102 protein-coding genes and 3 pseudogenes (2 of these 105 running past the window's edge) are annotated in these 111,391 nt (G+C 66.4%); 50 read left to right on the top strand and 55 right to left on the bottom strand.

What is annotated here, in order from left to right; genetic code table 11:
* The 4 genes from NIBR502770_RS15765 to NIBR502770_RS15750 form a co-directional block, all read right to left on the bottom strand.
* Positions 1-1,176, bottom strand: partial view of a glycerate kinase gene (locus tag NIBR502770_RS15765; protein ID WP_141182562.1) — the 5' portion only. 18 nt of this gene lie to the left of the window's left edge; only the first 1,176 of its 1,194 coding nucleotides appear in the window; the start codon lies at positions 1,174-1,176; the stop codon falls past the left edge of the window.
* Between the two features lie 2 nt (positions 1,177-1,178).
* Complete coding sequence (gene gcl / locus NIBR502770_RS15760) at positions 1,179-2,969, bottom strand: glyoxylate carboligase (RefSeq protein WP_141182561.1); 1,791 nt, start codon at positions 2,967-2,969, stop codon at positions 1,179-1,181.
* Between the two features lie 166 nt (positions 2,970-3,135).
* A complete protein-coding gene (locus tag NIBR502770_RS15755; RefSeq protein WP_141182560.1) occupies positions 3,136-4,014 on the bottom strand; it encodes a 2-hydroxy-3-oxopropionate reductase in 879 nt (292 codons plus the stop codon).
* A 49-nt stretch (positions 4,015-4,063) separates the two neighbouring features.
* Positions 4,064-4,864: a hydroxypyruvate isomerase family protein gene (locus tag NIBR502770_RS15750; RefSeq protein WP_141182559.1), complete on the bottom strand. Its 801-nt coding sequence runs from the start codon at positions 4,862-4,864 to the stop codon at positions 4,064-4,066.
* A gap of 193 nt (positions 4,865-5,057) precedes the next feature.
* On the opposite strand from NIBR502770_RS15750, the gene NIBR502770_RS15745 reads away from it, so the two are divergent.
* Positions 5,058-5,930, top strand: a complete 873-nt coding sequence (locus NIBR502770_RS15745) for a hypothetical protein (protein ID WP_141182558.1) — start codon at positions 5,058-5,060, stop codon at positions 5,928-5,930.
* A 131-nt stretch (positions 5,931-6,061) separates the two neighbouring features.
* Here the strand turns inward: NIBR502770_RS15745 and NIBR502770_RS15740 are convergent, their stop codons facing one another.
* On the bottom strand, positions 6,062-7,351 hold the full coding sequence (locus NIBR502770_RS15740) for an MFS transporter (RefSeq protein ID WP_141182557.1): 1,290 nt from the start codon (positions 7,349-7,351) through the stop codon (positions 6,062-6,064).
* A 69-nt stretch (positions 7,352-7,420) separates the two neighbouring features.
* Positions 7,421-8,641: a M20 family metallopeptidase gene (locus NIBR502770_RS15735; RefSeq protein WP_141159203.1), complete on the bottom strand. Its 1,221-nt coding sequence runs from the start codon at positions 8,639-8,641 to the stop codon at positions 7,421-7,423.
* Between the two features lie 136 nt (positions 8,642-8,777).
* Between NIBR502770_RS15735 and NIBR502770_RS15730 the strand changes: the two genes are divergently transcribed.
* On the top strand, positions 8,778-9,800 hold the full coding sequence (locus NIBR502770_RS15730) for an Lrp/AsnC family transcriptional regulator (protein WP_141159204.1): 1,023 nt from the start codon (positions 8,778-8,780) through the stop codon (positions 9,798-9,800).
* 16 nt (positions 9,801-9,816) lie between these two features.
* Here the strand turns inward: NIBR502770_RS15730 and NIBR502770_RS15725 are convergent, their stop codons facing one another.
* Positions 9,817-10,788 (bottom strand): hypothetical protein, encoded by a 972-nt coding sequence (locus tag NIBR502770_RS15725; RefSeq protein ID WP_210418875.1) that lies wholly within the window; start codon positions 10,786-10,788, stop codon positions 9,817-9,819.
* A 139-nt stretch (positions 10,789-10,927) separates the two neighbouring features.
* Between NIBR502770_RS15725 and NIBR502770_RS15720 the strand changes: the two genes are divergently transcribed.
* From NIBR502770_RS15720 to NIBR502770_RS15710, 3 genes are all read left to right on the top strand, one after another.
* Positions 10,928-11,227: a putative quinol monooxygenase gene (locus tag NIBR502770_RS15720; RefSeq protein WP_141159205.1), complete on the top strand. Its 300-nt coding sequence runs from the start codon at positions 10,928-10,930 to the stop codon at positions 11,225-11,227.
* A 33-nt stretch (positions 11,228-11,260) separates the two neighbouring features.
* The gene (locus NIBR502770_RS15715; protein WP_141182556.1) at positions 11,261-12,139 is read left to right on the top strand and encodes a Rieske 2Fe-2S domain-containing protein; all 879 of its coding nucleotides are present in this window, start codon (positions 11,261-11,263) and stop codon (positions 12,137-12,139) included.
* Between the two features lie 182 nt (positions 12,140-12,321).
* Positions 12,322-13,149, top strand: coding sequence for an MBL fold metallo-hydrolase (locus NIBR502770_RS15710; RefSeq protein ID WP_141182555.1), 828 nt, complete (start codon positions 12,322-12,324; stop codon positions 13,147-13,149).
* Positions 13,150-13,209: 60 nt separating this feature from the next.
* Here NIBR502770_RS15710 and NIBR502770_RS15705 read toward each other — a convergent pair whose 3' ends face one another.
* Positions 13,210-14,820, bottom strand: coding sequence for an HNH endonuclease signature motif containing protein (locus tag NIBR502770_RS15705; protein ID WP_141182554.1), 1,611 nt, complete (start codon positions 14,818-14,820; stop codon positions 13,210-13,212).
* Between the two features lie 277 nt (positions 14,821-15,097).
* Between NIBR502770_RS15705 and NIBR502770_RS15700 the strand changes: the two genes are divergently transcribed.
* Positions 15,098-15,832 (top strand): hypothetical protein, encoded by a 735-nt coding sequence (locus NIBR502770_RS15700; RefSeq protein ID WP_246839835.1) that lies wholly within the window; start codon positions 15,098-15,100, stop codon positions 15,830-15,832.
* A gap of 71 nt (positions 15,833-15,903) precedes the next feature.
* Here the strand turns inward: NIBR502770_RS15700 and NIBR502770_RS15695 are convergent, their stop codons facing one another.
* A complete protein-coding gene (locus NIBR502770_RS15695; RefSeq protein WP_141182553.1) occupies positions 15,904-17,160 on the bottom strand; it encodes an SLC13 family permease in 1,257 nt (418 codons plus the stop codon).
* Positions 17,161-17,359: 199 nt separating this feature from the next.
* On the opposite strand from NIBR502770_RS15695, the gene NIBR502770_RS15690 reads away from it, so the two are divergent.
* Both NIBR502770_RS15690 and NIBR502770_RS15685 read left to right on the top strand, forming a co-directional pair.
* Positions 17,360-17,623: a hypothetical protein gene (locus tag NIBR502770_RS15690; RefSeq protein ID WP_141182552.1), complete on the top strand. Its 264-nt coding sequence runs from the start codon at positions 17,360-17,362 to the stop codon at positions 17,621-17,623.
* A gap of 2 nt (positions 17,624-17,625) precedes the next feature.
* Complete coding sequence (locus NIBR502770_RS15685) at positions 17,626-18,558, top strand: threonine/serine dehydratase (RefSeq protein ID WP_141159210.1); 933 nt, start codon at positions 17,626-17,628, stop codon at positions 18,556-18,558.
* 44 nt (positions 18,559-18,602) lie between these two features.
* On the opposite strand, the gene NIBR502770_RS15680 is transcribed toward NIBR502770_RS15685, so the two are convergent.
* On the bottom strand, positions 18,603-18,956 hold the full coding sequence (locus tag NIBR502770_RS15680; RefSeq protein ID WP_141159211.1) for a hypothetical protein: 354 nt from the start codon (positions 18,954-18,956) through the stop codon (positions 18,603-18,605).
* Between the two features lie 158 nt (positions 18,957-19,114).
* Between NIBR502770_RS15680 and NIBR502770_RS15675 the strand changes: the two genes are divergently transcribed.
* Complete coding sequence (locus tag NIBR502770_RS15675) at positions 19,115-20,029, top strand: hypothetical protein (protein WP_141182551.1); 915 nt, start codon at positions 19,115-19,117, stop codon at positions 20,027-20,029.
* Positions 20,030-20,110: 81 nt separating this feature from the next.
* Here NIBR502770_RS15675 and NIBR502770_RS15670 read toward each other — a convergent pair whose 3' ends face one another.
* The 3 genes from NIBR502770_RS15670 to hisC all read right to left on the bottom strand — a co-directional run bounded on the left by NIBR502770_RS15670 (position 20,111) and on the right by hisC (position 22,622).
* Positions 20,111-20,752: an NADPH-dependent F420 reductase gene (locus NIBR502770_RS15670; protein ID WP_141182550.1), complete on the bottom strand. Its 642-nt coding sequence runs from the start codon at positions 20,750-20,752 to the stop codon at positions 20,111-20,113.
* A gap of 80 nt (positions 20,753-20,832) precedes the next feature.
* Positions 20,833-21,522: a YitT family protein gene (locus NIBR502770_RS15665; RefSeq protein ID WP_371416466.1), complete on the bottom strand. Its 690-nt coding sequence runs from the start codon at positions 21,520-21,522 to the stop codon at positions 20,833-20,835.
* Complete coding sequence (gene hisC / locus NIBR502770_RS15660; RefSeq protein WP_141182549.1) at positions 21,519-22,622, bottom strand: histidinol-phosphate transaminase; 1,104 nt, start codon at positions 22,620-22,622, stop codon at positions 21,519-21,521. Before hisC ends, NIBR502770_RS15665 begins: the two co-directional genes overlap by 4 nt.
* Before the next feature lie 92 nt (positions 22,623-22,714).
* Between hisC and NIBR502770_RS15655 the strand changes: the two genes are divergently transcribed.
* Entirely contained in the window at positions 22,715-23,185 is a 471-nt protein-coding gene (locus NIBR502770_RS15655) for an Lrp/AsnC family transcriptional regulator (RefSeq protein ID WP_246839836.1), read from the top strand.
* Positions 23,186-23,263: 78 nt separating this feature from the next.
* On the opposite strand, the gene NIBR502770_RS15650 is transcribed toward NIBR502770_RS15655, so the two are convergent.
* Complete coding sequence (locus tag NIBR502770_RS15650; protein WP_141182548.1) at positions 23,264-24,232, bottom strand: SRPBCC family protein; 969 nt, start codon at positions 24,230-24,232, stop codon at positions 23,264-23,266.
* Between the two features lie 179 nt (positions 24,233-24,411).
* Positions 24,412-26,982, bottom strand: a pseudogene (locus NIBR502770_RS15645) (hypothetical protein); the annotation flags it as partial.
* A 379-nt stretch (positions 26,983-27,361) separates the two neighbouring features.
* Here NIBR502770_RS15645 and NIBR502770_RS15640 point away from each other — a divergent pair.
* Positions 27,362-27,973, top strand: a complete 612-nt coding sequence (locus tag NIBR502770_RS15640) for an NADPH-dependent FMN reductase (protein ID WP_141182547.1) — start codon at positions 27,362-27,364, stop codon at positions 27,971-27,973.
* Between the two features lie 103 nt (positions 27,974-28,076).
* On the opposite strand, the gene NIBR502770_RS15635 is transcribed toward NIBR502770_RS15640, so the two are convergent.
* Positions 28,077-28,553 (bottom strand): sensor histidine kinase, encoded by a 477-nt coding sequence (locus NIBR502770_RS15635; RefSeq protein ID WP_141182546.1) that lies wholly within the window; start codon positions 28,551-28,553, stop codon positions 28,077-28,079.
* Between the two features lie 260 nt (positions 28,554-28,813).
* Between NIBR502770_RS15635 and NIBR502770_RS15630 the strand changes: the two genes are divergently transcribed.
* The 3 genes from NIBR502770_RS15630 (at position 28,814) to NIBR502770_RS15620 (ending at position 31,183) form a co-directional block, all read left to right on the top strand.
* Positions 28,814-29,545: a FadR/GntR family transcriptional regulator gene (locus NIBR502770_RS15630; protein WP_141159220.1), complete on the top strand. Its 732-nt coding sequence runs from the start codon at positions 28,814-28,816 to the stop codon at positions 29,543-29,545.
* Positions 29,546-29,660: 115 nt separating this feature from the next.
* Positions 29,661-30,428 (top strand): glucosamine-6-phosphate deaminase, encoded by a 768-nt coding sequence (locus NIBR502770_RS15625; protein ID WP_141182545.1) that lies wholly within the window; start codon positions 29,661-29,663, stop codon positions 30,426-30,428.
* A 230-nt stretch (positions 30,429-30,658) separates the two neighbouring features.
* Positions 30,659-31,183 (top strand): YbhB/YbcL family Raf kinase inhibitor-like protein, encoded by a 525-nt coding sequence (locus NIBR502770_RS15620; protein WP_141182544.1) that lies wholly within the window; start codon positions 30,659-30,661, stop codon positions 31,181-31,183.
* A gap of 26 nt (positions 31,184-31,209) precedes the next feature.
* Here NIBR502770_RS15620 and NIBR502770_RS15615 read toward each other — a convergent pair whose 3' ends face one another.
* Genes NIBR502770_RS15615 through NIBR502770_RS15580 form a run of 8 tightly spaced genes read right to left on the bottom strand, consistent with a single transcriptional unit; the run spans position 31,210 to position 40,646 of the window.
* Complete coding sequence (locus tag NIBR502770_RS15615; RefSeq protein WP_141182543.1) at positions 31,210-32,421, bottom strand: N-acetylglucosamine-6-phosphate deacetylase; 1,212 nt, start codon at positions 32,419-32,421, stop codon at positions 31,210-31,212.
* Positions 32,418-33,101, bottom strand: a complete 684-nt coding sequence (locus NIBR502770_RS15610) for an N-acetylmannosamine-6-phosphate 2-epimerase (protein ID WP_141182542.1) — start codon at positions 33,099-33,101, stop codon at positions 32,418-32,420. The genes NIBR502770_RS15615 and NIBR502770_RS15610 overlap by 4 nt, the downstream gene beginning before the upstream one ends.
* 51 nt (positions 33,102-33,152) lie before the next feature.
* Positions 33,153-34,100 (bottom strand): ROK family protein, encoded by a 948-nt coding sequence (locus NIBR502770_RS15605; RefSeq protein ID WP_141182541.1) that lies wholly within the window; start codon positions 34,098-34,100, stop codon positions 33,153-33,155.
* Positions 34,101-34,108: 8 nt separating this feature from the next.
* Positions 34,109-35,038 (bottom strand): dihydrodipicolinate synthase family protein, encoded by a 930-nt coding sequence (locus NIBR502770_RS15600; protein ID WP_141159226.1) that lies wholly within the window; start codon positions 35,036-35,038, stop codon positions 34,109-34,111.
* A gap of 44 nt (positions 35,039-35,082) precedes the next feature.
* Entirely contained in the window at positions 35,083-35,889 is an 807-nt protein-coding gene (locus tag NIBR502770_RS15595) for an ATP-binding cassette domain-containing protein (RefSeq protein WP_141159227.1), read from the bottom strand.
* On the bottom strand, positions 35,886-38,024 hold the full coding sequence (locus NIBR502770_RS15590) for a dipeptide/oligopeptide/nickel ABC transporter permease/ATP-binding protein (protein WP_141182540.1): 2,139 nt from the start codon (positions 38,022-38,024) through the stop codon (positions 35,886-35,888). Before NIBR502770_RS15590 ends, NIBR502770_RS15595 begins: the two co-directional genes overlap by 4 nt.
* A 3-nt stretch (positions 38,025-38,027) precedes the next feature.
* On the bottom strand, positions 38,028-38,984 hold the full coding sequence (locus NIBR502770_RS15585; RefSeq protein ID WP_141159229.1) for an ABC transporter permease: 957 nt from the start codon (positions 38,982-38,984) through the stop codon (positions 38,028-38,030).
* 21 nt (positions 38,985-39,005) lie between these two features.
* A complete protein-coding gene (locus NIBR502770_RS15580) occupies positions 39,006-40,646 on the bottom strand; it encodes an ABC transporter substrate-binding protein (RefSeq protein WP_141182539.1) in 1,641 nt (546 codons plus the stop codon).
* 148 nt (positions 40,647-40,794) lie between these two features.
* Here NIBR502770_RS15580 and NIBR502770_RS15575 point away from each other — a divergent pair, with 148 nt between their 5' ends.
* Complete coding sequence (locus NIBR502770_RS15575) at positions 40,795-41,700, top strand: DUF4862 family protein (RefSeq protein WP_141182538.1); 906 nt, start codon at positions 40,795-40,797, stop codon at positions 41,698-41,700.
* Here the strand turns inward: NIBR502770_RS15575 and NIBR502770_RS15570 are convergent.
* The gene (locus tag NIBR502770_RS15570) at positions 41,657-43,363 is read right to left on the bottom strand and encodes an exo-alpha-sialidase (protein ID WP_141182537.1); all 1,707 of its coding nucleotides are present in this window, start codon (positions 43,361-43,363) and stop codon (positions 41,657-41,659) included. The genes NIBR502770_RS15575 and NIBR502770_RS15570 overlap by 44 nt on opposite strands.
* A gap of 176 nt (positions 43,364-43,539) precedes the next feature.
* Here NIBR502770_RS15570 and NIBR502770_RS15565 point away from each other — a divergent pair.
* Together NIBR502770_RS15565 and NIBR502770_RS15560 are read left to right on the top strand one after the other, a co-directional pair.
* Positions 43,540-46,456: pseudogene (locus NIBR502770_RS15565) on the top strand (exo-alpha-sialidase).
* Positions 46,453-47,460, top strand: a complete 1,008-nt coding sequence (locus NIBR502770_RS15560) for a GDSL-type esterase/lipase family protein (RefSeq protein ID WP_141182536.1) — start codon at positions 46,453-46,455, stop codon at positions 47,458-47,460. Before NIBR502770_RS15565 ends, NIBR502770_RS15560 begins: the two are co-directional and overlap by 4 nt.
* A 29-nt stretch (positions 47,461-47,489) precedes the next feature.
* On the opposite strand, the gene NIBR502770_RS15555 is transcribed toward NIBR502770_RS15560, so the two are convergent.
* Both NIBR502770_RS15555 and NIBR502770_RS15550 read right to left on the bottom strand, forming a co-directional pair.
* Positions 47,490-48,188, bottom strand: a complete 699-nt coding sequence (locus tag NIBR502770_RS15555) for an ABC transporter ATP-binding protein (protein WP_141182535.1) — start codon at positions 48,186-48,188, stop codon at positions 47,490-47,492.
* A 32-nt stretch (positions 48,189-48,220) separates the two neighbouring features.
* Complete coding sequence (locus tag NIBR502770_RS15550) at positions 48,221-49,324, bottom strand: ABC transporter permease (RefSeq protein ID WP_141182534.1); 1,104 nt, start codon at positions 49,322-49,324, stop codon at positions 48,221-48,223.
* A gap of 166 nt (positions 49,325-49,490) precedes the next feature.
* On the opposite strand from NIBR502770_RS15550, the gene NIBR502770_RS15545 reads away from it, so the two are divergent.
* The 4 genes from NIBR502770_RS15545 to NIBR502770_RS15530 all read left to right on the top strand — a co-directional run bounded on the left by NIBR502770_RS15545 (position 49,491) and on the right by NIBR502770_RS15530 (position 53,478).
* Complete coding sequence (locus NIBR502770_RS15545) at positions 49,491-50,801, top strand: sensor histidine kinase (protein ID WP_141182533.1); 1,311 nt, start codon at positions 49,491-49,493, stop codon at positions 50,799-50,801.
* Entirely contained in the window at positions 50,798-51,457 is a 660-nt protein-coding gene (locus NIBR502770_RS15540; protein WP_141182532.1) for a response regulator transcription factor, read from the top strand. Before NIBR502770_RS15545 ends, NIBR502770_RS15540 begins: the two co-directional genes overlap by 4 nt.
* Before the next feature lie 117 nt (positions 51,458-51,574).
* On the top strand, positions 51,575-53,188 hold the full coding sequence (locus NIBR502770_RS15535; protein ID WP_141182531.1) for an AMP-binding protein: 1,614 nt from the start codon (positions 51,575-51,577) through the stop codon (positions 53,186-53,188).
* 104 nt (positions 53,189-53,292) lie between these two features.
* Entirely contained in the window at positions 53,293-53,478 is a 186-nt protein-coding gene (locus NIBR502770_RS15530) for a hypothetical protein (RefSeq protein ID WP_141159249.1), read from the top strand.
* A gap of 206 nt (positions 53,479-53,684) precedes the next feature.
* On the opposite strand, the gene NIBR502770_RS15525 is transcribed toward NIBR502770_RS15530, so the two are convergent.
* A complete protein-coding gene (locus tag NIBR502770_RS15525; RefSeq protein ID WP_141159250.1) occupies positions 53,685-53,984 on the bottom strand; it encodes an antibiotic biosynthesis monooxygenase in 300 nt (99 codons plus the stop codon).
* Between the two features lie 27 nt (positions 53,985-54,011).
* Positions 54,012-54,530, bottom strand: a complete 519-nt coding sequence (locus NIBR502770_RS15520; RefSeq protein WP_141182530.1) for a GNAT family N-acetyltransferase — start codon at positions 54,528-54,530, stop codon at positions 54,012-54,014.
* Positions 54,531-54,670: 140 nt separating this feature from the next.
* Between NIBR502770_RS15520 and NIBR502770_RS15515 the strand changes: the two genes are divergently transcribed.
* Positions 54,671-55,909: a GAF domain-containing sensor histidine kinase gene (locus NIBR502770_RS15515; RefSeq protein ID WP_141182529.1), complete on the top strand. Its 1,239-nt coding sequence runs from the start codon at positions 54,671-54,673 to the stop codon at positions 55,907-55,909.
* A gap of 71 nt (positions 55,910-55,980) precedes the next feature.
* On the opposite strand, the gene katG is transcribed toward NIBR502770_RS15515, so the two are convergent.
* Positions 55,981-58,275, bottom strand: a complete 2,295-nt coding sequence (katG, locus tag NIBR502770_RS15510; RefSeq protein WP_141182528.1) for a catalase/peroxidase HPI — start codon at positions 58,273-58,275, stop codon at positions 55,981-55,983.
* Between the two features lie 326 nt (positions 58,276-58,601).
* On the opposite strand from katG, the gene NIBR502770_RS15505 reads away from it, so the two are divergent.
* Complete coding sequence (locus NIBR502770_RS15505) at positions 58,602-59,693, top strand: SDR family oxidoreductase (RefSeq protein WP_141182527.1); 1,092 nt, start codon at positions 58,602-58,604, stop codon at positions 59,691-59,693.
* Here NIBR502770_RS15505 and NIBR502770_RS15500 read toward each other — a convergent pair.
* The gene (locus NIBR502770_RS15500) at positions 59,647-60,882 is read right to left on the bottom strand and encodes an MFS transporter (protein WP_141182526.1); all 1,236 of its coding nucleotides are present in this window, start codon (positions 60,880-60,882) and stop codon (positions 59,647-59,649) included. The two genes, NIBR502770_RS15505 and NIBR502770_RS15500, sit on opposite strands and share 47 nt — an antisense overlap.
* Before the next feature lie 231 nt (positions 60,883-61,113).
* Between NIBR502770_RS15500 and NIBR502770_RS15495 the strand changes: the two genes are divergently transcribed.
* Both NIBR502770_RS15495 and NIBR502770_RS15490 read left to right on the top strand, forming a co-directional pair.
* Complete coding sequence (locus NIBR502770_RS15495; RefSeq protein WP_141159256.1) at positions 61,114-62,847, top strand: ABC transporter ATP-binding protein; 1,734 nt, start codon at positions 61,114-61,116, stop codon at positions 62,845-62,847.
* Positions 62,844-64,871: an ABC transporter ATP-binding protein gene (locus tag NIBR502770_RS15490; RefSeq protein ID WP_141182525.1), complete on the top strand. Its 2,028-nt coding sequence runs from the start codon at positions 62,844-62,846 to the stop codon at positions 64,869-64,871. Before NIBR502770_RS15495 ends, NIBR502770_RS15490 begins: the two co-directional genes overlap by 4 nt.
* A 121-nt stretch (positions 64,872-64,992) precedes the next feature.
* Here the strand turns inward: NIBR502770_RS15490 and NIBR502770_RS15485 are convergent, their stop codons facing one another.
* Entirely contained in the window at positions 64,993-66,084 is a 1,092-nt protein-coding gene (locus NIBR502770_RS15485) for a type I restriction endonuclease (RefSeq protein WP_141182524.1), read from the bottom strand.
* A gap of 228 nt (positions 66,085-66,312) precedes the next feature.
* Here NIBR502770_RS15485 and NIBR502770_RS15480 point away from each other — a divergent pair, with 228 nt between their 5' ends.
* The 3 genes from NIBR502770_RS15480 (at position 66,313) to NIBR502770_RS15470 (ending at position 69,923) form a co-directional block, all read left to right on the top strand.
* Entirely contained in the window at positions 66,313-67,752 is a 1,440-nt protein-coding gene (locus NIBR502770_RS15480) for an HNH endonuclease signature motif containing protein (protein WP_141182523.1), read from the top strand.
* Positions 67,753-67,962: 210 nt separating this feature from the next.
* Positions 67,963-68,829 carry a phosphatidylinositol-specific phospholipase C/glycerophosphodiester phosphodiesterase family protein gene (locus NIBR502770_RS15475; RefSeq protein ID WP_141182522.1) on the top strand — a complete coding sequence of 289 codons (867 nt, stop codon included), beginning with the start codon at positions 67,963-67,965 and terminating at the stop codon, positions 68,827-68,829.
* Between the two features lie 38 nt (positions 68,830-68,867).
* Positions 68,868-69,923 carry a metallophosphoesterase gene (locus NIBR502770_RS15470; protein ID WP_141182521.1) on the top strand — a complete coding sequence of 352 codons (1,056 nt, stop codon included), beginning with the start codon at positions 68,868-68,870 and terminating at the stop codon, positions 69,921-69,923.
* Positions 69,924-69,987: 64 nt separating this feature from the next.
* Here NIBR502770_RS15470 and NIBR502770_RS15465 read toward each other — a convergent pair whose 3' ends face one another.
* Entirely contained in the window at positions 69,988-70,461 is a 474-nt protein-coding gene (locus NIBR502770_RS15465; RefSeq protein ID WP_141182520.1) for a GNAT family N-acetyltransferase, read from the bottom strand.
* Positions 70,462-70,652: 191 nt separating this feature from the next.
* Here NIBR502770_RS15465 and NIBR502770_RS15460 point away from each other — a divergent pair, with 191 nt between their 5' ends.
* Positions 70,653-71,576 carry a patatin-like phospholipase family protein gene (locus NIBR502770_RS15460; RefSeq protein ID WP_141182519.1) on the top strand — a complete coding sequence of 308 codons (924 nt, stop codon included), beginning with the start codon at positions 70,653-70,655 and terminating at the stop codon, positions 71,574-71,576.
* On the opposite strand, the gene NIBR502770_RS21255 is transcribed toward NIBR502770_RS15460, so the two are convergent.
* Positions 71,560-71,877: a hypothetical protein gene (locus NIBR502770_RS21255; RefSeq protein WP_168223184.1), complete on the bottom strand. Its 318-nt coding sequence runs from the start codon at positions 71,875-71,877 to the stop codon at positions 71,560-71,562. The two genes, NIBR502770_RS15460 and NIBR502770_RS21255, sit on opposite strands and share 17 nt — an antisense overlap.
* A gap of 194 nt (positions 71,878-72,071) precedes the next feature.
* Between NIBR502770_RS21255 and NIBR502770_RS15455 the strand changes: the two genes are divergently transcribed.
* Positions 72,072-72,416 carry a hypothetical protein gene (locus tag NIBR502770_RS15455; protein WP_141182518.1) on the top strand — a complete coding sequence of 115 codons (345 nt, stop codon included), beginning with the start codon at positions 72,072-72,074 and terminating at the stop codon, positions 72,414-72,416.
* Between the two features lie 88 nt (positions 72,417-72,504).
* On the opposite strand, the gene NIBR502770_RS15450 is transcribed toward NIBR502770_RS15455, so the two are convergent.
* From NIBR502770_RS15450 to NIBR502770_RS15440, 3 genes are all read right to left on the bottom strand, one after another.
* A complete protein-coding gene (locus NIBR502770_RS15450) occupies positions 72,505-73,740 on the bottom strand; it encodes an NYN domain-containing protein (RefSeq protein WP_141182517.1) in 1,236 nt (411 codons plus the stop codon).
* A 26-nt stretch (positions 73,741-73,766) separates the two neighbouring features.
* Positions 73,767-74,126: a VOC family protein gene (locus tag NIBR502770_RS15445; protein WP_141182516.1), complete on the bottom strand. Its 360-nt coding sequence runs from the start codon at positions 74,124-74,126 to the stop codon at positions 73,767-73,769.
* A 166-nt stretch (positions 74,127-74,292) separates the two neighbouring features.
* Positions 74,293-75,249, bottom strand: coding sequence for a zinc-binding dehydrogenase (locus NIBR502770_RS15440; protein ID WP_141182515.1), 957 nt, complete (start codon positions 75,247-75,249; stop codon positions 74,293-74,295).
* A gap of 163 nt (positions 75,250-75,412) precedes the next feature.
* Here NIBR502770_RS15440 and NIBR502770_RS15435 point away from each other — a divergent pair, with 163 nt between their 5' ends.
* The 4 genes from NIBR502770_RS15435 to NIBR502770_RS15420 all read left to right on the top strand — a co-directional run bounded on the left by NIBR502770_RS15435 (position 75,413) and on the right by NIBR502770_RS15420 (position 78,470).
* Entirely contained in the window at positions 75,413-75,730 is a 318-nt protein-coding gene (locus NIBR502770_RS15435) for a helix-turn-helix transcriptional regulator (RefSeq protein WP_141159268.1), read from the top strand.
* On the top strand, positions 75,723-76,130 hold the full coding sequence (locus NIBR502770_RS15430; protein ID WP_141182514.1) for an SRPBCC domain-containing protein: 408 nt from the start codon (positions 75,723-75,725) through the stop codon (positions 76,128-76,130). The genes NIBR502770_RS15435 and NIBR502770_RS15430 overlap by 8 nt, the downstream gene beginning before the upstream one ends.
* A 91-nt stretch (positions 76,131-76,221) precedes the next feature.
* On the top strand, positions 76,222-78,156 hold the full coding sequence (locus tag NIBR502770_RS15425; RefSeq protein ID WP_141182513.1) for an ATP-binding protein: 1,935 nt from the start codon (positions 76,222-76,224) through the stop codon (positions 78,154-78,156).
* Positions 78,157-78,221: 65 nt separating this feature from the next.
* Positions 78,222-78,470 (top strand): hypothetical protein, encoded by a 249-nt coding sequence (locus NIBR502770_RS15420; protein WP_141182512.1) that lies wholly within the window; start codon positions 78,222-78,224, stop codon positions 78,468-78,470.
* Between the two features lie 19 nt (positions 78,471-78,489).
* Here the strand turns inward: NIBR502770_RS15420 and NIBR502770_RS21250 are convergent, their stop codons facing one another.
* From NIBR502770_RS21250 to NIBR502770_RS15405, 4 genes are all read right to left on the bottom strand, one after another.
* Complete coding sequence (locus tag NIBR502770_RS21250) at positions 78,490-78,654, bottom strand: hypothetical protein (protein ID WP_168223183.1); 165 nt, start codon at positions 78,652-78,654, stop codon at positions 78,490-78,492.
* A gap of 132 nt (positions 78,655-78,786) precedes the next feature.
* The gene (locus NIBR502770_RS15415) at positions 78,787-80,235 is read right to left on the bottom strand and encodes a hypothetical protein (protein WP_246857296.1); all 1,449 of its coding nucleotides are present in this window, start codon (positions 80,233-80,235) and stop codon (positions 78,787-78,789) included.
* Positions 80,236-80,285: 50 nt separating this feature from the next.
* The gene (locus NIBR502770_RS15410) at positions 80,286-82,037 is read right to left on the bottom strand and encodes a DUF5671 domain-containing protein (RefSeq protein WP_141182511.1); all 1,752 of its coding nucleotides are present in this window, start codon (positions 82,035-82,037) and stop codon (positions 80,286-80,288) included.
* Positions 82,034-82,513, bottom strand: coding sequence for a hypothetical protein (locus NIBR502770_RS15405; protein ID WP_141182510.1), 480 nt, complete (start codon positions 82,511-82,513; stop codon positions 82,034-82,036). Before NIBR502770_RS15405 ends, NIBR502770_RS15410 begins: the two co-directional genes overlap by 4 nt.
* A 347-nt stretch (positions 82,514-82,860) precedes the next feature.
* Between NIBR502770_RS15405 and NIBR502770_RS15400 the strand changes: the two genes are divergently transcribed.
* The 3 genes from NIBR502770_RS15400 (at position 82,861) to NIBR502770_RS15390 (ending at position 86,504) form a co-directional block, all read left to right on the top strand.
* Positions 82,861-84,231, top strand: a complete 1,371-nt coding sequence (locus NIBR502770_RS15400) for an MFS transporter (protein ID WP_141159274.1) — start codon at positions 82,861-82,863, stop codon at positions 84,229-84,231.
* 106 nt (positions 84,232-84,337) lie between these two features.
* Positions 84,338-85,594 (top strand): aminopeptidase P family protein, encoded by a 1,257-nt coding sequence (locus NIBR502770_RS15395; protein ID WP_141182509.1) that lies wholly within the window; start codon positions 84,338-84,340, stop codon positions 85,592-85,594.
* A 73-nt stretch (positions 85,595-85,667) separates the two neighbouring features.
* On the top strand, positions 85,668-86,504 hold the full coding sequence (locus NIBR502770_RS15390; protein ID WP_141159276.1) for an IclR family transcriptional regulator: 837 nt from the start codon (positions 85,668-85,670) through the stop codon (positions 86,502-86,504).
* A 42-nt stretch (positions 86,505-86,546) separates the two neighbouring features.
* On the opposite strand, the gene NIBR502770_RS15385 is transcribed toward NIBR502770_RS15390, so the two are convergent.
* Positions 86,547-88,148 carry a PucR family transcriptional regulator gene (locus NIBR502770_RS15385; RefSeq protein ID WP_141182508.1) on the bottom strand — a complete coding sequence of 534 codons (1,602 nt, stop codon included), beginning with the start codon at positions 88,146-88,148 and terminating at the stop codon, positions 86,547-86,549.
* 107 nt (positions 88,149-88,255) lie between these two features.
* Between NIBR502770_RS15385 and NIBR502770_RS15380 the strand changes: the two genes are divergently transcribed.
* The 3 genes from NIBR502770_RS15380 to NIBR502770_RS15370 all read left to right on the top strand — a co-directional run bounded on the left by NIBR502770_RS15380 (position 88,256) and on the right by NIBR502770_RS15370 (position 92,198).
* Positions 88,256-89,824 carry a cytosine permease gene (locus NIBR502770_RS15380; RefSeq protein ID WP_141159278.1) on the top strand — a complete coding sequence of 523 codons (1,569 nt, stop codon included), beginning with the start codon at positions 88,256-88,258 and terminating at the stop codon, positions 89,822-89,824.
* 55 nt (positions 89,825-89,879) lie between these two features.
* Positions 89,880-90,827, top strand: coding sequence for a polysaccharide deacetylase (locus tag NIBR502770_RS15375; protein WP_141182507.1), 948 nt, complete (start codon positions 89,880-89,882; stop codon positions 90,825-90,827).
* Positions 90,828-90,962: 135 nt separating this feature from the next.
* Positions 90,963-92,198, top strand: coding sequence for an amidohydrolase (locus NIBR502770_RS15370; RefSeq protein WP_141182506.1), 1,236 nt, complete (start codon positions 90,963-90,965; stop codon positions 92,196-92,198).
* Here NIBR502770_RS15370 and NIBR502770_RS15365 read toward each other — a convergent pair.
* Complete coding sequence (locus tag NIBR502770_RS15365; RefSeq protein WP_141182505.1) at positions 92,195-93,028, bottom strand: helix-turn-helix transcriptional regulator; 834 nt, start codon at positions 93,026-93,028, stop codon at positions 92,195-92,197. The two genes, NIBR502770_RS15370 and NIBR502770_RS15365, sit on opposite strands and share 4 nt — an antisense overlap.
* An 85-nt stretch (positions 93,029-93,113) precedes the next feature.
* Between NIBR502770_RS15365 and ilvD the strand changes: the two are divergent.
* The 5 genes and pseudogenes from ilvD to NIBR502770_RS15340 all read left to right on the top strand — a co-directional run bounded on the left by ilvD (position 93,114) and on the right by NIBR502770_RS15340 (position 98,527).
* Positions 93,114-94,972: pseudogene (gene ilvD / locus NIBR502770_RS15360) on the top strand (dihydroxy-acid dehydratase).
* Between the two features lie 121 nt (positions 94,973-95,093).
* Positions 95,094-95,912, top strand: coding sequence for an oxygenase MpaB family protein (locus tag NIBR502770_RS15355; protein ID WP_141159283.1), 819 nt, complete (start codon positions 95,094-95,096; stop codon positions 95,910-95,912).
* A complete protein-coding gene (locus tag NIBR502770_RS15350; protein ID WP_141159284.1) occupies positions 95,905-96,801 on the top strand; it encodes a DUF817 domain-containing protein in 897 nt (298 codons plus the stop codon). Before NIBR502770_RS15355 ends, NIBR502770_RS15350 begins: the two co-directional genes overlap by 8 nt.
* A gap of 69 nt (positions 96,802-96,870) precedes the next feature.
* Complete coding sequence (locus tag NIBR502770_RS15345) at positions 96,871-98,088, top strand: MFS transporter (RefSeq protein WP_141159285.1); 1,218 nt, start codon at positions 96,871-96,873, stop codon at positions 98,086-98,088.
* 43 nt (positions 98,089-98,131) lie between these two features.
* Complete coding sequence (locus tag NIBR502770_RS15340) at positions 98,132-98,527, top strand: cupin domain-containing protein (protein WP_141159286.1); 396 nt, start codon at positions 98,132-98,134, stop codon at positions 98,525-98,527.
* A 71-nt stretch (positions 98,528-98,598) separates the two neighbouring features.
* On the opposite strand, the gene NIBR502770_RS15335 is transcribed toward NIBR502770_RS15340, so the two are convergent.
* The 6 genes from NIBR502770_RS15335 to NIBR502770_RS15310 all read right to left on the bottom strand — a co-directional run bounded on the left by NIBR502770_RS15335 (position 98,599) and on the right by NIBR502770_RS15310 (position 104,506).
* Positions 98,599-99,021, bottom strand: a complete 423-nt coding sequence (locus NIBR502770_RS15335; protein WP_141159287.1) for a universal stress protein — start codon at positions 99,019-99,021, stop codon at positions 98,599-98,601.
* 90 nt (positions 99,022-99,111) lie between these two features.
* Positions 99,112-100,479, bottom strand: coding sequence for an LLM class flavin-dependent oxidoreductase (locus tag NIBR502770_RS15330; protein WP_256371917.1), 1,368 nt, complete (start codon positions 100,477-100,479; stop codon positions 99,112-99,114).
* Positions 100,480-100,498: 19 nt separating this feature from the next.
* Positions 100,499-101,281 carry an ABC transporter ATP-binding protein gene (locus NIBR502770_RS15325; RefSeq protein WP_141182504.1) on the bottom strand — a complete coding sequence of 261 codons (783 nt, stop codon included), beginning with the start codon at positions 101,279-101,281 and terminating at the stop codon, positions 100,499-100,501.
* A complete protein-coding gene (locus NIBR502770_RS15320) occupies positions 101,257-102,111 on the bottom strand; it encodes an ABC transporter permease (protein WP_141182503.1) in 855 nt (284 codons plus the stop codon). Before NIBR502770_RS15320 ends, NIBR502770_RS15325 begins: the two co-directional genes overlap by 25 nt.
* Positions 102,108-103,223, bottom strand: a complete 1,116-nt coding sequence (locus NIBR502770_RS15315) for an ABC transporter substrate-binding protein (protein WP_141182502.1) — start codon at positions 103,221-103,223, stop codon at positions 102,108-102,110. Before NIBR502770_RS15315 ends, NIBR502770_RS15320 begins: the two co-directional genes overlap by 4 nt.
* 389 nt (positions 103,224-103,612) lie before the next feature.
* Entirely contained in the window at positions 103,613-104,506 is an 894-nt protein-coding gene (locus tag NIBR502770_RS15310) for a helix-turn-helix transcriptional regulator (RefSeq protein WP_141182501.1), read from the bottom strand.
* Positions 104,507-104,645: 139 nt separating this feature from the next.
* Here NIBR502770_RS15310 and NIBR502770_RS15305 point away from each other — a divergent pair, with 139 nt between their 5' ends.
* Together NIBR502770_RS15305 and NIBR502770_RS15300 are read left to right on the top strand one after the other, a co-directional pair.
* Positions 104,646-105,662: a zinc-dependent alcohol dehydrogenase family protein gene (locus NIBR502770_RS15305; RefSeq protein WP_141182500.1), complete on the top strand. Its 1,017-nt coding sequence runs from the start codon at positions 104,646-104,648 to the stop codon at positions 105,660-105,662.
* Positions 105,663-105,806: 144 nt separating this feature from the next.
* Positions 105,807-106,847 (top strand): NAD(P)-dependent alcohol dehydrogenase, encoded by a 1,041-nt coding sequence (locus NIBR502770_RS15300; protein ID WP_141159293.1) that lies wholly within the window; start codon positions 105,807-105,809, stop codon positions 106,845-106,847.
* A gap of 15 nt (positions 106,848-106,862) precedes the next feature.
* Here NIBR502770_RS15300 and NIBR502770_RS15295 read toward each other — a convergent pair whose 3' ends face one another.
* The 5 genes from NIBR502770_RS15295 to NIBR502770_RS15275 all read right to left on the bottom strand — a co-directional run bounded on the left by NIBR502770_RS15295 (position 106,863) and on the right by NIBR502770_RS15275 (position 109,682).
* Positions 106,863-107,900: a nitronate monooxygenase gene (locus NIBR502770_RS15295; protein WP_141182499.1), complete on the bottom strand. Its 1,038-nt coding sequence runs from the start codon at positions 107,898-107,900 to the stop codon at positions 106,863-106,865.
* A gap of 169 nt (positions 107,901-108,069) precedes the next feature.
* On the bottom strand, positions 108,070-108,264 hold the full coding sequence (locus NIBR502770_RS15290) for a hypothetical protein (protein WP_141159295.1): 195 nt from the start codon (positions 108,262-108,264) through the stop codon (positions 108,070-108,072).
* A 226-nt stretch (positions 108,265-108,490) separates the two neighbouring features.
* Entirely contained in the window at positions 108,491-109,258 is a 768-nt protein-coding gene (locus tag NIBR502770_RS15285; protein WP_141182498.1) for a GAF and ANTAR domain-containing protein, read from the bottom strand.
* A complete protein-coding gene (locus tag NIBR502770_RS15280; RefSeq protein WP_141182497.1) occupies positions 109,258-109,506 on the bottom strand; it encodes a hypothetical protein in 249 nt (82 codons plus the stop codon). Before NIBR502770_RS15280 ends, NIBR502770_RS15285 begins: the two co-directional genes overlap by 1 nt.
* Positions 109,503-109,682 carry a hypothetical protein gene (locus tag NIBR502770_RS15275; protein ID WP_210418874.1) on the bottom strand — a complete coding sequence of 60 codons (180 nt, stop codon included), beginning with the start codon at positions 109,680-109,682 and terminating at the stop codon, positions 109,503-109,505. The genes NIBR502770_RS15280 and NIBR502770_RS15275 overlap by 4 nt, the downstream gene beginning before the upstream one ends.
* Positions 109,683-109,823: 141 nt before the next feature.
* Between NIBR502770_RS15275 and NIBR502770_RS21245 the strand changes: the two genes are divergently transcribed.
* Genes NIBR502770_RS21245 through NIBR502770_RS15265 form a run of 3 tightly spaced genes read left to right on the top strand, consistent with a single transcriptional unit; the run spans position 109,824 to position 110,991 of the window.
* Positions 109,824-110,012, top strand: coding sequence for a hypothetical protein (locus NIBR502770_RS21245; RefSeq protein WP_168223182.1), 189 nt, complete (start codon positions 109,824-109,826; stop codon positions 110,010-110,012).
* Positions 110,013-110,038: 26 nt separating this feature from the next.
* Entirely contained in the window at positions 110,039-110,251 is a 213-nt protein-coding gene (locus NIBR502770_RS21240) for a hypothetical protein (protein ID WP_168223181.1), read from the top strand.
* Between the two features lie 5 nt (positions 110,252-110,256).
* On the top strand, positions 110,257-110,991 hold the full coding sequence (locus tag NIBR502770_RS15265) for a GAF and ANTAR domain-containing protein (RefSeq protein WP_141159299.1): 735 nt from the start codon (positions 110,257-110,259) through the stop codon (positions 110,989-110,991).
* Positions 110,992-111,024: 33 nt separating this feature from the next.
* On the opposite strand, the gene NIBR502770_RS15260 is transcribed toward NIBR502770_RS15265, so the two are convergent.
* Positions 111,025-111,391, bottom strand: partial view of a Type 1 glutamine amidotransferase-like domain-containing protein gene (locus tag NIBR502770_RS15260; RefSeq protein ID WP_141182495.1) — the 3' portion only. It continues 362 nt past the right edge of the window; only the last 367 of its 729 coding nucleotides appear in the window; the start codon falls outside the window, past its right edge; its stop codon occupies positions 111,025-111,027.

Below are 111,391 nucleotides of genomic sequence, written 5' to 3'. Positions count from 1 at the left end.
CTTGGTACTTGCGGTGGCAGGCCTGTTGGCCGCCAGCCCCGCACTGATCTGGGTGCCCAGCTGCTCCAGCAGCGGCCCTGCCTCTGCTATGCACCTGTCTACATCGGTTTCGAGCGCCGTCAAAGCATGGATGTCCTCGAACCCGGCAGCCGCGGCCTGGTCCTGGTCCAGGGTGGTCCGGCCGCAGACGGCGACGACGGGAACACCCTGGCCTGCCGCTGCCCGGGCCACACCCATCGGCGTCTTGCCCAGCAGGCTCTGTTCGTCCAGGCTGCCTTCGCCCGTGATCACCAGGTCGGCACCCGCCAGGCGGTCCGCCAGCCCCGTGAATTCAAGGACGACGTCGATGCCTGGCCGCCGCGTTGCGGCCAGGACGGCGATGGCGGCGTAGCCCACCCCGCCGGCTGCCCCGGCTCCTGGAGCCTCGGCGGCCTTGACGGCGCGGAATCCGATTTCCCTGGCCAGGACTTCGACGAACCTGGCCAGGGCGGCGTCGAGCATGCCGACGTCTTGTTGCGCGGCGCCCTTTTGCGGACCAAACACCGCCGCGGCGCCCTGGGCGCCGAGCAGCGGGTTGTCCACGTCGGACGCCAGCACAAAGCGGGTGTCCACCAGGCGGGGCTCGAAATCGGTGAAATCGATGCTGTGCAGGTTGGCCAGCGCAGCCCCGCCCGGGGAGAGTTCGTTGTTCCTGCTGTCCAGGAACCTGGCGCCGAGGCCCTGCAGGAGGCCGGCGCCGCCGTCGGTATTGGCACTGCCGCCCACACCGAGGATGATCCGGCGGCAGCCGGCGTCCAGCGCTGTGCGGATGAGCTGTCCGGTGCCCAGGCTGGTGGCCGTGGTGGCATCCGCCGAATCCGGACGGCGTCCGTTCCGGACGCTTGGCACCAGGGCGAGCCCGGAGGCCGTCGCCATCTCGATCACGGCCTCGTGGGCCCGGACCGCGAAGTCCGCCTCCACCGGCTGTCCGTTGGGGCCGGTGACCGTTGCCGTGCGGCGGGTGAAGCCGGAGCCGACGGCGGCGTCGAGGGTGCCCTCGCCGCCGTCGGCCACCGGAATCCGGACGATGTCCAGGTTTCCGCCGGCCCCGCGCTGCAGGCCCTTTTCCAGGTGGCTGCACACCTCCGGGGCTGACAGCGAACCCTTGAATTTGTCCGGGGCAATCACGATCCGCATGGTTAGGCCTGCAGGGCCAGGATGGCGGTGGGAGCGTCGGCGGCGGATTCCGCCAGTTCCTCGAACTCGTTCACGGCGTTGATTTCCACGCCCATGGAGATGTTGGTGACCTTTTCCAGGATCACCTCCACCACCACGGGAACCCGGAACTCACCCACCAGGGCCTTGGCCTTGTCGAACGCGGCGGCGAGGTCGCTGGGGTCCTCCACGCGGACGGCCTTGCAGCCCAGGCCTTCGGCCACCTTCAGGTGGTCCACGCCGTAGCCGCGGGTGTCCTCGGACAGGTGCGAGCTGTTGATGTTCTCGAACGCCAGGGACACGTTCTGCTCCATGTTGAAGCCGCGCTGCGACTGCCGGATCAGGCCCAGGTAGGAGTTGTTCACCACCACGTGGATGTACGGCAGGTTGAACTGCGCGCCCACGGCCAGTTCCTCGATCATGAACTGGAAATCGTAGTCGCCGGAGAGCGCCACCACCGTCTGGTCCGGGTTGGAACGGGCGACGCCGAGGGCTGCCGGGGCGGTCCAGCCCAGCGGGCCTGCCTGGCCGGCGTTGATCCACTTGCGCGGACCGAAGACGTGCAGCATCTGCGCGCCGGCGATCTGGGACAGGCCGATGGTGGACACGTAGGTGGTGTCGCGGCCGAAGGACTTGTTCATCTCCTCGTAGACGCGCTGCGGCTTGATGGGGATGTTCTCGAAGTGGGTCTTGCGGTGCAGGGACGCCTTGCGGTCTGCGCATTCGGCAACCCAGTCGCTGTAGTCCGGCAGGGACCCGGCGGCTTTGCGCTCCTTGGCGAGCTCAACCAGCCCGGCCAGCGCCGCACCGGCGTCGGACGCGATGCCCAGGTCAGGGGAGAACACGCGGCCGATCTGGGTGGGCTCGATGTCGATGTGCACGAACGCGCGGCCGGCGGTGTAGGTGTCCAGGCCGCCGGTGTGGCGGTTGGCCCAGCGGTTGCCGATGCCGAGCACGAAGTCGGACTGCAGGTAGTTCTCGTTGCCATAGCGGTGGCTGGTCTGCAGGCCCACCATGCCGGCCATCAGCTGGTGGTCATCGGGAATGGTGCCCCAGCCCATCAGGGTGGGGATCACCGGAACGTTAAGGGTCTCTGCAAGCTCAACCAGTTGCGTGGACGCGCCGGCGTTGATGATGCCGCCGCCGGCCACGATCAGCGGGTGCTTGGCGGCGAGGAGCATGTCCAGGGCCTTTTCCAGCTGTTTGCGGGATGCCTTGGGCTTCTCGACGGGAAGGGGCTCGTAGGTGTCGATATCGAATTCGATCTCGGCCATTTGCACGTCGATGGGCAAGTCCAGCAGCACGGGGCCCGGGCGGCCGGAACGCATCAGCTGGAAGGCCTTCTGGAAAGCGCCGGGAACCTGGCCGGGCTCCAGGATGGTCATGGCCATCTTGGTCACGGGCTTGGCGATGGACTCGATGTCCACGGCCTGGAAGTCTTCCTTGTGCAGCTTGGCCACCGGAGCCTGGCCAGTGATGCAGAGCATAGGGATGGAGTCGGCCCAGGCGGCGTAGAGACCTGTGACCATGTCTGTACCGGCGGGACCGGAGGTGCCGATGCAGATGCCGATGTTGCCGTCCTTGGCGCGGGAGAAACCGTCGGCCATGTGGCTGGCGCCCTCAACGTGGCGGGCCAGGGTGTGGCGGATGCCGCCGTGGGCGCGCATTGCGGAATAGAAGGGGTTGATGGCGGCGCCTGGCAGGCCGAACGCCTCGATGGCGCCTTCCTTTTCCAGGATGGCCACCGCTGCATCAACGGTACGCATCTTGCTCATGGGGTGCTCCTTGAAAGCTTGGGAAGTCTGTTTTTGGGTGTGCTGAAGGAAGGCCCGGCGGTCGCGGGGCACTTTGGGAGTGTCGGCGTCGCAAATTACGACGGCGGCCGGCGTGTCCGTGTCAATGTGCCCCGTTTTCGGGGCGGCCGGCTGGGCGGCGTGAGGGTTACTTCCTGCCGCTGAGCTGGAGGACCTGCTTGAAGAGTCCGGAGTGGTCCAATGCGCCGTCGCCCTGGTTGACGGTGGCGGCGACGAGCTGGGCGGCCACGGCGCCGAGCGGGATGGCGACATTGGCTTCGCGGGCAGCTGAGGTGACGATGCCCAGGTCCTTGTGGTGCAGGGCCAGGCGGAAGCCGGGGTCGAAGTTGCGGTCCAGCATCTTCTGGCCCTTCTGGTCCAGGACCTTGGAGCCGGCCAGGCCGCCGCCGAGGACCTTGAGGGCGGCGTCGGTGTCCACGCCATAAGCCTCAAGGAAAGCGATGGCCTCGCCCAGGACCTCGATGTTGACGGCGACGATCAGCTGGTTTGCTGCCTTGACGGTCTGGCCGGAGCCGGACGGGCCGACGTGGACGATGGTCTTGCCGACGGCGTTCAGGACGTCCTGGGCGTCGTCGAAGTCTGCCTTGTCGCCACCGACCATGATGGAGAGGGCGGCGTCGATGGCGCCCTGTTCGCCGCCGGAGACCGGGGCGTCGAGGGGGCGGATGCCGGCTTCCTTGGCGTCTGCGGCGAGGCGGACGGCGACGTCCGGGCGGATGCTGGAGGCGTCGATCCAGAGGGTGCCCTGCTTGGCGTTGGCGAAGACTCCGTCGGGGCCGCTGACAACACCCTCAACGTCGGGGGAGTCCGGCACCATGGTGATGACGACGTCGGCGTCTTTGACGGCGTCCGCGATGCTGGTGGCGCCCTGGCCGCCTTCGGAAACCAGTTTGTCGATCTTGTCCTGGCTGCGGTTGAAGCCGGTCACGGTGTGGCCGGCTTTGACGAGATTGATGGCCATGGGCAGGCCCATGATTCCGAGTCCGATGACTGCAACGTTGCTCATGATGGTTCTCTTTCTGAAGTCTTGAGGTCTTGCGTGTGTGCGGCGGTGGCTAGCGGGCGACGTGTTCGCGGATGGCCCAGCTGAAGGCGGTTTCCTGCGGTTCCTTGTACTCGAGGCCGATGTAGCCCTGGTAGCCGAGTTCGCGGCTGCGGGCGATCCATTCGCCGAGGGGAAGGGTGCCGGTGCCCGGTGCGCCGCGGCCGGGGTTGTCGGCGATCTGGATGTGGCCGAAGTCCTTGGCGTGGTTTTCGATGACGGATTCGACGTCGTCGCCGTTGACGGCCAGGTGGTAGAAGTCGGCGAGCAGCTTGATGTTCCCGGCGCCGGTCTCTTCCTTGACGCGGGAGATGACGTCGAGTGCATCGTTGGCGGTCAGGAGCGGGTATTTGGGTGCGCCGCTGACGGGTTCGAGCAGGACGGTGCCGCCGATGCGGGCGACCCCTTGGGCTGCCGCTGCCAGGTTCTTGACGGCGAGCTCGTCCTGTTCTTCGGGGGTGAAGTCGTCCTGCCGGTTGCCGTAGAGGGCGTTGAACGCCTTGCACCCAAGGCGTTCGCCGATGCCGGTGACGACGTCGATGTTGTCCTTGAACTCAGAGCAACGGCCCTTCCAGGAAACCAGGCCGCGGTCGCCGCCGGGCATGTTGCCGGCGTTGAAGTTCAGGCCCGTGAGCTGGACGCCGGCGTCCGTGATGGCGTTCTCGAACTTGGTGATTTCGCTGTCGGGCGGGACGGAGGACTCGAAAGGCCACCAGAACTCAACCGCGTCGAAGCCGGCTGCCTTGGCTGCGGCGGGGCGCTCGAGCAGGGGCAGCTCCGTGAGGAGGATGGAGCAGTTCACTGTGTACGTCATCGTAGGTCCTTCCGAGGAGGGGCTTTGATCTATCTTCCTTTGCTTCCGGCCTAGTCACCGTTTCCGCTTTGTGGAATTTAGATTCTGCTTTATGAAAAGTGTAGGGAAGTAGGGCGGGGGTAGTCAAGGGGAGTCGTGGGCAGGAGACTGGTAGCAGGTACGCCCGCTCAACGTGAAATGGACTGGAGCGATCATGACCGCTGCCCGCCTCCGGCTTCTGGCCTGGCTCATTGCCCTGATGGCCTTCCTTGCCGGCTGCACGTCCGGGATGGGCTCTGGGCAGGCCGTGTCTGGATCCGCGGCCCCTTCACCTGGGGCGACCGCGACGGTGCCCACCCCGGCGGCCGGTTCGGCAAGCTCCGCGCCGGATGCGGCCGACGTCGCCCTCGCTCCTCCGCAGGCGCCGGTCCCAGTGGCAGTACCTGACTCGACATCGGCTGCCCCGCCGGCTCCCGCCCCCGCACCCCAGCCGTTCGCCCTCAACCTGTACCGGGAAGGCGACTTCGTCCCGCAGTACACATTCGACTGGTGCGTTGCAGCGAGCATCCAGATGGCGCACAACCTGATTGACGATACCGGCGGCGGCACTTGGGCCGACCGCACGCAGCAGAGTGAGCTGTGGGAGAGGGCCCGCGCCCACTCCTCGGACTCGTTCAACGGTGCCAATCCCTTTGGCTGGGCGCAGGTGCTGACGGAGGCTGGCATGGGGCCGTACGCGGTGGTGAGCGTCCCGGACTATGGGGAAGCGGTGCGGACGGCGGCGGGTGCCATCACGGAGACGGGCAGGCCGGTGGGCCTGGTGATGTGGAGCGGCCGCCACGCCTGGGTGATGAGCGGATTCGAATCGGTGGGCGACCCACGCCAGTTCCCCGATTTTTCAGTGACCGGCATCCGCGTCCTCGATCCGCTCTATCCCTACGGCAGTGGCCAGTGGGGCCCGTCGCCGGCGCCTAATACCCTGCTGACTCCGGAGCAGCTGGCCACGCAGTTCGTGGTCCGTGAACCGCGGCGCTGGAGCAGTGGCCTGGCCACCGGCTACCTCCTGGTGCTTCCAACCGCGGCGTAGCCAGGCCGCCACCAAACCTGCCTGCCCTTCGATCCGGCCGCCCTTCGATCCGGCTGCCGCGAATCCCCGGAAACGCCAAACATCCCCGGCGCGGAAAACCGCGCCGGGGATGTTTGTTGGGAATCCGTGAGCTAGTGGGTCAGGTCCTTGCCCTTAGTTTCAGGAATCGTGAACACGAACGCTGCGCTGACCACCAGGAGCAGCACCGCGTAGATGTTGAACACCTGCGGCGCCCCGAGCGAGGATCCCAGCCACTGCTGCAGGTACGGGGCGGTACCGCCAAACACGGCCACGCAGATGGAGTAGGGGACGCCGACGCCCACAGTGCGGATGGAGGTGGGGAACAGCTCGGCGTACACGGCCGGAACAATGGCGGCGCTCGCGGCCACGAAGATCAGCATCACGGACATGCTCACGGCCAGCTGCCAGGCGGAGTCCTTCAGCAGCCAGGTCATGGGGAAGTGCAGCACCGCTGATCCGATTGCGCCGGCCCAGAGGACCTTCTTGCGGCCGATCCGGTCCGAGAGCTTTCCCCACACCGGCAGGGCGGCGATAAAGACGATGTTGGCGATCACGCCGGCCCACAGTGCTTCGCCGCGGTCGATCTTCAGTGCCGTGGTGGCGTAGCTGGGCGCAACGACGCCCCAGATGTAGTAGATGACCGTCAGGCCCACGGTCAGTCCGATGACCTGCATGGCCTGCTTGCGGTAGCGGACAATCTGCGGCCAGATGGGAGCGCGCTTGGTAGTGACCGCCTCGTCCTGGAACGCTTCGGTCTCGTGCAGGCGCGACCGCATGATCAGCGCGTACAGGCCCATGGCGGCGCCGATCAGGAAGGGGATCCGCCAGCCCCAGGCGTTCATCGCCTGGGTGCTCAACGACATGTTCAGGACGGCGCCCAGCAATGTGCCGAACAGGATGCCCACGGTACCGGACGTGTAGATCAGGGTGGCCCAGAAGCCGCGGTGCTCCTTGGGTGCCATTTCGGACAGGTAGGTCTGCGACGACGGCAGCTCGCCGCCGTGCGCCAGGCCCTGCACCAGCCGGGCCACCAGCAGCATCAGCGAGGCGAACGCGCCGACACTGGCGAACGTGGGGGCGACGCCGATCATCAGGCTGCCGAGCGAGGCAAGGCCTACGGCGAACGTCATCGAGGTCTTCCGTCCCACCCGGTCGCCGATCCAGCCGAAGAGGAAGCCGCCGAAGGGCCGGGCCACGAAGCCGACGGCGAAGATCGCCAGGGTGGACAGTACGGCCGACGCCGGGTCCTCCTTGCTGAACAGCTGGCTGGCGATGAAGGGGGTGAAAGTGGCGTAGATGGCCCAGTCGTACCATTCAACGGCGTTGCCGATGCCGGTGCCGACGACGGTCTTGGCTTTGGACATGCGCCCCGCCCGGGGCTTGTTTACTGCAACGGACATGGTCTTCTTCCTGGTCATTTCGTTCTTGGATGGGGGCAGCAGCACTGCAACCGGATAGGGGAGGGGCGCCTATGCGGCCCGGGAGAGCGTGGCCAGCCGAGAGATGGCGAGTTCTGCGTAAAGTGCGGCGCCGTCCCCCAGCACGGCGTCGTCGAACGTTGCGTACGGTGAGTGGTTGAAGGGTGAAGCGGTGTGGTCGGCGCCCGGTGCAACGGCGCTGAGCCCCACGAAGGTGCCGGGCACCTCCGCCAGCACCCGGGAGAAGTCCTCGGAGCCGCTGAGCGGGGTGGCCCAGCGTGAGAGGCGGCGCTCGCCGAACAGTTCGGTGATCACTTTTTCGGCGGTGTGGGTTTCGTCTTCGCTGGTGATGGTGAGGGGGTACTCCTGCAGGTAGTCGACGGCGACCTCCACGCCGTGCGCGGCTGCAATCCCCTTCAGCAGGCGGGGAATGGCGTCCATCATCTTCAGGCGGGATGCTTCCGAGAAGGTCCGGATGGTTGCTTCGATGCGGGCCGACTCCGGGATGATGTTCCGTTTGGTCCCCGCGTGCAGCACGCCCACGGACAGGACCACGGGATCGAACATGTTGAACTGGCGGGTGACCATGACCTGCAGGGCCGTCACCATCTCGGCAGCCACGGTGACGGGATCCTTGGCCGAGTGCGGAGCCGAACCATGGCCGCCGGCGCCGAGTACCGTGACTTCCAGCCCGTCCGAGGCGCTGAGCATCACGCCGGGCTTGGTGCAAAAGGTGCCGTGCGGCTCCAGTGAGGAGAACACGTGCATACCGTAGGCGGCCTGGACGCGGGGACCGGCGGCGTCCAGCACGCCTTCCCGGAGCATGTAGCTGGCACCATCGCACCCTTCCTCACCCGGCTGGAACATAAGGACGACGTCGCCCTGGAGCTGGTTCCTCTTCTCCGCCAGGAGGGTCGCGGCTCCGGCGAGCATGGAGGTGTGCAGGTCGTGGCCGCAGGCGTGCATGGCGCCGTCGGCCTGGGAGGTGAAGTCGACACCGGTCTTCTCCTGGACGGGCAGCCCGTCCATGTCGGCGCGGAGCAGCACGGCCGGCCGCTGCGCGCCGGCACCTGGATTGCCGCCACGCAGGACCGCGGTGACCGACGTCGTCTCTTTGCCGAGGGTGACCTCAAAGGGGAGCCCATCCAAGGCCTTAAGGACCTTCTCCTGGGTCCGCGGGAGGTGGAGGCCGATTTCCGGCTGCCTGTGCAGGTCGTGGCGCAGGCGTACCAGGTCATCCTGCAGGTCCTTGGCGTCCTCGGTAATGGGCATGTGTTACTCCTTGGCAATCGGCATCAGGGCTTGGGGACTATTCTGAAGTGGCATGGTTCACATTTGCGCAAAGCGCAGAAATTATTCGTCAACCGACAGGTTCAAGCACGATTTATACAGGGAGAGAAAGGTGCAGATGGAGCTCAGCGAGGACGACCTTGCCCTGATCCAGGTGCTGCAGGCATCCCCGAGAATCGCCTGGGCTGACGCTGCCAAGGTGCTGGACGTGCACGCCACCACCCTCGCGGCCCGCTGGGACCGCCTGACGTCCCAGGGGGCGGCATGGGCGACAGCGCACCTGGCGGGCGACCCGAAGCAGATGCTCCTGGCCTATGTGGCCGTTGACTGCGAGATGAACCGGCGGGACAGCGTCACGGCGCAGCTTGCTGCGGTTCCGGAGATCGTCACTGTGGAGGAGGCTGCGAGCAACCGGGACCTGATGTTGACAGTCATTACCCGCTCGCTGGAGGAGTTCAGCGAGCGCGTGGTTTCACACCTGAAGACCATTGATGGGTTGACCAAGTACCAGGTGGCCCTGTGCACCCGGCTGCACAGCAGCGGGGACGACTGGCGGCTGAATGTCCTGAGCCGTTCCCAGCTGGCCACCCTTCGCACGCTCGGACCACCTGCAAGCCTCGAACCGGCGCGGATTGCGGGGCAGCTTCCGCAGAGCCACCTTGACCTGTTGCCGTTCCTGGCCCGCGACGGCCGTGCCACAGCTGCCCAGATTGCCCGCGCCCTTGGCCGCCATCCCGCTACCGTGCAGAGGCAGCTGAACCGGGTCCTGGCCAGCGGCATCCTGTCCTTCCGCTGCGAAATCGCCCAGAGGTACTCGTCGTTTCCGGTAACCTGCCAATGGTTCGTGAACGTCCCGGCGGGCCAGCACGAGGCAGCCGCCGCCGAGATCCGCAGCATCAGCAACGTGCGGCTGAGCGCTTCCACTACCGGCCCCACCAACTTCGTGATCATCATGTGGCTGCACACGCTGGCAGACGTCATGTCCGCCGAGTTGGCGCTGCAGCAGAAGGTGCCCGGCATAGAAATTGTCGAGAGTGCCGTGATGCTCAGGACGGTCAAGCGCGTGGGCTGGATGCTGAAGGAAGATACGACGGCGAGTGGCGCCGTCGTTCATGGTGGAAGCCTGGGCGCCGCAGAGTGAGTGTTGCGGACTACCGCTAACCGCCACCGCCCTGCGGTGCTGGTTCGGAACGCCTGCTCTTCCGCTCCAGAACGGCGAGGAAAAGCGCCCCGACCAGCCCCACAGCCAGTGCCAGCAGCACGATGGGTCCCGCTCCGCCTGCAGGGCCCAAAGTGGCGGCGAGGATTTCGCGCGACAGGACGGCCATCTCGGAGAAGTTGCCGAGGTATACGCGGGTCCCCAGGACGTAATTGACGCTGGTGAACAGGGCAGGAACCAGCCACAGCAGTGCAAGGTCTGCCGCCCACACCCACAGGCGGGCGGAAGGTTTGAAGCCGCACCAGGACAATGCGGCGCCCACAAGGACGGCAGGAAGCCAGTGCCACACGGTTGCCAGGAAAGTTGGCATCCCGCCCGGGCCGGCCAGGAATGCGGCGGCAGCTGCCAGCCATGAAGCAAACGGCACCGCCATCAGGCCAACGCCCAAGGCCGCGACGGGACGGGATGGCGAGGCGAGCACCAGGAGGGCGACCACTCCGGCCGCTATCGCGGCTATGGTGCCGCCGAGCAGGCCGGCGATGTAGATGGAAGACCTTGGCTCCGGGTCCAGGCCGCTGCTGAGCACTGCGAACGAAAACGACTGGACGGCAGCCCCGCCGTGGACCAGGAGCACACCGCCCACGGCACATGCAGCAGCGGCCCCGCGGCGGGCAGGCCCCAACGCGCGCAGGGCAAGCCCAGTGGCGGATGCACCCACGGTGAGCAGGGCAACGAGGGTAGTGGTGCGGTACTGGCTAAGCGGCAGGAGGGCAAGTGGCATGTCGCGGGGCTGTGTTTCCTCTCCCCAGAGGTTCTGCACAGGAAGCTGTGCTCCTGTGATCAGCCAGGGTGCCAGCCCCAGGATTCCTCCGAGGACTCCCAGCAGGGCAGCAGAGGCCGCTTCCGCAGCAGGTGTCCGGCCGTACCGGCGTTCCCCTGAGCCGGCCACGCCAAGTCCTGTGTTTGCCAAGAAACGCCCTTTGATCGCAGGTAGGCCGCCGAATGGAAAGGCCAACGCAATAATACAGCGTATGGATTAAATGCCTGGGCTGAGTGCCCAACAAGGCCTGCCCTCCCCGACTCCCGGTCTCCTGCCGCAGACTGTCCTTATGACCTTCGCGAATATGGGAATGCTTGGAACGAAGCCCGGCCAGCGGGATGCCCTGGTGGCGATCCTGCTCCGGCCGAAACCCGGGATGAGGGAAGCCGGGTGCCTGCTCTATGAGGTGGGAGTCAATGCGGATATGCCGGATACCGTGTTCGTTTCCGAGCTGTGGGAGTCCGCTGAGGCGCACCAGGCGTCGCTGCAGCTGGACAGCACACGGGCCGCGATCGCCGAGGCGATGCCTCTCCTTTCCGGGCAGACAGCAGCCCACCGGTTCACCGTGGTGGGGTCGCCGTTGCGGTGAGTGGATTGCAGTAATCGGGGTAAGGGAGGACACATGAAACCGTTGCCCGCACTTGAGCTTGTCACCCGCTTCGAGGAGGCCGAGTGGCTCGATCCACTGGCCAAGAGCGTCCGGAAAGTCGTCCTGAAGGTCATCAAGCCCCGGTGGGCCCGTGATGTCCTCCATGGCGTCCCCATTGGACACCCGGTTCACCCCCTTGCCGTCCAGGTGCCCATCGGCGCCTGGGTCTCCGCAGGCGTGCTCGATGCGGTACCGGGGGGTGAGAAGGCGGCCAGGCTGCTCATCGGAGTGGGCGCCGCCACCGTGATTCCGTCTGCGCTCGCCGGGTTTACCGACTGGTCCCAGCTGCACCCGCAGCAGCAGCGGGTCGGGTTGGTGCACGCCGCGGCAAACGTCACCGCCACTGGCCTCTACGTGGCGTCCCTCGTGCGGCGGGCAACCGGCGGAGAAGGCAGTGGCAAGGTGCTCGCGTACCTCGGGCTCGCGACGGTGGGCGCCGGGGGTTTCCTGGGCGGCCACCTCTCCTACCGCCAGGCGGCCGGAGTAAACCACAGCGAAGAAATTCCGCACCGTTTCCCGGCCGGCTGGCACCCCTTGGCACCCCTGGCGGAGCTGCCCGAGGGCGGCCTGCACAAGCGCGATGTCGCCGGCATCCCCCTGCTGGTCCACCGCGAGGGCGGGACGGTCAACGTATTGTCCGACGTCTGCAGCCACCTTTCCGGGCCGCTTCACGAAGGAAAGATCAAAGACGACGGCGGGGACCCGTGCGTCGTCTGCCCGTGGCACCGGAGCACATTCTCGCTGCGCACCGGCGAGGTCAGGTCCGGCCCGGCAACTTCCCGGCAGCCGCTGTTCGAAACCCGGGTAACGGGGGATCTCGTCGAAGTATGCCTGCCCGGGGCGGACGGCTAGAGAGGCCGTTCGGCCCTACCATCGATGGCAGACCGGCGTAAAACTGGGGGTATGGCGAGGCCCAGTGGAGTGGAATGGTCCGGCCATGCCCCGCCGCAGATCAACGGGGCAATTTCGCGAGGCTTCGTGCCCCCCGTACGCCCACTTCAGTGCAGTCTTCGGAGCTGTGTGAGGTCACGGTGATGCGTGTTTCGGAACCGCAGGAGATCGCGTCCGGTGTGGTGCTGATGACCACTGGCTCAGGCCCGCTGGCATCAAACGTCTACCTGATCCGATCCGGCCCCTCATGGGCGATGATCGACTCCGGATGGGCGGCCAGTGCGGAACCGCTGCGCGCGGCAGTGGAGCAACTGCTCGGTCCCGGCGAAGTTCCTGCAGCCATCTTCCTGACCCACCTGCATCCTGACCACTCCGGGGCTGCTGGGACACTTGCCCGGACCTGGAAGATTCCGGCATATGTCCACCGCGCCGAACTGCCTATGGCTGCCGGCCGCTACGTTCCGGGATATTCAATGCCGCTGGACCGGTGGCTGGTTGCGCCCCTTGTATGGTCCCTGCCTGCCCGCGTCCGGCGGCGGATTGAGGCCGCAGGTGACATTACCGACGTCGTGCATGGCCTTCCACGAAGCGGCGAGGTGCCCGGCCTGCCCGATTGGGCCGCCGTTCCCACGCCGGGGCACACCCCCGGACACGTGGCGTATTGGCGTTCCAAAGATGGCGTCCTGATGACCGGTGATGCGGTAACCACCGTGGACTTGAACTCGGCGCGCGGTCTCCTGCTCCGGGCATCACATGTTTCCGGTCCGCCCTGGTACACCACGTGGAGCCGCAAGACGGCGATGGACTCCGTGGCCCGGCTGGCAGAATTGGGGCCCCGGCTGCTGGCCCCCGGTCATGGGCAGCCCATCGCCATGGCGGTTGTCCCCCGGCTCCGGGCCGCGGCCGCCAAGGAGAAGGCGCAACGGATGGCACGTCGACGGCGGATCGCAGGAGCGCCCGAAGCAGCGTAGCTGTACTGCCGGGGCCGGGTAATGAAGCGGCTGATGGGTGGGATGGCCTCAGCGCGGGGTTCACCCTTGCGATGACAGCGCGAATGGCGTGGCCAGGAGTTCGGCCCAGAGTGGATCGTCGGCTGGCAAGTCGTTGAGGTCCACGTACCTGTCGTCGTCGGGTTCCCACTGCGGAAGGTTTTCAAGGCTCGCCTCCAGGCACTGGCATTTACCGGCAGCTTCCCGTTGCAGCCATGGTGACAGGCTTCCTGGTGGCCAGTGGGTTGGTTCTGAATCCTGTTGTTCCGGGTTGTAGAAGCGCCCGGTGGGTGATGTCCAGCCCGGTGGGTCCTTGCTCGTGGCCGGGCCGGGGGTCCATTGGCTGTGGTGTTTGAGCCGATGATGCTTACGGCAGAGCTGGGCCAGGTTGCTGGTTCCCGTGGTGCCGCCGTGTTCCCACGCTTGGAGGTGATCTGTTTCGTTGTCGGGCGTGCGGTTGGTGCAGCCGGGGAACGTGCATTTGCCGTCGCGCAGCCTGATCCAGCGTTTGATGGTTTCGGTGAGCCGGTAGTTCTTCCTGCCGATTTCCAGGGGCGCACCGTCCCTGGGGTCCACGAGGACCCGGTAGAACGACTCCGCCCCGTCCGCAACGAGCCTGCGGGCCATGGACGCCGGGATGGGTCCAAGACCGTCCAGGATGGCTGGTTCGTCAGTGGCTCCGAGGAGGGCGAACACGGGCACGGTGACCAGGACGTCGGCCCGCGGGGTGGGAACCTTCCCGATCCCGGTGACACCCTGCGTGCCCGGGGCGGTGCCGGTGGACCCCTCACCCGACGCTTGGACGGCACCGAGCAACAGGGATGCGGCGATGTCGGGGCGGAGCTGGGTGAGGGTGCGGGGTTCGTTGGGGCCCTGGAGGCCGCGGGCGGTGGCGGTGGTCCGGTTCCAGATGGCGCACGCGGTGTCCCCGGGAAGGTAGAGGGAGACCCAGGCCATGCCATCCTTGTCCGGGGTGTATTCCATCCGCCGGTCCGCCACCCCTTTTACATGGCGCTTTTGGATCGATTCGGGGTGGTGGCGTTCCCGCCAGCCCCGGACCTTGGCCCGGAACCGGGACGGAACCAGTTCACCGGGCAAGGCACCCCGGGCCGGATCGGGTGCGTCGGGGTCGAAGAAATGCGCCACCAGCCCGGCAGCCCCGACAGCGTCAAGGCCCTCGGTCTCGTCCGCGACGACGCGGGCGTGCTGCCACGACATCACGCCCGCCGCCAAGGCGTTCATGACCAGCGGCAGGGAACAGACCCGCCGGGACTGCTCCACCAACGCCCCGGCACCGGCGGAACTCACGGTGAGGACCCCGGCGATCTCCTCCACCACCGACATCTGCGCGTAGGTACGGTCCTGGACCGAGGCGTCCGGCGGGGTCATCGCCTCCTGGAACCCGACGGCGTCGACGGCGTCCTGCGCCTTCACTGCTGCGAGCTGCGCCTCCAGCCGGGACGTAAGCTCCAGCCTGTCCAGCCGGATCTCATAGCGCCGCTGCAACACGTCCACACCGGCACCAACACCAACATCGAAACCAACATCTAAACCGGCCGCCAGGGAAGCGTCCTCCCGCTCCAGCGCATCCAGGGCAGCAACAGAGGCACGAACACCCTCCAACACCACCCCAAGACCACCGCCGATTCCCATACCCACATCATCCAGCGACCCACTGACATTTAACGTGTATCCCCAATTCCCTCCCAACGGCGTTACTTCACACTTCCAAAGGGAACCTCTAGAGTGAAAGTACTAAGCATGCTGTCTATTTGGGAGGGTGAACCTAATGCGAAGGGTATCTGCGCTTGGAGTTGTGGCTGCGGCAATGCTGGCGTTGGCCGGCTGTTCGGGAGGGGGCAGTGGAACTGCCAGTCCTTCCAGTTCGTCGACGGCGTCAGCTTCCGCCAGCCAGACTGCCGAAGCCAAAGTGTATTCGGAGGATGAGCTCCGGAACCTGATCTCGGGCATGAAGGACGACGACGGCAATGAGCTCAAGCTGTACTCCAAGGACCAGGTTGCCCAGGGCAGCAACATCGCCAACCTGCTGATGAGCGCCGCAACCGTCGATCCCAAGGACTGCAAGGACATCGCCACCGCCGGCCTGCTGGACAAAGTTGAGAACGGTGATGTCGCCGTCGCACTTTCCGAAGGCCAGCAGCCGCGCAGCCTGTCTGCCCAGTCCGGAAGTGGCGGCCCCGACGCAGTAAAGACCCTCAGCGACATCAGCGGCAAGATGGACCAGTGCGCTAAATTCTCGGTCTCGGCGCTCGGGCAGAAATACGACGTTTCAAGCCAGGAACTCAAGGCCGACACTGACGCTGAGAAGACCTTTGCAACCGTCAGCACCCGGAGCGGCGACAATCAGCAGAAGCTGATGCAGGTTTCCGCTGCGAAGGGGCGCCTGCTGGTGGTGGCTACCAAGAGCGGTACCGACCTTGGTGACTCGGACCAGAAGGAACTCGAGGGCCTCATCAACGACGTGCTGAAGAAGGCCGAGGGCGGCAGCGCAACGTCAAGCCCGTCCTCCACCAGTTCGTCCGGCTCAATGGGCACGTCCTCGCCCAGCAGCTCGTCGTCATCCACTGCCTCGTCCACCTCTTCGGCGACGATGTCCTCGGGCAGCGGCGCCTCGTCGTCGGCCTCTCCCACCGCCCCCCGGTAGCGGCGGCCAAGTCCCCGCACCTGTTCCAGCCCCCCTCACCCTGCTGGCTGGGTGGGGCTGGAAACCAGGCCCTAGATGATCCCGGTAGGGATGAGCAGCGCCCATGCCAGCGCCGGGGCCACCAGCACCACGCCGCCCGCGTAGAACATGAGCTGGCGGTAGACCCGCTGCCGGTCGTCGTCCCGCGCGTTTGCCACCACCAGCGCACCATCGGTGGAAAAGGGGGAGACGTCGACGACGGTGGCCGCGATGGCCAGCGCGGCCACGGTTCCGGAGGCGCTGAGCGAGCTCGTGGCCAGGAGGGGGCCGGCCAGCGGGATGAACGCTGTGAGTAATGCCGTGGAGGACGCGAAGGCAGAGCCCACGCCGATTACGTAGCAAAGGACCAGCGCGACCAGCAGCGGGGCGCCCAGGGCCAGGGCCTGCTGGGCCAAGGTGTCGATGACCCCCACATGCTCCAACAGGGAGACATAGGTGATCATGCCTGCCACCAGCAGGACGGTGGACCAGGAGATGCCGCCGATGAAAGTCTTGTGTTCCTGGATGTTGATGAACGCCAGCAGCAGCCCGGCTGAGAGGGCCACGAAGCCGATGGGGAGGTGGAAACCGAGGGTGGCCACCAGCATCACGGCAATCAGGACCAAAGTTATGATCTGCTGGCCGTGGGGGCGTCCGACGGGCGGGGTGTCGGTGTCCACATGCTGCCTGGGGGCACCGTCACGCAGTTTGCCGAACAGGGCGAACAGGACAATGGTGAGCACCGAGAGGACCAGGTTAAGGGCGAAGCTGGCGCTGAAGAGGCTGCCCTGGGAGATGGGAAAACCGTTCTTCAGCGAGATGTCATGCACCAGGACTCCGGCCACGGACAGCGGGGAGAAGCCGCCCGCGTGGGCGCCGTTGATAATGAACGCGCCCATCATGACGGGGTGGATGCGCGACTCGTAGGCAAAACCGATAGCCGCGGGAGCCAGCAAAGCGATGGCGGCGGGTGAGAAGGTGCCCAGGGAAGTCAGGGCGGCGGCCATCAGGAAGAACACCCACGGCAGCAGCATGGTCTTTCCGCGAACCATCCGGACGCAGCCCTGCACGATGATGCCGATGGTGCCGTTCCGCTGCGCCATGCTGAAGAAGTAAGTGACCCCAATGATGGTCAGGACAATGCTGGCCGGAAATTCGGCCAGGATCTCCTTGTCCGACAAGCCCAGCAGGAAATAGCCGACGCCGAACGAGGCCACCAGCCCCATCACCCCGATGTTCAATGGCCACCTGGTGGCGACGACGAACATCACCACGAGGATCACCAGGGGGATGATCTGGATATAAGTCATGTCAGGCTCCGGGTCTGTGGCTCCACAGCAGGATACGACGCCGGGAGGCAGCTCGCCGGGCGCGCCTCCAATGAATCCCGTGGTGGCGCGCCATTTAACCTCGCGCGGGAACGGCCAGGGAGGTGACCAGACCGTAGGCTGGAGGACGGGCCGGGTTCCCCCGGCCAAACAGGAAGTTCCCAAGGTGAGAGGCAGGACCATGACCGTTTCCAGCGACGATCCCCAGAACACCGCAGACCTTCGGGGCCCGGGCGACCCGGACGAAGCCAAGGGAGAAGCCACCAGGGCTCCGCAGTCCGGCCAGCACCCCGAACAGCCGGGGGCAGCCAACATCCGCGAGGAACAGCAGGCCCACGCGCCCGGAACCGTGCCGGCGTCGTACGTCGGAGGCGAAGAAGCCGCCCGGGACCATAAACCGGAGGAGGCGCTGGAGGAACCGGGCACCTGGGACGACGAAGTCTGAGCATGGTCACCCGCGCCGATATTGACCAGGCGGAGCGGCGGACGGCCGGCCTTCTCCGCAGGACGCCCGTCGTGGCGGCGGACCGTGGCTTGGCCGACGGCCAGGTCTGGCTCAAGTGCGAATTCATGCAGCACACGGGCACGTTCAAGGCCCGCGGCGCCTTCAACCGGATCCTGGCCAGCCGGGAGCGCGGGGAACTGCGGGCAGACGTGGGCATCGTGGTTGCCTCCGGCGGGAATGCCGGACTGGCCAATGCGTATGCAGCGAAGCAGCTGGGCGTACCGGCCACCGTGTTCGTTCCGGAAGCCGCGCCGGCCGTCAAGGTCGCCAAGCTGAAGGCGATCGGCGCCACCGTGGTCCAGGGTGGTGCGGAATACGCGGCCGCCTACCAGGCCGCCGTGGTCCATGCCGAGGAAACCGGCGCGGTCTACTGCCACGCCTACGACCAGCCCGAAATCGTTGCCGGCGCCGGAACTGTCGGCTCTGAACTGCTGGACCAGGTGCCGGACGTGGACACCGTCCTGGTGGCAGTGGGAGGTGGCGGGCTGATGGCCGGGGTAGCCGCCGCCGTCGAAGGTTCCGCCAAAGTGGTTGCGGTGGAACCTGGGGCCGCGCCAACGCTGCACGCTGCCCTGGCTGCCGGGAAGCCGGTGGACGTCCCGGTATCGGGCATCGCTGCCGACTCCCTGGGCGCCCGGCGTGCCGGCGGGATTGCCTTCTCAGTGGCGGTCCGCTGCGGCGTCGAAAGTGTCCTGGTCACGGACTCGGACATCGTCGCCGCCCGCTCCGCATTGTGGAACGAATACCGGATTGTGGTGGAACACGGCGCCGCAGCCGCCTACGCCGCATTGACCACCGGAGCCTACGTGCCGGCCCGCGATGAACGGGTGGCGGTCATCCTGTGCGGCGCAAACACGGACCCGGCCACGCTCTAGCCCAGCCCAGGCGGCCAACGCGGCGCCCGGGCTGGGTCAGCAGGCTACTGGGCGCCGCCCTGGCCGCAGAACTTGCTGTAGGTGGTGCCGGCTTCCTGGTAGCCCGACTGGAGATCGGCCAGCTTGTCCTTGTCCGGGTTCTCCTTGGCCTGTTCATCCGTGTACGCCAGGATCTGGCCCAGTGCAGGCTTGAGGTCGTCCGAGGCAACCGCGTGGATGGGGCGGATCTGGTTGGCGAGGTTGTTCATGCCCGTCTTGCCGGCGTTGTTGGCGGGGTTCGACACAACGGCCTGGATCCGCTCGCAGGTCTCAGCGGTGGTCAGTTGGTGTGTGGCGGTGCAGGCCGTAGCGGAAGCAATGAGGCCGGCGGCAAACAGGGCTGTGGCGAATTTCTTCATGGGTCCCTCGGTAGTGGTCAGAGGGTTCGATTGTAAGCAGATTGGGTAGCCCGGCGCCTTCGCATGCCCAATTCGCGCGCCTAGAATGGCAGTACCAATCGTGCGGAGCTTCCGCAGATGGGGCCCCGTGCGCATCATTCCAGACTAAGGAAACCAGCATGCGCCAGACACTGCGCCGCCACGCGGCCGTGGGCCTTGCCGCCCTGTTTTCGCTGTTTCTCCCCACAGCCCTTCCGGCGTCCGCAGCGCCGCCAGCAGGGGAAATAGTGCTCGACGGCGCCACCTCCGCAGAAGGCATCGCGGCAGGGGAGGGCCAGACTTTCTACGCCGGGGAGTTGACCACCGGAGACATCTTCCGCGGTGACCTCCGCAAGGGTACCGCCACCCGATTCATCCATGCCCCTGCGGGGCGGGCCGCCGCGGGCCTGAAGGCTGATACCTGCCACGACCTGCTGTTTGTGGCGGGCGGCGGCACCGGCAAGGCATTCGTCTACAACACCCGGAGCGGCAAGCCCGTTGCCGATTTCGACCTGGCAAAGGGATTCATCAACGACGTCACACTGACCGGCGACGGCGCCTGGTTCACCAACTCTGCCGCGGACGAACTCTACTTCCTGCCGGTGGGGGAGCACGGGGAGCTGGGCAAGGTGAAGACCCTGAAACTGAGCGGGCCGGCAGCGGACCTCCAACCCGGATTCAACCTGAACGGCATTGCGTCCACTGAGGATGGCCAGACCCTCATTGTGGCGCACACCAACAATGGGGCGCTGTATACCGTCAATCCGAAAAACGGCAGGAGCGCCGTCATAAAAGATGCCGATGTTCCGTTCGTGGACGGCATCCTGGTGGAGGGCGATAACGTCTGGGCCGTCCAGAACCAGCTCAACCAGATCAAGCGCTTGGATCTTTCCAGCGATTTGTCCTCCGCCGATGAGAGGAACACGATCAAGTCCGGGGCGTTCGACATTCCGACGACTGTGGCCAAGTTCGACGATACCGTGGCCGCTGTGAACGCCCAGTTCAACCGGCCGCCCAGCCCGTTCGAAGTGGTGCTGGTTCCTGCCTGGAAGTAGGCCGGAAGCAGCACAGGGACAAGGGACTGGCTGGCAGTTGCTGCCGGCCAGCCCCGTATCGATAACCTTCGGATTGACGGGTCAGATGGTCCGCGTAGCCTTTTCCAGGTTGTCCTTCAGTTCAACGGCGTTCTGCCGCTTCACGTACGCAGGACGGTCACGTTCCACGCGCCAGCTTTCGGAGAGCGGGCCCACATTGACAGTGTCGAATCCGAATTCGTCGTACAGGCGCGTCACCAGTTCGGCAGCTTCCGGGTAGTCGCTCGCGGTGGCCAGGGCGCGCCGGTTTTCGCTGCCGGCGGGTGAGCCATCAGTGGTGATGTCCTTGGCCATGATGTGGTTGAAACCTTTGGCCACCTTCGACTGTGGGAGGTGCTCCTGCAGCATCCCGGACGTGGTGGCTTCGCCGTTGTCCAGGGCGGGGATCCTGCCGTCCCGCTCCCAGTAGTAGTTGTTCGTGTCGATCACGATCTTGCCGGCCAGCGGTTCCACCGGGACGTCCTTGTAATTCTTCAGCGGCACCGTGACCACGGCGAAGTCGCCCGCGGCGGCCGCTTCAGCCGGCGTTGCCGCCTTGGCTCTGGGGCCGAGCCCAGCCACGAGGTCCTGGAGGGTTTCCGGCCCGCGGGAGTTGCTGATGACTACGTCGTAGCCCTGCTCCACGGCCTTCCGTGCCACCTGGCTTCCAATATGTCCTGCACCGATGATTCCGATTGTTGTCATAGTGGCGCCAACACCGGTCCCCGGGCAGATATTTCAGCCGGCTTTTGGGAATAAACAGGCCGGTGCCTGCTTTCCGGTGCCTAGTTGCCCGTGTAGCGCCCGGGCCGGTGGTTGAGGGCGAGGACGAGGTTGAGCAGGGTGGCGCCGGCAGCGGACAGCAGCACCACCAATGGTGCAACGAGGACCAGCGAAGCCAGGACGATGGCCACATCCAGGACCATCTGCACGTATCCTGCACGCCAGTTCAACTTGTCCTGCAGGAGCAGCGCCAGGATGCTGAAACCGCCCAGGCTTGACTGGTGCCGGAAGAGGATCAGGAGGCCGACTCCGGCCAGCAGGTTTCCGCCCAGCACCCCATACACCGGGTCGAGGTCCATGGACCCAAAGGCGGCGGGGTGCACGCTGGCCATCAGGGACACCAGCGTGATCGCGGCGCCCGTGCGGAGCGCGAAGTTCCAGCCTTTCTTCCAGACGGCCAGCGCGAAGAATGGTAGGTTCACGGCAAAGAAGATCACGCCAAACGGAAGTGCAACCGAGTAGCTGACCAGTAGGGCCAAGCCCGCGGTTCCGCCGGTGACGGCCCCGCTCGACTTGAGGAGGAACAGCCCCAGCGATGCGGCGAAGGTGCCGGTCAGGATGCCCAGGACGTCCTCAACCACCGAATGGCGGACGGCCGACGGCGGAACGGAACCTCCCGCCGTCGGCTCTTCATGGTGCGTGGCCGGTGCAGCCGCGGTTGCGTCAGCGCGTGTTTCCGTGGAGGTGCTCACTGGGCCGCAAACTTTCCGCGGTCCGCCAGGACGGCAAGCACACGGTCATTGGTTGGCTTGTCTGCCAGTGTGATCCGGACGCCGTCGGCAGCGTAGCCGCGGGCCAGGATGTCTGCCTGGGCCAATGCGTCGAGGAGTTGCCCGCGCAGCCCGTCGGAAGCGCGCAGCCAGTAGAAGTTGGCCTGGCTGTCCGGGACGTTCCAGCCGTGGCCGCGAAGGGCTCCGATCATGCGGGTCCGTTCCTGGGCCACCGCCTCGGTGCGCTCAAGAACCTCGTCCTCCGCAGCGAGCGACGCCACCGCGGCGGCCTGTGCCATCCTGTTGACGCCAAAGGGAACGGCCGTGCGCCGAAGGCCTTCGGCGATTTCCGGCCGGGCGATGGCGTAGCCGATCCGTAGGCCTGCCAGCCCGTATGCCTTGGAGAAGGTGCGCAGGATGCACAGGTTGGGGTAGCGGCGGTAGAAGTCCAGGGAGTCGATGCCGTTGCCGCGCTGGAACTCGATGTAGGCCTCGTCCAGGACCACCAGCACACGTGGCGGAACGGCCTGGAGGAATGCCTCCAGCGCCTCCGGGCTGATGGACACGCCGGTAGGGTTGTTTGGCGAGCACAGGATGACCAGCCGGGTGCGCTCAGTGATGGCGTCAGCCATGGCGGGAAGGTCGTGGTGTTCGTCCGCCAGCAGCGGGACGGGGACCGATACGGCGCCGGCCACCGCCACCAGGATGGGATAGGCCTCGAACGAGCGCCAGGCGAACACCACCTCGTCGCCGTGTCCGCAGACTGCCGAGATGACCTGCTGCAGCACCCCGGAGCTTCCCGGTCCGGCGGCAACCTCGTCAGCATTGACGCCGAAGTGCGCGGCGATCGCTTCCCGCGCCTCCACCGCGCCCATGCTCGGGTACCGGTGGATCCTGCCGGCCTCCGCAGCAATCGCGTCGACGACGGAGGGCAGGGGGGTGAAGTGGCTTTCGTTCGAGGCCAGGGCGGCGGTCAGGGCCGACTGGGCGCTCCTGCCTGCCACGTAGGCGGGCAGATGGGCGACGGCGGCGCGGACCGTCGGTGCCGTGGCTTCGGGAAGGGTGCTGGTCATGGACAGCATGATCAGCGATTTCAGGACGTCTGCGCAACAGGTCAGGATCCCACAGGACAGATCCTGTGGTTGGAGGTCAGCCAGATGGCAAAATGCTCAATATGCACCTTATTGATGCCCTGGACGCAGAGATCCTCCTCACACTCGACCGGGACCCGCAGGCTACCGTCCTGTCCCTCTCCCGGACGCTGGGCGTGGCCCGCAATACCGTGCACGCCCGGCTCCGACGGTTGGTCAACGACGGCAGCCTGGCGCCCTTCAGCCAGCGGGTCCGGACCGAGGCCCTTGGCCTGCCGCTCATCGCCTTTATCTCGATCTCCATCAGCCAGTCCTCCAGCGACCTTGCCGTGTCGGCGCTTCAGACGATCCCCGAGATCATCGAGATGCACGCCACCACCGGGGATGCGGACCTGCTCGCCAAGGTGGCCGCAAGGGACCCCGCCGACCTGCACAGGATCACCAACGCGATGCTGGCGATTGACGGCGTGGTCCGTACCAGTACGGCCATGTCCCTGGTGGAAGTCATGCCCACCCGCACCGTGCCGCTGCTCCAAGCGGCAGCCCAAAAGTAGTAGACCTACCCGAAGGCGCGGAAGCGCCGCCCGCCTTGGGAGGAAGGCGGGCGGCGCTGGTTCTTGGGTGGGGCCGGGTCAGTGGCCGCCGAGGTTGCCACCCACAGGCGGGAGGCCCCCGTCGGCGTTGCGGTCGTCCCCGCGCCTTTCGCCGGCGCTCAGGTTCTCGCCGGCAGCCGTCTCGTCGGACTCGCCAGTGGTGTCCACCAGGCCATTGGTCTGGTCAAAGGCGTGCCCGATCCTGTCATCACCCAGATCGGCGACGGAACCGGAGGAGCCGGCCCCCGACTTCGTGCCTGCCGTTGTGGTGTCCGTTGTCCCCGTGCCCGGGTAGGCGCTGCCGGTGGTGGCGCCGGTGGTGAGCGGCTCTGCGGGAACCACCGGTTCTGCCGGGACCGCGGGCGTGGTCTGCGTGACCGTGACGTCGCGCGTTTCGGCGTCGTCCTTGTTGCTGCCGGCAGCCATCGCCGCTGCTGCGCCTGCTGCCGCTGCGATGCCTACGCCGGCCGCAACCTTGCCCGAGATTCCGGCCTTGCCGGAATCGCCGCGGGAAGCGCCTGCGTGTTCAACACCGGGCGTGCCCACAGTGGTTCCGGCGTTGACGGAACCGCGCCACGCGCCGCTGGCATAGCCTTCGTCTTCGATGAATGCCTTGAACTTCTGCAGGTCGGATTCGGCCTGGCGGTCAACGACGTTCAGTTTGTCGCCCACCTTCTCGACGATGCCTTCGGGCTCGTATTCGAGGGTCAGCCGGAGCGAGGTCTGGCCGCCTCCGACATCCTCGAAGTCCACGGCACCGGCGTTCGTTGCGCCTTCGGTGGCGGCCCAGGCCACACGCCGATCCGGGATCTGCTCCAGGATTTTGGCTTCCCATTGCCTGCGGACGCCGCCGATCTCGGCCACCCATTCCAGCCGGTCGTCACTGAGCTGGGTCACGCTCTTGACGCCGCCCATGAAGTGCGGGAATTCCTCGAACTGGGTCCACTGGTTATAAGCGGTGCTCACCGGTACGTTCACCAGAATGCGTTTTTCCACCTTCGTGCTCATAACGTCTCCTTCGCTTTGCTACCGGAAACCAATGACTCGGGAAGAATCATCAGCATGCTTAGTAACATACCTTTTGATCGCGGATGTTTCCAGAGTCCAACGTGGGCGTGAGGGGAAACGGACGACGACGGCACCCGCCAGGTGCCGCCGTCGAGGTTTTGTGCAACGCATGAGTGTCAGTCCAGGTGCCGGCCCGCCAGCGCCAGGTTCTGGATGACGGCGAGACCGAACTGCGCCGCGTCATTAGTCGAGACCGTGGGCGCTTCATCAACCGGCAGCAGGACGAAGGGCGGCTCCATTTTCCGCAGCGAGAACGCCGCCCCGTGGTTCAGGTGCTCGCCGCCCCCGGCAAAGTGTTCCCACGCCTGGGCCGCCAGCCCGGCATCCTGCAGCCGTGCGGCAGCGTAGGCGGTAAGGCGGCTGTGCGCCTGGGTGAGGTAGATGCCCTCCAGCGCCTGGCCCACGGCCTCCACCTGCTCATCCTTGCTGGCAAGGAACAGCCGGCAGTACTGCAGCCAGGAGCGTTCAAACTCCGGATCATCCACCAGGTCCACCAGCTCACTGCAGATCTCCACCAGCCCGAACACCGCGCTGAGGTGTGACACCGAAATTTGCTCCCGTGTTGTATCGAACCTGCCCCTGTCCAGGTCGTACAGCGCTTCGCCGGTGAGGAACCCGTACTTGAGCGCGCCGATGTCCGCCATGGTGCCCAGGAGCCGGTCCCGTGAGCGCGGGTTGCCGGTGCGTTCCCAGTCCGTGAGCCAGGTTGCAGCAAGCGAGCCCCAGTCAGTCCCGAGGCCCACGCCCAACGCGCCCCTGTTGGGCCGGTAGGTTGCGGCGTCGGGGCGGACTTTCCGGACCGGGTCCAGGCCCAGGAAGTTCTGGTCGCTGTCCACCAGTTCAGACAGCAGGTCGCCGGTGCGCTCGTCAGCCGTCAGGTAGTAGTAGAAGCGGCGGTAGGCCGGCGTGCTGATGCGCAGCTGCTTGGCGCTGCAGCCCCAGTGCTGGACGTTGTGCCGGGAACCCAGGCCTTTCCACGGGCCCAGGTGGTATACATCCACCTCGCCGGTGTGCCGCGTCATGGCCTCGGCGAACCGGAAGATGTCCGCCCGGCCGGAGCGCAGGTAGGAGTACCAGAGCCAGAGATCCGGGGAGAGCTCGGAGTTGTCCCAGGCGTAGCCGCCCACGTCGTACCGCCACACGTGCCGGTCGAGGTCGTAGGTGTGCATGAGGTCGCCGTAGTTCCAGAACCCGTACCAGCGGCGCTGCTCCACCTGCCCGGCGTAGAAATCGAACAGGAAGTCCAGGCGGTCCTCGAGGCGGGCGCGGGCCGGGGTGCTCCGGTCCACCGGGGACCAGTCGCCGAAGATTCCGGCAGAATGCAGGTATTCCGGGGTGGCCTGCAGCAGGGCGGGGGTAGAGGCGGCCGCCGCGTCCGCGGCCAGGCTTTCCGTTGACGGCGTGGCCTCGTAGGCGAACAGCGTCAACTCATGGGTGCGGGCAATGCCGGTGGGATTTCCGAAGCCCGGCTCGTAGTCCTCGTAGGTGATTTCGAGGCCCTCGAGTTGCTCCCCAAACGTCTCCTGGCCCATGCCGTCGTGGTAGAACCGCAGGTCCATGGGCTGGGCCTCTGGGGAGAACAGCCAAGCCGTCAGGGAGGCTTCGCTGCCGGCCGCCCCCGGATGTCCAGCTGGCCCGGGTGGGATTGCCAGAAGTCCTTGATCCCTACTCCCAGTCCGCCGCGGGTATCGCTGAGCGAGCAGAATCCGGCGGCGCGGGTGCCGCCGGAAATTCCCACCCAGCCATGGCCGGCTGCCGTGCGCTTGCGGAGCTCAAAGCCGTCGGCGCTGAGTTGGCTGAGCGTGTAGTCGCCCCAGGCGGGGATCAGGTGCAGCCGGCGGGAAACCTCAGGGTTCCACGTCTCCGCCGGGGGAGTGGTGCGTCCGGCAACCTGGGCGCCGCGTACGTCAGCGCCCGGGTCCCGGCGGAGCCCGGTCAGGCCGCGGACCGCCTCGGTGAGGAACCCGCCGTCGGCTCCCGCGATGCGGATGTGCCGGTTGTGCAGTTCGGCCTCCAGCGGCACGGTGAAGCGCACCCCAAGTCCGGCCAGGAAGTCCCGCCCGGCGTCGCCGTCCCAGATAAAGGAATGCACCATGCGCACGCTGCGGGCGTTGGCGTAGAAGTAGAAGCGCACCACGAAGGGCAGCCAGCTGCGCCCTTTGCCTCCGGCGCCGTCCTGGCGGTGCCGCCCTTCCAGCCGCACCACGGCGCGCACGGGTCCGCTTTGTTCAAGGACGACGGCGGTGACCTCGCCGGTGAAGGCGTCGCGGCTGGCAGTCCCGGCGCCTTCGGGCACGCCGTCCTGCAGGAAGCTGACCAGCCGGGCGTCCCGGGCGACAGGTTCACCATGGCGGGAGAGGCTGCGGAACAGGGACGGGCCGACGCGGTCGATCACCATCTGCAGTGCACCCGTGTCTATGGTGAGGGCGTCGGCACTTTCGGTGACGGTGACTGAGCTGCCGTCCGACGGCGGCTGGCCGGCCGCGCTGGCTGTGCCGGCGTCGGCCGTCACGTTGTAGGTGTCCGACGGCGATCCCGTCGCGGGAAGAGCGACGCCGGCCCACTTCAGCGATCCGTCAGGCCAGGTGGCCAGTGGCCACGCCTGGCTGGGCACGGGGGTGCCCGCAGCATCCGTCACCGCCAGCGCCTCTGTTCCCTGGACCGAGCCGCGGGGGAATGGCATGCCCCACGTGGTCCCGCCGCTGATTTCCGTGGGGGCTTGTCCGTCAATCCACCTGATAAGGACGTTGTCCGTCATGTCATCCAATTCCGTTGCCACATGCACTGAAAACGCTTTCTGATACGTTTCAAATTAGTAGGTGAGATTTATCCCCGCAAGGGGCGGTCCACGGTATGGGGGTGTCGCGGACGGGGTGGTTTGGCTTGTCGGGGCATCCCCAGCGCCGTTGAGCCTCAAGGGCAACGTGCGCCCTCTGGCCGGGGCCTCCTGTATGTGCTGGACTGATGAAGCAGTGAGCACCAACCGCCGTTCCCGTCCGGTGCGGGGCCGGCACATTTCCAGCCACACTCAGCCAGCCGGGACGGACCGGCTGTTGGAAAGGATCACTCATGGCAACGTACAAGATCGGATATTTCGTAGGCAGCTTGGCGAGCGGTTCCATCAACCGGGTCCTGGCCAATGCCTTGATCAAGCTCGCGCCCGCGGAATTGGAATTCACCGAGATCCCCATCAAGGACCTCCCGCTGTACAGCTATGACTACGACGCCGACTTTCCGCCCGAGGGCCGCGCCCTTAAGGAAGCCATTGAGGCTGCGGACGGGATCCTGTTCGTCTCGCCCGAGTACAACCGGTCCATTCCCGGCGCACTGAAGAACGCCATCGACTGGGGTTCCCGGCCCTGGGGCACCAACTCATTCGCGCGCAAGCCCACGGGTATCATCGGCGCTTCGCCGGGCAGCATCGGCACGGCCGTGATGCAGTCCTCCATGCGCAGCGTCCTGAGCTTCCTGGACGCCCCGCAGTTGAATTCCCCGGAGGCCTACATCAGCTACAAGCCTGATGTCTTTGGCGCCGACGGTGAGGTCGAGGATGAAGCGACCGCGAAGTTCCTGGGCCACTTCATGGACGAATATGCGGCATTCGTGGCAAGGGTCCTCGCTGCCAACGCGCCGGGCCATATTGGCGACCTGGAGCCGGACGCGGAAAAACTCTCCCGCTAGGTTCCTCTCCCTGGACATACGGAGCCCCGCCGTCCCAGCAACGGCGGGCCTCCGGGTCTATGGGCAGGGCCGTCCTTCGCGCCTGCGGTTTGGAACCTTCGGGTCAGTCCAGCGGCAACGTGACCGTCACGCTGGTGCCCCTCCCGGGTGAGGCGCTGATGTCCACCGCGCCACCGGCCTCCTGCACGGCCACGGCCATCAGCCGCAGGCCATAACCGTGGTGCCGCCCGCACGTGGCGAGGCTGCTGTCGAAGCCTGTGCCGTCGTCGGCCACCACCAGCCTGATGCCATGGTCAACGGCCGCCAGCTGAATGGTCAGCGTGTGCGCCGCGGAGTACTTGAAGGCGTTGCTGAGGGCTTCCCGGGCGGACTGGTACAGGAGGGATGCGGAGCCTGCCGGGATCTCAATGCCCCAGTGCGGAGTATCCCAGTGGACCACGGTTCCGCGCTGCCGCAGGGGTGCCGTCAGCCGGTCAATGCAGCCGGCGAGCCCCAGCGTGTGGAAGTCGAGGGGCTGCTGGTCGGTCAGCACGCCTCCCACGGTCGTGACGTCGGTGTCCAGTGCTGCTCTGCTTGCCATGACTTCCTGCTCCCCACAAGCTGGTTGGTCTCTTGGCTCCAGCGTGGACCTGCAACGTCTAGGGATGGCAAGGTTTGCCTCAAGATCGCATCAATTCTGCGCGGTGGGGGCGCCGGTGTCCGAAGGATGAAGCAGCGCGCCCAGGGACTGCGACCCAACCCTTGAAGATTCATTACCAACTACCGGATGAAGGACGTCCCATGTCCTGTACACTGAACCCAGACGAGAGGCCGCCGCCGGGCGCGGTCGAAGGAGATGACGTGACAGTAGCATCAGCAGCGGTTCCCCCCGCAAGATTCAGCGCGCAAATCCGCTCCCACGCCCTCCAGAACAGAATCATGGAGCTCATTCTTGAGCGCGGGCTGGACGTCGGGGACGCCCTCCCTACAGAGAGCGAGCTGTCCGGCGAACTCGGCGTGGGACGAAACACCGTCCGGGAGTCCCTCAAAGTCCTTCAGGCCCTTGGTGTCATCGAAATCCGCCATGGCTTTGGCATGTTCGTTGCCCCGAACAACTTCAGCGCCCTGGTGTCGGGACTGACATTCCGCGGCCGGCTGTCCCTTCGGCACAAGGGCGAAGAAGCCATGGAGCTGATCGATGTACGCCAGGCGCTCGAGTCCGGTCTGATCGGCTCCGCCATCGATTTGCTGACGGAAGAGCACCTGTCCGATCTCCGGCGGACGATGGAGGCCATGCAGGAGGCTGCCGCGAAGGGTGAGCCCTTGGCTGAGCATGATGCGGAATTCCACCGCAAGCTCTACGCGCCGCTGAACAACGAACTCCTCATTAACCTCATGGACGTGTTTTGGCAGGTATACCGGCAGATCCATGAAGCCCTGGGCCATGGGCCGGTCAACCTTGATGAGCAGGTCCGTATCCATTGGGATATCTACGAATCCGTTGCCAGCAGGGACAAAGCCCTCGCTGCCGAGCGGCTCCAGCGACACTTTGACGGTATCCGCCAAAAGCTCAAGGACGTGGCATCCGCCTAACGGCCACGTGAGGTGGCGTTTCGGCCACCACCAGTATGTCCATGAAGGGCTGGCCCGTCCCGGCCCGGCCGCTGCATGCCCTGCTGCAGTCCAACCCCCAGAAAGAGGCCCCGCCTTGGAAATCTTCGTCGTCCCTGATGCAGCCGCCATTGGTGCTGTCGCTGCCGGGATCATTGCCGCTGTCGTCCGCAGCAAGCCGGACGCGGTCCTCGGTGTTGCCACAGGAGGCTCCCCACTGCCTGTCTACGCAGCCCTCGCCGGCCACCGGCTCGATTTGTCGCGCGTGAGGGCCTTTGCCCTTGACGAATACGTGGGGCTGCCGGCCGGGCATCCGGAAAGCTACGGCGAGGTTGTCCGTCGTGAGGTCACCGAACGCCTGGGCCTGGACCCCGGGCACGTGCGGGTGCCTGCCGGCGGTGCGGAGGACCCTGAGCGGGCAGCTGTCGAGTACGACACTTCAATCCGTGCCGCCGGCGGCATCGACCTGCAGTTGTTGGGCATTGGCCACAACGGACATATCGCCTTCAACGAGCCGGGGTCAGCGCTCGACTCCCGTACCCGTGTCGAGACGTTGGCCGCCCGTACCCGGGAGGCCAACGCCCGCTACTTTGGTTCCCTGTCGGAGGTCCCTGAGCGGTGCATCACCCAGGGCCTGGGGACCATCATGGAAGCCAGGCACCTTCTCCTGGTGGTCCACGGGCAGGACAAGGCAGCGATCCTGGCCGCGGCACTGAGTGGTCCTGTATCCGCTGAGTGCCCGGCGTCAGTCCTGCAGCGCCATCCGCATGTCACCGTGGTGGCAGACGAATCAGCAGCCTCGCAGCTTGCGCCCGAAAAGGCCGGTGTTGCAGTGCGCGTGGCTGGCCCCGCCATCAGCCTCTGACGTTCTGCCTGCGCTGTTTACGCTGTTCTGGGCCCCTGGTGTGCCGGGACATCCAGGTGGAGGTACCGGACCCGGCCACACAGCCGGCATGCGTTCTGGGCTGAACCGGTTTCCACTTGATTATTTCGGCTTATCCACCGAAACCGGCGCTAGAGTGTGCACCAGTAAACCTGTTTCCATCGTGTTTGCCGGTAATTCGAATCCCGTTGTCTAGGAAAGGTACCAAAGAGATGTCGCACGATCCGTACGCCGCCCTTCCCCAGCTTCCCGAGTTCTCCTTGACCAGCACCGACATCCAGGACGGGCAGCCGTTTCCCGTTGCCCAGGCTAGCGGGAAGATGGGAATCGACGGCGGAGAAGACAGGTCTCCACAACTGTCCTGGGAGGGCTTCCCACCGGAGACAAAGAGTTTTGCCGTGACGGTTCTGGACCCGGACGCTCCCACTGGCAGTGGGTTTTGGCATTGGGCAGCCTTCAACCTGCCTGCGTCCACCACATCGCTTCCTTCGGGTGCCGCCGAGGACGGCCTGCCCAAGCCAGCGGTGCAACTGGCGAACGATGCCGGTTTCCCGGGATTTGTCGGCGCGGCTCCGCCTGCGGGGCACGGTCCCCACCACTACCACGTCGTGGTCCACGCAGTGGATGTGGACGAACTCGACATCCCTGCCGAGGCAAGCCCCGCCTACCTGGGCTTCCAGCTTTTCAGCCATGCGATAGGACGGGCAAGGCTTACCGCCACATTCGAGGTGCCGTAAAACGCCGCATCAGTTTCCTCGAAGACTCACTGTGGCGCCAGGACTTTTCCGTGACGAATAACCAGCGCGGGATTGAAGCCGGCATCGACCACTACGACGTCGGCGCGCAGCCCGGTACGGAGACTGCCCACTTCATCTGAAAGTCCCAGGATCCGGGCAGGCACGGCGGTAGCGGACAGAACGGCCCCTGCCGCGTCCACGCCTGCGGCGATGGTCCGGCGTACTACGTCCAGCAGGGTTGCGGTTCCGCCGGCCAGGGAGCCGTTGCCGCGGAGCCGCGCCTCGCCGCTTGTGACCCGGACGGCTGCAGGTCCGAGGTCGTAGTCGCCGTCCGGCAGCCCCGTGGCGGCCATGGAATCGGTCACCAGGACCACGTTGCCTGCGCCCACCAGGGCGAACACCATGCCGACAGTCTCCGGGTCCAGGTGCACCGCATCCGCCACCAACTCGACTGCCACCGTGCCGGCTGCGGCAAGGCGGAGGCACGCCGCGACCGGGCCGGGGCTCCGGTGGTGCAGCGGAGGCATGCCGTTGAACAGATGCGTGACCGTGGGCCGCGCGCCAGTGGTGCGTCCAGCCGCCATCAGCCCTGCTGCCAGGATGAGCGAGTCCGCCGTCGTTCGCGCATCTGCGTCCGTGTGCCCCAGCGACGGAACAACGCCGTGCGCCACGAGGGCCTGCACAAGGTCGGCTGCCCCAGCCAGTTCCGGCGCGTACGTCATGGTGCGCAAGTGCCCGCCGGCCGCCCCGACCAATTCATCAAGCAATCCGAGGTTGGGCTCAAGCAGGAAGCGTGGGTCCTGGGCCCCACAACGGGCGTGCGACAGGAAAGGGCCTTCGGCGTGGATCCCGGCGACGATGCCCTCCTCGGCGAGGACGCGCAGCGTTGCCGCGCCCCGCAACAGGTCCTCCCGGGAGGCCGTGACCAGGCTTGCCAGCAGCGTGGTGGTGCCGCTCCGGTGGAGGAATTCTGCGGCAGCACGGGCGGCATCGAGTTCACCGCCGGGGAAGTCCCCGCCGGCCGCTCCGTGGCAGTGCAGATCGATCAGTCCCGGGAGGATCATGTTCCCGGAAGGCAGCGCTCGTTCAGGCAACGATGGCAGCGACGCAGTGGCAAGTCCGGTCCGCGGACCCGCATAAGCGATCCGTCCGTTTACAACCGCGACGGCGGCGTCCGGCACGGTGGTGCCATCCGTCAGGAGCGTTCCGGTGAGCAGCAGCCCGTCAGGAGCCGTCATGCCAGCGCGTCCACAAACCAGCCGGCAATGGTGGCGGGGTGGGTGATCGCCGTTCCCACCACCACGGCGAAAGCGCCGGCGTCCAAAGCCAGCCGGGCCTGGGCGGGGGAGTGGATGCGGCCCTCGGCAATCAGGGGGACACCAAAGCCGGCCGCGGCGATCTCCTCCAGCAGGTCCAGGTCCGGGCCGGAGGTTTTGGGCCGCTCACCGGTGTACCCGGCCAGCGTCGTGCCCACCAGGTTGGCCCCGGCCTCGACGGCGGCAGCTGCGTCCTGGAACGAGCCGCAGTCGGCCATGACAAGGGCGTGGGACTCTGCATGGATGCCGGCTACCGTCTGCGCCAGGGTAAGGCCGTCCGGCCGGTCCCGGCGGGTTCCATCGATTGCCACTACATGGGCCCCGGAGTTGGCCACCGCCAGGGCGTGCCGGAGCGTTGGGGTGATGAACACGCCGTCGTGCCCGTCCTTCCAGAGCCCGATGAGCGGCACCTCGACGGCGGAGCGGGTGTGTTGCACATCGGCGAGGCCTTGCACCCGGACTGCCGCTGCGCCGCCAACCACTGCTGAAGCGGCCACCTGCGCTGTGGTCCGGGGATCACGCATCGGCTCACCCGGATACGCCTGGCAGGACACGATGAGCCGTCCGCGCAGGGATTCGAGGGCTTCGGGGGTCAGGAGCATAACGGGTTCCTCTGGAAGGGTGGCGGTTGGGCGGGTACGTGTGAGGACGTTTCAGACGGGCGGAAGGAGGACCAGCCGTGCCGCGCCCACCAGAGCGGCTGCGTTGCCGAGTGTAGCCGGAAGGACGGGGAGCCCGGCCAGGGCAGGCAGGAGTTCGGCGCGGAGGGCCCGTTCCATCGGCCGCCACCAGGGGGCGCCGGCGTCGGAAAGTCCGCCCGTGACAACTACCACCTCGGGGTCCAGGATGTTGGCGAGGCCGCCCATGGCCTGCCCGGCAGCTCCGGCGCCGATTCCTACGGCCCGGATGGCGGCGGCATCGCTTCGGCCGGCGAGGGCAAAGACGGCACGGGCGTCCGTGACAGGCTCCGTGCCGCCCAGCCGCAGGTACGCCTCGCGGATGGCGGGTCCCGAGGCAACGGCCTCGACGTGCCCGGCTCCGCCGCAGACGCAGGGGATGGCGGTGCCCTCGTGGAACGCGTAGGGCGACGCGAAATGGCCCACGTGTCCTCCCGCATGGCGGTGCCCCAACAGCGGGCGTCCGCCGAGCACGAAACTGCCGCCCACGCCCGTGCCGAAGGCCACCAGGAGTGAGCTTGCGGTTCCCGCCGCGGCTCCAGCCCACGCCTCGCCAAGTGCGTGGGCGTGGACATCGTTCACCGCCCGGACGGACGACGCCGGCAGGCCCAGCCGTGTGGCCAGGCCCGCGGTGAGTGCCGTCCCGGCCCAGCCGCGGATGGCATCGGTGGCGGACACCACCACGCCGCGCCCGGCATCGATGACCCCGGCGGAACCGACGCCTACGCGCTCAACGGCGATCCCGTCGTCGGCCGCCTTCTTGATCAGTCCGGCGACAAGTTCGGCCGTGGCGTCGAGAATGGCCTCCCCGCCGTCGCGGCTCAGTGTGGGAACCGTGTCCGAAAACAGCACCTCCCCGTCGGCCGAAACCACGCCGGCAGCGGTCTTGGTACCCCCAAGGTCAACACCAACTGCATACATCATCGGGATGCCTAGACGAGGCCGTTGCGTTCGAGGATGACCTTGATCGCGGTGGTCTCTTCTTCGTTCAACGCCTGCATGGGTGCGCTCATGGTGTTGGTTTCAATGACGCCCATGATCTGCAGGGCGGTCTTGAAGGCACCCAACCCGGCCGCCCCTCCGGAGACTCGTCCGTTGGGGGTATAGACGATCTCGAAGAGGTCCGCCAGGCGGTCCTGTTCGGCCGCGGCCTTTGCCCAGTCCCCGGCTTCGGCCGCATCCACCAGCTTGCGGTAGCCTGCTGGGTCGACGTTGCCCAGGCCGGGAACTACACCCTGGGCGCCGCCCAGGAGCGCACCGTCCACCACTACCTCGTGGCCGGTGAAGATGTCGAAGTTGTCGATGTCCCGGGCTGCGAGCAGGAGCTGGCGGAAGGCAACGTCGTCACCGGAAGAGTCTTTGACGCCCGCGATGACGCCCTCGCGGCCCAGCCGAACCAGAAGATCGGTGGGCAGCTTGAAGTGGGTGCGGACCGGCACGTCGTAGGCGAAAACCGGAACGTCGACGGCAGCGTGGATGCTGCGGAAGTGGGTCTCGGTCTCATCGGCGTTGCCAATTGCGTAGTACATGGAGGTGGCCACGATGGCGTCGGCCCCGAGGTCGATCACGCGCTTGGCCTCGTCGATGACCCGGTTGGTGGTCTGCTCGTTGGCGCCCACGATCAGCGGAACTGCCTTGGCGCCGGCTGCGGCGTTGGCTTCGGCGATGGTGCTGACCACCAGGTCGCGCTCGGCGTTGGTCATGTAGGGCACCTCGGCGGAGGAACCGAGGACGAACAGCCCGGACACGCCGCCGTCGAGCAGGTGGTTGGTGAGGTTGTGCAGGGACGCGGTGTCGATGCTGCCGTCTGCGTGGCGGGGGGTGACGACGGGCGGGATGACGCCGGAGAACTGGGAAGACACGGGAAAACTCCGATAACTGGGTTGGTAGAAGAGGGGTGGGTGGTCTAGGTGTGCAGCAGGCTGGGGGCTGCGCCGAGGAGCTTGCGGGTGTAGTCGTTGGTGGGGTTGTCGAACACTTGGGCTGCGGGTCCTTCCTCCACGATTTCGCCGAAGTACATGACGCAGATCCGGTCGGAAACGTAGCGGACGGTCTGGATGTCGTGGGAGATGAACACCATGCCCAGGTCCAGCTGCGTCTTCAGGTCTGAGAGGAGGTTCAGGACCTGCGCGCGGACGGAGACGTCCAGGGCCGATGTCGGCTCGTCCGCGACGATGATATCCGGATCCAGTGCCAGGGCCCTGGCGATCGCCACGCGCTGCCGCTGCCCACCGGACACCTGCGACGGCGTCACTTCCGCCGCTGAGGCGGGCAGGCCTACCAGCGCGAGGAGTTCCCGGACCTTGGCAGCCCGGCTGGCGGCGTTGCCGATGCCGTGCACCTGCAGCGGATCGGTGAGGATGTCCTGGATGGTCATTCGCGGGTTCAGCGCGGTGGCCGGGTCCTGGAACACCACGGAAACGGAGCGGCCGAACTCCTTCCGCATGGCGGCGTTCCGCTTGATGGCGGGCTTGCCGTGGAACAGGACCTGCCCTGACGTGGGGGCCTGGAGGCCCACCAGTACCGACGCGAGGGTGGACTTGCCGCAGCCGGATTCACCCACGATGCCCACGGTTTCCCCACGGCTGATGGTGAAGTCCACGCCGTTGACGGCCTTGACGGTCCCGGGACGGAACAGCCCGCCTGTGCGGGTGCGGTGGTGGACTTTGACGTCCCTGAGTTCGATGACCGGCGAACCGGTGGATGCGCTCACTTGGCGTCCTCCTTCAGGTGGCTGGCCCAGAAGTGGTCCGAATTCCCGCCGTTTGCCGAAGCCACGGCGGTGAGGACCAGCTGCTGGTTGGGGTCGGCGTCGCTGCGCAGGGAACGTGGGGCGAACCGGTCCCCGGGGGCGAAATCGTTGGGGGAAGGGACCGTGCCGGGGATCTGGTGCAGTCGGGCGGCATCGGCCTCGATGGAGAGAACCGCGCCGAGCAGGCCGCGGGTGTATTCGTGCTTCGGGTTCCGCAGCAGCTCGGAGGCCGGGGCGGATTCCACTACCTGGCCGGCGTACATGACCGTGATGCGGTGCGCCAGGGAGGCCACCAGTGCGAGGTCGTGGCTGACGAACACCATGGCGAATCCCAGCTGCTCGCGCAGTTCGTTGAGCAGGTCCACCACCTGCTTCTGGACGGTGACGTCCAGGGCAGTGGTGGGCTCATCCGCCACCACGATCTTGGGTGAACGGGACAAGGCCATGGCGATCAGCACGCGCTGCCGCTGCCCGCCGGACAACTCGTGGGGGTAGCTGGCCAGGGTGCGGACGGGATCGAGCTTGACCATTTCCAGCAGTTCGGCGGGGGTCTTCCGGCCGCCGCGGCGGGTCAGCTGCAGCATCTGGTCCTTGATCTTCATGGACGGGTTCAGCGAGCTGAGCGCGTCCTGGTAGACCATGGCGATCTGCTCGCCGCGCAGGCCCTGGTAGGCCTTGGCGTTGCTGTGGCTGGCGTCCGGGTCCAGCAGTTCCTTGCCGTCGAAACGGATGGAACCGGTGATCCGGGCCGTCTTCGGCAGCAGCCCCATGACAGCCAGCGACGTGATGGACTTCCCGCAACCGGATTCGCCCACCAGGCCCATGGTTTCGCCTTCGCGGACAGTGAAGGAGACGTCGTCCACGATGGCGGTCTCGCCAAACCGGCCGGGGAACCGGATGGAGAGGTTCTTGACCTCGAGGACGGTCCGGGCGTCCGCGGAGACCTGGGGGAGCCGGTCCGTGCGGGTGGCCTCGACGGCGGCGAGCAGTTCCAGCTCACGGTCCAGCAGGGCGTGCGGGTTGGCCGCCGCCACGCGGCGGTCGGTCAGGAGGGCGGAATGGGCCAGCTCGCGCTCGCCCGCATTCGCAGCTGTTGCCTCGCGGACGCCGTCGAGTTCGTGCTGTTCCACGACCGACGGCTGGGCGACTGAGGTAGCCACTTCCGTGTCCACCGCGGAGCCGGTGACGGCGGCGCCGGCCACCGAAGCGGCAGCACCGTCGTCGTCCTTCACCGCCGGCGCGCGCCGCAGCCGGGGGTTGACCATGGCGTCAGTGAGTCCCTCAGCGAGGATGTTCAGCGCCAGGACGGTGAGGAGGATGGTGAGGCCGGCGAAGGTGGTGGCCCACCAGCCGCCGGACAGCACGAGGTTGCGGCCATAGGAGATCACGTTGCCCCAGGACGGGGCGGGATCCTGGACGCCGGCGCCCAGGAAGGACAAAGAGGCCTCGAGGATGATGGCGTCCGCCACCATCACCGTGGCGAACACCAGGACGGGGGCCGCGGTGTTGCGCACGATGTGCTTGACCAGGATGTAGAACCGGCCGGCGCCGATGACCCGTTCGGCACGGACATAGTCCTCGCCGTACTGGGACAGCACGTTGGCGCGGACCACCCGGGCGAGCTGCGGGGTGTAGATGATGGCGATGGCAATGATGATGGTGGGCACCGAGTTGCCGAAGGCCGCCAGCAGCACCGCGGCCAGGGCGATGCCGGGGAAGGCCATCAGGATGTCCATCAGGCGCATGAGAAGTTCGTTGACGGCCTTGCTGGAGGTGGCCGCCAGTGACCCCAGGAGGGCACCCGCCAGGACTGCCAGGCCTACGGCGCCGAGGCCGATCATGAGCGATGACTGCGATCCGAAGAGCAGGCGGGAGAAGATGTCGCGGCCCAGCCGGTCGGTGCCAAAGAAGTGCTCGGCGCCCGGGGGAGTGGCGGGCATGAAGGTTTCCAGCGGATCGTGCGGTGCCAGGACCGGGGCGAAGACGGCGGCGAGGGCGATCACCACCAGGAAGGCGAGGGCCAGCCGGGAGCCCCAGGGCAGGGCCTTGAGGCGGAGGCCGGGGGCGCTCAGACGTTCAGCGAGTTTGCTGCGCATGGGTCACACGGTCCTGATTCGGGGGTTGATGAGCAGGTAGAGCAGGTCCACGGCGATATTCACCAGGACGAAGGTGACGGAGATGGTCAGGACCACGCCCTGCACCAGGTTTACGTCCAGGTTGGTGATGCCGTTGAGGATCAGCTGTCCCATGCCGGGCAAGGCGAAGATCATTTCAATCACGACGGCGCCGCCCAGCAGGTAGCCGATCCGCAGTCCCAGCACGGTCACCGGAGTGACCAGGGCGTTGCGGAGCACGTTCTTGGAGACCACCTCGCGGTACGGCACACCGTTGCCGATGGCCGTGCGGACGTAGTCCCGGTCCAGCTCTTCCACCATGGAGGTGCGGACCACCCGGATGAGGGACGCAGAGACCGGGATGCCGAGGGCCAGGGCGGGCAGTGCCATGGAGTTCAGCCACCCGCCGAAGCCGGACTCCGGGGTGGCAATGCCGCCGGACGGGAACATCGCTGCCGGTCCCAGTGCGAACCACTGGATCAGCAGGATGCCCAGCCAGAACGACGGCGTTGCCACCGCGGCGATCGAGAAGACACGGACCAGCTGGTCCTGCCATTTATCCCGGTACAAGGCGCCGATGATGCCGAACACCAAGGAGACCACAACGGCGATGATGACGCCCAGGAAGGTCAGCTGCAGCGTCAAGGGGAACGCCGAGCCGATCATGCTCGCCACGGATTTGGCCGGGGGCGTGGTGACGCCCAGGTCAAACTGGAGGAGCTTGCCCAGGAACCGCACATACTGCAGCAGCAGCGGATCGTTAAGGCCGTTCGCCTGGCGGTACTGTTCCTTGGCTTCCTCGCTGGCACCCTCGCCCAGGGCGCTGCTTGCCTGGTCTCCGGGGGCTGCCTGCAGGACCAGGAACACCAGCAGGGTGATGCCCAGGACCATCAGCGGCAGGGCTGCGAGCCGTCGGCCCAGCAGTCGCAATATGGTGCTCAATGTAGTCTCCGGTGGGTAGGGCTAGGCGGTGCGGCCCACACCAACGAAGGACACTCCGGTGGTGGGAAGGGGCTTGAAGCCGCTCAGTTTCTTTGCATCCCAGGCGCTGGGAAGCTGGCGGTGGAACAGGGGATACAGCGGAACCTCTTCGGACACCAGGTCCACGATCTGGCCGGTCAGCTTCTTGGCGTCTTCCTTGGTGGCCTGGCCCGCCTTGGACATCAGGTCCACCAGCTGGGCGCGCTCCGGGGTTGCACCCCAGAAGGCGCGGTTCTTCATCCAGGTGTCGCCGGCGTAGAACCAGCTCAGCAGCAGGTCCGCGTCGTTGCCGAACACCGAGGGATCACCCGGTGCGGCAACAACTGTGTAGTCGCCCTTGGCCACGCGGTCCGTGTAAAGGGCGCCGGACTGCAGGTTCTTGAGGGTGACCTTGACGCCGGGGATCTTATTCCAGGATTCGAGCATCAGGGGCGCCACGTCCTTGACCCAGGCCGTGTCCGTGGTGAGCAGTTCGAACTCCAGGTTGGTGACGCCGGCTTCCTTGAGGAGGTCCGCTGCCTTCTGGGCGTCATAGCCGTACACATTCTTGGCCTTGACGTAATCCGGGTGGCCTTCCTGGAAGTAGGAGCTGGCCGGCTTGGCATTGCCAAACAGGGCTTTCTTGATGATGGAGTCCTTGTCCAGGCCGTAGTGCAGGGCCTGGCGGACCTTCTTGTTGTTGAAGGGCGCAGCGTTGCAGTTGAACATCATGAACAGCAGGCCGAAGGACTGCACCGATTCAACGGTGGCTGCGGACTTCAGGCCCTGCATGTCCAGGTAGGGGACGTCCTCAATGGCCTGGACGCGGCCTGACTGCATGGCGGTGACACGGGCGGCGGCATCGGAGAGCAGCAGCCAGGTCATGCCCTTAGCCAGTGCCGGCATGGGTCCGTTGTAGGCCTGGTTGGCCTCGAAGACGATCTTGTCGTCTTTGACTGCGGAGATCAGCTTGTAGGGTCCGGTGCCCACGGGCTTGGCGTCGAAGGACTTCAGCTGGTCCGAGCCCGCCGGGAAGTTGGTCAGTGCCTTGGGTACCACCTTCACCACGGAGATGCGCGGACCGAAGCCTGGGAAGGCGTACTTAAGGGTGAACTCCACGGTCTTGGCGTCGAGCGCCTTGACCTCCTGGATGAACGGAATGAACTGCGAGAACAGCGACTTGTTGGCCGGGTCCATTACCCGGGTGAAGGAGAACACCACGTCCTCGGCGGTAACGGGGGAGCCGTTGTGGAACACCGCGCCGTCCCTGATGGCCACCTGGTAGGTAGTGGCATTTACCATCTTGGGATCGGAAGCGGCAAGGGCGTTGTAGGGCTCCCGTGTGGCTGGGTGCAGCTCGATCAGGCCCTCAAAGACGTGCAGGTTCGCGGCCATGGGGGTTGCGCCGGAGGACGAGATGGGGTCGAAGCCGGTGGAGAGGGCGTAGGAGATCCCGGCCTCGATGATGAGGTCCTTATTGATCGGCGCCGTGTTTTCAGCTGCCCCCGTGGTGGTCGCGGCGGGTCCGCCGCACGCGGCCAGGGAGCTGGCGAAGGCTGCGGCCAGGCCCATGGCCCCGCCGAGCTTCAGGAAGTTCCGGCGACTGGCGTCATTGACCAGCGGCAGGTTCTTGATGTTGTTCATGTGCCTCACCGTTCAGAAGGATGTTTATCGGATGTAGGATGTCCTAGCTCGTAAGAAAAACTGTAAGTCCCATCACAGGCAACGTCAAGTGGACTTTTCCCCGCGGCCGTGGCCGTGGTTCCCGCATGACAGAGCAATTGGAGGTTCCATGTCCCTGATCGTCGGTGCCTACGCTGCCCACCCTGACGAATTGCGGCAGCAGTTCTATCAAGCGCTCGCCGGAGTACCTTCCGTCCGCGGATTGGAACTTCCCTATGGGCCATACGGTGGAGTCTGCTGGCCCGTCGGCGCTCCGGGCAACTGGTCCGCTGTGGTTACCGCCATTCCCGGCACCATGCAGCGGCTCAAGGCGTCGCCAACGTTCGGACTTGCGTCCGGCGATGCCGCGGGCAGGACGGAAGCGCTGCACTTCGTCGCGGGAATCCACGCGTTGGTGCTTCAGTTGAAGAACGAGGGCCGGGAGGTGGAGGCCGTCGAGCTGCACTCCGCCCCGTACCCCGGCGCTGACCCGTCAAGGTTCGCGGAGTCCCTGAAGCAGGTCCTCGAATGGGAGTGGGGAGCCACCAGGCTGCTGGTGGAGCACTGTGATGCGCCCCGGCCCGGAGGCACGCCCGAGAAGGGTTTCCTGCCGTTCGGCGAGGAAGTGGACGTGCTCCGCTCGCTCCGGGAACAGGCGGGTGGCCGGGTGGGACTCGTTATCAACTGGGCACGGTCGGTCATCGAAACCCGGGACCCGGACACCGCCGTGGAGCACATCGCGAACGCCCGCGAGGCAGGGGTTCTGGCGGGGCTGATCTTCTCCGGGTGTTCCCCGGAGGAGACGGAATTTGGTTATCCCTGGATAGATGCCCACCTCCCGCCTGTGGAAGTTGAAGGGGCGCCGTCCAGCTCCCTGCTGAACCGTGCGGAAATTAGCCGCTGCAACAAGGCCGCAGGGAACGTACCCATGCATGGGTTCAAGATCGGCCTGCCCCGCCAGGGGCTCTCCGTCGAGGAAAGGGTGGAGCGGCTCAGGCAGATGTGCGCGCTGGTTGAAGGGGATCTTCCGGGCTGACGCAGCCGGTGGTGATATCGAACCGGAACGTCCTGCGTCGACGTACCGGCGAGGCAGCGCACATCCCTTCAACCGAAAACTCGAGTTCCAGGATGTCCCGCCCGGCATCCTCTGCCGTCACGGTGTATGAGGGCGTGAAGTAGAGCGCCTCCCCGCCCGGCGGCAGGTCGGCCGCCGGAAAATCGCCGGCTCCGGGCCCGGCGAGACGGACCTGCGTGACCGTTGTGTCGCCGTCGTTCCTTGCCCTGCCCGTGAAAGCAAGGATGTCCCCGGCCTTGTACCCGGGAATGATGGGGCCGTAGTTGAGGTCCTGCGCCTCCCGGGTGCCCAGGACCTGGGCCTGCCCGGCGGAGTAGCCCTGGCCGATCTCCTTGGACGCCGGGCCCCAGTCGCCGCAATCGGCCGCCAAGACATGGAATTCGCCAAGGTTCTGCCACTCGGACGGCAGGCCCGGTGTGACGGACCGCAGTTCCATGTTGAAAGTGAGGCCGGCGTTCAGTTCCTTGTTGCCGGGTGGGGTCTGGGACGCCGGCAACTGGTCCGTCAGTTGCCCTGCCGGGATGGAGGCGAACACAATCTCCCGGTACCCCTGGCGCTCGTACAGGACACCGATGTTGCCGTCCGGCAGCCGGGTGGCTGTGGAGTAGGCGGAACTGCCCGCGCACAGGACCAGCCGTGCCGGCCAGGTCCGGCCGTTGTCCGGTGAGAGGCTCAAGACCGTGTTCCGCCGCAGGCTGGTGTCCTGGTTGTTGGTGGCCAGCAGCCAAGGGTCCGTCTCCGGCGTGGCAAGGCGGGGCACGGAAGGGAGGCCGTCAAAGCGGGTTAGGGAGCCGTTATCGCTCGGGTCCGGGAGGTCCTCGACTGGAACCAGGGTGCTCCAGCTCTGGCCGCCGTTGCTGGACGTGGCAGCCAGCCGCCGCGGCGTGGCGCGGCTGTGCAGGAGCAGGCTTCCGTCGCCCCGGGCTGCCACTTTGTTCTCGTTCGGGGCGGCGCCATGGGTAGTGGCGCCGATGAGCTCCCCGAACGTCCAGTTGTCTCCGTGGTTGTCGCTGTAGGCCGAGGCTGCCATGATCGCGCCGTCGCACAGGACCACGAACTGCTGCACCAGCCGGCCTTGGAACGGCCCCGTATGGACTTGGATTCCCTGGCCGGCCGCGGCGAACATGCCTGTGATGTCCTGGCCTGCGGGGGTGCTGCCCTTCAACTCGGCGGTGAGGCGCCGGTGCTGCCAGGTCACGCCGTCATCGTCGGACCAGCTCAGGTCGCAGTGCTGGACGGACTCGTCCTCCGCGGCCATTCCTGCTGTCGATTCGAAGAACCCGGCGCGTGTTCCGGCGGCGTGGAAAAGGAAGATCCGCCCGGTCCCGGCGTCGACCAGCAGGCTGGGGTCGCCGAAACCTTCCAGGCCGGTGCCGCGGCGCACCACTTCCTGCGCACTCCACGTCTCACCGTTGTCGTTGCTGCGGCGGAGCAGCAGATCGATGGGGCTCGGCAGGTCGTCCAGGTTCGGCCTGCCGTCGTAGGCGGCCAGGAGCGTTCCCCTGGTGGTGACGGCGAGCGCAGGGATGCGGTACTGGCGGTATCCACCACGGCCGCGGGTGGCGAGGATACGCTCCACAGCCGGCACGGCAATGGGCCATTCAGGAAAAACGTAGGACGTCACATGTTTAGTCTAGCTTTCCACGTGGCTCCACCTTAAGGTGGTAGGACGTCGTATGTAGCAAGAATCACATTTGTCTACAGCCTCGACGGCGTCGTCACTTCCATTCGAGCCGCAGCGCGGCGTCCAGAAAGGACATGGGTTTGCGAATTACCACCAAAAGAACCAAGAAACGATCAATGGGGAAGGCCGCGGGCACGGGCGCACTGGCCCTGGCCCTGCTGGCCGGGAGCGGGCTGCCGGCGCAGGCGGCCCCCACCCCCTCCACCAGCCCTACCGCTCCGCCGGGCAGCTTCCAGGAAGTGAATCTCGCAGCGGACAGAACGGCCGCCAACTTCTTCTACCGGATCCCCGCGCTGACCTACCTCGGCAGCGGCGTGGTCCTCGCCGCCTGGGACGGCCGGCCCGGCAGTGCTGCCGACGCCCCCAACCCCAATTCCATCGTGCAGCGCCGCAGCACTGACGGCGGAAGGACCTGGGGACCGGTACAGGTCATTGCAGCCGGCCATGTGGCGGATGCCACTGGACCGAAGTACGGCTACAGCGACCCGTCCTATATCTACGACGCCGAGGCCGGAAAGGTCTTCGCGTTCTTTGTCTACTCCAAGGACCAGGGCTTCGGCGGCAGCGGGTTCGGTAACGATGACGCGGACCGCAACGTCATTTCCTCCGCCGTGATTGAATCGTCCGACGGCGGCGCCACCTGGAGCCAGCCCCGTCTCATCACCGGCGTCACCAAGCCGGGCACCAGCAAGACCAGCCCCGTGGCGGGCGACGTCCGCTCCAACTTCGCGTCCTCCGGCGAAGGCATCCAGCTCAAGTACGGACCCTACAAGGGCCGCCTGATCCAGCAGTACGCCGGCGATGTCCGCCAGGCGGACGGCACCAACCGCATTCAGGCCTACAGCGTCTACTCGGACGACCACGGGGCCACGTGGCACAAGGGTGCCAACGTGGGCGACCGGATGGACGAGAACAAGACCGTGGAACTCTCGGACGGGCGCGTCCTGCTTAACTCCCGGGACAACGCGAACCAGGGCTACCGCAAGATGGCGGTCTCCACCGACGGTGGTGCCACCTACGGCCCGGTCACGCAGGACACCGAACTGCCGGATCCGGCCAACAACGGTGCCATCGCCCGGATGTTCCCCAACGCCCCGCAGGCCTCAGCCGACGCGAAGAAATTGATCTTCACCAACGCCAACTCCAAGACCGGCCGCGAAAACGTCTCCGCCCGGGTGTCCTGCGACGACGGCGCCACCTGGCCGGGCGTGCGCACCATCCGCCCAGGCTTCTCCGCCTACTCCACCGTGACCCGGCTGGACGATGGCAGGTTCGGCGTCCTGTACGAAGGCAACTACACGGACAATATGCCGTTCGCCGCTTTCGACGACGCGTGGCTGAACTACGCCTGCGCCCCGCTGGCCGTCCCCGCCGTCACCACCGCACCCGGCGCCACCAAACAGGTTGCCGTGACCGTCACCAACCAGGAAACCGCCACGCTCTCCGGCGCCACCGCCACCGTGTACACCCCCAGCGGCTGGTCCGCCACCACGGTGCCTGTGCCCGACGTCGCACCCGGTGCCTCCGCCACCGTCACCGTGGACCTGACCGCTCCGTCCAATGCCAGCGGCCCGCAGAACCTCAACGCGGCGTTCACGACGGCGGACGGCCGGGTCTCGCAGGCCACCTTCACCGCCACGGTCCCGGTGGCTCCGCAGGTGGGCCTCAGCGTCACCGGCTCCGCGCCGGACCGCGACGTCGCGGCCAGCCCGTACCAGGCCGGCGACGTGCTCAGCTACACGTTCACCATCAAGAGCACGGCCAACGTCACCGCCAACTCAGTGCCGCTCGCCGGAACCTTCGACGCCGGGTTCCTGCCGCCGTCGGCCTTGCCGGTACAACAACCTGGCAGCGGGCGCCTCCTACACCTGCACCACGGCTAAGCACACTCTGACGGCCGAGGACATCTCCCGCGGCTACTTCATGCCGCAGGCAACCTTCAGCATCACGGCCAGCGCGACGCCGTCGCTCACCAGGACGGTTTCCTTCACCGGCGCGGCCGTGGCACTGCGTGATGGCCTGGTGGCCGCCACCATCACGGGCAGCCGCAGCGACGCCGGCCGGGACCTGGCTGCGCAGCCGTACGGCGCAGGGGAGGCGTTCCCCTACAAGTTCGACGTGACCAACACCAGCCCGCTGGTGGAGAAAGTGGTCCCCACGGCCGGCAATTTCAGCCCGTTTATGCCGGACGGCCCCGGGAACTGCCGGTACAGCGTGCTGCCCGCCGGCCAGTCCTACACGTGTGCCACGCCACGCCACACTGTCACCGCCGTGGAAGCGGGCCAAGGCTTCTTCGTCCCCGAGACCTCCTGGGAGGTCAGCGCCACCGGCCAGACCACCCGGACCTACGCCGTGAACGGCGGCGAGGTGGACCTGAAGGTCCGCGATGCCAGGATGGAAGGCACCGTCGCCGCGGAATGGACGGACCTGGACGGAGACCGCTACGCCTCCGCAGGCGACACCATCACGTACACCTACACCCTGGGCAACGCAGGAAACGTGGACCTGACAGCGGTTTCCGCCCCGGACGCGGGCATCAGCGAACAGTTGTTGGCTGCCGGCAGTAACGTGACCGCCACCCGCTCTCACGTGCTGAGTGCCGCGGACATTGCGGCCGGCCAGTTGGCACCTGTCAGCTTCGAGGCCACCGCGGACAACGGTGCCAAGCGCATCACGGCGTCGGTGGCCGGCGGGGGCATCCGGCTCAACCTGCAGCCCGCGCAGCCCGAATCCGTTCCGGCGCTCACAGTCCAGGACTTTGAGGGCCTGACACCTCCGTGGGACCTCGGCACCGCGGACAAGTACCGCAACGGCCAGAAGGTGGTCCTCGGGGGCCTCGACTACGGACAGTGGTATTACGTGTACCTGAACAAGCGCAGCTACCGGATTGGCTGGATTTTTCCCACCACTGGTAACACGGTGGAATTCATCCTCCCAGCGGACGTGCAGAACGGCCGCGATGACGTGGTGGTACTGGACAGGGACGGCAAACAGGTGGCCTTTGACCGTTTGCAGGTGACACCGAAGGGATGACGAAAGTGGAATCAGTGCACGCGCACTGGGCGGGGGCTTTCGACGTCGTCCAGGACGTGGAGGGCTGGCAGGAGTTCAGGCGGCTTGACACCGAACTGCTGATGCCGCCCTTCACTGACGGGCTTGCGGACATGGCACAGATGACGGCCGGTATCCGGGCCACGTGGACGGCTTCGTCCGGCAGGCTGACCCTCAAGGCGGAAGGTACCGCGGACTGCTCTCCCATTGATGTGCTGGTTGACGGCAAACTGGCCCACCGGATCCCCGCTGCCGGGCGGCTGAGCCACACGCTGGAGTTGGGAACGCTGCCGGCCGGCGCCAAGGTGCAACTGTGGCTCCCGCAGTTCGGCCGGGTCAGGGTGCTCCACGCATCCCTGCAAGGCGAGGATGTCCAGTCGGTGCAAGAGCCAGGCAAGCGGTGGCTGGCCTACGGAAGCTCCATCACCCACTGCCGGGAGGCGGCCGGTCCTTCCGAGACCTGGCCGGCGCTGGTGGCCCGGAAGCTCGGGTGGGTACTGCAGTCGCTGGGTTTTGCCGGCGAATGCCAGCTGGACCCGGCTGCAGCAAGGACCATTCAGCGACTCCCTGCGGACGTCATCTCCCTGTGCTTGGGCATCAACTCCTACAACGCAGCGGCGTTCTCGTTGCGGAGCTATGCCAGCCAGGTGCTGGGGTTCATCTCGAACATCCTGACCGCCCATCCGGACGTTCCACTGGTGGTGATCACGCCGGTCCTGTCGCTTCCGCGTGAAGCTACTCCCAATGCGGTCGGTGCCACCCTGGCCGACTACCGGGAGGCCACAGCCGGAGTGGTCGCCCACCTGCAGCGGCGTTCCGGGGAAGCACGGATCCACCTGGTGGACGGCGGGGCGGTGCTGACGGAAGCCGAGGCGCTGGCCCACATGCCGGACACCCTCCATCCGGACAATGTAGGGTACCGGCTTATGGCCGAAAGGCTGGGCCCGCGCCTTGCCGCCGCGGCAGCCAACGGCCCGAAGGACTAGACAACCGGTCCCGGCCGGCGTCGTTCCTCCTAGGCGCCTGCCAGGACCGGGGTTGTCAGTTTGCCGTCCCGCATGGTGGCCACCACGTCGGTCAGCGGCACGAACTCGGTGTCATGGGTGACCATCACCGTTGCCACCGAGAATTCGTTGGTCACCTGCCGCAGGAGGGCGATGATGGAGGCGCTCCGTTCGTGGTCCAGTGCCGCCGTCGGCTCGTCCACCAGCAGCACCCTGGGGCTGCCCATCAGTGCCCGCGCGATGTTCACGCGCTGGCGCTGGCCGCCGGAGAGCTGGTGCGGAAGTTTCCCCGCACTGGCGGACAGCCCGACGACGTCCAGCAGTTCGGCGGCCCGCGCCGTGGCGGCCTTGGCGGACTTTCCGCGCAGGTGGTCGCTGATGACGAGCTGTTCGACGGCGGTGAGCGACGGGAGCAGGTTGGGCTGCTGGAAGATGATGCCCACTTCCCCGCGCCGCAGGGCTGTCAGTTCCTTGTCGCCCAGGCCCATGGTGTCGGTGCCGTCGATAATGACTTGGCCGCTTGTGGGGCGGACCAGGGTGGCGGCGGCGGCCAGCAGGCTGGACTTACCGGACCCCGAGGGGCCCACGAGTGCCACGAGTTGGCCGGCTTCCGCGGTGAGGCTGACACGGTCCAGGGCGGTGGTGGTGCCGCCGCCGTCGGGATATTCGAGGGTGACGTTGACCAGGGTCAGGGGAGCGGTTGTGGTCATGATGGGTTCCTTTCAAAGGAGGGAAGAAGGGATTAGTTTCCGCCGAGCGCCAGGAGCGCATCGACCTTGGTGACGCGCCGGACGGCCAGTGCCGCACCTGCCAGGCCCAGGGCAACGATCCCGACGACGGGAACCACCGAGGTGGCCAGGTTCAGCTGGAAGGGGGCTGCCTGGGCAGCGAACAAGCCGGCGCCAACACCCACGGCTCCGCCGACTCCGGCGCCTGCCAGCAGCACGATGGCGGCCTGGGTCATGGCGTCGCGAAGGATGTAGGAACTGGGTGCGCCCATGGCTTTCAGCACAGCGATGTCCCTGGTGCGCTGGATGGTCCAGACGCTCAGGAAGGCCACGATCACCAGTGCCGAGATGCCGTACAGGAATGCCTGCATCAGCGTCAGCGACCCGTTCTCGCTCTTGAAGGAGCCCAGGGCCTGGAAAGATCCCGTGCGGGATTCGCTCACCGTGTGTGCCGCGCCGTTCGCTGCGGCCTCATCCACCGTGGCCCCGTCCGCGTAGGTGACGGCGACGACCGTGGCCAGCTGTCCGGCGTCGGACACGTGCGCAGCCTTGCCCCATGCCGGCAGGGCCGTCCACACCACGCTAGTGTGCGCGTACCACTGGTCCGGCACCACGGCGGCGACGGACAGCTCCACGCCGCCCAGGGACACCTTGTCCCCCTGGCCCACCGCCAGGGCTTCCGCCACTGAGGCGCCCACCGCGGCCGTGCCGGCGGACACCTCCACAGGCGCCAAAGGGCTGCCCGGCGAGACGCCGAAGACGGCCACATTCGCCGTCCCCGAACCATCAGCCGTCTGCGCCCGCGTCTGCGTAATGCCCAGCGGCTCGGCGGAATGGACACCCGGCCGGCTTTGCCAGCTGTCCACCTGGGCGGCGGTCACGGAGCTCTCGGTATAGGACGCCTTGGGTGAGCCTGAACCGGGGGCGCCGAAGGCGATGGCGTCCACCGGCCTCGCGGCAGTTGCCCCCAGCCTGGCGATGGCGGAGGTGGATTGCTCGGCGAGCCCGGCCGTCAGGCCGGACAGCATGACCAGCAACAGGGTGATCAGGGCTACGACGCCGCCCATCATGGCGAACCGGCCTTTGGCGAAGCGGATATCGCGGATTGCCAGGAACACGTTGGTTCTTCTCTCTGCAGGGGTGGATTGTTCTGTAGTTCCACTCTCCCGGCCGGAGCCTGCATGGGAATCGCGGGGATGGTTGATCTGCGGGAATGGAACGGTTGATACGGGAGTCAACCTTTTGGTTGATTCCCGGCACGGGTTCCCGGCATAAGCTGGTGAAATGCCTGCCACGCCCCTGCCGCAACCACCGGAAGTGCGCGGCGGTATCCCCAAACGTGGACCATTGAACGCCCTGGAAAACGCGTCGTCGGCGGCAATCCTGCGGGTCCTGCGGGTCACACTACACACGGGGTTCGCGCTGCTGCTGGCCGTCGGCCTGGTCCGGATGCTGATGTCGGGAGGCGCCCTTCGCTGGGTGTGGGCCGCCGCCGCCGTCGTTCTTGCTGCCCTTTACCTGGCCGGCACGGTCCTGGAAAAGCGCCATGCCGAGGGACGGACCGTGGTGGATCCCCGCCGGTACAGCGTGCTGTGGCTCGGCCTTGTGACGGCCTTGTGGGCGTTCCTGCTCGCCGGCAGCGCCGACTTCGCCTGGCTTGCTTTCCCCATCTTTTTCCTGCACCTTCATTTGCTCCCGCGGCGTGGCGCACTCCTGGCCATCGGGCTGATGACGGCGGCGGTGATCGGCTCCCAATGGGCCGCCAGCGGCTCCCCGGTTCCACACGCGGCGGCGGTGGTGGGGCCTGTCCTGGGTGCAATTTTTTCCGTGATTACCGGCCTGGCTTACGCGGCCCTTTACCGCGAGGCCGAAAACCAGCGGCGCGCAGCCGATGAACTGCGGCGGACGCGTGAGGAGCTGGCCCGGTCCCAGCATGAGGCCGGGGTGCTCGCCGAGCGGGAGCGGCTGGCCCGGGAAATCCACGACACGCTGGCGCAGGGCCTGTCCAGCATCGTGCTGCTGGGGCGGGCCGCCGGGCAGTCGCTGACGGAGGGTGACTCCGCCACTGCTGCCGCCCGGCTGGCATTGGTGCAGCAGACCGCGGCGGACAACCTGTCCGAGGCCCGCAGCTTTGTCCGTGGACTGTCTTCACCCCAGCTGGAGGGGACCACGCTGGTGGAGGCCCTGGACAGGTTGTGCGGCAGGACCGAGACCGACGCTGCGGCTGCGGGGGTATCCCTGCGCTGTCGGCTGGAGGTGGATGGGGAACCGCAGGACCTGCCCCAGCCTGCCCGCGTGGCCCTGCTGCGCGCCGCGCAGGCGAGCCTTGCGAACGTCCGCGAACACGCCCGGGCAAGTACCGCCGTCGTCAGCGTTGCCTTCCTGGGCAACGAGGTGACCATGGACGTGTACGACGACGGCCGGGGCTTCGATCCCGGGGCTGCGGGTGGTGCCGCGGGCGCAGCGGACGGCAGCGGCTTCGGGCTGCGCTCGCTGCGGGAACGCGTGGCCGCCCTGAACGGGACCCTGGCGGTGGAATCGGCGCCGGGCGAGGGCACGGTTGTGGCCATCCGGCTCCCGGTGGAGGAACCGTGAGTGGGGTCCGCGTCCTGTTGGTTGACGACCATCCGGTGGTCCGCGCCGGGCTGCGTGCCATGCTCACCGGGTCCGAGGGCATCGCCATTGCCGCCGAGGCTTCTGACGGCAAGGCGGCGCTGAGGGAACTGGCGCGGCTCACTGCCTTGGACGAGGCACCCGATGTGGTCCTGATGGATCTGCAGATGGGGGAGGGAATGGACGGCGTTACGGCGACCGCCGAGATCCGGAAACTCGACGCACCGCCGCCGGTACTCATCCTCACCACCTACGACACGGATGCGGATATCCTCGCCGCGGTGGAGGCGGGGGCCAGCGGCTACATGCTGAAGGACGCTCCGCCGGAGCAGCTGCGGCAGGCGGTGCTGCAGGCGGCCGCGGGCGGCACGGTCCTGGCGCCCCGGGCCGCGGCACTGCTGATGGACCGGATCAGCAACCCGGGCACCTCGCTGACCCCGCGCGAAGTGCAGTTGCTGGAACTGCTGGCCACGGGCTTGTCCAACCGCGCCATCGCCAGGCAGGTGTTCATTTCGGAAGCGACCGTGAAGACGCACCTGGTGCACATCTACGGCAAGCTCGGCGTGGATAACCGCACGGCCGCGATCGCTGCCGCCACACAGCGGCGGATCATCCGGCCGCCCGGCGCCAAGGGCTGACCTGTCGGCGCAGGACCGCGAAACTTGCCACCTCCCGGTCATTCCGGTGCAGTAGGTTTGTTCCACGGTGTTTACAGGTGCCGTTGTTTCCAGGCCACGTTGTTCGAAGGAGAACGAATGTCCCGTCCGGTTCCCGCGGTTGATGCCCTTCTTGCCACCTACGGTGCGGCCGATGCCTGCGCGGCCGGTCTCCTGTGCGACAGCCATGATCCCAACGCTGTTGCCTTCACAGTGGTGGCAGCCGACCTCTCCGCGGAGGACATCACCTATGGCGAGCTCCGGGAACGCTCGGAGCGGGGAGCCGCCGCCCTCGCGGAGCTCGGCATTGGTCCTGGAGATGCCGTGGCCACCCTGATGGGCAAGTCGGCAGACCTGGTGGTCATGCTCCTGGCCATCTGGCGGCGCGGAGCGGTCCATGTGCCACTGTTCACGGCCTTCGCATGGCCGGCTATCGAATTACGGCTGACTGCCTCCGGGGCAAAGGCCGTCATCACGGATCCCGACCAGCGGGTGAAGATCCAGCAGACCTCTGCCGCCGTGCTCGTCGCCGGCGCGGAAGCTTCCCAGCCGGACCTGGCGCTCACGCCCCTCCTGGCCAGGCAGCAGCCGGGGATCGCTTCAGAGGTCGTAGGCGGTGACGGTGCCCTGGTGCTGATCTTCACGTCCGGAACCACGGGCGCGCCCAAAGGCGTACCGGTGCCCCTCCGGGCATTGGCCGCGTTCCGCCAGTACATCGAACTTGGCCTGGACGTCAGTGAAGAGGACGTCTTCTGGAACGCCGCGGACCCCGGCTGGGCCTACGGACTGTACTACGGGATCCTCGGCCCCATGGCGGCGGGACGGCGGAACCTGCTGCTGCGCCCCGGGTTCTCCCCGGAACTCAGCTTCAAGGTGTTGGAGGCATTTGCCGTTACCAACTTCGCGGCAGCTCCCACGGTCTACCGCACCATGCGCGCCAAGGCCGACGCCGGCACTGGACCCTTTCGACTTCGGCGCGCCTCCTCCGCCGGCGAACCGCTGACCCCGGAGGTGATCAGCTGGGCCCGGGAGGTGCTGGGCGTCCCGGTGCGGGACCACTACGGACAGACCGAACACGGGATGATGATCATCAACGCCTGGCATGACGACGTGAGGACGGAGCTCAGGCCTGGTTCCATGGGCCGCCCCCTGCCGGGCTGGAGCTGCGCGGTCCTCAAGGACAACGCTGACGGGCCGGCCGCCCCCGGCGAACTGGGCCGCGTCGCCGTCAACGTGGCGGAAAGTCCCATGATGTGGTTCACCGGGTACCAGGATGCGCCGGAGAAGACCGCGGAAAGGTTCAGCGCGGACGGCAAGTGGTACCTGACCGGTGACGCGGGCATGGTGGACCAGGACGGTTACTACTTCTTCTCCTCCCGGGATGACGACGTGATCATCATGGCCGGCTACCGGATTGGCCCGTTCGACGTGGAAAGCGTCCTGGCCACGCATCCGGCGGTGCTGGAAAGTGCCGTGGTGGGCGCTCCCGACGAACTGCGCGGTGAAGTCCTCGAGGCCTACGTGGTCCTGGCGGACGGCACCGCCGCCAATGATGACCTGGTGGTTGAACTCCAGACCATGGTCAAGACGCAGTTCGCCGCCCACGCCTACCCGCGCCGCATCCACTTCGTCGCGGACCTGCCCAAGACGCCGTCGGGAAAGCTGCAGCGCTACATCCTGAGGCAGCAGCGGGCAGCCGCATCCGGCAGCTAGCAGTCGGCGGGTTTTTGGGGGAGGGGCAGAAAACCTCGAGTTGTTCCGGAGCCTTTTCCGGCACCGGCTGTTAGCGTTGAGGCCCAGCCACTGAAGGAGGAGCGATGTCCATCAATTCACCTGATTCACTGCCTGAGGACGAACCACAGGAGGACACGGCGGCCAGGAAAGGCAACCCCGACGGCGGGATCCCCGGCGGGAAAGACGGCGTCGGGATCTCCGATGGGGCCGAGCCCAACACTTTTGAGCCGGAGGAGGACCCCGACGCCTCGGCGGGCCCGGCAGACTAAATGGGCCCTTCAGATCAAAGGGGCCGAGGCCTCCCTCAAAGTTCCATCAAGATTGGCCAAAGCCGCTGCAATCTGTGCTTCCCACAACCTACCGGCCGGTAATTTATAACTGTTTCCAACGCCAGTTCCCCGGCAGGAAGCACTGGAAGCCCCTGCGCTGGAGCGAGACTCGCGCGGGGGCTTCCCCCCAACGTCCGCGCGGCGGCTTACGGCGTGGCGCTAACGGTTTCGAAGTGCTCCACCACCGGAAACGGCTCATAAAAGCGGTGCAGCAAAGAACGCCACTGCTGGTACCCAAGGGATCCCCTGAAGCCCTCTGTATGGTCCTCCAGCGACTCCCATTCAACGAGCAGCAGGTACATGTGGGGAGATTCGATCGAGCGCGACAGGGACATGGCGAGGAAGCCACGCATTGAAGCGATGATGTGCCGGGCCTGGGCGAAAGCTGCCTCGAAGTCCTCTTCCCGGCCGGGAATGACCGGAAGCAGCGCGTGTTCTGTGATCACCCGCCAAGTCTGGCACGCGTTCGCCGGCTACTCGGTGTCGATCCAGTAGCGGCGCTTGCCGTTGCGCGTGTCCTCGTACCGGCCGCAGTTCTTTTCGATGGTTGCACGCGAGCCGGCGTTGTCCTCGTCGCACGTCAGGAGAACCCGCGCGATTCCGAGCACCTGTGCCAGGGGCAGCGCATCGGCAAGTGCTTTCGCGGCATGGCCGCGGCGCCTGGCGGAGGGCCGGACGCTGTAGCCGATATGCCCACCTTCGTTGAGGAGGTAGTCGTTCAACCCGTGCCTGATGGCCAGGGACCCAAGGAACGTGCCGCCGTCGGCAATCCACAGGTAGGTGCAGGGCACGTAGCCAGGCTTTCGCACCGTCTCCGGCAGCGCGTCTTTGATGAGGATATCGACGAAGCGGCCAAAGACGGCGGGGTCCCGGAGATCGTCCAGCGACCAGCCCTCCGCGCCTGCACCGTCCAGGTGGGCACCTTGGAACTCCGCAGTTCCCTCCAGCCAGGAAGAGTGGAGGGATGGGTCCGGGACGATGAGTTGGGCCATGACTGGATCCTATGCCGCCTGCCGGAGCAATGCGGGATCCCGGCCCACGGCAGGGGAGCCGGGAGACGTATTCCCGGGACGCCGCTGCTGCCCTGTACTATCTCCCCGGGGACCCTTTTGCGGTCTGGAAGGGGACGGTAATGGCTGGTACTCACTCGACGGCCACAGCGCCCAGCGATCCGCTGGGCAGGGACGAATTGCTGCAGGAGTACGGGTTCGCCTTCCCCGCCGGGAACGGCGCTTCGGCCACCGAGGCCGAGCTGTCCACCGAGCCGCTCGAGAACCTGGTGGAGCTGGCCGCCAAACTCTGTGGAGTCCCGTTCGGGGTCATCAACGTCCTCACCTCCGATGAGCAACGCCAGGTGGCTGCCGTTGGGATTGACGCCGGCGTCTGTTCCCGCGAGGACTCCATGTGCTCGAAAGTCTTCCACTCCGGGGAAATGACCGTTGTCCGGGACGCCTCGCTGGATCCGCGTTTTGCGACCAACCCGTTCGTGACAGGGGAGATCGCCGCCGTCCGGTTCTACGCCTCCGTGCCCCTGGAAATGTCGTCAGGGTTCGTGCTGGGGTCACTGTGCGTCTTCTCGGATTCACCGGCGGCTCCGGATGCCGGCCAGCTGGACATGCTGGAAATCCTGTCCCGCCAGGCAGTGCAGCTGCTCGAACTGCAGCGGCGCACGCTGCAGCTGAACCGCGCCCTCAACGAGGTGCGGGAAAGCAATGCCAAGCTGGCGGAGTTTGCCGGGCGCGTCAGCCACGACCTGCGCGGGCCGCTCACCACCACGCTGGGCTACGTGGAGATGGCGGAAGACGAAGTGGAGGGCGACCACCCGGCGGCCGAGTACCTGCAGATCATCAGCGCCAGCGGCCACCGGATGCTGGCCATGCTCGAGGACGTCCTGAGCTACTCCCGGATCGGCGGAATCCTGCAGCGCCAGCACGTTTCCCTCCAGGACGTGGCGGCCGAAGTGGCCCGGGATCTGGGGCTGTCCTTCGGTACTGACGCCGTCCTGGACAGCGAGGAACTAAAGCTCCAGGTGGACCCCGGCCAGCTCCGGACCCTGCTGCAGAACCTGGTGGCCAATGCCGTGAACTACCGGAGCCCCGAGAGGGAACTCAAGGTCCGGATCAGCGGCATTTCCAACTACCACGGGGTCACCGTACTGGTCGCGGACAACGGCAAGGGAATTGCCTCGTCGGACCGGCAACGCGTGCTCGAACCCTTGGTCCGGCTGCACCGTGACGGCGACGGGCAGGGCTCGGGCCTGGGGCTGTCCATCTGCCGGCGCATTGTCGAAGCACATGGCGGGGAACTGAGCCTGAAAGAGACTCCAGGCGGCGGAACCACGGCAGTCATCAGCTTCCCGACCGATCAGTAGGCCGCTCTCAGGCAGGTCCGGGCCGGCTGCGTGATGCAGCCGGCCCGGACCCCCGGGTCAGGTCATCCCGGTCAGTTCAGGTCGAAGCGGTCCAGTTCCATGACCTTCGCCCAGGCGGCTACGAAGTCGTGCACGAACTTCTCCTTGGCGTCCTCGCTCGCGTAGACCTCGGACAGCGCCCGCAGCTGCGAGTTGGAGCCGAAGACCAGATCCACCGGGGTGGCCGTCCACTTCAGCTCGCCGGTGGCAACGTCGGTGATTTCGTAGACGTTTTCCTCGGCCTCGGAGGCCTTCCATTTGGTGCCCGGCGAGAGCAGGTTGACGAAGAAGTCGTTCGTCAGGACCTGCGGCTTGTCCGTCAGCACACCGTGGCCGGAACCACCCACGTTGGTGCCCAGGGCCCGCATGCCGCCCACGAGCGCCGTCATCTCCGGCGCGGAGAGGTCCAGCATGTACGCCTTGTCCAGCAGGAGGGTCTCGGGCTGGATCTTCGCACCGGGGCGCAGGTAGTTGCGGAAGCCGTCGGCCCGCGGCTCCAGGTACTGGAAGGATTCGACGTCGGTCTGTTCCTGTGAGGCGTCCGTCCGGCCCGGACGGAAGGGCACTGTGACGGGGAACCCGGCGTCGGCTGCTGCCTTCTCCACCGCGGCGGCGCCGCCCAGGACGATCAGGTCCGCGAGCGAGACCTTCTTGCCGCCGGACTGTGCCGAGTTGAACTCCTCCTGCACGCGCTCAAGGACGGGAAGCACGGTATCGAGCTGCTCCGGTTCGTGGGCTTCCCAGCCGCGCTGCGGCTCCAGCCGGATCCGGGCGCCGTTGGCCCCACCGCGCCGGTCCGTCTTGCGGTACGTTGCAGCCGACGCCCAGGCCGTGCCCGCCAGTTGCGGGATGGTCAGTCCGGCGTCAAGGAGTTTGGCCTTGAGCCCGGCGATGTCCTGCTCATCGATCAGTTCATGGTCGACGGCGGGAACAGGATCCTGCCACAGCTGAGCCTCCGGAACCCACGGGCCCAGCATGTGCGGGCCCACCGGTCCCATGTCGCGGTGCAGCAGCTTGTACCAGGCCTTGGCGAAGGCCAAGGCGAACTGGTCCGGGTTCTCCAGGAAACGCCGGCCGATCTGCTCGTAGGTGGGGTCGAAGCGCAGCGACAGGTCCGTGGTCAGCATGGTGGGCCGGTGCTTCTTGTTGGGGTCGTGCGCGTCCGGGATGATCTCTGGAGCGTCCTTGGCGACCCACTGGTGGGCGCCCCCGGGGCTCTTGACGAGTTCCCACTCGTACTCGAAGAGGATCTCCAGGAAGCGGTTGCTCCACTGCGTAGGCTTGTCCGTCCACGTGACTTCCAGGCCGGAGGTGATGGTGTCGCCGCCCTTGCCGCTGCCGTAGGTGCTGAGCCAGCCAAGGCCCTGCGCTTCAAGGTCTGCACCCTCCGGTTCCGGGCCAACGTGTGCGTCTGCGGAGCCGGCACCGTGGGTCTTGCCGAATGTGTGGCCGCCGGCGATCAGTGCGAAGGTCTCTTCGTCGTTCATCGCCATGCGCTTGAAGGTCTCACGGATAAACGCGGCAGCAGCCACGGGATCCGGGTTGCCCATGGGGCCTTCGGGGTTGACGTAGATGAGGCCCATTTCGGTGGAACCGACGTTGTCCGCCATGGTTCCCTCACCGGTGTACCGCTCATCTCCGAGCCAGGCGTCCTCGGGACCCCAGAAGATCTGTTCGGGCTCCCAGACGTCCTCGCGGCCAAAGGCGAAGCCGAAGGTCTTGAAGCCCATGGACTCAAGGGCCACGTTGCCGGCGAGGACCAGGAGGTCCGCCCAGGACAGCTTCTGGCCATACTTCTGCTTCACGGGCCACAGCAGGCGGCGGGCCTTGTCCAGGTTGGCGTTGTCCGGCCAGCTGTTCAGCGGGGCGAACCGCTGGCTGCCGTCGCCCGCGCCGCCGCGGCCGTCGTGGACGCGGTAAGTGCCGGCAGCGTGCCAGCTCAGGCGGATCATCAGTCCGCCGTAGTGGCCGAAGTCCGCCGGCCACCAGTCCTGGGAAGTGGTCAGGACCTGGCTGATGTCCTGCTTGAGGGCTTCGACGTCGAGCTTCTGGAATTCCTCGCGGTAGCTGAAGGACGGGCCAAGCGGGTTGCTCGCCTGGCCGTGCGTGTGCAGCACGGAGAGGTCCAGCTGGTTGGGCCACCAGTCCTGGTTGGTTCGCGGCCGGTGTCCCTTGGGGGCCGGCGAATCGATCGCAGGGTTTTCGCTTTCACTGCCCTGGGCGGTGGCACTGCCATGGGCCACCGGGCACCCGCCCTCAACCTTCTGGTCCAGGCCCTGTGCGCTCCCGGGAGTGGGGACCGGGGGATGGTCTTGGGGATCGGTCATGTGCTTATTCCTTCCGTTGGGCCGAGGCCGCGGTTGGACTCGGGCAGCCGGTGCAACCCTCCTATTTGAACATGGACCGGGGACTGCTGGAGACCCGCCCGGGCCATGGGTGAAACCCGGCCTGTCATTGCCCCGTCCCTCGCAATTTGTTCGGCACCTCCTGTCCGCCACTTGCCGGCGCTGGAATATCTGACTGACGCTCCGACTTGTCGCCAGAGGGTCCATGTTGGCCCATTGTCCCGGCGTGACGCAGGGCGCCGGCCGCCACCCACGCGTGAGGCCGCGCCGGCGCACGGATACCCCCAGCACCCAGCAGAAGGAGCAGCATGACCATCGGATCAGGAACAGCAGCGGGCAACGGACGGACCGCCCTGGTGGCAGGGGCCACCGGCATTGCAGGCTCCGCGCTCGTGGATACCTTGGCCGGCGAAGGCTGGGAAGTCCTTGCCTTGTCCCGCAGGCCCGGTCCCGGGCGGCCAGGCGTCAGATGGCTTTCCGCAGACTTGACCTCCGCTGAGTCGCTGGCCGCCGCGCTTGCTCCGGAAAATCCCTCCCACGTGTTCTTTACTGCCTGGTCCCGCCGGGACACCGAGGAAGAGAACATCGCCGTCAACGCGGGCATGGTGCGCGACCTGCTCGGGGCACTGCGGGGCAAAGGGGTGGCACATGTTGCCCTGATGACCGGGCTCAAGCACTACCTGGGCCCGTTTGAGGCCTACGCCGCCGGGGAAATGCCGGACACGCCGTTCCATGAGGAGGAGCCCCGCCTGCCTGTGCGGAACTTCTATTACGCACAGGATGACGAGCTGTGGGCCGCGGCGGGGGAGCAGGGGTTCACCTGGTCCGTACACCGCGCCCACACGGTTATTGGGCACGCCGTTGGCAACGCCATGAACATGGGCCTCACACTCGCGGCGCAGGCCACCCTCTGCCGGGACAGCGGGGAACCGTTTGTCTTTCCCGGATCCAAAACGCAGTGGGACGGCCTCACCGACATGACAGACGCCGGCCTGTTGGCCGAGCACATGCTCTGGGCTTCAACTACCCCTGCAGCCGCCAACGAGCCCTTCAACATCGTCAACGGCGATGTGTTCCGCTGGCGCTGGATGTGGCCGAAGCTTGCCGCGTACTTCGGTGTGGAATGGGAGGGCTACCAGGAGGCGCCGCGTCCCCTTGGGCAGTCCATGGCAGGACGGGAGGACCAGTGGCGGCGGATCGCCGCGGAGAACAACCTCAGCGAACCCGACCTGGGCCGCGTGGCGAGCTGGTGGCACACGGACGGAGACCTGGGGCGCGGCATCGAGGTAGTGACGGACATGGGCAAGAGCCGGGATGCGGGCTTTACGGGGTATCGCCGGACGCTGGATGCCTTTACCTTGCTCTTTGACCGATACCGGGCCGACCGGCTGATTCCGTAATGACGCGGTCGCGTCCGGCGAACAGACCCGCCAGCGCCAGGACGGCCATGGCTCCGGCGGTGCCGAGCAGCGGAAGGGTCCAGTCCCCGCTGGCATCCCGGAGTGCACCAAAGGCCACCGGGCCCACCGCGGCCAGGCCGTAGCCCACGGACTGGGCCATGCCGGACAGCGATGCTGCCTGCGGGTGGTTCACGGTCCGGAGGCTGAACAGCGACAGGGCAATGACGATGAGGCTCCCGCAGCCCAAAGCACCCAGGACAACCCACAGCAGGATGAGGTCCGGGGCCAGGGCCAGGCCCAGGAAGGTCACGAACACCAACGCCCCGCTTGTGAAGGACACCAGCCGCTGGTCCGGTCCCCGGTGCAGGACGGCGCCCGCCCCCAGGCTGGCGAACACGCTGATCAACAGGAAGGCGGACAGGTGCACGCCGGCTGTGGTGGCGGGGATCCCGCGGCTTTGCTCAATGGTGGGCAGCCACGCCATCAGGACGTAGAAGGCGATCGATTGCAGCCCCATGAACGCAGTCACCTGCCAGCCCAGCGCTGAGCCCCAGGGCGACCGGTGTGCCGGTTCCTGCTTTTCGGCGTGCACGGCGCTTGTCCCGTTCCGGCGCAGCCAGGGCAGGAGCACGGCCATGGCGATGAGGGCCAGCCCCACCCAGACCCCCAGGGCCAGCCGCCACCCCGCCGGGGAGGTCTGCGCCACGGGAACGACGACGGCGGCCCCCACCGCTGCGAACGCAGCCTGGGCAGCGGTGTAGCTGCCGGTGACCTGGCTGACCCGCAAAGGGAAGTCCCGCTTCACGAGGGAGGGAACCAGGACATTGAGGAACGCGATGGCCACGCCGATCAGTACCGTCCCGGCCCAGATGAAGCCGGGCACCGGCAGTGAGCGGAGCACGATGCCCGATCCGAGGATCAGCAAGGACATCCACAGTGCCCGGTCCAGGCCCAGCCGGGCAGCAAATCCGGGGGCCAGGGGTGAGAAGACTGCGAAGGCGATGAGCGGGAGGCCGGTGAGGAATCCCGCTGCGGCACTGGACAATCCCAAGTCGCTGCTGATGTTGACCAGCACCGGTCCGACGCTGACAAAGGACACCCGAAGGTTGACTGCGATGAGCAGGACGCCGATGAAGGCAGCTCCGAACCTGGCAGTGCGCTGGGAAGGGTTCCGTGTGCCGGCAAGCATTCGTTGTTTCTTCCATCCTTTGGCGGGGTGGCGGGCTTATGGCGCCCATCCAGTTCTCTCATACTGAAGTACCCACCGGTGCTGCCGGATCCCCGGCGCGTCCGCCGAATACGCCGTGGGAGAACCTGCCATTTTCCCAGCCAACTGTGAGGATCATCCGCTCTCCACGGACGTACACTGACCTTCGCACCACGTTTTGTGGACACTCCGTCAGGTGAGGGCCTATTTCGTATGCTCTGGAAGTTGCTCGTCGAATACCTGCGGCCGCACCGGCCGCTGCTGGCCGCCGTCGTGGTTTTCCAGCTGGCGCAGTCCATCGCGTCGCTGTACCTGCCCACGCTGAACGCAGACATCATTGACCAGGGCGTGGCCCGGGGCGATACCGGCTACATCCTGTCCACCGGCAGCTTCATGCTGCTCATCACGCTGGCTCAGATCGTGTGTGCCGTCATCGCCGTGTACTTCGGCGCCAAGGCGGCGATGGGCCTGGGCCGGGACCTGCGCGGCGCCATCTTCGAACGGGTGGGTGAGTTCTCCGAACAGGAAGTCACCAAGTTCGGTGCGCCCAGCCTCATCACCCGCTCCACCAACGATGTCCAGCAGGTGCAGCAGCTGGTGCTGATGTCCGCCACGCTCATGGTGGCCGCGCCCATGCTCAGCATTGGCGGGGTGATCATGGCCATCCGGCAGGACGCCCAATTGTCCTGGCTGATTGCCGTCTGCGTCCCGGTGCTGCTGATCGCCGTCGGACTGATCGTCACCCGGATGGTGCCGCTGTTCCGCAAGATGCAGGCACGGATCGACACCGTGAACCGGGTGCTCCGCGAGCAGCTCACCGGCATCCGGGTGGTGCGGGCGTTCGTGCGCGAGGACATGGAAACCGAACGGTTCGCCGGTGCCAACGCGGACGTCACCGATGTTGCGCTCCGTGCCGGACGGCTGATGGCCCTGATGTTCCCCGTGGTGATGCTGGTCCTGAACGTCTCCAGCGTGGCGGTGATCTGGTTCGGTGCGTTCCGGATCGAGGACGGGTCCATGCAGGTGGGCACCCTGATCGCGTTCCTGAGCTACCTGATGCAGATCCTGATGTCCGTCATGATGGCCACGTTCATGGCGGTGATGATTCCGCGTGCGTCGGTGTCCGCGGACCGGATCGGCGAGGTGCTGGGCACCAATTCCAGCGTCCTGCCGCCGGAGCAGCCGGCCACCAGCGCGGTTCGGCGCGGTGAGCTGGAAATGCGCGACGTCGGGTTCGCCTACCCGGGTGCCGACCAGCCTGTCCTTTCCGGGATCAGCTTCACGGCGCGTGCGGGGCAGACCACGGCGATCATCGGCAGCACCGGCTCGGGCAAGACAACCCTGGTGAACCTGATGCCGCGGCTGTTCGACGCCACCTCCGGGGCGGTGCTGATGGACGGCGTGGACGTCAGGGACCTGGACCCGGACCTGTTGTGGGGGCACATCGGGCTGGTGCCGCAGAAGCCCTACCTCTTTTCCGGCACGGTGCGCAGCAACCTGCTGTACGGCAACCCGGACGCCACCGAGGACGAGCTCTGGAGCGCGCTGGAGATCGCCCAGGCGCGGGATTTCGTGGAGCAGATGGACGAAACGCTGGACGCGCCCATCTCGCAGGGCGGCACCAATGTCTCCGGCGGGCAGCGGCAGCGGTTGGCGATCGCCCGGGCACTGGTGAAGCGGCCCGAACTGTACATTTTCGACGATTCGTTCTCATCCCTTGATACCGGGACCGATGCCCGGCTGCGCCAGGCGCTGAAGCGCAACATTGCGGGGGCCACCATGGTGATCATCGCCCAGCGCGTGTCCAGCATTGTTGATGCGGACCAGATCCTGGTGCTCGACGACGGCAGGATCGTTGCGCAGGGCACGCACCAAGAGTTGCTGGAGACTTCGGATACGTACCGCGAGATCGTCTCGTCCCAGCTGGCAGCGGAGGAGACGGTATGAGCCAGGGACCCACATCCGCACGCGGCACAAAAGGTGCCTCCGCTTCGGGACCCGGCCAGGCCGACGTCGTACGCATTCCCCGTCCCGCCGGCGGACCCGGACGTGGCGGACCCTTCGCCGGGATGAACGTGCCGGCGGAGAAGGCGATGAACTTCGCCGGCTCCGCCAAACGCCTGCTGGGCACGCTCCGGCCGGAACGGCTCTGGCTGGTACTGGTGTTGGCCATGGCCGTGGCCGGCGTGGTGCTGCAGGTGATCGGGCCCCGGCTGCTGGGCGAGGGCACCAACCTGATCTTCTCCGGCGTGGTGTCCAAGCAGTTGCCGCCGGGGATGACGCAGGCGCAGCTGATAGCGGCGCTGCGGGCGGCCGGGGACAACCAGAAGGCGGACATGCTCAGCGCCATGACGCTGACCCCGGGTGCCGGGATCGACTTCGGCGCGCTTGCCAACGTGCTGACGTGGGCGCTGGTGCTGTATGTTCTGGGGTCGGCCTTCATGTGGGGGCAGGCGTATGTGCTGAACGGCGTGGTACAGCGGACGGTGTTCGGGCTCCGCGAGCAGATCGAGGCCAAAATCAACCGGCTGCCGCTGCGGTATTTCGATTCGATCCAGCGCGGTGAATTGCTCAGCCGGGTGACCAACGACGTGGACAACATTTCGCAGAGCCTGCAGCAGTCCATCAGCCAGGCCGTGACGTCCGTGCTGACGGTGCTGGGCGTGCTGGTGATGATGTTTATCCTGTCGCCCACGCTGGCGCTGATCGCCCTGGTGACCATTCCGCTGACGCTGGGGATCACGGCGCTGATTGCCAAGCGGTCGCAGAAGCTGTTCGTCCAGCAGTGGAAGAACACGGGCGAGCTGAACGGGCAGATCGAGGAGACCTACACCGGGCATGCGCTGGTGAAGGTGTTCGGCCGGCAGCGCGAGGTGGGGGAGCGGTTCCGGCAGAAGAACGCCGAACTGTATGAGGCGAGCTTCGGGGCGCAGTTCATTTCCGGTCTGATCATGCCGGCCATGACGTTCATCGGGAACCTGGTGTACGTGGGCATTGCCGTGGTGGGTGGCCTGCAGGTGGCGTCCGGGGCGATGCAGCTGGGCGATGTTCAGGCGTTCATCCAGTACTCGCGGCAGTTCACCCAGCCATTGGCGCAGCTCGGCTCCATGGCCAACCTGCTGCAGTCCGGTGTGGCGTCTGCCGAGCGGGTGTTTGAGCTGCTTGATACGGAGGAGCAGTCCGCCGATCCTGTGGGGGCTGCCTTGCAGAGCCCTGATGGTGCTGCGCGCGGGCGGCTGGTGTTTGAGGACGTCTCCTTCTCCTACTCGCCGGACAAGCCGCTGATCCATGGGTTGTCCCTGGTGGCGGAGCCGGGCCAGACGGTGGCCATTGTGGGGCCGACCGGGGCGGGCAAGACCACGCTGGTGAACCTGATGATGCGGTTCTACGAGCTCGACGGCGGGCGGATCACCTTGGACGGGGTGGACATCACCACCATGAGCCGGCACGACCTGCGCTCCCGGATGGGGATGGTGCTGCAGGATACGTGGCTGTTCGGCGGGACCATTCGCGACAACATCGCGTACGGGCGGCCTGCTGCGTCTTCTTCTGAGGTTTTGGAGGCGGCACGGGCAACGTATGTGGACCGGTTCGTGCGCTCGCTGCCCGAGGGGTACGACACCGTGCTGGACGATGAAGGCTCCAACGTGTCCGCCGGCGAGAAGCAGCTGCTGACCATTGCCCGGGCATTCCTGGCTTCGCCTTCTGTGTTGATCCTGGATGAGGCGACCTCGTCCGTGGATACCCGGACCGAGGTGCTGGTGCAGAAGGCCATGAGTGCGCTGCGGTCCGACCGGACGTCCTTTGTGATCGCGCACCGGCTGTCCACGATCCGCGACGCCGACCTCATCCTGGTGATGGAGGCCGGCCAGATCGTGGAACAGGGGACGCACGCGTCCCTGCTGGCTGCCGGCGGGGCCTACGCGCGGCTGTACGAGGCCCAGTTCGCGGCACCGGTGGCGGAGGTTTAGGGAGGCCATCCTGGAGGATATCGCTCGGCGTCCTGAGTTGTCCCAGGCAGACGGCATCGCGATCTTTGTCGCGACGCCGTCTATCCTCGCTGAATGACCGCCATTCGATTGCTAACAGGGGTCACAGGTAGCTCTTGACGGTCGCCCGGAGGGCCTCGGTGTGTTCGTAAATCTCCTCAAGCGAGTTGATGGCCACGCGCGTTTCTTCTTTGCTGTCGTTGAAAATGCCGATGTACTTCTGGGTTCGGTTGAAGTGCAGCCGAGCAATAGGCTTGCGGTTGTTGTCATCAAGCAGTACGGCAAAGTAGGACTTTGCATCGCGTTGGGCGACGCGAATCGGCTTGACCTCGCTGCAGACGATTGCACGCACAATCTGGTAGCCCTCGATTTCTTCAAGCGTCGTCTCCAGGCCGTCAGCTTCGGCGAGGTCTGCTTCCGCGATGGGCGCACTGGTGACAGCGGTGGGTACCGTCGTGTCCTCCGATTGCGGGAATCCAGGGTTCCCCAGAGCTTTCTTCAGCCGTTCGTTGACCTGGTCATTGAGGAATTGTTTTGTGGCCTTCCCAACCAGCGTGGTGAATTGATCCCGTACCTTCTGTGTATACGGCCCGGAGTAAACCCTGGCTGTCAGGAACTTGACCCATTCGTCTTCAGGCTCCCTGAACTGTGCAGCCAGTGTTCTCTTCAACTCGCCGATGTACTTCAATTCGCCGGCCGCGCTGATGATTGAATCCAAGTCAAAGACATCCTTGGACAACTTCTGTAACTCGGGGATCAGCATCTGGTCAATGTCGTTCAGGTCGAGCACGAGGAACGGCTTGGCATCCATGCGATTCGGTGCATCCAGGTCTGTGAAGAACTGGTAGACCTCACCGTTGGTCAGGATCGCTATACGAGCGTTTGTGACGGCAAAGTAGCGGAAGAGCTGAGAGGCGTGCTCGATTTTCACAGGCTCTGTCGACTTCTTGCACTCGATCAGAATCTGGACCTCACCGTCCTTGACGATCGCGTAGTCGATCTTCTCGCCCTTTTTGAGCCCTACATCCGCGATGAACTCCGGGACCACCTCCAAAGGATTGAAGACGTCGTAGCCAAGAATCGTCGAAATGAACGGCATGACGAACGCGTTCTTCGTTGCCTCCTCGGTCTGAATTACACCCCTCTGCTGCCGCACTTTCGTTGCCAGCGCTGAAAGTTTCTCCGCAAATTCCATGTCTTACCCCCAGTAATGCTCTTACCCGGACACAGCTTCGTGTCCGGTGGCAGTTTCAAGCTGATGAAGCAAAAACTTACATGGCACGGGTGACATTTACACGCAACCGGTTGATGCTGCCGTTATGTTGCCATCCGCTGCGCCGAAATCCGGTGAGCAAAGCTTCCGCCAAGACAGTGTGTGCCGAAGGCAACTTAGAATGTCAGACCCCCGTGACAGTCTTTGCTTATGGAAAGCGGAGCGGTTGTGGATGCGAAAGGCATGGCTGGACTGGCCGGTGCAGTCGCATCCCTTACCGGGTTGGTGGACGAGCTAGCGGGAGTTGTGAACACCTCTGCCGAGGCTGTGGGCCGCACGGATGGTCACGACCCACTGCATGAACTTTCAGAGTCCTGCCTGGACAGCCTGGGCATCGTGGCCCGGGTCGAAGCTGCTACTGCAGCGGTGAAAGTCCGGCTGCTCGCAGAACATTCGGAGGCCGCAGCCGCCATGGAAGCGCCGGCGGAAAGCGCCTTCGAGTCGGCGGCCAGGGAGATGAGTATCGTCGCCGAAGTCGCCTGCACGCTCACCATCGGCGAGGGAGCCGCGTCCGCGCTGTTGCAGGACGCCCATGCGCTCACCACCTCTCTTCCGGCTACGCTCAAGGCCATGGAGGCTGGAGCCATTTCTTGGCGGCATGCCCAGATTATGGTCGACGAAACCAGCGGCCTGGACTCGGCAGCCGCAGCAGCCTTGGAAGCCCACTTCCTGGACCCGGAGGCGCCTAACGCGGCCCGGGGTGCATCTGCCGGAGAGCTTGTGCCGGGCCGTTTCCGGCGGAAGGCACGTGCCTGGCGGGAACGCCATCATCCCGAGTCCCTGGAAACCCGGCACGTTAAGTCCGTGTCGGATCGACGGATGGAATACTCGCCGGACCGGGACGGCATGGCCTGGGTTTCGGTCTACCTGGCTGCTGATAAGGCCTGTGCCATCTGGAACAGGACCTCCGCCCTGGCACGTGGACTGCAAGGACCGGACGAGGCAAGGACCCTTCCCCAGCTCAAGGCAGACCTTGCCGCCAAATTGCTACTCGGTGGCGCCACGGACCTGGCCGGACCCTGGCCGTCCCTCAAAGCCGATGTCCTGGTCACGGTGCCAATCCTTTCCCTCCTCGGTGCTACGGACGAGTCTGCCGACCTGGATAACTACGGGCCTATCCCCGCGTCCATGGCACGCAGACTCGTCACGGAAGGTGCCGGCTCTTTCTATCGGGTTTTGGTGGACCCCCGCGACGGAGCCCCGCTGGAACTTGGCCGCACCAACTACCGGCTCACGGAGTCACTCAAACGGTGGTTGAGGATGCGGGATGGGAAATGCACTTTCCCGGCGTGCAGCAACCACAGCCAGGACAACGAGGCGGACCACCTCACGGCTTGGGAGCATGGGGGCGCCACCGGAATCAGCAACCTGGGACAGTTATGCCCCAAGCACCACCGGCTCAAACATCGGACCGGCTGGAGTCCGGGTGCGGCTTCCAAGAATGAGCCACCGGGCTGGACTTCTCCCAGCGGTCGCCACTACAACGCCGAACAACCGGACCGGGAACCGACAATCTGGCCACCGGGCTGCCTGCCGGGAGAGACCAGCGCGCTGGAGGTACTGGTTGTGGACTATCTCGCGATCTCGTAACCAGCGTTAGTTGGCTGCGCGGAGGACACACCCGCCTGCCCCTTCACGGCTGAGAACTCATCCCCCGATGTTGATGTTCCCCGACGTTCACCATGATGCAACCAAGGCGCCCTGAATCGTTTCGCCAGGCCCAGCAGGCTTTTCAAGCACCCTCAAGCCCGGAACACCCCATTACCGGGCGGACATCCCCGAGGTACCAGGAGTACTCCCGTGTTCGTGAAAAGCACCCTCGCCGCCATCGCCGTCCTCGCCTCACTGGCCGGGACAGCCGTAGCCCCTGCCCAAGCCGGGGCCGAGGCACCCAATCCGGCGCCCGTCGTCGTCGGCCAACCCCTCGCCGGCACCCATGCCCACAACGACTATGAGCATGACCGTCCCCTGTTCGACGCACTGGGGCACGGTTTCACCAGCGTCGAAGCGGACGTATGGCTGGTTGACGGTGAGCTGCGCGTGGCCCACGACCTCGCTGACGCCAAACAGGGCGTCACGCTCGAAAGCCTTTACCTCGACCCACTCCAGGACCTGGTCCGCAGCACCCCCGGCCACAGCGTCTACCCCAAGTGGGACGGCAGCCTGCAGCTCCTGATCGACATCAAGAGCGATGGCGAGGCCACCTACGCCGCCATCGAGCAGGAACTGGCCGAGCACCGCGACATCATGAGCCGCTACACCAACGGCAACGTCAAGACCGGCCCGGTCACCGCCGTCATCAGCGGCAACCGTCCGCTGGCCACCATGCAGGCCCAGGACAAGCGCTTCAGCTTCTACGACGGACGCTCCACCGACCTCACCTCCGGCCTGCCCGCTGCCCTGATGCCGCTGGTCAGCGACAACTGGACCAAGCTCTTCACCTGGCAGGGCGTCGGCCCCATGCCGGAGGCCGAGCGCGCCAAGCTGGGCGCCTTCGTGGCCACCGCAAACGCCAACGGCTACCGCGTCCGCTTCTGGGCCACCCCGGACCAGCCCGGTAGCGCCCGCGACGCCGTCTGGACCGAACTTGCCGATGCCGGCGTGGACCACATCAACACCGACGACCTCGCCGGCCTCCAGCAATTCCTCACCGCCCGCGGCGCCTGAGCCCCCACTCAGGCCAACAACAGAAACAGGACCACCCCATGCTTTCAAAGACTTTGACAATCACGACGGCGGCGCTCACCTTGGCATTCGGCCTCCTGGCGTCCCAGCCCGCTTTCGCCGAAACAGCAGAGGCGGACAACACCACCGACGGCAACCAGGCCTTCACCTTCGCCGCCATCGGTGACATCCCCTACGGCGCCGCCGAGATCGCCAAGTTCCCGTCCCGCATCCAGGATCTCAATGCGGACAAGGAACTGAAGTTCGTAGCACACGTGGGCGATATAAAGAACGGTTCCTCCGTCTGCTCGGACGAGTACTTCTCCTACATCCGCACACAATTCGACAATTTTACCCACCCGCTGGTCTACACGCCTGGCGACAACGAGTGGGTGGACTGCCACCGCACCAACAATGGCGCCTACAACCCGCTGGAGCGCCTGGACAAGATCCGGGAGGTCTTCTTCAACCAGCCCGGCAAGACCCTGGGCGCCACCATGCCGGTGAAGTCGCAGGAGAGCCTGGGTTTGCCGGAGGACGTCCGCTTCGAAAAGAACCGGGTGGCTTTCTCCGTCCTGAACGTCCAGGGCAGCAACAACTCCCTCCTGCCGTGGAGCGGGCTGGGCAAGACTGAACCCACGCCGGAGCAGCTCGCCGAGGTGGAACACCGTACGGACGCCGTGATCGCCCAGATCCACCAGACCTTCGCCGAAGCCAGGCGCAGTAACGACCGCGCCGTGGTGCTCATGCAGCAGGCCGACATGTTCGACCCGTCGCTGCTGGCCGACGCCACCGCAAACCCGGCAACGGTATCCGGCTTCCGCGAGGTCGTCCAGGCCATGGTGGAGGAGACCAACAACTTCGACGCTCCTGTCTACCTGGTCAACGGCGACAGCCACGTCTTCGCTGAGAACCAGCCCCTTGCCGCGGGCTCACCTTGGCTGGACATCTACGGCTCACCCGCCGCCGACAACCTGCAGCGCATCACGGTGGACGGCGCCAACAACGCCGTGGACTACGTCCGCTTCACGGTGGCCGGAAACAGCGCCAAAGGCGCCGACGTGCTGAGTTGGGAAAAGGTCCCCTTCAGCAAGTAGCAGCGCAAAGGAGAGCGGACGACGGCGGGCGCCCACCCGCCGTCGTCCGCTTTCCCTGTGGGAGCTACAGTCGGAGCTCCATGAAGACGCTGTGGGGGTCCAACACGTAGGCGGCGAAGGGCTCGCACACCGTGAAACCGTGCCGGGCGTACAGCCGCCGCGCGGCCGCGAAGTAGTCCTCGGTTCCGGTCTCCAGATAGACCCGCTCAAGGTTCCGCGTACGGGCGTCATCAAGGATATGTCCCAGTATGAGGGCGGCCACGCCCCGGCCCCGGGCGGTTGCCGTGGTGCGCATGGACTTGATCTCGCCATGCCTCTGCGGACCGGCGGGGGAGTCCAGAAGCTTAAGAGCGCCGCACCCCAAAAGGTTGCCGTCCTCGCGGGCCGTCCAGAACGTGACGGACGGGGCGGACAGGGCCGAATGGTCCAGGGCGTGCACGCTCTCGGCCGGCGAGGTGGCGAACATGTCGGCGAGGTGCTCGCTGAGGAGCAGGTGGACGTCGTCGCGCGCGGGGCTGTCCCGGTCTATCGAAATCATCGCCTCAAACTTACCCGTTGCGCACAGCGGTACCCGTATGCCAAGATTCCCCTGATCGTGAACCGACTCCAGGAGGTGAGACCCATGAACGCTGTATCCGTAATGGGTGCTCCCCCGCAGCCCACGATCCGCGGCTGACCCAGCCGTCCACAGGGAGCGCCGCTCGGGCAAATTCGCGAAAGGCGACTCCCATGAACACAACACCTTCTCCCATCCCGCACCCCGTCCCGCACCCCGTTCCCTCGGTTACTTCCGGGCGCGCCCTGGTCCTCGGTGGCGGGGGCTCCACAGGAAACGCTTGGCTGATCGGCGTTCTCGCCGGACTGGCAGACGCCGGGCTGGACGTGACCGGCGCCCCCCGGGTCATCGGAACATCGGCAGGATCCACGGCCGCTGCGCAGATCGCCGGCGCCAGTCCGGCGGAGCTGTACGCCGCCGTCATGGACGCGCCGCTTCCACAGCGGCTGCGGGCCGCCGGAACTTCGTCGGCCGGCAGTCCGGTCCCCAACCACCTGGAGCGGACCGGCAGGATCATCGCCCGTTCCGCAACTGCGGCGGACATGCGTCGGAGGATGGGCGCGGCCGCCATCGACATGGCGGAGGACTACGACCATTCCGGACGGTGGCGGGCCACCGTGGCGGCCCGGCTGACGACACAGGAATGGCCGGAGCATGAACTGCTGATCCCTGCGGTGGATGCCAGTACCGGTGAACCGGCAGTGTTCGACCGGTCCGGCGGCATCGACCTGGTCGACGCGGTCGCCGCCAGTTGTTCCAGCGGCTCCGCCTACCGGATTGGAGACAGGAGCTACATCGACGGCGGCTACCGGCGAAATGAAAACGCCGACCTGGCCACCGGGTGTGGCAGGGTCCTGGTCCTGTCACCCTTCGGTGGCAGGACGCGCATGCCGCTTGAGTGGGGCATGCAGCTCGCCGCGCAGGTGGAGGAGCTCCAAGCGCATGGCAGCAGAGTCGAAGTGATCTCCCCTGGCAGCGGGGCCGAGCACATGTTCGGCGCCAACGCCATGGACCCCTCACTCCGTCCGGCCGCGGCTCACGCCGGATACAACCAGGGCAAAGACCTCGCCGGGAAACTAACTAAATTTTGGCAGTAGTGGAAAATGCGAATTTAGGGTCGTTTTCTTGGCCTGGACGGAGTTTCCGGCGGCTTTTGTTGGACAAAATAAAAGAAACGGAAACCTTGGCGATGCAACCAATTTCAAAAATTATCCCGGCGGCCTTGGCCGCGGCCTTCCCGCACCGCCGGCGGGGCATCAGGCGCCTCGCGCTGCGCCCCTGCAGAACTGGATAAAAAAATAAAAGCAGGTATGGTATCCGGTAACGCAAAGCAAAGAAAGGCGTGATTCCGATGTCCGGAAAATCCCCCAAAAGCGGCGCCGCTAAAAAGGTCGGCAAGTCAATCCTGGAGAAACGTGCCGAAAAGAGAGCTAAAAGCGAAAACAGTGAGCTCAGTTTTATAAAACCGCGCAAAAACCAGCGCTGACCATGCCAGCGGGCGGCCGCCCGGGACTCCTAGCCCGCGGCCGCCCGCACCACCCCGGCAAGCCCCACCGCACCCATAGCCGGGGGATCAGCCAAAGGACACCACCATGATGACCTCCCGCAACGCCCTCGTCGTTCCCACCCGGCTCACCCAGCCGGTGCACATCCGGCCGATCGACCTGGACGAGACGGCCTTGCAGAAAATCGCGTCAGGCGGCGTCGGCCTCCTCGCCGGCACTGACTGGCACGTCTATCTGGACAGCTCTGCCGCCAGCCCAACCACGAATCCGCGCGCCGAAGTGCTCATCCGCGAGGCCGGCATCGAACTCGACGGGACCATCCAGGGGACTGCCCTGTTCCTGGGGCGCGACAGGGTGGACGGCGAGTGTGACGCTCCCCGCCACCTCATCAGACTCGCCGAGCAGCTGTTCGACCTGCCGCTCGCAGCGTAGCCGGTCCGGCGCTCGATGACGCGTGCCGGGCCACACTGTTGGGGGGAGCGGACGGCGGCGGATGAATATCCGCGGCCGTCCGCCCTGCTTACTTTTCCAGCAACCCGCCGCTCGCCCACCGCCGGACCGCCAGCTTTTCAGACGCATCGAACTCCAGCAGCGCCACCCGGCAGAGTTCCTCCACATTGGCCGTCCATGCGGCAGCAATCTCGGCCGCGGTCGCATCGTCCCGCAGCTGGAAATCGGCGTATGCCAAGCCCTGCAGCACAAAGTTCACGGCATTGCGGGAGACGGGTTCGCCGGCACTGACACAGTCATCCCGCACCTGCCGGGCCAGCTCATTCCGGTTGAGCTGATGTTCCCGGAGGCGGGCCTCCATGGAGGTGAAGATCTGCCGAAACTGGGCCGCCGACAAGGCAGGGACGTCCGTCACCCGGGTGACCCGCTCCTCGACGCCGGGCTGAACTTCGGCGGGAGCGGGAAGGTCCTCAGCGGAGAAGCGCTTGGCGTCCCACACCCAGCCGCCCTTGGCCGGTGAGTATTCGATGTCCTTGCCGATCTGGGCCACCCACGCTCCGAACCGCCCAAGGCCGGCCCAGTCCGTCTTCAAGGACGGCTCCGCACTCAGGGCCCGGTGCGCCACCAAGGCTCCTTTCACCGGGCCGGACGCGGACCGGACAAACTTCAGTACCTCAGCCACCGCGGGCGAACCCGGTTTTGGCTTTGACTTTGCTGTTGCGGGGCCGGGCGGCAGCTTCGCCGAAGCCACGGCATTGATGGGTTCGGCGGTGGTGCCGTTGAGAATGGCCACGAAGTCATGTGACTCGACCACGTGGTCCGCCATTTCCCGGTAAGCGAAGGCAACGGCGCCGGCGGCGATCACGGTGGTCATCCGGTCAGCTGCGCGGAACCGCTGGATCAGGGAGGTGAAATCGGCGTCGGCCGAGGCGATGAAGAACTCCTCAATGGCCACGCTTCCGGAGAGCGCATCCATGGCATCGAGCACCAGGTTGATGTCCGTGCTGCTCTTTCCGCGCTGCGTCAGCGACGGGCAGTCGATCACGCGAAATCCAGCCCGCGTCCAGTAGGGGCGGTACTTGGAGTACACCATGGGGTTCAAGTAGCAGTTGCGGATCAGGAACCTTCGGGAGTCGTCAGCGGCTCCGCCATCTGACAGGGCATCGGCCCACTGCTTGGGATCCTCGGCAAAGCGCCTCGCCGCGGCCGGGTCCAAGGCCTGCAGGCCGGTGAAAACATTGTCGAAATCGACAAACATCGCTGCACGGATGCCAGGCCGGCGCGCAGGTTCAGGTGCCTTGTTCATTGGCTCAGTGTGCCAGCCCTCCAGCTCTACCGCGGGCTCCTGTCGATAACGCAGAACAGGTTCCCGTCCGGATCCTCAAGGACCACGAAGTCCGGATCCTCCGGGTACGAGTCCCAGTCCACGCGCCGGGCGCCGAGCGAAACCAGCCGCTCCACCTCCGCGGACTGGTCGTCCGCATACAGGTCCAGGTGGATGCGCGGGTGGTCCTGCACCGGGGTTTCGCTGAGCATGAGGGACAGTTCCGCGCCAGGGCCCGACGACGGCACCAGGGTCACCCACGTATCGTCACCGGCCTCCCGGGGGACGTAGCCGAGGGCATCGTTCCAGAACTTCGTGGCGGCGTTGACGTCGTTGACGCCGAGGACAATGGTTCCGATAGTCAACATCCGGCCAGCCTAGACCCGAAGTGCCGGGCCGGGTAGGTGCCCTGCCGCCCGGCGGTCCAATCCTGCCGGCAGTGGAGCAAAGGCTGGAGGTAGGCGCGCTGCTCCGGCAAGCGGACGACGCCGGGACACGCCCGTCGTCGTCCGCTTGGGAAGGATCGTGGCGGACTTAGTCCTCGTAGACCGCGATGAAACGGCCCACTACGCCGCCCTTGCGCAGCTTGTCGATGGCGCCGGGGATATCCGCCTGCTTGATGAGGTTCATCGGCGGGTTCAGCTGGCCGGACTTCATGAGGGCATAAAGGTTTTCGAGGTCTTCCTTGGTGCCCGACTTGGATCCCTTGATGGACAGCTGGTTGATGATCAGCGGGTAGGTGTTGATGGTCGCTTCGAGGCGTCCCATGCCCACCTGGACCAGCGTGCCGAACTCGGCGAGGGTCTCGAGTGCGGCGGAGGTGGTGGTGCCGAACCCGGCGTAGTCCACGATGAGGTCCAGGTTCTTGTCCTTGAACGCCGTAATGGACTCGGCCACTCCGGCGAGGCCGATCTCACCGGCGAGCTTTTGCGTCTCGGGGTTTACCTCGGCGCCATAGACCTCCGCACCTGACAGTGCTGCCACCCGGGCGCCGATGTAGCCCAGGCCGCCCAGGCCAATCACGCCTACCTTCATGCCCGGTTTCGCCCCGCCCACGGCCATGATCGCGTGGTAGGCGGTCAGCCCTGCGTCGGTGGCCATCGCGCCCAACTCGAAGGAGACCTCGTCCGGCAGCTTCACCAGGTTGTCGTCGGTGGCGAGGAGTTGGGGCCCGAAGCCGCCGTCCCACTTGCCATAACCCAACGCATCGCCGTCCTTCATGACGGGGGAGAGGCCAACCCGGTCGCCGACCTTCCAGTGCTCCATGCCAGCGCCCACTTCGGTGATGACGCCCGCATTTTCGTGACCCATGGTCCGCGGGGGCTCGGGGAACAGCGGCATCCAACCGGCGTCGTCGATGGCGGTGACGTCGGAGTGGCACACCCCGGCGGCCTTGACGCTGACCACTACCTGGCCCGGACCTGCACTGGGTTCAGCCACTTCGTTCAGCGTAAGGGGGTTGTTGGTGCCGGTGAACTGCCATGCCTTCATGGGGCATCTCCTTCGGATCCGTTGGATAAGTTCATGCATATGCATGTAATTACAGCCTACGCCTGTTTTGGCCGAGCGTAGCCCCGGATGTGATGCGGGGAACATGCCGCACACTTGGTTCCCGGGCATTATGCGTCGGATATTTCCGACATATACTGGGGTGGTGTTTCCCGATGTTTTCGCCGCCGTATCCAACCCGGCGCGGCGCGTCATCCTCGACGAACTGCGACAAGGGTCCAGGACGGCCGGCGAACTTACCGGCCTGCTGGACCTTAGCCGTCCGGCGGCATCCGAACACTTGGCCGTGCTCCGGGACGCAGGGCTGGTCCGTGAGGAACGGCAGGGACGGAACAGGGTGTACCACCTGCAGCCTGCCCGCCTCGCCGAGATCGGCGGCTGGGTGAAGCACTTCGAGCACTACTGGAACCAGCGGCTGGACGCCCTGGCAGACCTTCTGGACGAGGAGAAACCAAATGACTGAAAATGCCATCAGGCTTGAACGCCACTACCCCCACCCCGCCGCTGCTGTGTGGGCCGCGCTGACGACACCGGAACTCCTGGCCCGTTGGTGGGCCCAGGGCAACATCGCACCCGTGGTCGGCCACCGTTTCACCATGGACATGGACGCCTGGGGCCGGCAGCAGTGTGAAGTCCTCACCGTTGACCCCGGCGCGTCCATCAGCTTCCTCTTCTCCGAAGGCCAGCTGGATACCACCATCACCTGGCGCCTTGAGCCGGTGGACGGCGGCACCATCCTCCACTTCGAGCACGCCGGGTTCCAGCTCGACACTCCTATGGGACGCCACGCCATCGAAGGCATGGGCAACGGCTGGCCCGGCCTGCTGGCCCGTATCGATGGGGTCCTTGCCGGGGTGTCCTGACTCCCAGCCTCCTGCTACGCTCCACGTAGCCGGGCCGCCGTTGTGCTTAGGGCCGGGAATCAGCTTTGGATGTTGAGCGAAGGAAGCACCCATGACGGTTGCCCAGATCCAGGTGGACCAGCGCGTGATCGGGATCGATTCCCGGCGCTTCGCCTCTGTTGAGAAGGCGCTCGTGGAGCTCATCACGAACAGCGACGACAGTTACGCGCGGGTGGAAAGAGCGGGCGGCAACGTGACGGGCAGGATCCTGGTCGGCTACGAGCGGCACCACTCCGGAGCGGTGCTGACGGTCAGTGACCAGGCGGAGGGCATGTCCTTCCAGCAAGCCGGCCGCATCCTCAGCTACGGCGGCGCCCACAGCCCGCTGGCGCGCGGCGAGGGCGCAGGCCGCGGCTACTTCGGCCGCGGACTCAAGCAGGCCATCTTCGGCCTGGGCCACGGCTGGATCGAAACCATCCACGCCGGCCGGTTTACCCGGATCGATATCTTCCGCAGCAGCAATGGCGGCTACTTGTATGATGACGACGGCGCTGACAGGCAGGCATTCCCCGCGGACTACGCCCGGCTCGGGATACCCGGCGGTGGCAGCGGCACCAAGGTCACCATCGTCGTCGACAACCCGCACGCCACCATCACGCAGCAGTCAACGCTGCTTCAACTCCTCGCGGACAACATCTACCTGCGGGAAGTGCTGGACCGGCGCACGGTGGAACTGCTGCACGGACACCCCGGAAACGGGGACGACGGCAGCGACATCATCCGCTTCCGGGAGCCGCCGGCGGCAACACTGGTTGGCCCTGATGCGCCCGGCAGCTTCAGTGTCGGCGGAACCGAGTATGCGTTCACCGTCACGCTGAAGCGGGCCGAGGGTGTCGAGCTGACACTGAAGGGCGACGAGCGCACCGCCGGTCTGGTGGTGGAGTCCGGCATGGCCGTGCTCGACTGCCAGATGTTCGAGTTCGAGAACCAGGTGGGCACCGAATACCTCTTTGGAATGGTCCGGTGCCCGGCGCTGACCGACATGCTGGGCAGGGGTGTAGCCATCATCAGTGACGAGCGTGAGGGCCTGAACACCAAGGACCCGTTCGTTGCAGCATTCTCGCACGCGGTAAGCCGGATGATCGCGGCACCCGTCCAGGCGGAAAAGGAAAAACTCACCCATTTGGAACGTGCCACCACCTCGGGCCGGACGGCCGGGATGATCGAACACCTGCTGCAGCATATGAGTGAGGCCGCCGTCCGGGACCTGGGCCTGGAAACAGCACCTGAGGGCCGGAATGGGAACGGCGCGGAGCTACCGGCGGCGCCACTGCCGGCGGCGCTGCGGTTCACAACGCCCTTCTACTACCGTCCGCCCGTGCATCCGTTCCATGTAGCCCTGCTGCTGGATCCACACCAGCTGCCCCGGGGGGAAATGTTGGAGTTCGATCTGGACCTGCCGTCCACGATCCGGCTGGACCCGCTGCCTGCACCTGTTCCGGTCGGCGCGCTCGCGGAGACTTTACGGCTTGAGTGGACTGCGGCGGGGGAGCAGGCCGGGGACCAGGGGCAGATTACCGCACGGGCGGGGAGCTACTGGGCGCTCTGCGAGGTGGTCATCGCCGACCACGCTTCCCGCCGCACCGCAGACCAGCCGCCGCACCGCGGGGCCGCCGGAACATTGCCGGCCCCGCGCCGCCAGGCCCACCGCGCGAGCCGGGACCACGGCGTGGACCTTTTTACCGGCTACGACTTCAGGAACCTCCACAACACTACGGACCGTGCCGTGTATTCCGAAGCGGAGCGGAAGGTCATCATCAACACCGCAGCCCCCACGGTCCAGCTCTACGTCGACGGCCGGGGGCGGTTCCGCGACTCCGCCCGGCTCCTGCTCGCCGAGCTCTTCCTTGACGTTATCTCGGATGAGCTGGCACGGCGCAGCGTGGATCAGCGTGGCCAGGGAGGTGACCTCGAAGCGTTCCGGAACGCCAAACGGGCCATCATTGGCCGCTACGGCAGCGAGGTACACCGCACCTTCCTGGGCTGAGGCCAGTTGGCAGGACCGTCGGGGCCGGGCGTTTACCAGCGGCTTCGAAAGGGTAACCCTGGATTATGACTGATTCCGGAGCGGGCGGCGCCAACGATCCCTTCGACGGCAATGACGGCATCTTAGCCGGGCCAGCGCATGCCGAGACACCCGAGAGCATAGCCGATGACGTCCGCCATGACATCCAGCTGGGCCAGGTCCAGGACGACGTAGCGCACGTCCTGCAGGAGCGGTTCGAGGACGCGGGCATTGACGCCCGCCCCGAAGAAGTGGACGACCTGGCTGAAGAAATCGAGCGGGACGCGTCCAGCTAGCGCCCCGGACGCTGGGCGGCTAGGGCCAGTCTGCGCGGGTGAACCGGACGGGACTGGGCAGGGTCAGAAGGCAGTCCGACGTCCATTCCGCCACCCTGTGCTGGACATCCAGCGGATCTGCCGCTGCGACCTGCTGCGGATCCTGGTTGGTGGCGTCTTGAAGACCTTCAACTGAGCTGTTCACTTATCCCCCTAGTAACGCGTGTGTGCCCACACTAGGCACCGCCGGATGCCAGGGGAAGAGAGTTAATCCAGCAGCCGGATAAACTGCGCAAATCTTGAGGAAGGCTGCCGGCGGGGAGGGCCGGCGGCACATTTACTGTCCTGCGCGTGCCAAAACAGCGGTGAAAATGGCGGATAGGGAATCGGCTTTAGCCTGGGTGTCTGGCTGCGACGATACGGTGCTGGAAGCCTCGATGGAGAATGTTCCCCTGCGCGCCCCGCACCGCACCTGCCAGGCGCCTGTGCCGTCGCTGAGCTGGTAGGCCACAGCGTAGCTGGCGTCAGCGGAAATCGTGGTAGCCAGGGTGGAAACCGTAGACCAGGTGCGGCCGCCGCCTTCCACCGAGATTTCCTGCACAGTCGCGCAGCCGCGGAGGCGTTCGGATCGACTGTCGAAAGGATAGGGCGGGATCGCGGCCGAGGGCATGCTGATGACTTTGAAGTCGGCGTTGTCCATCTTCGCGGCCCCCTGGATCTGACCCTGCCCGTATACAGAGCCGGCCAATGACGCGAAGTACGCCTGGTCGTCGAAAACGCATTGGGTGGCGGGCGGCTGCGACGTAATGGTGGGAGTTGAGCCACGAGGCGGCTCGAGCACGGTTGCCTGTGGCAGGCGTACCGGTTCCCCGGCCGGCCCGGTCATCCCCTTGAACAGCGCCACCATCTGGTCAGGCGTGAGTGAGTTTGGAGCGCTTGGTGCCGCTGGTGCTTGGGGCTTGCCCGCTTCGTTGATGAGCTCCTTCGCCAGTTCCGCCATCGAATCCAGGGCCGGCTTGGCATCGGCCTCCGAATTCAGTGCGGCAACGGCAAGGGTCAGGGTGATGGACAGGGTGCCGTGCAGGACGCGTAACCCGACGGTGCCGAAGTCTCCCGGCCCCTTGGGCTTGGTGACCTGGGTAAACGCGTGCTGTTTATCGCCGATGGAAGGTGCGCCCAGTAACTGGACGGCAGAGGTGGAGGTCCTGCCCGCCTCCGTATAAGCAAGGTCGAACTGGTTGCAGCGCTGCAACACGTCATCCGCATAGCCGAAATCGGCGGCGGCGATTGCGGCCTGGTCCGCGCTCCTGAGGAGGATCCAGATGGTGGTGGTGGGTCCGGACTCACCACCTGCCGGAGGCATGCCGCCCTCCGCAAAAAAGATGTCCTTGTCTGCCCAGCGGGTGAACGGGTCCTGGGGAACCAGGGCTATGCAGTCTCCCGGCGTGGTAACCGTCTGGGCTTGCGGGAAGGACCCGCTGGCGGCGCCCGAGCGCAGGCGGGTTGAATCCTCACCTGCTGGGTAAGGCAGGTTGCGGCTCTTGCCCACCCCGTTGATGATGGCTGCGAGCTCCGCATCCGAGAAGGGGCCGGACCCTGACCCTGTGGCGGTCGCTGTTGCGGAACTGGAGGCGGGGGAAGGAGCTGGCGGGCTGCTGGCCGGAGGGGTGCCGCCTGGGGAACACCCGGCCAACGCGAGCAGGACTGCGGCGAGGGCACCGGCCCGGCGGCTGCTGCTTCGTCCCGGTGCACCACTGCCGGGCTTCGCGCTTCCCCCTGCAGCCATGTCCGGCCTCCTTTGCCAGCTCCTACGCTAGGGACCGGCGGCCGGACCCGCTAGGGCCGGAGGACCCGGTCAGTCACCGTGCTCCCAAGGCCAGGAGTGCTTCCGACGGCAGCAATTGGAATCACTTCCAGCCGGTCGTCCGGCCCCGCAATCACCAGGACGTGCTGGGCCGTGACGCCCTCCAGGGCCGCTGCCACCAGTCGCACGGCCTCCCCAACCCCCGGAGCGGGGGTGGACGACGGCGGAACTGCCGCGCCGCCGTCGTCCGCCCTCAGCCAGGTGGCCACCTTGGCACCTCCCGTGGCGTCAGCGATGCCGCGTGCCAATGCCTGGGAATCCGGGGAACCGGGTGGATAGCCGCTGACGAGTGTGATCCGCTCGATCATGTGCTTGTGCGCGGGCGCCGCGGCGGCGAACAGGACCCGGTCATGACGCCACAGCGCGAAGTGGTAGCCGGCCACGAGCCCGGCTGCCACCAGGAGGCCCAGGGGTGCGCGGATGCGGTCCAGGAGGCCTCCGCCGGTGACGTCGCCCAGCAGGAATTCGAAGAGCCGGTAGCCAATCACCAGCAGCGTGATGAGGGCCACCACGGCACTGACGCCGAAGAATGCCACCAGGTAGACGCGCCGGCCGGGCGGAATGTCCGCAGCGGTTTCCGGCTGGTGCCTCGGTTTCCATGCCAGCCACCAGACCGGCGCCCCAACCAGCAGGGAACTCAGGCCGCCCAGGAGCAGCGTGCGGGTAGCCCCGCCGGCGAGCGGAGACACGGCTGTGGCAAGCAGCGCGTTGACCACGACGCCGATGCCGGACGCCGCCGCGGCAAGCGCCACGGCGGACGTCACCAGGAGGCTGGCCCGGCGTGTGCGGGTGGAACGCGCGACGGAAGCGGTGCGGTGGTAGCGCCACACCAGGGCGCCTATGGCTGCGGCTGCGATGGCCGGGGCGAGCGGTTCGAGCAGGTTGCCCAGGGGGTCGCTCCGGTCAAACGCCAGCCGCAGGAGGACAAACAGGATGACGCCCAGGCCACCCAGCGCCGTGATGCCGGCGACGAAGATGCCCACGGCAATGATGGTGACGTCCACCAGTCCCGTCTGGAAGCGTCTGCCCCCATCCCGGAACCAGTGCCACCACCACACCGCCGCACCGCCCGCAGCCCACACCACGGACCTCAGGATGGGCAGCCACCACGGCTCAAAGGAAGCCGCTGCCGCGAAACCGCGGATTGCCACGTCCAGCAGGCTGCCCAGCGCTGCAATGGCGGCGCCGGCGCCAAGGAGGAGTCCAAACACGGAGCCGACGACGGCCCGGACGTCCTCGAGATGCGATGACGGTTTGCGGGGGTGCCTCCACATCCACCGGTGCCACCACCAAATGGCTGACCACACGATGCCGTTGGCCAGCGGCGACGGCCACTGGCTCTCCTGCGTGTCAAGGAAGGAGGTGGCAAGGTTCAGCAGCGACGTGGTGCTGATGATCAGCGAGACCGCATACATCCCGGTCAGGTAGAGGCCCCACCCGGGCGCCCTGCGTTCGGATTCGTCGTCCAGGCGCCTCCACACAAACCACCACAGCAGCAGTGCGAGCGGGCCACCGATCAGGGTGAAGGCAAGGGACAGGGCCAGTCCTGCGACATCACCGGACACCAGGGTGGATGCGGTCCGGAAGAGCCGCTCGAGGAGTCCCTGGAGACCGGATGCCGAGATCAGCACCAGGGCAAACAACAGGACGTACATGATCAGCCGGCGGAGGGTTGCCAGGCCGCTCGAGGGAGCGGCGACCACCGGGGCTGCCGGGTCCGTCATTGCTTCACCGGTACGTCGGTGCAGGCCATCAGGGGATACGGCGGCTGGTCAATCTTCCATGTCCCGGCCACCTTGAGCAGCGCGAAGGAGTCCTCCATCTCATACTCCGAAGGCCCGAAGGGTCCGCCTTGGGACGACCGGACAATCGAAACTTTCACGGTGGCTGAATCGGGGCGTTCCGTCGTCGCGACCAGGACAACGCGGGCGGGCGCCGGCTCGCCGTAGTAGGCGCCGCGGCACCGGCTCTTGGCAGCGTCCGTGAGGTAGGACTGGGCCGTGGTGCTGTCGCCGTCGATTACTGCCTTGCTGTACCGCTGGACCACTCCGGCGGGGCTTTCCCCATCCAAGGGTGCAGGCTCGCCGCGGGTGAAGACCACCGCCAGGGCCACCACCACCAGGACAACCACAACGCCTACCAGGGTGAGCAGGATCCGGTCCGGTCTTCGCGCAGTGCGGTCCCTGGCAGTGTCGTCCATGACGCAAGTATGGGGCAGGGCAGGCCGTTCCGCCCGAGTCTTTGGGCCCGCCTTTGACGTGTCTGGGCAGATTCCGGCGAAGCGGTAAGTGCAGCGGCTCAAGGACCGGTCATTCCCGCGAAGCCGCGTTCCGGTCGTGAAGGCAGGCTGCATGAGGCAACAGTGTTGTTTTGAATGCAACGCGGAGTTTTCCTGATGGAGAGGCGTGCCCTGCGGACCAGGGCAAGGAGCAACGAAGAGCTTCCTAAAATAATGCTGCGTATACCCCTTGACTGTGCTTCACATCACGGCCTATCTTGAAACAACCAGGTTGCAAGGAATGCAACTCCAACATCATTGGTGGTTTTATGAGTACCCAACAAAACTCACCCCGGGCAGGAGTGGTTGCCGCTGACGCCAACGCTCCCGCCGGGGCTGGCGGCGGCATGGACAACGCCGTCGCCGGTAAGAGCGTTCGACGCCGGGTGGTCACGGCGAGCTTCATCGGCAACTTTGTCGAGTGGTTCGACTACGCCGTGTACGGCTACCTCGCAGCCGTCATCTCGTCGGTGTTCTTCCCCGAAGCGGACCGGCAGACCGCGCTGCTGGCCACCTTTGCCGTCTTCGCGATCTCCTTCTTCGTCCGTCCCCTGGGCGGCTTCTTCTGGGGCCACATCGGCGACAAGCTGGGCAGGCGCAAGGCACTCTCCCTCTCGATCGTCATCATGTCCGTCTCCACGTTCTGCATCGCCCTCATTCCCGGCTACGGAACCATCGGCATGCTGGCCCCGGTCCTGCTCCTGCTGGTCCGTGTGGTCCAAGGCTTCTCGGCAGCCGGCGAATACGCCGGAGCATCAGCCTTCCTGGTGGAATATGCCCCGGCCAACCGTCGCGGTCTCTATGCCGCCGTCGTGCCTGCCAGCACCGCCGCAGGCTTGCTCCTCGGCTCACTGATCGCGGCGCTCCTCAGCTCGGTACTCAGCACCGACCAACTGCACGAGTGGGGATGGCGGTTGCCGTTCCTGCTGGCCGCCCCGATGGGACTGATCGGGCGCTACATCCGCACCAAGCTGGAGGACACCCCGGCCTTCCGTGCACTGGCCGACCAGGAGGAATCCGCTCCCAAGGCCCCTGCGCTCGACATGTTCCGGACCTACCGCAAACAGCTGGTGATCGCGTGCGGTGCCGTGCTGCTCAACGCCGTCGGTTTCTACGTCATCCTCAGCTACATGCCCACCTACCTGTCTGAGGAACTGGGCTTCGGTCCCACTGAGTCCTTCCTGGCGACAACCATCGCCCTCGCCAGCTACATCGGTTTCATCTTCCTGACCGGTCTCGCCTCGGACCGGTTCGGTCGCAAGCGCATGCTGATCACGGCTTCCGTACTGTTCATGCTCCTGACTGTTCCGGCCTTCATGCTGCTGGACACCGGCAACTTCCTGGTGATTGTCCTGGTCCAGATCCTGCTGGGCGGCATGCTCACCCTGAACGACGGAACGCTGCCCAGCTTCCTGGCTGAACTCTTCCCCACCAAAGTCCGGTACAGCGGCTTCGCCGTCAGCTTCAACCTTTCCAACGCGCTGTTCGGCGGCACTGCACCATTCATGGCCACCCTGCTCATCGGCTTGACGCAGAGCAAGCTGGCACCCGGCTGGTATCTCGTGGCCGCAGCTGCCGTGTCCCTCACGGCCGTGCTGTTTGCCGCCGAAACCTCGCGGAAACCCCTCAAGCACCTCTGACCAACCAGGGGCCCGCAACCCATCCGGGTACACAGACCAACCTCACTACGCACACCAACACCAGCTGCACCAACAGCAGCTGGCACCCACTAGAAAGGCACCACCCGTGACTATCACTGCCGACAACGCCTCCTCCATCGCCGAACTCGAGCGCCTCAAGGTCCTGCACAACGGCACCAAGGGCAAGCTCACGTTCTCCGACGCGGAATTCGAGCGCCGCCTCGGCGGCCTCCGCAAGATCATGGCCGCCAAGGAGCTGGATGCGGTCATCCTCACCAGCTACCACGGCATCAAGTACTACTCCGACTTCCTGTACACCACGTTCGGCCGCAACTACGCACTGGTCGTCACCGCCGACGACTCGGTCACCGTTACCGCCAACATCGACGCCGGCATGCCGTGGCGCACCTCCTACGGCGAGAACATCGTCTACACCGACTGGCGCCGCGACAACTTCTTCTTCGGCCTCCAGGAAGCCCTGCGCCAGCGCGGCGTCAAAGCCACGCGGCTGGGTGTCGAGGACGACTTCCTCCCGGGCCTGACCCGCGAGAAGATCGCCGCCGCCTTCCCCGGCGCCCAGCTGCTGGACGTCTCCCAGGACGCCATGCGCCAGCGCATGATCAAGTCCGCCGAGGAAATCGAAGTCATCAAGCACGGTGCCCGCATCGGCGACCTCGGCGGCGAAGCCATCCGCAACGCCATCCGTGAAGGCATCTCCGAGTACGAAGTTGCCCTGATCGGCACCGAAGCCATGGTCCACGAGATCGCCAAGACCTTCCCGGACCGGGAAGTCCGCGACACCTGGGTATGGTTCCAGTCCGGCATCAACACCGACGGCGCCCACAACTGGGCCACCACCCGCAAGCTGCAGCAGGGCGACATCCTCTCGCTCAACTGCTTCCCCATGACCTCCGGTTACTACACCGCCCTGGAGCGCACCCTCTTCCTGGGCCAGCCGGACGAACGCTCCCTGGAGCTGTGGAACATCAACGTCGAGGTCCACAAGCGCGGCCTGGAACTCATCAAGCCCGGCGCCGTGTGCAAGGACATCGCCGCCGAACTGAACGAGATCTACATCAGCAACGGGCTGCTGGCCAACCGCACCTTCGGCTACGGCCACTCCTTCGGCGTCCTCAGCCACTACTACGGCCGTGAAGCCGGCCTGGAGCTGCGCGAGGACATCGATACCGTCCTGGAGCCAGGCATGGTGGTCTCCATGGAGCCCATGATCACCGTGGCTGACGGCCAGCCCGGAGCCGGCGGCTACCGCGAGCACGACATCCTGGTCATCGGCGAGGACAACTCCGTGGAGAACATCACCAAGTTCCCGTTCGGCCCGGAGAAGAACATCATCGAGGCATAACCCACTGAACAGCCGAAGCGGCGCCGTGTTTCACGGCGCCGCTTTCGGCGTCTGCCGCCAACGATAGGGAAAGATGGTCTCCACCATGACTCCTGCACAAACCTCCGACACCAGCGCCAGCGGAGCCGGCACCAATGGCGGGACTGATGCCAAAGGCGCCTCCGTCGTCGTCAACGCCATCGCCGTCCTGCGCACCTTCACCGCCGACGAACCCCTGCTGGGCGTAACGGAAATCGCCAACCGCGTGGGCATGCACAAGAGCAGCGTCTCCCGGATCCTGGCCACGTTCGAGCAGGAAAACCTGGTGGAACGCGACCCGGAAACCAAGCGGTTCAGGTTGGGCCTGGGGCTCATTGCCGTCGCCGGTCCACTGCTGGCCGAGATGGAGGAGCGCCGCGTGGCCTATCCCGTCCTGCGGCAGCTGACCGAGCAGACCGGAGAGACCAGCGCCCTCATGCTCTGGAACGGAGACGAAGCCATCTGCGTGGAGCAGATCGCCAGCCACCACCAGATCAAGCACACCACCCCGCTGGGTGCCCGCTACCGTGACGCCATGAGCGCTTCCGTCCAAGTTTTCCTGTCCACCCTTCCCGGCGAGCGGGTGCGGGAGTTGCTGAAGAGCGGCACCATCACATTCCCGGGGCTGGACGACGACGGCCTGGCGGCCTACGAGGCCCGGCTCCAGGAGGTTGGGCAGCGGGGATGGGCGGGGAACTACGGCGAATCGTCCATGGACGAAGTGGGCGTGGCCGCGCCTGTCCGGGACCACCGCGGCGACGTGGTGGCGGCCGTCCTGATTCCAGCGCCGCGGTTCAGGGTGTCCAAGGAGCAGTTCGAGAGCCTGGGCGAGGCCTGCGTGGCCGCCGCCGCCAAGGTGACCACGCGGCTGGGTGGCCGGCCGGCCAGCTGAGGCGGCCGGCGGGCGCAGTCCATCCCCGGCGCCGGTTCCAGCTCAGGGCAGCCCGGCCATCCGCGCCGCCAGATGCAGGGCCGCCAGCCGCCCGGTGCCTCGCGGATCGCCGCCGCAGAGATCGAAAATCCGCTGCAGCCGGTGGTGCATCGACTGCCGCTCAAGGTGCAGTTCGCGCGCCGACTGCGCGGTGTTGCAGCCGGAGTCCAGCCACACCTGCAGGGTCTCGAGCAGCTGGGACTGGCGCAGCGCATCGTGTTCCAGGACCGCCCGCAACTGCCTGTTGATGAACGCCTCCCGGGATGAGGCATCCAGGCATGTCAGGGCCAGGCTTTCCACGGCGGTGTCCTGGGCGTCCAGCACCACCAGGCCGCGTGCCGGGTGCCGCCTGCGCGCCGATGCGTTCCTGCGCTGGATCTGCCGTACCTCCAGGGCGCGCCGCGCTTCCGCCAGTGACCAGGCCGCCTCCGCCACCCCGCCGGCCAGCGGCCCCACGGCGATCACGGCATCGTGGTCACCCTCCAGGTCCTTCAAGGATTCCAGGAGCTGCCGCCGCTCGCCGGCAGTTTCCGTGCATGGCAGCCCGATCATCACCACCAGTTCGGTGTCGTCCAGGTATGCGGCGCACGGGATCCGCTGCGCGCTTAGGAAATTTTCGACGGCGCCGCGCAGCTCCTGAGGTGCCGCCGCATGGATGGCTGCCACCACGGCGGGGGAGTCCGTGGGGAAACCCGCGCCGGGGGCCAGCTGCTCCAGGCGCCACTCCGGCGCGGCATTGAGCACGGCGCGCATCAGTTCGGCACCTGCCAGGGCATGCAGCCCCGGGGGTGTGTGCTGCAGGAGTGCCAGGCCCAGGATGTCCACGGCCCGCTCTCCGGCCACCTGGGCAAGGGCCGCGTCCGCAGCGCCGGGCACATGTACCTCCAGCCGCCCCATCAGGACCCCGCGCACGGGGATGTCCACGGTGATCACCGTTCCGTCGGCCACCGCGTAGAAGCCGCCGTGCCCGCCCGGTGCGATGCCGTCGTCGTCCTCTGTTCCTTCGCCGGCATCCGCGTCCGCCCCGTCGTTCCAGCCGTCCGGGACCGCGCTACCCATGGTGACGCCCCACGGGGAAGTGAGTTTTACGGCTGACGCGGTGATGCCGGCCAGTACGCCGAGGATCTTGTCCAGTGCCGCGCCGTGGGCAAGTTCGGCGGCCATGGCGCGCGTCGCGGCATCTGCCTGTTGCAGGTGCCCCACGGACTCGCTGACCAGCATGGAATTGATGGCCTGCATGACGCCGACGAACGGCACCACCTTCCGCAGTTCCACCACGGGGAGGCCGTACTCCTCAGCCTTCTGAAGCATGTCGGCAGGGATTTCCGGCAGCGCGCCACCGGTCTCGATGGCCAGGGCTGCGACGCCCCGCTGCGCCAGTTCGCGGACGTAATCCCCGCGTTTGGCCGGGGTGGCGGTGGCCAGGGTGATCCCGCCGCAGAGCAGCAGTTCACCGCCGCGCAGCAGGGGAGCGATGTCCAGCACTTCACTGGAGTGCACCCAGCGGACCGGCTGCCCGTCGGCCATGACCCCTTCCGGGTGGACCACTGGATCTGCGGCGGCAAGGGCGGGGTGGGCGAGTATTTCGCCGAGAAACACTGACACGACAGTCCGTAACGTAGGAGGAGGATTTGTTCGACACATTGTATCTTGTTGGTTGTGATGAGGGCCACATAGCCTTGTTTGTACTTATTCACCTCACGGAGGCCCCCATGCAAGAAAAGCTTTCAACAGCCACGCACGGCCAACCTGCCCAGGCCACAGAGGACCACAACGCCGTGGACCACGAAGCCTGGCTGCAGCCCATCCCCGAATCAGCACGCACACGCAAGGTATCCGGCCAGTTCTGGATCTGGGCCGGCGCCAACCTGGCACCCATCAACTGGGTGCTGGGGGCACTCGGGATCCAGCTGGGACTCGGGTTGGCGGACACCATCACCGTCCTGGTGCTGGGCAACCTCATCGGCATGCTGCTCTTTGGCTGCTTCGTCCTCCTGGGCCAGAAGACCGGAGCCACCGGCATGGTCCTGGCCCGGGCGGCATTCGGCCGGCGCGGCAACTACCTGCCGGCCGCCATCCAGGCCCTGCTCGTGATCGGCTGGTGCGCAGTAAACACCTGGATCATCCTGGACCTGGTCATGGCACTTTTCGGAACCCTCGGCTGGGTTGACCCGGACGCCCCCAACTATGCCTGGAAGATCGGCGTCGCCACCTTCATCATGGCGCTCCAGGTGGCCATCGCCTGGTTCGGCTACAAGGCGATTGCCGCCTTTGAAAAATGGACCGTACCGCCCACCATCCTCATCCTGGCCGTCATGTCCGCGGTGGCGTGGTTCGGTATGGACATTGACTGGAGCTACGCCGGTCCTGCCGGCGCCGTCCTGGAAGGCTCCGAGCGCATCGCCGCCATGAGTGCCGTCATGACCGCCATCGGCATCGGCTGGGGCATCACCTGGTTCACCTACGCCGCGGACTACTCCCGGTTCGTCAGCACCAGCGTCCCCAAGAAAAAGGTCTACCTCGCTTCGGTACTGGGACAGTTCATCCCCGTGGTGTGGCTCGGCGTCCTGGGTGCAAGCCTCGCCACCAACAGCGGCGAGATCGACCCCGGCAAGCTGATCGTTCTGAACTTCGGCGCCATGGCGCTGCCAGTACTGCTGATGGTGCTCCACGGCCCCATTGCCACCAATATCCTGAACATCTACACGTTCTCAGTGGCCACCCAGGCCCTGGACATCTCCATCAGCCGCCGCAAGCTCAACCTGTTCGTCGGCGTCTTCTCGCTCGCCGCCGTCGTCTTCTTCATCTTCCAGGAGGACTTCGCCGCAGTACTCGACGCCTGGCTGATCGGCCTGGTGGCCTGGGTGGCCGCCTGGGGCGGAATCATGCTGGTGCACTACTTCTGGCTGGAGAAGCGCTGGCCGGGCGGAACCGACCGGCTGTTCGACGGCGTCGGCACGAAGCGGCTGCCGGTGGTCAACTTCGCCGGCGTCATCTCCCTCGTGGCCGGGATCTTCGCAACGTGGCTGTTCATGTACGGCCTGATCCCCATCATGCAGGGCCCCATCGCCGTGGCCCTGGGCGGCTGGGACCTGTCCTGGCTGGCCGGCGGCCTGACCAGCGCCGGGGTGTACGCCATCCTCGGCCCGCGCCAGCACATCCGCTACCTCGCCCTCGAGCCGCGCACCACGCAGCAGGCGGAAGCCGCCCCTGACGCCGCAGCCGCTCCGGAAGCAGAGAGCAAAGGCGCGGAAAGCACGCCCGTCCTTCCCGCCCTCTAAGCTCACCATCCCGTAGAACCAGGCGGGCGCCCAGCGCCCGCCGAAAGGATTTCCCGTGAACCAGCCCGCCATCGCGGACCCCCTGCACCCCATCACCTGGCCCGAAGGCTTCAAGGCCGCAGCGTCCTTCACCTTCGATGTGGACGCCGAGTCCTGCACGATCGCCCACGATCCCACCAGCACCCGGCGCATGTCGCTTATGAGCCACCAGTCCTATGGCCCCAAGATCGCGGTTCCGAGGCTGCTCGCCATCCTGGCCCGCCAGGAAATCCAGGCCACCTTCTTCATCCCCGGTTTCACCGCCGAGTCCTACCCCGACGTGGTCCGGCAGATTGTTGACGGCGGCCACGAGGTGGCCCACCACGGCTACCTGCACGAGCCCATGCAGGGCATCGACGCCGCCACCGAGGCCAGCTACATCGACCGCGGCCTGGAGGCGCTGGCCAAAGTCGCAGGTGTCCGGCCCGTGGGCTACCGGGCGCCCTGGTGGGAGCTCAACTGGCACTCTCCGGGCCTCCTGGCGGACCGCGGCTTCCTCTACGATTCGAGCCTGCTCGACGGCGACGCCCCCTACCGCTTCGCCGTCGCCGCGGACGATCCCCGGGACATCGTGGAGATTCCTGTGGACTGGACCCTTGACGACTGGGAGCAGTACGCGTTCTACCCCGGAGTCACCGGCAGTGGCGTGATCGAGAGCCCGGCGAAGGTCCTGGAAATGTGGACGCTCGAAGCCGAAGCCCACCATTCCCAGGGCAGCTGCTTCGTCCTCACCAACCACCCCTTCATTTCCGGCCGCCCCTCCAAGGCCGTCGCGCTGGAGCAGCTGATGGAGCGGGTAAAGGCTATGGACGGCATGTGGGTGACCACCATGGAGGACATTGCCCGGCACACAAAGGCCACGGTCACCGAGGTCCACACACACGCACGGATCGAGGTGCCGGTATTCCCGGGCGCGGGTGCACAGTTCAAGCCGGCCGTCGTGCGGCAGGGGGTGCTGGCCTAGCGTCCGTGGCAAGGGAAGCGGCCGGCAGCGGGATTACCCGCCGCTGGCCGCTTTTAGTTGCCCATGGACACCATCCACCGGTGCTGCCTAATGTGGCCGGGAGGGCTGGCAGCGCCGGCCGGAAGGAGACTTCACATGGAACTGGCCAACAACACTGCGGAAGGCATCGGGCAGGAGCTGGACTGGCAGGTCCCGTTCTATGAACAGCTGCACCGGAATCCGGAACTCGGCCTCGCCGAACACCAGACCTCCGCAGCAGTTGCGGAGAAGCTGGCCGCCTGGGGCTTCGATGTCCGGCACTTTGGCGGTACCGGCGTGGTGGGTGTGCTTGCCAACGGGACCGGCCCTGGTGTCCTGGCCCGGGCGGACATGGACGCGCTTCCGGTCACGGAGGCAACAGGCGCGAGCTACGCCTCCGCCAACGCGGGGGTAATGCACGCCTGCGGGCACGACATGCATGTGGTGGCCCTGCTCGGGGCGGCCAAGTACCTCGCCGACCATCGGGATGCCTGGCGGGGAACCTACACCGCCCTCTTCCAGCCGGCGGAGGAAACGGCGGCGGGCTCGCAGGCAATGCTCGACGACGGCCTGGCCGCCGGGATCCCGCGGCCGGACGTGGCGCTGGCCCAGCACGTCATGCCCACCGAGGCGGGAACCATCGGCACTACGCCGGGTCCCATCCTCTCGGCAGGTGATTCAGTCCGGATCACCGTCCACGGCCGGGGTGCCCACGGCTCGATGCCGCACAAGGCGGTTGATCCGGTGGTGCTCGCCGCCTCGATCGTCCTCCGCCTCCAGACCGTCGTGTCCCGAGAAACCATGCCGGGGAAGTTCGCCGTGCTGACCGTCGGCTCCCTGCGGGCGGGCGCCACGGCGAACATCATCCCGGACCGGGCCGAGCTGCTGCTCAACCTCCGCACCTACGACGTGGATTTGCGTGCCGTCATCATGGCTGCGATCGAGCGGATCGTTCGAGGTGAGTGTGCAGCTGCGGGCTCGCCCCAGGAGCCGGAGTTCGAGTACTACGACCAGTACCCGCTGACCAGCAACGATCCGGAAGCCAACGCCCGGGTGGCCGCCGCATTCACGCAGGCCTTCGGCGCGGATGCCGTCTACCAGACTGCCCCGCAGACAGCGTCCGAGGATTTCAGCCGGATCCCCGACGCCTTCGGAATTCCGTACGTGTACTGGGTGGTGGGCTCCGTGCCGCCGGAAACCTACCGGCGGGCGGTGGCGAACGGCACGGTGGACGCCGATATCCCGGCCAACCACTCGCCGTCGTTCCTCCCTGCCGTCGACCCCACCCTCGCCGTGGCAACGCGGGCCCAGGCGGCGGCCGCGCTCGCCTACCTCGCAGTGCCGCCCGGTTAGGCTGCTGCCAGGAGCGACTTCATCTGCGCCGCGGCGCCGCTGCCCGGGGCCGGCGTATAAACCACGATGTGCAGGTCCGGCCGGTCCGATGGCGACACCTGGTGGTGTTCCAGCTGGAGCACACCCACGGCGGGGTGGTGGAACAGACGCTCGCGGGACTCGAAACCCAGGATGTCGTAAAGGTCCCAGCCCTGCCGGAACTCCGGGCTCGCTTCCTTGAGCCGTTCCACCTGGTACTGGATGTCCGGATCGCCCAGCCGCTGCCCGGTTTCGGCCCGGAACTCGGCCAGGAACCGCTTGCTGGTGGTCTCCCAGTCCGGCAGGAGGTTCCTGACATACGGGTCGGTGAACACCAGCCACAACAGATTCCGGTCTGCCGCCGGCACCTTGGCGATATTGGGATACAACGCCGCGTAAGCCGTGTTCCACCCGGCCACGCCCCAGTCCGGAAACAACGCGAAGGATGGATTGGGATCGAGGGCGTCCAGGAGGCGCTGGATGTGGGGCGGCGCGGTATCGGCTGCCGGCCCGGCGGGCGCCGCGGTGGCATAGCCGCCCAGCGACAGTACGTAGCCCAGGCCGGTGCTGGACAAATGCAGCGCACGGCTGATGGCCTCCAAAACCTGCCGGGAAGGGCTAATGTCCCGCCCTTGCTCCAGCCACGTGTACCAGGTGACGCTGACGCCGGAAAGGAACGCCACTTCCTCGCGGCGGAGCCCCCGCTCACGGGTGCGGCCGACGGGCGGCAGGCCGTAGTCAGCCCGCAGCGCCTGGTCGCGCCTGGCCCGCAGGAAGAGGCCCAGTTCCTTGCGCCGTCCGGGATTGTTCACTCCCAAATACTATTACTCTGGTACTCCCACTACTAGTAGCAGGGCTGTCTTCCGCCGGGAGCGCCGAACCAGCAGGATGGTAAGCATGCCTGCACTTCGCTCAAAAACAGTCACCCACGGCCGCAACATGGCCGGAGCCCGCGCACTGCTGCGCGCCTCCGGCGTTGCCAACTCCGACATCGGCAAGCCCATCATCGCCGTGGCCAACTCCTTTACCGAGTTCGTCCCCGGCCACACCCACCTGGCCCCGGTGGGCCGGATCGTCTCCGACGCGATCCTCGCCGCCGGCGCCGTGCCCCGCGAGTTCAACACCATTGCCGTGGATGACGGCATCGCCATGGGCCACAGCGGCATGCTCTACTCGCTGCCGTCCCGCGACCTGATCGCCGACTCCGTGGAGTACATGGTCAACGCCCACTGTGCCGACGCCCTGGTGTGCATTTCCAACTGCGACAAGATCACCCCCGGCATGCTGATGGCAGCCCTGCGCCTGAACATCCCGGTGGTCTTTGTCTCCGGCGGCCCCATGGAGGCCGGCCGCGTGACCCTGACCGACGGTTCCGTTCGCTCGCTGGACCTGGTGAACGCGATCGCCGACGCCGTGGATGAGTCCATCTCCGATGCCGACATCAACCTCATCGAAGAGAACGCCTGCCCCACCTGCGGTTCCTGCTCCGGCATGTTCACCGCCAACTCCATGAACTGCCTCACCGAAGCCATCGGCCTGTCGCTGCCGGGCAACGGCTCCGTGCTGGCCACCCACACCGCCCGCAAGGCGCTGTACGAGAAAGCCGGCGCCACCGTCGTCGAGCTCGTCAAGCGCTATTACGACGGCGGCGACGAGTCCGTGCTGCCCCGTTCCATCGCCACTGCCAAGGCTTTCGATAACGCCATGGCGCTGGACATCTCCATGGGCGGCTCCACCAACACCATCCTGCACCTGCTGGCCGCCGCCCAGGAGGCCGGCGTGGACTACGGCCTGGCCGAGATGGATGCCAAGTCCCGCCAGGTGCCCTGCCTGGCCAAGGTGGCCCGAACGTGGCCAAGGACAAGACCTACTACATGGAGGATGTGCACCGCGCCGGCGGCATCCCCGCCCTGCTGGGCGAGCTGAACCGCGGCGGCCTCCTGCACAAGGACGTCCACTCCGTGCATTCCGCCGACCTGGACGGCTGGCTGGATGACTGGGACATCCGCGGCGGCAAGGCCACCGAGGAAGCCAAGGCGCTGTGGCACGCCGCTCCCGGCGGCGTGCGCTCCTCCACCGCGTTCTCCCAGTCGAACGAGTGGACCTCCCTGGACACCGACGCCGCAGAAGGCTGCATCCGCTCGGTGGAACACGCGTACTCCAAGGACGGCGGCCTGGCCGTGCTCCGCGGCAACGTCGCAGTGGACGGCGCGGTGGTGAAGACTGCCGGCGTGGACGAGTCCATCTGGACGTTCTCCGGGCCCGCCGTGGTGTGCGAGTCCCAGGACGAGGCCGTCGAAAAGATCCTGAACAAGTCCATCAAGGAAGGCGATGTGGTGGTGATCCGCTACGAAGGCCCCAAGGGTGGTCCGGGCATGCAGGAAATGCTGTACCCGACGTCGTTCCTCAAGGGCCGCGGCCTGGGCAAGAAGTGCGCCCTCATCACGGACGGCCGCTTCTCCGGGGGCACCTCCGGCTTGTCCATCGGACACATCTCCCCTGAGGCAGCGTCCGGAGGCGCCATCGCCCTGGTGGAGGACGGCGACATCATCAGCATCAACATCAGCCAGCGCTCGCTGCAGCTGGAGGTATCCGATGAACTCCTGGCCGAGCGCCGCGAGAAGCTGCTGGTCAACGGCGGCTACAAGCCCAAGGACCGGGACCGGCAGGTGTCCGCTGCACTGCGCGCATACGCCGCGATGGCCACCTCCGCGGACAAGGGCGCTGTCCGGGACGTGTCCCTGCTGGAGCGGTAAGGTCCGCACCGGCCGGGGGAGGAGGTCGGGTCCTCCGGCCTCCTCCCCCGGCATGCGGCACCCACGACGACGGGCCAAAAGTCCCCGTCCCGCTGCGGCAGCACTCCGGTAGCCTTTTCCCATGGTGCAGGGAACCGCCGATTACCGGGCAGAAGGCATCCTGCTCGCCGGGGCAGGACGGGCCATCCTGCTGCAGCTGGCCAACCCTGCGATCGGCCGTGGGGTGGCGGCGCACAGCACGTTCACCGAACGCCCCGTCAACCGGCTTAAGGGCACGCTCACCTACGTGTACGCCGTGGTGTACGGAACCGAGGAGCAGGTCAAGGAAGTCCGGCGCCGGGTCAACCGTGCCCACGTTCCGGTACGCCGTCCGGAGGATGGGTCGTCCGCAGGCTACAACGCCTTCGACCCGGTACTTCAGCTCTGGGTGGCAGCCACGCTTTACGACACAGCGCTGACCATCATCGAGAAGATTCACGGCCCGCTCGACGACGCTGCCGCCGACGCGATGTACCAGGACTACGCACGGATCGGCACCGCGCTGCAGCTTCCGCCGCACATGTGGCCGAAGGACCGGGCAGCCTTCGGCCGCTACTGGGAAGATCAGGTATCCACCCTCCACGCCGAGGAAGAGGGCGTGCGCGTGGGCCGCGGACTGCTGTTTCCCAAGCACACTGCCCTTTGGTACCGGGCCATCATGCCGTCCGCGCGGTTCCTTACCGCGGGGCTCCTTCCGGAGCAGCTGCGCAAGGACTTTGGGCTCGCCTGGAGCGATCTCCACCAGCGCCGCTACGACCGGACCTGGCGCATCCTTGCGGTGGCCTACCCCATGCTGCCGTTGCGAATCAGGCACTGGTTCAAGGACTACTGCCTGGCCGAACTGGAAAAGGACCTCCGCCGTAGCCCGCAGGCGGCACAACACCAAGGCATCCGTGCGTAGTCCCACACCGTTGGAGCGGCGGATCGATGAACGCGCCCACCGCTTCCTGGCCACGGCCCCCGCCAATGGCGCCAGGGCCAAACTCACTGAATTCATTGTTTTCGGACTCAAACAGGGCTGGGCCTGCATTTTCGGCGCCGCACTCCTGGCCGTGCTGATGGCGGCCAGGCTCTGGTACCCGGACGGTACAGGGCTGGCACGCAACGACTTCCTGACCGTCGCCGCCGTCGTGATCCAAATCCTGATGGTGGCGTTCAAGCTGGAAACGCTGCGGGAACTGCGGGTGATCGTCCTGTTCCACCTGGTGGGCACGGTGATGGAGCTGTTCAAAACCGATATGGGTTCGTGGTCCTACGGGGCCGAAGGCGTCCTGCGCATCGGGGCCGTGCCGCTCTTCAGCGGATTCATGTATGCCGCCGTGGGCTCGTACATGGTGCGCGTCTACCGGCTGTTCGACCTTCGCTTCGCTGCCTACCCGCGCCGCTGGCTCACCGCGGTCCTCGCCGCCGCCATCTACGCCAACTTCTTCACCCACCACTACTTGTGGGACCTTCGCTGGGTGCTGCTCGCCGCCGTCGTGCTCATCTTCGGCCGGTGCGTGATGCACTTCCGCGTCTTCCGGCGGGAGTTCCGCATGCCACTGGTGGTGTCCTTCCTGCTGGTGGCGCTGTTCATCTGGCTGGCCGAGAACATCGCCACGTGGTCCGGCGCGTGGCTCTACCCCAGCCAGGTGGACGGCTGGCACCCGGTGGGCCTGGAAAAACTCGTGGCCTGGTTCCTGCTGATGATCATTTCCGTGGTGCTGGTGGCCTGGGTCTACAAGCCGCGGCCGCCGGAACCGGAGAACGCCCCACGCCGGGAGGTCCGGCGCCCCGCTGGGCTGCGCTAAAGGGGTACTGGCAAAACCCGGTTCAGCAGGGCCCTCGCTAGGGCTTCGACGGCACGGTTTGATGGACCCATGGCCCCCGAAAAACTTCTCACCAGTACCAGCGCGCCCCAAAAACCCCGCGCGCAGCAGCCCGCGCACTGGGGCGGCGTCTTCGCCATGTCCCTGTGCGTCTTCGCGCTGATCGCGTCCGAGTTCATGCCGGTCAGCCTGCTGACCCCCATGGCCGCCGAACTCCAGGTCTCCGAGGGAATGGTGGGCCAGGGCATTGCCATCTCCGGGCTCTTTGCCGTCCTCACCAGCCTGTCCGTATCCACGCTGGCCGGCAACCTGAACCGCAAGCCGCTCCTTTTGGGCCTGACCACCTTGATGGCGGTCTCCGGAGCCCTGGTGGCGATGGCCCCGGGATACCTGCTCTTCATGGTTGGCCGCGCCCTCATTGGCGTGGTGATCGGCGGATTCTGGTCCATGTCTGCGGCAACCGCCATGCGGCTGGTGCCCGCCCACCAAGTGCCGCGTGCCCTGGCGATCTTCAACGGGGGCAACGCCCTGGCCACCGTCCTGGCTGCGCCCCTGGGCAGCTACCTGGGTTCGGTCATCGGCTGGCGTGGAGCGTTCTTCTGCCTGGTTCCGGTGGCGGTGCTCGCCCTGGCCTGGCAATGGATCAGCCTTCCGTCAATGAAGGCCGGGACGCGGGCCACGGGCACGGTTTTTGGGATTTTCGCCGCATTCAAGAGCCGCACCGTCGCCTGGGGGATGGCCGCCTGCGGGTCCTTCTTCATGGGGCAGTTCGTCCTGTTCACCTACATCCGTCCCTTCCTGGAGACGGTGACCCGCGTGGACGTGGCCACGATATCCCTGGTGCTGCTGGTAATCGGTGTGGCGGGCTTTGCCGGCACCATGCTCATTGGCCGCTTCCTGGGCAAGGGCCTGTACCGGACCTTGGCAGCCATTCCGGCCCTCATGGCCGTCATAGCGGCGGCCCTCGTTCCGTCCGGCGGCTGGTTTGCCGCCGTCGTGGTCCTCCTGGCTTTCTGGGGACTGATGTCCACGTCCGCCCCGGTGGGCTGGTGGAGCTGGATCGCCGAGGCCATGCCGCACGACGCCGAGGCCGGCGGAGGCCTGATGGTGGCCGTGGTCCAGACCTCGATCGCGGTCGGCTCAACGTTGGGCGGCGTGCTTTTCGACTCCGCCGGCTATGGCGGGGCTTTCCTGGCGGCCGCAGCCATCCTTGCGGTTTCGTCGGTCCTCGCGTACCTGACTGCCAGGGTCACGGGCCGGACCGCCTGACCGTCTGAAGATTTCAATCCAGCCCACCCAACAGGAGGAGAACATGAAGTACACCAAGAGCGGCGGCCAGACGGCGGCCGGCCCGAAGGAATGGTTCACCGGGACCGTGCAGATCGACGGGATCCGGAATCCTGACGAACAGTCAGCCATCGGTTGCGCGCACGTCCGGTTCGCCCCCGGTGCCCGGACCGCGTGGCACCACCACCCCAAGGGCCAGACCCTCTATGTCACCGACGGCGTGGGGCTGGTAGCGCGCCGGGGCGGGGAGATCCAGGAAATCCGTCCCGGTGACGTGGTCTACATCGAACCCGGGGAAGAACACTGGCACGGGGCAACCCCGGAGCGCTTCATGGCGCACGTCGCCATGCAGGAAGCGGATGCTGAGGGGCAGGTCGTCACCTGGCTCGATCACGTCACTGACGAAGAATACAGCGCCTGACCACACAAAAAGGAGGGCGGACGACGGCGGGAAGGTCCGCCGTCGTCCGCCCTCCTTGTGCGTGAGGCAGGTCAGTCCTCGTACGTGTTCGCGATGTAGACATCGCACGGGGCGTTGTGCGCCACGCTGTTGGCGACGCTGCCCAGCAGCCGGCCAATCCCGCGCATCCTGCGGTTGCCCACCACGATCACCCGGGCGTCCAGGCGGATGGCTTCCTTGATCAGCGAATCCGCCGGCTTGCCACGGGCTGCGAAGTGGGTGATTTCCACTCCCGGCCGGGATGCGCCCAGGGACTTCGCCACGATCTCGGAGCTGTCGGCGTTGGAAATCCTCACCTTGTCCGAGCCCACCCCAAAGGTTTCGGCGGTCTCCATCTCGAAGGCGGTCACTATGTGCAGTGAGGCCCCCAGCGACCCGGCCAGGTCCAGCGCGACTTCCGCTGCCTTCCGCGCGGACGGGCTGGCGTCCACCCCTACAACCACTACATTGGCCATTCACTCGCTCCTTCGTATAGTCCTGGCATTCAAATCCATCTGCCAGTTTAGGGACTACCCGCGTGGAGTACGGGTATCACGGCCTTTGGTTTAACCAATCCCAGCCAGCCCGGGTACGGCAGCATCCGCATACCTGTTGCCGGGCCGGGCCAACCCGTAGTGCTCCCGCAGCGTCTTTCCGGCGTACTCCGTCCGGAAAAGCCCGCGTTCCTGGAGGATCGGCACCACCTGGTCCACGAACGCCTCCAACCCGGAGGGAAGCACCGGCGGCATGATGTTGAAGCCGTCCGCGGCCCCGCCGTCGAACCATTCCTGGATGGCGTCGGCCACCTGTACCGGCGTGCCGGTGAAGGTGCGGTGCCCGCGGCCGCCGCCCAGGCGGCCGATCAGCTGCCGCACGGTGAGCTGCTCCCGGCGCGCCAGCTGGACGATCAGGGTGTAGCGGCTCTTTGCCCCCTCGATCTCATCCTCGCTGGGCAGGTTGTCCGGCAGCTGCCGGTCCAGCGGCAGGTCCTCCGGGTCCACTCGCAGGGTCCTGGCCAGTTGGATCCGGGCGTACTCGGGCTTGATCAGCCGGTCGAGTTCGCGTTCCAGTTCCAGGGCTTCCTCCTCGGTGGCACCGATGACCGGGACAATGCCCGGGAGGATCTTGATGGATTCCGGATCGCGGCCGGCGGCAGTGGTGCGGGACTTCAAGTCGCGGTAGAACTCCTGCGCGTCGGCCAGGGTCTGGTGCGCGGTGAAGACGGCGTCGGCGTACTTCGCGGCCAGGCCCTTGCCGTCCTCGGACGAACCTGCCTGGACGATCAGGGGGTGTCCCTGGGGTGACCGCGGAACATTGAGCGGCCCGCGGACCTTGAAATGCTTGCCTTCGTGGTCGACGGTGCGGATCCTGTCCGCATCGCCCCACACGCCCTCCGCCTTGTCCGCGAGGACGGCGTCTTCCTGCCAGCTGTCCCAGAGCTTCTGCGCCACCTCGATGAACTCGGCGGCGCGTTCGTACCGGACGGCGTGGGCGGGCTGGTCGTCCACGCCGAAGTTGCGCGCCGCGTCCGGGCCTGCCGTGGTCACCACATTCCAGCCGGCCCGTCCGCCGCTGGCCCAGTCGACGGACGCGAAGCGGCGGGCCAGGTTGAACGGTTCATTGTAGGTGGTGGAAGCGGTGGCGATCAGCCCGATCCGCTCGGTGGCGCCGGCGATGGCCGTGAGCAGCACGGTGGGCTCCAGCTTCCCGGCAGGACGGCGCCCCACCTCGCCGAACAGGACAGGGGAGTCGGCGAAGAAAATGGAGTCCAGCTTGCCGCGCTCTGCAGTGCGGGCGAGCTGCTGGTAATGCTCCACCTTGGTTCCCGCATGGGGATCGCTTTCCGGCAGCCGCCATGAGGCCTCGTGGTGGCCGGTGCTCATGAGGAAGGCGTTGAGGTGGAGTTGGCGCAGGGATGGGTTCTGGGTAGTCAAGGGTTTGCTCCTTTGGAGGTTAGCGGCCGACGGCGGCCGGTTCAGGTGTGTGCACGGGTTCGACGCCCAGCGCCGTGAGGAGGTCGCGGCGCAGGGCTTCGTGCCCCGCGGCATCGGCGGAAGATCGGATTGCGGGTGCCACCGGGCGGACGGTGGCGATGCGGCCGCGGTCCAGGACCACGATCCGGTCGGCCAGTGCGATGGCCTCGTCCACGTCGTGGGTGACCAGCAGGACGGCTGGCCGGTGGGCCGCCACCAGGTCCTGGAGGAGCCCGTGCATCCTGATCCGGGTCAGGGCGTCCAGCGCGCCGAACGGCTCGTCGGCCAGCAGCAGCTGCGGTTCCCGGACCAGGGACCGCGCCAGCGCCACGCGTTGCTGCTCACCGCCGGAAAGCTGGTGCGGCCAAGCTTTTTCACGTCCGGCGAGCCCCACCTCGGCGAGTGCCTTGCGGGCCCGGGCATCGGCGTCGTGCTCCCGGACGCCCAGCGTGACGTTGCCCAGCACGGTGTCCCACGGCAGCAGCCGGGAATCCTGGAAAACCACGGACACGCGGTCCGGGACGCTGATCACGCCGATGCCGCGGACCTCGTGGTCCAGGCCGGCCAGGGCGCGCAGCAGGGTGCTTTTGCCACAACCGCTGGGTCCCAGCAGGGCCACGAATTCGCCGGGCGCGATGTCCAGGTCCACGCCGTCCAGGACACTCTTGGTACCGAAGCTGCGGATAAGCCCGCGGACTGAAACGGCGGAAGGTACGGGACGTGCGGGGCCGGCGGCGGTCAGCCCGCCAGGGTGCGCTGCCATGAGAGGGCCTTTCGTTCGATGAAGCGGACAATTCCGTCGGAGAGGAGGCCAAGGACGCCGTAAACGGCCAGGCCCAGGATGATGATGTTGGTCTGGCCATAGGTGCGGGCGAGTTCCATCATGTAGCCGATCCCGCTGGTGGCGTTGATCTGTTCCACCACCACCAGGGACACCCAGGCGCCGGTCACCGCGAAGCGCAGGCCCAGGAAGAATCCGGGCAGGGCGCCGGGGAGGACCACCTTGCGGATGAAGCCCGCCCGGCCCAGGCCCACCGTCTGGGCAAGTTCGACGAACCGCAGGTCGATGCCGCGCAGCCCGGCATGGGTCTGCAGGTAGACGGGGACAAAGACGCCCAGGGTGATGGTGAGGACCTTCATGGTCTCGTCGATGCCGAACCACAGGATCAGCAGCGGGATCAGGGCCAGGCCGGGGATAGCGCGCTTGATCTGCACCGGACCGTCGATCAGTGCTTCACCGATCCGGCTCAGTCCGGAGAGCAGGGCCAGCACCCCTCCCACCAGGATGCCGAAGAACAGTCCCAGGCCGGCGCGCTGGGCGGAGATGGCAAGGTTTTCCTGGAGCCGGCCGTCGGCGGTCAGTTCTCCGGCGGTGGCCACGACGGTCCAGGGTTCGGACAGGATCCGTGGGTCAAGCAACCCCGTGGCGGAAGAAGCTGTCCAGAGCAGAAGCAAGGCGGACGGGCCCAGCCAGGCGAGCCGCCGCCGTCGTCCTGGCCCCAGCCTCCTGCCAGTGGGCCGCACGTCCGGCCGCCCGGCCAGCGCGGGGTCCTGGTGCGGTGCGACGACGGGACGGTCCAGCACGGCGCTCATGCCGCGCCAACCTTGGCGGCGGAGGCGAACGCCGTGCCGGCGATGGCCTCGAAGCGGGTGTCGTAGAGGTCCGCTGCCTTCAACTGCGGTTTCTTCTGCTCGCGGGACAGCAGGTCGATCGTTTCCTGGTGCCGTGCGATGGCCTCCGTCCAGGACGTCGGCAGGTCGCGCTTGCCGGTGGCGTCGATCAGGTACTGGCCGTCCTCGCGGGACAGGCCCTGGTCCTTGACGTAGTAGCCCTCCAGCCACTCGGCCGGGTGGTCCTCGATCCAGCGCTGCGCCTTGCCCCAGACCTTCGCGTAGGCGGCAAGGGCGGCGGCCTTGGCGGGATCAGCCAGGACTTTGGCGGGGGAATAGAGGAGGCTGGGATCATCGCGCAGCCCGTGGCGGAGGGTGGTGGCGCCGTCGGCCGTGTACTTGGCCAGGTAGCGCTTGATCTGGACGCCGCCCAGGGGAGCCGCGTCCACCTGCTTGCTGGCCAGCGCGGTGGCGTAGGCGTCCCCGGTACTGGGGAGCTCCACGAGCTTGACGTCGTCCTGCTTGAGGCCGGCCTTGTCCAGGATCCGCAGCACCAGGGCGCCCTGCGCCTGGCCCGGGGAGTAGGCCACTTTCTTCCCGCGCAGCTCTTCGAGCTTGCCGATGACGGCTCCCGGTGCCACACCGAGCTCGTAGATGGGGTGGTTCACCGCGTCCTGCCGGTAGCCGGCGGCGATGATGCGGACGTCCAGCCCGGTCCAGGTGGCGTGGATGGGAGGAATGTCGGCCACGGACCCGACGTCCAGGGCGTTGGCGCGGAAGGCCTCGGTGGTCTGGGGGCCGCCGGAGATGTTGGCGAACTCCACCGTGAAGCCGTCCAGGTCCTTGACCAGGCCGGACAGTTCCAGCGCCACTTTGATGCTGGGATCGCCCACCTTAATGGAGGTGCCGGCAGGCACCGAGGCCGCCAGCGGTTCAAGGGCGCCCTGGCTGATGCGGGCTCCTCCTGCGGTGGCGGTCCCGCCGCAGGCGGACAGCAGGCCGACGGCGGGAACAGCCAGGAGTGCGCCCAGCGCACGGCGCCGGCTAAAGGCAGCACGTTGGCTCGTTTGGGGTGGGGGTGCTGGGAAGGTCATGGTGTTCCTTTCGAGGAGGATCCGGGTACGACGACGGCACCCGGGGTGTGTGTCCGGGCGGGCGTGAAGGGGTGGTTGGTCCGCCCAAACGGCGGGATCAGGGTGCTGCGGGATGATGCGTACTGGCGGGACTGTGGGGTGGTGCCTGCGGCGTGGCCGGTGCCGTGGAAACACCTAAACACGGCTCGCGGTGCGTTGGCCACCGGTATGAAACGCGCGCTAAACCCTGCGCAACGGCGCTTCTTATGGCGCCATCCTGGAGACAAAGCAGGCAACGCGGCGCCACGAACCGAAACCTGGGTTAAGGGGACTGCAACGCCGCTTCATGTACGGACTCCACTGGCTCGTTGGCTGCGAGCCCGGCCGGCTCCCAGGACAGGGCAGCCTTCTTAGCTGCCGACCTTTGCCTGCGCCGTTTCCACGATGTTCTCGGTGACCGCCCAGGAGGCGAGGAGCTTGAGGGCTTCCGCCGACGTGCTGCCGGGCGTAGCGGGATAGACCGTGAGGGTGCGCCCCGGATCTTCTTCGAGCCCAAGCACCTGGTAGTTCAGCTCAAGGAGCCCCACCACGGGATGCTGGAAGAACTTGGTGCCCGCGTAGTGGCGGCGGACGTTGTGGGCCGCCCAGAGCGTGCGGAACACGTCGCTGCGCATGGAGAGTTCACCGATGAGTTCGGCGATGCCCTTGTCATGGGGGTTGCGGCCGGCCTCCCGGCGGAGGATGGCTACGTTGGTGTGGGCAGCCCGGTCCCAGTCCGTGTAGAAGTTGTGGGCGCGGGGGTCGAGGAAAATGAACCGCGAGTGGTTGGCCGGCCGTGACGGGTTGCGGTACATGTCCGAATACAGCGCATAACCCAGCGTGTTGGCGGCAACGATGTCCAGGCGGTTGTTGCCAATGAAGGCAGGCGCTTCCGTGATGGCGTCCAGCAGGTATTGCAGTTCGGGCCGGACCTTCGACGGCGCGGAACCTCCGGCGCCTGCGGCACGCTTGCGGCCCGACGTGTTGGCCGCCCGGGCCAGGTCGTAGAGGTGGTCATGCTCGGCGCGGTCCAGTTCAAGGGCACCGGCGATGGCGTCCAGGACGCTGTCCGAAACACCGTGGAGGTTTCCCCGTTCCAGCCGCGTGTAGTAGTCCACGCTGACGCCTGCCAGCCGGGCCACTTCCTCGCGGCGCAGCCCCGGCACGCGCCGGCGGCCGCCATAGGGTTCGATCCCTGCCTGTTCCGGGGTGATCCGTCCACGGCGTGAGGAGAGGAACTGCCGGACCTCGGCTCGGTTATCCATAAAGAACACGTTACGACGAATGGCGGGACCGTAAGGAGGTACTGCCAGAACCAGTTACAGCAGGACCCTCGCCATGGAGGCACGGGCCGGGTTTGATGGAGATGTCCCGTTCAGCCGTTTCATTCTTGGAAGGACCAGCATGCGCGCAACCATCATGCACGCGCCCGGAGACGTCCGCGTCGAGGATCGTGACAAGCCCACCATCCAGAAGCCGACCGACGCAGTTATCAAACTCGCGGCCGCCTGTGTGTGCGGGTCCGATCTCTGGCCCTACCGCGGCGCCGACAAAATCTCCAGGCCCGTTCCCATGGGCCACGAGTACGTGGGGATCGTCGAGGAAGTCGGAGCCGACGTGAAGAACGTTACGCCCGGCCAGTTCGTCGTGGGGTCCTTCATCGCATCGGACAACACCTGCGAGATCTGCCGTTCCGGCTACCAGAGCGGGTGTGTCCACCGCCAGGGCGTAAGCGGTTCCCAGGCGGAGTACCTCCGCGTCCCGCTGGCGGATGGCACGTTGGTGGCCACGCCCGGCATGCCCGACGCCGACAAGGTTCCGTCGCTGCTGGCCGCCTCCGATGTCCTGGGCACCGGATGGTTTGCCGCGAAGGCGGCCCAGGTGGGCCCCGGGAAGACAGTGGCAGTGGTGGGCGACGGCGCCGTCGGACTTTTGGGGGTCCTGGCAGCCAGGCAAATGGGTGCCGAGCGGATCATCGCCATGTCGCGCCACACGGACCGGCAGGCACTGGCGCGCGAGTTTGGTGCCACCGATATTGTGGTGGAGCGCGGTGACGCGGGCGTGAAGAAGATCAAGGAACTTACCGGCGGCCTCGGCGCGCATTCCGTCCTCGAAGCCGTGGGAACACAGGAGTCGATGCTGCAGGCCATCCACGCCACACGGGCCGGCGGGCATGTGGGTTTCGTGGGCGTCTCCCATGACGTCTCGCTGCCCGGCCGCGACCTGTTCTCCTCGCACGTCCACCTGCACGGCGGCCCCGCCCCGGTGCGGCAATATCTGCCGGACCTGATCGACCTGATCCTCCGCGGCGACATTAACCCCGGCAAAGTGTTCGACCTCGAACTGCCGCTGGAACAGGCTGCGGAGGCGTACAAGGCCATGGACGAACGCCGCGCCATCAAGGTGCTCCTCCGCCCGTGACCAGGTTCCGTCCAGGAACATCGCCAAGGGTAGGACTCCCAAGACCAGTTTCAGCAGGGCCACGCTGGCCCGTCCTTTTCCGGGGTTTGCTCCGAACAACCCCGGTAGCATCGTGAATATCCCCCAACAGATCACAGGAGAACCATGACTACCGTCAAGGCTTATGCATCCCCGTCCGCCACGGAGGACCTGGTGGCAACCACCATCGAGCGCCGCGAAGTGGGTCCCCACGACGTCCTGATCGACATCAAGTTCGCCGGCATCTGCCACTCGGACATCCACACTGTCCGCGGTGACTGGGGCCCGCAGCAGTACCCGCTGGTTCCCGGCCACGAGATCGCCGGCATTGTCACCGAGGTAGGTTCCGCCGTCACCAAGCACGCAGTGGGCGACCGTGTTGGCGTTGGCTGCATGGTCAACTCCTGCCAGGAGTGCGTCAACTGCCAGAAGGGCGAGGAGCAGTACTGCCTCAAGGGCAACATCGGCACCTACGGCGCTGTTGACCGGGACGGCACCATCACCCAGGGCGGTTACTCCACCCACGTTGTGGTGACCGAAGACTTCGTTGTCACCATCCCCGAGGGCATCGACCTGGACGTCGCCGCACCGCTGCTGTGCGCAGGCATCACCACCTACTCACCGCTGCGGCACTGGGGCGCAGGGCCCGGCAAGAACGTCGCAGTGGTCGGCCTTGGCGGCCTGGGCCACATGGCCGTCAAGCAGGCCCACGCCATGGGCGCCGAAGTAACCGTGCTGTCCCAGTCGCTGAAGAAGCAGGAGGACGGCCTGAAGCTCGGCGCCGACCACTACTACGCCACCAGCGACGAGAACACCTTCGCCGATCTCGCCGGCTCATTCGACCTGATCATCAACACGGTCAGCGCCTCGATCGACATCAGCGCCTACCTGGGCCTGCTGAAGCTCGATGGCGCCCTGGTCAACGTCGGCGCCCCCGCGGAACCGCTTCCCGTCAATGCCTTCGCGCTGATCGGCGGACGCCGTTCCTTTGCCGGATCCATGATCGGCGGCATCCGCGAGACCCAGGAAATGCTCAACTTCTGCGCCGAGCACGGCCTGGGCGCCGAGATCGAGGTCATCCCGGCTGAGAAGATCAACGACGCCTACGAACGCGTGCTGGCATCGGATGTCAGGTACCGCTTCGTAATCGACACCGCCACCCTCTAAGGCACGGGCGATCCTCTAAGGCTGAAGGCTCCGCAGTATGGATACTGCGGGGCCTTCCACCGTGTTCCGGTAGTTGATGCCAGCCCATAGGTTCAGCCAGTCAGGCTCTCCTGCTGCCGCCGCGGCGGCGCGCAAGGGCGTAGTGAGATGGTGGATTTCCGGGTAGCCGTAGGGCGCCTCGCCGTCATGGCGGCGCATGAACTCGTTGTCCAGGCCCCTGGCATTGCGGCCCGAGAAAGCCCGGGTGACGGCCGTGGTGGTGAAACGGTCCGGTGCTGCCAACGCGGCCCGGTGCGCGGCCTTGGTGCCTGCTTCGTCCGCGCAGAGGAACGCAGTTCCTGCCTGGACTGCCACCGCACCGAGGGCCAGCGCGGCACGGGTGTGATCCGCCGTGGCAATACCGCCCGCTGCCACCAGGGGCACCTCCAGGTCGGCGAGTTCGCCAAGGATCCCGTGGAGGGGCACCAGGGGAGGAGGCGCATCCGCTTTGAACGTGCCCCGGTGGCCGCCGGCTTCGGGGCCCTGGACACAGAGGGCGTCGGCGCCGGCGGCGAGCGCCTGCAGCGCTTCGCCGCGTGCAGTGACGGTGGCGATCACATAAATCCCTCGCTGGTGGAGGGCTTCCACCACGCTGGCTTCGGGGAAGTCGAAGGTGAACGACGCGACCGCGGGCGCAAGGTCCAGCAGTGCTTCGAGCTTTGGTTCCCAGCCGTCGTCGTCATGCCTCGGCTCGCCCAAGGCCACCCCGAAGCGTTCGGCATCCGGGGCCAGCGCGCCGGCGTATTGCTGCAGGGCGGAAGGGCTGGCGACCGATGCCTGGGGCACGAACAGGTTCACGCCGAAGGGCTTGTCCGTCTGTTCCCTCACAGCCGCGATCTCGGCCCGCATGGCCGCGGCGGTTTTGTAGCCCGCCGCTACGAAGCCCAGTCCGCCGCTTGCGCTCACCGCTGCTGCCAGTTGCGGGGTGGAAGGCCCGCCGGCCATCGGTGCCTGGATGACGGGGAGCTCCAGCGATTCGAACATGAACCGTGCGTGCCTCTGCTGCGTTGCCATGAGCCCTTCCCGTCGTTTGGGTATCCCTGACGAATGCTACGCCGGTCTGCAGGGGTAGTTGGGACGGAAGCAGGTGCGGTCGTGCCGCACGTTTGACTGGACGGAAAAGGGGCGCGGACGACGCCGGGTAGGTCCCGCCGTCGTCCACGCCCCTTTGGTGGTGGGCCGCTTAGAGGGCCAGTGCCGGCTCGTTCCCGCGCACGCTCAGCGTGAAGGTGTTGGGTCCGCTGCAGGTGACGGCGATGCGGCAGGTGGTGGTGTTGTGGCGCGCGGAGAGGTCGGAGACCGCGGAGTCGAGGGTCTCGTGGAGGGAAGCCCGGTCCCAGATCTTCAGCGTCACGGATTCGGCAGTGTTAAACGTCATTGTTCAGTACTTTCCTGTGTCAAGCCGGCGCAGCGTCCGGCAGTGGCCTGTCCGCGCTCGGAGGGTCGGTGGCCTGCGCTCACCGGTGGGCCTCGTTGCGTCACCAGGATGTCAAGGGCGGATGGTCCGACCCTGCCTATCCATAGTGCCCGTGGCTGATCAACCGACTCAACCAAATCGCGCATTTATTGCGAGTGAATCTCATCACGTGTGATGCACGGCACAGCTACTCTTCGAAGTAGGCGGTGATCTTCTGCTCGCCCGAAATCGAGGTGATAACGGTTCCTGCAACCTCGCGGAGCTTGATGTTGCGGGTGTTCGACGCGCGGGTAAGGATGCTGAAGGCCGTCTCCCGGTCGCACCGGTTCTGGGCCATGACCGCCCCCACGGCCATGTCGATCACGGTGCGTGAGTGCATGGCGGCGGCCAGGTCATCCCTGGCTCCGCTGAGCTGGGATATCCGCAGGATCAGCCTCAGCGAACTGGCGGCCTGGGCTGCGAACGCCTCAACGGTGGCGATGTCCTCGGCGGAAAACCCGTTGCTCCTGCCCGAGTAGAGATTCAATACCGCCTCCGCGTCGCCCGCAAGATCCAGCGGGACGGCGAGGATGGAGGAGACGCCGTGCCGGGCTGCGGCCCGGGCGTAGGGTCCCCAGCGGGTTTCGGCGGCAAGCTCCGGCACCAGGAGGGTGGTTCCCTGCCCGAGCGCCGTAAGGCAGGGGCCCTGGCCAAATCCGTTCTGCAGTTCGTCAAGGGCCTTTGCCGCAGCATCGCTTGCTGCTACGGCCTTGGGTCTTTTGTGCCTCATTACGGTGACGCCGCTGTGGATGGAGTTGCCCGCGGTGGACAGCCGCGAACTGGCCAGGATTGCCAGTTCGGTGAGGAAACCCTTGATGTCCGGGCTTTCCAGCACCAGCTGCTGCAGGGACTGTTCCACATCTTCCAGGGGCTGCCCGTCGGGTTCCTGGAACGGCTGCCCTTCGCCGGCGGTCATTAATCCTCGTCCTCGGACAATTCCCTCATGGCCGTCGCAATCAGGCCCACCTGGGCAGCTGGAAGATGGAGCGCTTCGTTGAGGTAGGCGTCAAGCGACATCTCGTCGGCGTCGCCGCCAAGGCCGTAGTAGTAAGTCCACAGTTTTATCATCGGGACCTGGGTGTTGCGGAACCGCCGGGCCACGTCCTTCCGCTGCTGGTCGGCCTCCAGCAGTTTGTCGGGGCCGCCGGTCCAGTCGGCGTTCATCCGCGCGGTCCAACCGGCGGTGCGGACAATTCCCCGCCGTCCAGGGTGCTGGCATCCGTTCGGAGCCGCGAAGCAGAGCTGGTGCCCAGCGCGAGGAGGAACCCAGGGATTCCGGGGCATTCCCGCAGCAGGTCCTGGTATTCGTCTGCGGCGGCCAGAGCGTTTTTCCCGGCCATCGGGCCTCGATCCATAGTTGCGCCAGTCATTGCCTGTCCTGGCTGGCGGCCGCCGCTCTTCGCACGGTGGGCCCGTTTATTCAACTTCCGGATAGTGACACCATCCCGAAATCTCCTACCTTTGACACTACGCCCTTGGTGATGGATCTGATAAGCGGCTCCTTCGGCCCGGAGCTTGGCCCCTACCGGGTCCGCCGTCGTCGTCCCCGGTTCGCTGCCGCCGTCGTTGTCCCGTTCTGCCTCCGCTGGACTGCCCGGGCCCTCCGCATCCCCGGCCTGTGGCTGGTTGGCAGCGGACGCGGTTGGCGCGTGCCGAAATCCTCGGAATAGGGGCACGGGGACGCGGCAGGTCATCGATGAGTTCATTGGCGGCCAGCGCCAGCAAATCGCGCTGGATAGCCGGCCGCGAAAGCGGTACCTGCAGGCAGGCCTCCACTTCATATTCGCCGGCGTCGCCGGACGGGCTGAAGTACTTCAGCCGCAATGCGGACAGGGAGATTTCGGCTGTCTTCATTGCCGCCTCCGCTGCCGCCTCCGCTGCCGCGCAGGGGCCGGTAACCGTAAGATGAACCCCATGCTGAATCCTGCCAACAGTGTGACAGTCGAGCACCTCCAAGAGGTCCTGGTGGGGGCCGAGAATGCCGTTGAGTTCCTTTCCGGACTCTCGGGACTGGCGGCAGCGGCTGTCTCCAAGGCAGCCGGTGACGACATTGAGTGCGCGGTGACCATGAAGCTCCGCCGGCGCCCCACCACTGCTGCGGGCAGCAGTGCCAGGGCGCTGGAACTGGACCTTATCGAGCAGGCGCTGGGGGACGGTCCCTGCATCAAGGCGCTGCGCGAGATGGCGCCCGTGCTGATTGACGACGTCGGGCAGGACGGCCGGTGGACCACGTACAACCAGGAGCTGGTGGGGCGGGGCGTGCACAGCACCCTGGGTGTTCCTTTGGAGATCAGCGGCGAGGCCAGTGCCGCACTGAACTTTTTCGCCACGAGGCCGGGAGTGTTCACGGCGGAGGTTTATGACAAAGCGGTGGGCTTCGCCGCCGCTGCCCACAACACCTTGCACCTTTCGGTCCGCATCAGCACGGCGCAGAACAGGGCTGATGACCTGGAAGCCGCCCTGGAAAGCAGGACCGCCATCAACCTGGCCTGCGGCGTCATCATGGCGCAAAACCGTTGTTCGCAAGAAGACGCGATGGAGATCCTCACCAGGGTCTCCAGCAACCGCAACAAGAAGCTGAGGGACGTGGCCAAGGAATTGATTGAACAGCTCTCCGGAGGCAGTGTCCAGACGCACTTCGACTCCTAGCCTGCGCCTGGACCACAAACTGTCCAGGCCCCGTCAGGCGCCGGCGCGGATCGAGACGACAGTGCCGCCCCCTGCGTTGCGGATATCCCAGGCGTTGCCGCTGCCGATAACCCTGTATCCATCGGCGCCTGCCGGTTCCAGCACCACTGCCGTGTTCTCATCAATGGCGACCGCCCAATCCACCTGGCCGGCCGCTACGGCCCCCACTGCGCGGCTTACCGTTCCCGCTTGCGCCGCGTGGACATCCACCGCGAACGGGACCAGTCCCAGGCCCTGCCGGATCTCCACTGCCTCCAGGCCTTCCGAGCATTCCTCCCCGCACACGTCCACCCCGTTGATACGGTGGCCGCCGATCAGTGCACGGTTCGGCGCCACCATGGCCCCGGCGGAAAACCCCAGG

The organism is Pseudarthrobacter sp. NIBRBAC000502770, assembly GCF_006517815.1.
Lineage (GTDB): Bacteria > Actinomycetota > Actinomycetes > Actinomycetales > Micrococcaceae > Arthrobacter > Arthrobacter niigatensis.
The sequence above is the reverse complement of the archived record's forward strand: the minus strand, read 5'-3'. Positions and strand labels throughout refer to the sequence as shown.

Excerpts from the sequence above, each read along its gene's own strand:
- NIBR502770_RS15590 (WP_141182540.1), bottom strand. The coding sequence starts at position 38,024 with ATGCGCAGCAAACTCGCTGAACGTCTGAGCGCCCCCGGCCTCCGCCTC.
- NIBR502770_RS15265 (WP_141159299.1), top strand. The coding sequence starts at position 110,257 with ATGCTGAATCCTGCCAACAGTGTGACAGTCGAGCACCTCCAAGAGGTC.
- NIBR502770_RS15495 (WP_141159256.1), top strand. The coding sequence starts at position 61,114 with ATGCTCTGGAAGTTGCTCGTCGAATACCTGCGGCCGCACCGGCCGCTG.
- NIBR502770_RS15640 (WP_141182547.1), top strand. The coding sequence starts at position 27,362 with ATGGCAACGTACAAGATCGGATATTTCGTAGGCAGCTTGGCGAGCGGT.
- NIBR502770_RS15460 (WP_141182519.1), top strand. The coding sequence starts at position 70,653 with ATGAACACAACACCTTCTCCCATCCCGCACCCCGTCCCGCACCCCGTT.
- NIBR502770_RS15655 (WP_246839836.1), top strand. The coding sequence starts at position 22,715 with ATGCACCTTATTGATGCCCTGGACGCAGAGATCCTCCTCACACTCGAC.
- NIBR502770_RS15445 (WP_141182516.1), bottom strand. The coding sequence starts at position 74,126 with ATGTTGACTATCGGAACCATTGTCCTCGGCGTCAACGACGTCAACGCC.
- NIBR502770_RS15650 (WP_141182548.1), bottom strand. The coding sequence starts at position 24,232 with ATGAGCACGAAGGTGGAAAAACGCATTCTGGTGAACGTACCGGTGAGC.
- NIBR502770_RS15690 (WP_141182552.1), top strand. The coding sequence starts at position 17,360 with ATGACCGTTTCCAGCGACGATCCCCAGAACACCGCAGACCTTCGGGGC.
- NIBR502770_RS15705 (WP_141182554.1), bottom strand. The coding sequence starts at position 14,820 with ATGGGAATCGGCGGTGGTCTTGGGGTGGTGTTGGAGGGTGTTCGTGCC.
- NIBR502770_RS15300 (WP_141159293.1), top strand. The coding sequence starts at position 105,807 with ATGACTACCGTCAAGGCTTATGCATCCCCGTCCGCCACGGAGGACCTG.
- NIBR502770_RS15320 (WP_141182503.1), bottom strand. The coding sequence starts at position 102,111 with ATGAGCGCCGTGCTGGACCGTCCCGTCGTCGCACCGCACCAGGACCCC.
- gcl (WP_141182561.1), bottom strand. The coding sequence starts at position 2,969 with ATGAGCAAGATGCGTACCGTTGATGCAGCGGTGGCCATCCTGGAAAAG.
- NIBR502770_RS21240 (WP_168223181.1), top strand. The coding sequence starts at position 110,039 with ATGAGTTCATTGGCGGCCAGCGCCAGCAAATCGCGCTGGATAGCCGGC.
- NIBR502770_RS15280 (WP_141182497.1), bottom strand. The coding sequence starts at position 109,506 with ATGAACGCCGACTGGACCGGCGGCCCCGACAAACTGCTGGAGGCCGAC.
- NIBR502770_RS15470 (WP_141182521.1), top strand. The coding sequence starts at position 68,868 with ATGCTTTCAAAGACTTTGACAATCACGACGGCGGCGCTCACCTTGGCA.
- NIBR502770_RS15580 (WP_141182539.1), bottom strand. The coding sequence starts at position 40,646 with ATGAACAACATCAAGAACCTGCCGCTGGTCAATGACGCCAGTCGCCGG.
- NIBR502770_RS15450 (WP_141182517.1), bottom strand. The coding sequence starts at position 73,740 with ATGAACAAGGCACCTGAACCTGCGCGCCGGCCTGGCATCCGTGCAGCG.
- NIBR502770_RS15620 (WP_141182544.1), top strand. The coding sequence starts at position 30,659 with ATGTCGCACGATCCGTACGCCGCCCTTCCCCAGCTTCCCGAGTTCTCC.
- NIBR502770_RS15750 (WP_141182559.1), bottom strand. The coding sequence starts at position 4,864 with ATGACGTACACAGTGAACTGCTCCATCCTCCTCACGGAGCTGCCCCTG.
- NIBR502770_RS15285 (WP_141182498.1), bottom strand. The coding sequence starts at position 109,258 with ATGACCGCCGGCGAAGGGCAGCCGTTCCAGGAACCCGACGGGCAGCCC.
- NIBR502770_RS15520 (WP_141182530.1), bottom strand. The coding sequence starts at position 54,530 with ATGGCCCAACTCATCGTCCCGGACCCATCCCTCCACTCTTCCTGGCTG.
- NIBR502770_RS15340 (WP_141159286.1), top strand. The coding sequence starts at position 98,132 with ATGAAGTACACCAAGAGCGGCGGCCAGACGGCGGCCGGCCCGAAGGAA.
- NIBR502770_RS15755 (WP_141182560.1), bottom strand. The coding sequence starts at position 4,014 with ATGAGCAACGTTGCAGTCATCGGACTCGGAATCATGGGCCTGCCCATG.
- NIBR502770_RS15490 (WP_141182525.1), top strand. The coding sequence starts at position 62,844 with ATGAGCCAGGGACCCACATCCGCACGCGGCACAAAAGGTGCCTCCGCT.
- NIBR502770_RS15735 (WP_141159203.1), bottom strand. The coding sequence starts at position 8,641 with ATGCCCATTACCGAGGACGCCAAGGACCTGCAGGATGACCTGGTACGC.
- NIBR502770_RS15740 (WP_141182557.1), bottom strand. The coding sequence starts at position 7,351 with ATGTCCGTTGCAGTAAACAAGCCCCGGGCGGGGCGCATGTCCAAAGCC.
- NIBR502770_RS15405 (WP_141182510.1), bottom strand. The coding sequence starts at position 82,513 with ATGGACGACACTGCCAGGGACCGCACTGCGCGAAGACCGGACCGGATC.
- NIBR502770_RS15535 (WP_141182531.1), top strand. The coding sequence starts at position 51,575 with ATGTCCCGTCCGGTTCCCGCGGTTGATGCCCTTCTTGCCACCTACGGT.
- hisC (WP_141182549.1), bottom strand. The coding sequence starts at position 22,622 with ATGCTGTCCATGACCAGCACCCTTCCCGAAGCCACGGCACCGACGGTC.
- NIBR502770_RS15745 (WP_141182558.1), top strand. The coding sequence starts at position 5,058 with ATGACCGCTGCCCGCCTCCGGCTTCTGGCCTGGCTCATTGCCCTGATG.
- NIBR502770_RS15615 (WP_141182543.1), bottom strand. The coding sequence starts at position 32,421 with ATGACGGCTCCTGACGGGCTGCTGCTCACCGGAACGCTCCTGACGGAT.
- NIBR502770_RS15465 (WP_141182520.1), bottom strand. The coding sequence starts at position 70,461 with ATGATTTCGATAGACCGGGACAGCCCCGCGCGCGACGACGTCCACCTG.
- NIBR502770_RS15730 (WP_141159204.1), top strand. The coding sequence starts at position 8,778 with ATGGAGCTCAGCGAGGACGACCTTGCCCTGATCCAGGTGCTGCAGGCA.
- NIBR502770_RS15720 (WP_141159205.1), top strand. The coding sequence starts at position 10,928 with ATGACCTTCGCGAATATGGGAATGCTTGGAACGAAGCCCGGCCAGCGG.
- NIBR502770_RS15695 (WP_141182553.1), bottom strand. The coding sequence starts at position 17,160 with ATGACTTATATCCAGATCATCCCCCTGGTGATCCTCGTGGTGATGTTC.
- NIBR502770_RS15335 (WP_141159287.1), bottom strand. The coding sequence starts at position 99,021 with ATGGCCAATGTAGTGGTTGTAGGGGTGGACGCCAGCCCGTCCGCGCGG.
- NIBR502770_RS15505 (WP_141182527.1), top strand. The coding sequence starts at position 58,602 with ATGACCATCGGATCAGGAACAGCAGCGGGCAACGGACGGACCGCCCTG.
- NIBR502770_RS15420 (WP_141182512.1), top strand. The coding sequence starts at position 78,222 with ATGACTGATTCCGGAGCGGGCGGCGCCAACGATCCCTTCGACGGCAAT.
- NIBR502770_RS15355 (WP_141159283.1), top strand. The coding sequence starts at position 95,094 with ATGGTGCAGGGAACCGCCGATTACCGGGCAGAAGGCATCCTGCTCGCC.
- NIBR502770_RS15545 (WP_141182533.1), top strand. The coding sequence starts at position 49,491 with ATGCCTGCCACGCCCCTGCCGCAACCACCGGAAGTGCGCGGCGGTATC.
- NIBR502770_RS15275 (WP_210418874.1), bottom strand. The coding sequence starts at position 109,682 with ATGGCCGGGAAAAACGCTCTGGCCGCCGCAGACGAATACCAGGACCTG.
- NIBR502770_RS15290 (WP_141159295.1), bottom strand. The coding sequence starts at position 108,264 with ATGACGTTTAACACTGCCGAATCCGTGACGCTGAAGATCTGGGACCGG.
- NIBR502770_RS15425 (WP_141182513.1), top strand. The coding sequence starts at position 76,222 with ATGACGGTTGCCCAGATCCAGGTGGACCAGCGCGTGATCGGGATCGAT.
- NIBR502770_RS15430 (WP_141182514.1), top strand. The coding sequence starts at position 75,723 with ATGACTGAAAATGCCATCAGGCTTGAACGCCACTACCCCCACCCCGCC.
- NIBR502770_RS15530 (WP_141159249.1), top strand. The coding sequence starts at position 53,293 with ATGTCCATCAATTCACCTGATTCACTGCCTGAGGACGAACCACAGGAG.
- NIBR502770_RS15345 (WP_141159285.1), top strand. The coding sequence starts at position 96,871 with ATGGCCCCCGAAAAACTTCTCACCAGTACCAGCGCGCCCCAAAAACCC.
- NIBR502770_RS15415 (WP_246857296.1), bottom strand. The coding sequence starts at position 80,235 with ATGGCTGCAGGGGGAAGCGCGAAGCCCGGCAGTGGTGCACCGGGACGA.
- NIBR502770_RS15480 (WP_141182523.1), top strand. The coding sequence starts at position 66,313 with ATGGAAAGCGGAGCGGTTGTGGATGCGAAAGGCATGGCTGGACTGGCC.
- NIBR502770_RS15440 (WP_141182515.1), bottom strand. The coding sequence starts at position 75,249 with ATGAAGGCATGGCAGTTCACCGGCACCAACAACCCCCTTACGCTGAAC.
- NIBR502770_RS15485 (WP_141182524.1), bottom strand. The coding sequence starts at position 66,084 with ATGGAATTTGCGGAGAAACTTTCAGCGCTGGCAACGAAAGTGCGGCAG.
- NIBR502770_RS15560 (WP_141182536.1), top strand. The coding sequence starts at position 46,453 with ATGACGAAAGTGGAATCAGTGCACGCGCACTGGGCGGGGGCTTTCGAC.
- NIBR502770_RS15455 (WP_141182518.1), top strand. The coding sequence starts at position 72,072 with ATGATGACCTCCCGCAACGCCCTCGTCGTTCCCACCCGGCTCACCCAG.
- NIBR502770_RS15315 (WP_141182502.1), bottom strand. The coding sequence starts at position 103,223 with ATGACCTTCCCAGCACCCCCACCCCAAACGAGCCAACGTGCTGCCTTT.
- NIBR502770_RS15685 (WP_141159210.1), top strand. The coding sequence starts at position 17,626 with ATGGTCACCCGCGCCGATATTGACCAGGCGGAGCGGCGGACGGCCGGC.
- NIBR502770_RS15675 (WP_141182551.1), top strand. The coding sequence starts at position 19,115 with ATGCGCCAGACACTGCGCCGCCACGCGGCCGTGGGCCTTGCCGCCCTG.
- NIBR502770_RS15710 (WP_141182555.1), top strand. The coding sequence starts at position 12,322 with ATGCGTGTTTCGGAACCGCAGGAGATCGCGTCCGGTGTGGTGCTGATG.
- NIBR502770_RS15500 (WP_141182526.1), bottom strand. The coding sequence starts at position 60,882 with ATGCTTGCCGGCACACGGAACCCTTCCCAGCGCACTGCCAGGTTCGGA.
- NIBR502770_RS15380 (WP_141159278.1), top strand. The coding sequence starts at position 88,256 with ATGCAAGAAAAGCTTTCAACAGCCACGCACGGCCAACCTGCCCAGGCC.
- NIBR502770_RS15410 (WP_141182511.1), bottom strand. The coding sequence starts at position 82,037 with ATGACGGACCCGGCAGCCCCGGTGGTCGCCGCTCCCTCGAGCGGCCTG.
- NIBR502770_RS15305 (WP_141182500.1), top strand. The coding sequence starts at position 104,646 with ATGCGCGCAACCATCATGCACGCGCCCGGAGACGTCCGCGTCGAGGAT.
- katG (WP_141182528.1), bottom strand. The coding sequence starts at position 58,275 with ATGACCGATCCCCAAGACCATCCCCCGGTCCCCACTCCCGGGAGCGCA.
- NIBR502770_RS15400 (WP_141159274.1), top strand. The coding sequence starts at position 82,861 with ATGAGTACCCAACAAAACTCACCCCGGGCAGGAGTGGTTGCCGCTGAC.
- NIBR502770_RS15310 (WP_141182501.1), bottom strand. The coding sequence starts at position 104,506 with ATGGATAACCGAGCCGAGGTCCGGCAGTTCCTCTCCTCACGCCGTGGA.
- NIBR502770_RS15605 (WP_141182541.1), bottom strand. The coding sequence starts at position 34,100 with ATGATGTATGCAGTTGGTGTTGACCTTGGGGGTACCAAGACCGCTGCC.
- NIBR502770_RS15295 (WP_141182499.1), bottom strand. The coding sequence starts at position 107,900 with ATGGCAACGCAGCAGAGGCACGCACGGTTCATGTTCGAATCGCTGGAG.
- NIBR502770_RS15670 (WP_141182550.1), bottom strand. The coding sequence starts at position 20,752 with ATGACAACAATCGGAATCATCGGTGCAGGACATATTGGAAGCCAGGTG.
- NIBR502770_RS15680 (WP_141159211.1), bottom strand. The coding sequence starts at position 18,956 with ATGAAGAAATTCGCCACAGCCCTGTTTGCCGCCGGCCTCATTGCTTCC.
- NIBR502770_RS15555 (WP_141182535.1), bottom strand. The coding sequence starts at position 48,188 with ATGACCACAACCGCTCCCCTGACCCTGGTCAACGTCACCCTCGAATAT.
- NIBR502770_RS15715 (WP_141182556.1), top strand. The coding sequence starts at position 11,261 with ATGAAACCGTTGCCCGCACTTGAGCTTGTCACCCGCTTCGAGGAGGCC.
- NIBR502770_RS21245 (WP_168223182.1), top strand. The coding sequence starts at position 109,824 with ATGGATCTGATAAGCGGCTCCTTCGGCCCGGAGCTTGGCCCCTACCGG.
- NIBR502770_RS15370 (WP_141182506.1), top strand. The coding sequence starts at position 90,963 with ATGGAACTGGCCAACAACACTGCGGAAGGCATCGGGCAGGAGCTGGAC.
- NIBR502770_RS15390 (WP_141159276.1), top strand. The coding sequence starts at position 85,668 with ATGGTCTCCACCATGACTCCTGCACAAACCTCCGACACCAGCGCCAGC.
- NIBR502770_RS15575 (WP_141182538.1), top strand. The coding sequence starts at position 40,795 with ATGTCCCTGATCGTCGGTGCCTACGCTGCCCACCCTGACGAATTGCGG.
- NIBR502770_RS15610 (WP_141182542.1), bottom strand. The coding sequence starts at position 33,101 with ATGCTCCTGACCCCCGAAGCCCTCGAATCCCTGCGCGGACGGCTCATC.
- NIBR502770_RS15325 (WP_141182504.1), bottom strand. The coding sequence starts at position 101,281 with ATGGCAGCGCACCCTGGCGGGCTGACCGCCGCCGGCCCCGCACGTCCC.
- NIBR502770_RS15515 (WP_141182529.1), top strand. The coding sequence starts at position 54,671 with ATGGCTGGTACTCACTCGACGGCCACAGCGCCCAGCGATCCGCTGGGC.
- NIBR502770_RS15635 (WP_141182546.1), bottom strand. The coding sequence starts at position 28,553 with ATGGCAAGCAGAGCAGCACTGGACACCGACGTCACGACCGTGGGAGGC.